General features: G+C 71.2%; 67 protein-coding genes and 3 pseudogenes. 43 read left to right on the top strand and 27 right to left on the bottom strand.

The genetic code is table 11. From position 1 onward, the window contains the following. Positions 1-25: 25 nt before the first annotated feature. Together ABZ956_RS19790 and ABZ956_RS19795 are read left to right on the top strand one after the other, a co-directional pair. The gene (locus ABZ956_RS19790; protein ID WP_361894966.1) at positions 26-604 is read left to right on the top strand and encodes a hypothetical protein; all 579 of its coding nucleotides are present in this window, start codon (positions 26-28) and stop codon (positions 602-604) included. Positions 605-862: 258 nt separating this feature from the next. Beyond that, a complete protein-coding gene (locus tag ABZ956_RS19795; protein ID WP_361894968.1) occupies positions 863-1,393 on the top strand; it encodes a GNAT family N-acetyltransferase in 531 nt (176 codons plus the stop codon). 651 nt (positions 1,394-2,044) lie between these two features. Here the strand turns inward: ABZ956_RS19795 and ABZ956_RS19800 are convergent. The 3 genes and pseudogenes from ABZ956_RS19800 to ABZ956_RS19810 all read right to left on the bottom strand — a co-directional run bounded on the left by ABZ956_RS19800 (position 2,045) and on the right by ABZ956_RS19810 (position 5,132). Further along, a pseudogene (locus ABZ956_RS19800) lies at positions 2,045-3,363 on the bottom strand (cytochrome P450). 19 nt (positions 3,364-3,382) lie between these two features. Then, complete coding sequence (locus tag ABZ956_RS19805) at positions 3,383-3,556, bottom strand: hypothetical protein (protein WP_361894971.1); 174 nt, start codon at positions 3,554-3,556, stop codon at positions 3,383-3,385. A gap of 892 nt (positions 3,557-4,448) precedes the next feature. Continuing rightward, positions 4,449-5,132, bottom strand: coding sequence for a hypothetical protein (locus tag ABZ956_RS19810; RefSeq protein WP_361894974.1), 684 nt, complete (start codon positions 5,130-5,132; stop codon positions 4,449-4,451). A 454-nt stretch (positions 5,133-5,586) separates the two neighbouring features. On the opposite strand from ABZ956_RS19810, the gene ABZ956_RS19815 reads away from it, so the two are divergent. Further along, a complete protein-coding gene (locus ABZ956_RS19815; protein WP_361894977.1) occupies positions 5,587-5,919 on the top strand; it encodes a hypothetical protein in 333 nt (110 codons plus the stop codon). A gap of 886 nt (positions 5,920-6,805) precedes the next feature. Here the strand turns inward: ABZ956_RS19815 and ABZ956_RS19820 are convergent. Further along, on the bottom strand, positions 6,806-7,294 hold the full coding sequence (locus ABZ956_RS19820) for a hypothetical protein (protein ID WP_361894980.1): 489 nt from the start codon (positions 7,292-7,294) through the stop codon (positions 6,806-6,808). Positions 7,295-7,437: 143 nt separating this feature from the next. On the opposite strand from ABZ956_RS19820, the gene ABZ956_RS19825 reads away from it, so the two are divergent. Both ABZ956_RS19825 and ABZ956_RS19830 read left to right on the top strand, forming a co-directional pair. Further along, positions 7,438-7,968: a MarR family transcriptional regulator gene (locus ABZ956_RS19825; RefSeq protein ID WP_361894983.1), complete on the top strand. Its 531-nt coding sequence runs from the start codon at positions 7,438-7,440 to the stop codon at positions 7,966-7,968. A gap of 254 nt (positions 7,969-8,222) precedes the next feature. Further along, positions 8,223-8,663, top strand: a complete 441-nt coding sequence (locus ABZ956_RS19830) for a hypothetical protein (RefSeq protein ID WP_361894986.1) — start codon at positions 8,223-8,225, stop codon at positions 8,661-8,663. Positions 8,664-8,760: 97 nt separating this feature from the next. Here the strand turns inward: ABZ956_RS19830 and ABZ956_RS19835 are convergent, their stop codons facing one another. Further along, positions 8,761-16,560, bottom strand: a complete 7,800-nt coding sequence (locus ABZ956_RS19835; protein WP_361894989.1) for an SDR family NAD(P)-dependent oxidoreductase — start codon at positions 16,558-16,560, stop codon at positions 8,761-8,763. Positions 16,561-17,349: 789 nt separating this feature from the next. Here ABZ956_RS19835 and ABZ956_RS19840 point away from each other — a divergent pair. Both ABZ956_RS19840 and ABZ956_RS19845 read left to right on the top strand, forming a co-directional pair. Continuing rightward, on the top strand, positions 17,350-18,252 hold the full coding sequence (locus tag ABZ956_RS19840) for a YcxB family protein (RefSeq protein ID WP_361894992.1): 903 nt from the start codon (positions 17,350-17,352) through the stop codon (positions 18,250-18,252). A 48-nt stretch (positions 18,253-18,300) separates the two neighbouring features. Then, a protein-coding gene (locus ABZ956_RS19845; protein WP_361894995.1) for an IS5 family transposase occupies positions 18,301-19,160 on the top strand; the annotation gives its coding sequence in 2 pieces (ribosomal slippage) (positions 18,301-18,424 and positions 18,424-19,160; 861 coding nt in all). Positions 19,161-19,182: 22 nt separating this feature from the next. On the opposite strand, the gene ABZ956_RS19850 is transcribed toward ABZ956_RS19845, so the two are convergent. Next, positions 19,183-19,506: a hypothetical protein gene (locus tag ABZ956_RS19850; RefSeq protein WP_361894998.1), complete on the bottom strand. Its 324-nt coding sequence runs from the start codon at positions 19,504-19,506 to the stop codon at positions 19,183-19,185. 246 nt (positions 19,507-19,752) lie between these two features. Between ABZ956_RS19850 and ABZ956_RS19855 the strand changes: the two genes are divergently transcribed. Further along, entirely contained in the window at positions 19,753-20,850 is a 1,098-nt protein-coding gene (locus ABZ956_RS19855; protein ID WP_361895001.1) for an endonuclease/exonuclease/phosphatase family protein, read from the top strand. Between the two features lie 611 nt (positions 20,851-21,461). Here the strand turns inward: ABZ956_RS19855 and ABZ956_RS19860 are convergent. After that, a complete protein-coding gene (locus tag ABZ956_RS19860) occupies positions 21,462-23,729 on the bottom strand; it encodes a hypothetical protein (protein WP_361895004.1) in 2,268 nt (755 codons plus the stop codon). Positions 23,730-24,196: 467 nt separating this feature from the next. Between ABZ956_RS19860 and ABZ956_RS19865 the strand changes: the two genes are divergently transcribed. The 8 genes and pseudogenes from ABZ956_RS19865 (at position 24,197) to ABZ956_RS19900 (ending at position 42,393) form a co-directional block, all read left to right on the top strand. Beyond that, entirely contained in the window at positions 24,197-24,652 is a 456-nt protein-coding gene (locus ABZ956_RS19865; protein WP_361895006.1) for a hypothetical protein, read from the top strand. Between the two features lie 87 nt (positions 24,653-24,739). Further along, positions 24,740-25,195, top strand: a pseudogene (locus ABZ956_RS19870) (hypothetical protein); the annotation flags it as partial. Positions 25,196-25,443: 248 nt separating this feature from the next. After that, a complete protein-coding gene (locus tag ABZ956_RS19875; protein WP_361895009.1) occupies positions 25,444-26,466 on the top strand; it encodes a TerC family protein in 1,023 nt (340 codons plus the stop codon). Further along, positions 26,447-26,647 carry a hypothetical protein gene (locus ABZ956_RS19880; RefSeq protein WP_361895012.1) on the top strand — a complete coding sequence of 67 codons (201 nt, stop codon included), beginning with the start codon at positions 26,447-26,449 and terminating at the stop codon, positions 26,645-26,647. The genes ABZ956_RS19875 and ABZ956_RS19880 overlap by 20 nt, the downstream gene beginning before the upstream one ends. A 347-nt stretch (positions 26,648-26,994) precedes the next feature. Beyond that, entirely contained in the window at positions 26,995-38,376 is an 11,382-nt protein-coding gene (locus ABZ956_RS19885) for an amino acid adenylation domain-containing protein (RefSeq protein WP_361895015.1), read from the top strand. After that, on the top strand, positions 38,373-40,232 hold the full coding sequence (locus tag ABZ956_RS19890; protein ID WP_361895018.1) for a class I adenylate-forming enzyme family protein: 1,860 nt from the start codon (positions 38,373-38,375) through the stop codon (positions 40,230-40,232). Before ABZ956_RS19885 ends, ABZ956_RS19890 begins: the two co-directional genes overlap by 4 nt. Before the next feature lie 26 nt (positions 40,233-40,258). Then, a complete protein-coding gene (locus tag ABZ956_RS19895; RefSeq protein WP_361895021.1) occupies positions 40,259-41,002 on the top strand; it encodes a hypothetical protein in 744 nt (247 codons plus the stop codon). Between the two features lie 224 nt (positions 41,003-41,226). Continuing rightward, positions 41,227-42,393 (top strand): amidase domain-containing protein, encoded by a 1,167-nt coding sequence (locus ABZ956_RS19900; RefSeq protein WP_361895024.1) that lies wholly within the window; start codon positions 41,227-41,229, stop codon positions 42,391-42,393. Between the two features lie 55 nt (positions 42,394-42,448). On the opposite strand, the gene ABZ956_RS19905 is transcribed toward ABZ956_RS19900, so the two are convergent. Both ABZ956_RS19905 and ABZ956_RS19910 read right to left on the bottom strand, forming a co-directional pair. Next, on the bottom strand, positions 42,449-43,132 hold the full coding sequence (locus ABZ956_RS19905; RefSeq protein WP_361895027.1) for a hypothetical protein: 684 nt from the start codon (positions 43,130-43,132) through the stop codon (positions 42,449-42,451). Next, complete coding sequence (locus tag ABZ956_RS19910; RefSeq protein WP_361895030.1) at positions 43,125-43,625, bottom strand: SigE family RNA polymerase sigma factor; 501 nt, start codon at positions 43,623-43,625, stop codon at positions 43,125-43,127. Before ABZ956_RS19910 ends, ABZ956_RS19905 begins: the two co-directional genes overlap by 8 nt. A gap of 259 nt (positions 43,626-43,884) precedes the next feature. On the opposite strand from ABZ956_RS19910, the gene ABZ956_RS19915 reads away from it, so the two are divergent. Further along, complete coding sequence (locus ABZ956_RS19915; RefSeq protein ID WP_361895033.1) at positions 43,885-44,529, top strand: L-threonylcarbamoyladenylate synthase; 645 nt, start codon at positions 43,885-43,887, stop codon at positions 44,527-44,529. 10 nt (positions 44,530-44,539) lie between these two features. Here ABZ956_RS19915 and ABZ956_RS19920 read toward each other — a convergent pair whose 3' ends face one another. Further along, positions 44,540-45,184, bottom strand: coding sequence for a carbonic anhydrase (locus ABZ956_RS19920; RefSeq protein ID WP_361895036.1), 645 nt, complete (start codon positions 45,182-45,184; stop codon positions 44,540-44,542). Between the two features lie 151 nt (positions 45,185-45,335). Here ABZ956_RS19920 and ABZ956_RS19925 point away from each other — a divergent pair, with 151 nt between their 5' ends. Both ABZ956_RS19925 and ABZ956_RS19930 read left to right on the top strand, forming a co-directional pair. Further along, positions 45,336-46,343, top strand: coding sequence for a TerC family protein (locus ABZ956_RS19925; RefSeq protein ID WP_361895039.1), 1,008 nt, complete (start codon positions 45,336-45,338; stop codon positions 46,341-46,343). Between the two features lie 24 nt (positions 46,344-46,367). Then, on the top strand, positions 46,368-46,574 hold the full coding sequence (locus ABZ956_RS19930; RefSeq protein WP_361895042.1) for a hypothetical protein: 207 nt from the start codon (positions 46,368-46,370) through the stop codon (positions 46,572-46,574). Between the two features lie 18 nt (positions 46,575-46,592). On the opposite strand, the gene ABZ956_RS19935 is transcribed toward ABZ956_RS19930, so the two are convergent. After that, positions 46,593-46,940 carry an STAS domain-containing protein gene (locus ABZ956_RS19935; protein ID WP_361895044.1) on the bottom strand — a complete coding sequence of 116 codons (348 nt, stop codon included), beginning with the start codon at positions 46,938-46,940 and terminating at the stop codon, positions 46,593-46,595. A 298-nt stretch (positions 46,941-47,238) separates the two neighbouring features. Here ABZ956_RS19935 and ABZ956_RS19940 point away from each other — a divergent pair, with 298 nt between their 5' ends. Continuing rightward, the gene (locus tag ABZ956_RS19940; RefSeq protein WP_361895047.1) at positions 47,239-47,739 is read left to right on the top strand and encodes a pyridoxamine 5'-phosphate oxidase family protein; all 501 of its coding nucleotides are present in this window, start codon (positions 47,239-47,241) and stop codon (positions 47,737-47,739) included. A 19-nt stretch (positions 47,740-47,758) separates the two neighbouring features. On the opposite strand, the gene ABZ956_RS19945 is transcribed toward ABZ956_RS19940, so the two are convergent. Continuing rightward, a complete protein-coding gene (locus ABZ956_RS19945) occupies positions 47,759-48,292 on the bottom strand; it encodes a gamma carbonic anhydrase family protein (RefSeq protein ID WP_361895050.1) in 534 nt (177 codons plus the stop codon). A 212-nt stretch (positions 48,293-48,504) separates the two neighbouring features. Further along, complete coding sequence (locus ABZ956_RS19950; RefSeq protein ID WP_361895159.1) at positions 48,505-49,176, bottom strand: DedA family protein; 672 nt, start codon at positions 49,174-49,176, stop codon at positions 48,505-48,507. 1,217 nt (positions 49,177-50,393) lie between these two features. On the opposite strand from ABZ956_RS19950, the gene ABZ956_RS19955 reads away from it, so the two are divergent. The 4 genes from ABZ956_RS19955 (at position 50,394) to ABZ956_RS19970 (ending at position 54,400) form a co-directional block, all read left to right on the top strand. After that, positions 50,394-51,311, top strand: a complete 918-nt coding sequence (locus ABZ956_RS19955) for a hypothetical protein (RefSeq protein WP_361895053.1) — start codon at positions 50,394-50,396, stop codon at positions 51,309-51,311. 130 nt (positions 51,312-51,441) lie between these two features. Next, the gene (locus tag ABZ956_RS19960; protein WP_361895056.1) at positions 51,442-52,494 is read left to right on the top strand and encodes a glycosyltransferase family 4 protein; all 1,053 of its coding nucleotides are present in this window, start codon (positions 51,442-51,444) and stop codon (positions 52,492-52,494) included. A gap of 16 nt (positions 52,495-52,510) precedes the next feature. Continuing rightward, positions 52,511-53,971, top strand: a complete 1,461-nt coding sequence (locus ABZ956_RS19965) for a hypothetical protein (protein WP_361895059.1) — start codon at positions 52,511-52,513, stop codon at positions 53,969-53,971. Positions 53,972-54,055: 84 nt separating this feature from the next. Then, on the top strand, positions 54,056-54,400 hold the full coding sequence (locus ABZ956_RS19970) for a hypothetical protein (protein ID WP_361895062.1): 345 nt from the start codon (positions 54,056-54,058) through the stop codon (positions 54,398-54,400). 92 nt (positions 54,401-54,492) lie between these two features. On the opposite strand, the gene ABZ956_RS19975 is transcribed toward ABZ956_RS19970, so the two are convergent. Beyond that, the gene (locus ABZ956_RS19975; RefSeq protein ID WP_361895065.1) at positions 54,493-54,945 is read right to left on the bottom strand and encodes a DUF4442 domain-containing protein; all 453 of its coding nucleotides are present in this window, start codon (positions 54,943-54,945) and stop codon (positions 54,493-54,495) included. An 83-nt stretch (positions 54,946-55,028) separates the two neighbouring features. Between ABZ956_RS19975 and ABZ956_RS19980 the strand changes: the two genes are divergently transcribed. Further along, positions 55,029-56,015, top strand: coding sequence for a hypothetical protein (locus ABZ956_RS19980; protein WP_361895068.1), 987 nt, complete (start codon positions 55,029-55,031; stop codon positions 56,013-56,015). 36 nt (positions 56,016-56,051) lie between these two features. Here the strand turns inward: ABZ956_RS19980 and ABZ956_RS19985 are convergent, their stop codons facing one another. Together ABZ956_RS19985 and ABZ956_RS19990 are read right to left on the bottom strand one after the other, a co-directional pair. Further along, positions 56,052-56,897 carry a fused MFS/spermidine synthase gene (locus tag ABZ956_RS19985; RefSeq protein ID WP_361895071.1) on the bottom strand — a complete coding sequence of 282 codons (846 nt, stop codon included), beginning with the start codon at positions 56,895-56,897 and terminating at the stop codon, positions 56,052-56,054. A 54-nt stretch (positions 56,898-56,951) separates the two neighbouring features. Further along, on the bottom strand, positions 56,952-58,124 hold the full coding sequence (locus ABZ956_RS19990; RefSeq protein WP_361895074.1) for an elongation factor Tu: 1,173 nt from the start codon (positions 58,122-58,124) through the stop codon (positions 56,952-56,954). Between the two features lie 221 nt (positions 58,125-58,345). On the opposite strand from ABZ956_RS19990, the gene ABZ956_RS19995 reads away from it, so the two are divergent. Next, positions 58,346-59,065, top strand: coding sequence for a TVP38/TMEM64 family protein (locus ABZ956_RS19995; protein ID WP_361895077.1), 720 nt, complete (start codon positions 58,346-58,348; stop codon positions 59,063-59,065). Here ABZ956_RS19995 and ABZ956_RS20000 read toward each other — a convergent pair. The 3 genes from ABZ956_RS20000 to ABZ956_RS20010 are packed head-to-tail and all read right to left on the bottom strand — an operon-like array spanning position 59,060 to position 61,405. Further along, the gene (locus ABZ956_RS20000) at positions 59,060-60,106 is read right to left on the bottom strand and encodes a bile acid:sodium symporter family protein (protein WP_361895080.1); all 1,047 of its coding nucleotides are present in this window, start codon (positions 60,104-60,106) and stop codon (positions 59,060-59,062) included. The two genes, ABZ956_RS19995 and ABZ956_RS20000, sit on opposite strands and share 6 nt — an antisense overlap. Before the next feature lies 1 nt (position 60,107). Further along, entirely contained in the window at positions 60,108-60,488 is a 381-nt protein-coding gene (locus ABZ956_RS20005; protein ID WP_361895083.1) for a hypothetical protein, read from the bottom strand. A 53-nt stretch (positions 60,489-60,541) separates the two neighbouring features. Then, complete coding sequence (locus ABZ956_RS20010) at positions 60,542-61,405, bottom strand: isocitrate lyase/PEP mutase family protein (protein ID WP_361895086.1); 864 nt, start codon at positions 61,403-61,405, stop codon at positions 60,542-60,544. A gap of 391 nt (positions 61,406-61,796) precedes the next feature. Here ABZ956_RS20010 and ABZ956_RS20015 point away from each other — a divergent pair, with 391 nt between their 5' ends. The 3 genes from ABZ956_RS20015 (at position 61,797) to ABZ956_RS20025 (ending at position 64,953) form a co-directional block, all read left to right on the top strand. Next, the gene (locus ABZ956_RS20015; RefSeq protein WP_361895089.1) at positions 61,797-62,687 is read left to right on the top strand and encodes an undecaprenyl-diphosphate phosphatase; all 891 of its coding nucleotides are present in this window, start codon (positions 61,797-61,799) and stop codon (positions 62,685-62,687) included. A 207-nt stretch (positions 62,688-62,894) separates the two neighbouring features. Next, positions 62,895-63,512 carry a helix-turn-helix domain-containing protein gene (locus tag ABZ956_RS20020; protein ID WP_361895092.1) on the top strand — a complete coding sequence of 206 codons (618 nt, stop codon included), beginning with the start codon at positions 62,895-62,897 and terminating at the stop codon, positions 63,510-63,512. A gap of 100 nt (positions 63,513-63,612) precedes the next feature. Beyond that, positions 63,613-64,953 carry an FAD-dependent oxidoreductase gene (locus tag ABZ956_RS20025; protein ID WP_361895095.1) on the top strand — a complete coding sequence of 447 codons (1,341 nt, stop codon included), beginning with the start codon at positions 63,613-63,615 and terminating at the stop codon, positions 64,951-64,953. A 26-nt stretch (positions 64,954-64,979) separates the two neighbouring features. Here ABZ956_RS20025 and ABZ956_RS20030 read toward each other — a convergent pair whose 3' ends face one another. Continuing rightward, positions 64,980-65,345, bottom strand: a complete 366-nt coding sequence (locus ABZ956_RS20030; RefSeq protein ID WP_361895098.1) for a helix-turn-helix transcriptional regulator — start codon at positions 65,343-65,345, stop codon at positions 64,980-64,982. Positions 65,346-65,482: 137 nt separating this feature from the next. On the opposite strand from ABZ956_RS20030, the gene ABZ956_RS20035 reads away from it, so the two are divergent. From ABZ956_RS20035 to ABZ956_RS20050, 4 genes are all read left to right on the top strand, one after another. Then, positions 65,483-66,577 carry an NADH:flavin oxidoreductase/NADH oxidase gene (locus tag ABZ956_RS20035; protein ID WP_361895101.1) on the top strand — a complete coding sequence of 365 codons (1,095 nt, stop codon included), beginning with the start codon at positions 65,483-65,485 and terminating at the stop codon, positions 66,575-66,577. A 91-nt stretch (positions 66,578-66,668) separates the two neighbouring features. Further along, positions 66,669-67,343 (top strand): uracil-DNA glycosylase, encoded by a 675-nt coding sequence (locus ABZ956_RS20040; RefSeq protein ID WP_361895103.1) that lies wholly within the window; start codon positions 66,669-66,671, stop codon positions 67,341-67,343. A 119-nt stretch (positions 67,344-67,462) separates the two neighbouring features. Then, entirely contained in the window at positions 67,463-68,452 is a 990-nt protein-coding gene (locus tag ABZ956_RS20045) for a BadF/BadG/BcrA/BcrD ATPase family protein (RefSeq protein WP_361895106.1), read from the top strand. Positions 68,453-68,558: 106 nt separating this feature from the next. Beyond that, positions 68,559-69,503 (top strand): hypothetical protein, encoded by a 945-nt coding sequence (locus tag ABZ956_RS20050; protein WP_361895109.1) that lies wholly within the window; start codon positions 68,559-68,561, stop codon positions 69,501-69,503. Between the two features lie 126 nt (positions 69,504-69,629). On the opposite strand, the gene ABZ956_RS20055 is transcribed toward ABZ956_RS20050, so the two are convergent. Continuing rightward, positions 69,630-70,718, bottom strand: coding sequence for a lactonase family protein (locus tag ABZ956_RS20055; RefSeq protein ID WP_361895112.1), 1,089 nt, complete (start codon positions 70,716-70,718; stop codon positions 69,630-69,632). A 354-nt stretch (positions 70,719-71,072) separates the two neighbouring features. Here ABZ956_RS20055 and ABZ956_RS20060 point away from each other — a divergent pair, with 354 nt between their 5' ends. Both ABZ956_RS20060 and ABZ956_RS20065 read left to right on the top strand, forming a co-directional pair. Continuing rightward, positions 71,073-72,575 (top strand): FUSC family protein, encoded by a 1,503-nt coding sequence (locus ABZ956_RS20060; protein ID WP_361895162.1) that lies wholly within the window; start codon positions 71,073-71,075, stop codon positions 72,573-72,575. Positions 72,576-72,652: 77 nt separating this feature from the next. Continuing rightward, positions 72,653-73,135, top strand: a complete 483-nt coding sequence (locus ABZ956_RS20065) for an Lrp/AsnC family transcriptional regulator (protein WP_361895115.1) — start codon at positions 72,653-72,655, stop codon at positions 73,133-73,135. 30 nt (positions 73,136-73,165) lie between these two features. Here the strand turns inward: ABZ956_RS20065 and ABZ956_RS20070 are convergent, their stop codons facing one another. Beyond that, a complete protein-coding gene (locus tag ABZ956_RS20070) occupies positions 73,166-73,588 on the bottom strand; it encodes a secondary thiamine-phosphate synthase enzyme YjbQ (RefSeq protein WP_361895118.1) in 423 nt (140 codons plus the stop codon). A gap of 222 nt (positions 73,589-73,810) precedes the next feature. Between ABZ956_RS20070 and ABZ956_RS20075 the strand changes: the two genes are divergently transcribed. The 7 genes from ABZ956_RS20075 to ABZ956_RS20105 all read left to right on the top strand — a co-directional run bounded on the left by ABZ956_RS20075 (position 73,811) and on the right by ABZ956_RS20105 (position 86,374). After that, positions 73,811-75,187, top strand: a complete 1,377-nt coding sequence (locus tag ABZ956_RS20075) for a glycosyltransferase (RefSeq protein ID WP_361895121.1) — start codon at positions 73,811-73,813, stop codon at positions 75,185-75,187. A 14-nt stretch (positions 75,188-75,201) separates the two neighbouring features. Further along, positions 75,202-76,260 (top strand): DegT/DnrJ/EryC1/StrS family aminotransferase, encoded by a 1,059-nt coding sequence (locus ABZ956_RS20080; RefSeq protein WP_361895124.1) that lies wholly within the window; start codon positions 75,202-75,204, stop codon positions 76,258-76,260. Positions 76,261-76,296: 36 nt separating this feature from the next. Next, positions 76,297-77,475 carry a cytochrome P450 gene (locus tag ABZ956_RS20085; protein WP_361895127.1) on the top strand — a complete coding sequence of 393 codons (1,179 nt, stop codon included), beginning with the start codon at positions 76,297-76,299 and terminating at the stop codon, positions 77,473-77,475. Positions 77,476-77,558: 83 nt separating this feature from the next. Continuing rightward, entirely contained in the window at positions 77,559-77,753 is a 195-nt protein-coding gene (locus tag ABZ956_RS20090) for a ferredoxin (protein WP_361895165.1), read from the top strand. A gap of 113 nt (positions 77,754-77,866) precedes the next feature. Continuing rightward, positions 77,867-78,625, top strand: a complete 759-nt coding sequence (locus ABZ956_RS20095; RefSeq protein WP_361895129.1) for an alpha/beta fold hydrolase — start codon at positions 77,867-77,869, stop codon at positions 78,623-78,625. Next, positions 78,625-80,913: an aminodeoxychorismate synthase component I gene (pabB, locus tag ABZ956_RS20100; RefSeq protein ID WP_361895132.1), complete on the top strand. Its 2,289-nt coding sequence runs from the start codon at positions 78,625-78,627 to the stop codon at positions 80,911-80,913. Before ABZ956_RS20095 ends, pabB begins: the two co-directional genes overlap by 1 nt. 94 nt (positions 80,914-81,007) lie before the next feature. Continuing rightward, a complete protein-coding gene (locus tag ABZ956_RS20105) occupies positions 81,008-86,374 on the top strand; it encodes a beta-ketoacyl synthase N-terminal-like domain-containing protein (protein WP_361895168.1) in 5,367 nt (1,788 codons plus the stop codon). On the opposite strand, the gene ABZ956_RS20110 is transcribed toward ABZ956_RS20105, so the two are convergent. After that, positions 86,371-86,880 (bottom strand): hypothetical protein, encoded by a 510-nt coding sequence (locus ABZ956_RS20110; protein ID WP_361895135.1) that lies wholly within the window; start codon positions 86,878-86,880, stop codon positions 86,371-86,373. The two genes, ABZ956_RS20105 and ABZ956_RS20110, sit on opposite strands and share 4 nt — an antisense overlap. 121 nt (positions 86,881-87,001) lie before the next feature. Continuing rightward, positions 87,002-87,219: pseudogene (locus ABZ956_RS20115) on the bottom strand (transposase); the annotation flags it as partial. Between the two features lie 313 nt (positions 87,220-87,532). Here ABZ956_RS20115 and ABZ956_RS20120 point away from each other — a divergent pair. Further along, complete coding sequence (locus ABZ956_RS20120) at positions 87,533-88,273, top strand: class I SAM-dependent methyltransferase (RefSeq protein WP_361895137.1); 741 nt, start codon at positions 87,533-87,535, stop codon at positions 88,271-88,273. 144 nt (positions 88,274-88,417) lie between these two features. Here the strand turns inward: ABZ956_RS20120 and ABZ956_RS20125 are convergent, their stop codons facing one another. The 3 genes from ABZ956_RS20125 to ABZ956_RS20135 form a co-directional block, all read right to left on the bottom strand. Continuing rightward, entirely contained in the window at positions 88,418-89,017 is a 600-nt protein-coding gene (locus ABZ956_RS20125) for a YdcF family protein (RefSeq protein WP_361895140.1), read from the bottom strand. 120 nt (positions 89,018-89,137) lie between these two features. Then, complete coding sequence (locus ABZ956_RS20130) at positions 89,138-89,950, bottom strand: amidohydrolase family protein (RefSeq protein WP_361895143.1); 813 nt, start codon at positions 89,948-89,950, stop codon at positions 89,138-89,140. A gap of 180 nt (positions 89,951-90,130) precedes the next feature. Continuing rightward, positions 90,131-92,519: type I polyketide synthase (locus tag ABZ956_RS20135; protein WP_361895146.1), on the bottom strand; the 2,389-nt coding region annotated here is incomplete at its 5' end.

The following is a 92,519-nucleotide window of genomic DNA, read 5'->3' on the forward strand; positions in this document are numbered from 1 at the left end:
GTGTGGAGGTCCCTAGGCTGGCGCGATGGGCAACGTCTTCGGCAGCGGCGGCACGGGTGACGACCTGTACCTGTCCAACGGCGGGACGGCCGCCTTCCTCGACGTGCTGTGGCTGGCCGTCTCGGACCTCGCCCGCCGACCGTGGGACTTCCGGTTCGCCGCGCTCCTGGCCCTGCAGGACCAGACCGTCATGGGGCGCGGGGTCGTCGGATTCGACCTGAAGGACATCGACTGGGGCGGCACCCCGACCGAGCGGGCGCGAGCCAAGGACTTCGTGCTACGGGTGATCGACCTCGCACTGGAACGGCACCGCTGGGACGAGCTGAGCTACGAGCCGCCGTACGTGTCCGGCTACCTGCAGCGGTACCGGGCCGTGGTCGATGCCTTCACCCCGCCAGCGCACCCCGCCGACGAGGAGGTCTTCCCGGGCCCGGACATGGCCGTCACGGCCTCGTGCGTCCGCCACCGGGTCCTGGACGCCCTGCCGTACTGGGAGGGCTGCGTCTTCTGCACCGGGGGGATGATGCGGTCGCCCGCCGACCTGGCGGGAGAGGAGCCCACCGCCACGGCGCGGCAACCCGGTCACGATAGTCCGGCGGAATGACCGGGCACCGCCGGCCCGCGGTCGGCGCGCCCGCCCGAACACAGGCCGACAGGCCAGCCGACGGAGCAGGAGCTGGACATGCCCGGAAGCCGAGCGTGGGTTACTCCCAACCGCCCGGCAGCCAGAGACGCCGTTGCGCCGCCGGTCTCCACAAGTGGAACAAGCATGGCCGGCTCAGTTCCGGCGCGCTCGTAGTGGCAGCAGCGATCCGACTATGGCTCCGCTCGTGACCTGTAGGGCAGGACCTAGGCTTCCGCCGTGAACGACATCGCACATGGCATACGGATCAGACCAGGCAGCCTGGCCGACGCACCGGCCATTCTGGACATGCTCGACTCCGCGGTGGCCTGGATGAACGATCGCGGCAACACCGAGCAGTGGGGCACGACACCGTATTCGCAGAAGCCCGGCGCGGTGGAGCGGGTGGAGCGGTACACGACCGAGAACGCCCCATATATCGCGGAGTTGGCCGGAGTAGCCGTCGGAGCCCTGGTGTTGGGCTGTGGGCCCAGCCCGCAGATGCCGATCGCGCCGGCCGAGGAACCCGAGCGGTACACCCGGCTGCTGGTCTCCGACCGACGGCACGTCGGTCTGGGCATCGGGGCGGCGCTGCTGGCCCATGCCGCCGAGGAGACCCGACGGGCCGGCGTGGCGCTGCTGCGGGTCGACTGCTGGGCGGGCGGAGGGGGCGAACTGGTCGCGTTCTACGAGCGCAACGGTTTCACCCCCACCGACCGTTTTCTGTCCGAGGCATGGCCGGGACAGGTGCTCGCCCGGCGGATCGGCTGACGGCCGAGGCAGGCCGTCGGCAGGTCAGTGCGCGGGCTGGAGGTGAAAACACGATCGGAGAGCGCGGCGGGGTGGTAGGAGGACACGTACACCCCGTCGCGCTGCGGGACCAGCCCGTTGTCGAGCCAGAAGCGGCCGTCCGTGCCGTCGTCCAGCACCAGAACGGGCGAGTCCATTCCATTCGTCCTCCAGCCGACTGTCGATCTCCCAGCGGCCGGAGGTATCGGTGATCTTCCAGCACCGCTGCTGAGAGATCAGGCGGAAGCGCTGCTGGCCCTTGGTGTACTGCCCGCGGAACGTCGCGGGCCGCACCCGGACCAAGACCTCCCTCCCGAAAGGCCTCAGCCGCTCCACGGCCTCAGCCAAGAGCTGCCGAATCCCTGCCTCCTGCTCGCGTTCGCGCTCCACCCGCTGCCGGGCCGCGCTCGCGAAGGCATCAGCCCGGAGCGCGCTGCTCGTACCTCGTCATCAAGACCACCCAAAACCGGCAGCGTATCTGCGCGGACTGACACCGGGAACGAGGCGAGTTGACGGCACCAGAGCCCGACCGGTCAAGAGTGGGCGCCCGGCTCGTCCGCAGGACCGTCTGAGAGTGGACACCGTCCAGCGCAGGGCGCGGCACGCGGCCGTCGGTCCGTGGGCGGTCGTTGATCAACGGGCTGTCACCGTCATGCGCAGGGTACTGGGCCGTGGATGGACGCCGTTGATTTCGCGGACGGTTTCGCCGGGGGCCAGGCGTAGCTTCCAGCGGGGCAGCAGGGTAGTGATCGTGGTCAGCATCTGCGCCCAGGCGAAGTGTTCGCCGATGCACCGGTGGCGTCCCGCGCCGAAGGGAGTGAAGGCGCCGGCCGGCAGCGGCTTGGCGGCCCCCGGCAGCCACCGGTCCGGATCCAGGCGCAGCGGATCCGGGTAGAGGCGGGGATCGCGCTGGATGGTGTGCGGGCTGTAGCCGATCTCGGTTCCCGGCGGCAGTTCAACCGCGCCGAGCCGCAGGGGCGCGACGGTACGCCGCATGACCAGCAGCACACTGTGCATGCGCAGCGTCTCCTGTACCGCTCGCCAGGTGTATCCAGGCCGTCTCTCCAGTCTTGCGGCAGCGGGGCACTGGTCTCGGTCACCACCTGTCGCTCGACCTGTGGGTGACGGGCCAGGTCGTGGAAGAACCAGGCGAGGCCGGCCGCGGTGGTGCCCACCCCGGCGATGAAGATGCTGAAGGCTTCGTCGTGCACCTGCCGGGGGAACATCGGTTCGTCGCTCACCGGGGCACGGGCCGACAGCAGACGGCTGATCACGTCCTCGCCGCCGGGGTCGGCGAGTCGGCGGGTGATGATCTCGTCGATCGCCCGGTGGACGGCGCGGCTGGTGGCCGTCACACGCCGGTTGCAGGGCAGGGGGAAGCGCTCGAGGAAGGCGGGGCTTTGGTACTGGCGCATCAGGTTGTCCAACAGGACCGGCACGGCGCGACACATGGCGCGAACGGTGCCCTCGTCGGCGCTGCACCCGAACAGGGCGTCGGTGGTGTTGCGGACGACCAAGTCGGTCATGGCCTGCCGCACATCGACCACCTGTCCCGTTCGCCAGGAGGCGCTCAGGCGGGCGACGTTGCGTCGCATCACGGCGCTGTGGGCGGCGATGCCGCTGCGTCGCAGCGCCGGCTGCATCAGCCGGCGCTGTCGGCGGTGGAGGTCCCCTTCGGACCCCAGCAGCCCCTTGCCGACCAGTTTCCGGCCCCGCTCGAAGAGGATTCCGCGGGCGGTCCTGTCGGCGTCCGTGACGAGAACGGCGTGCAGGTACCGGGGCTCGTTGAGGATGTACATCGGGGTGGTGCCGATCTGGATGCGTACGATCTCGCCGAGTTCGCGGACGGCCTCCAGGAAGGCGAAGGGCCGGTTGACCAGGGGGATGGCGTGGCCCAGCAGGGGAAGCCGCCCGGGCGCGACGGGCAGGTCGCGTTCGGCGGCGGACTTCAACGGCTGCGAGGCGTGAGCGTCAGCCCGACGCGCCCGCGGGGCGGCAGAGCGATGGCCAGGCGGGGCGGGGATCCCCAGTCACGTTCACGTCGTAGCGGCTCAGTACCGTGGCCAGGACGAGCACCGACTCCATGACGAAGAACGCCTGCCCCACGCGCTGGTGGGCGCCGTCCCCGAAGGGCGGATAGGCCACAGCGTGGTGCCGGCCGGCACGGGCACACGGCCTACCACGTCGCCCTCCCGGGCCACTCGGGTAACGGCCCAGGCCATCGAGTACAGCCGCATTACCTCGGCCATCACCTGCTGGGTGAACACGAGCTTCCGTACGTACTCGGGTCTCGGCGGCCCGCCGGCCAGCACCCGGTCCGCCTCCTCTGACCCCGGCCGCGACGGCCGGGGGGCCGGGCCGGCACCCGGTAGCCCCCAACCCTGGGATCCATCGCCGAACTCCTCTCCCAGCCATCCTGCCGAACTCGCCTGACCAATGTGGCGGAACAGGCGGCTTGTCGCGCCGCTTTTGACCCCTTGCTGGACACCTACCTCCCGCCCCACGTGCCGGCGACGGCGCGAAAGGTGGCCGACGTCCTCGACGTGCCGCAGCCCGCTCCCGCGTGACGTAGCGGCCGCGGCTTCGCTGAGGACGGCGCGACTCCATAGTCGGGTCCCCAGGACGCCGGCTAATCGCCTGGGGACCGCGCTCTGCCTGACTCGGGGTCAGATCTCTCCCAATTGCTGCGGCGGTGAGCCAGTCGGCGGCTTCAGCCTCGCCCCCTGCCGCCAGTCGCGCCCGGCCGGCGGCGCATGCACGGGCGCCCCGGAGGGCGCCCAGCGTTCAAATCCGGACCTTCAGCGAGATCCGTCCGAGCGCATCCCGCGATCGTCGGTGAGCACCGAAGCACTGGGCGAGGACCTGCGCCATCGGTGCCGCCCTCCAGGAGCAGCAACCCTATGGGCACGGGCCGACGCCGTTCGCATGGCGCCTCCCCCTGATTGCGGACCACGTCATAGCCCCGGCCCGTGGGCGCCTTCCACCGCTTTCGGCGGAAGGCGCCACCACTGGTTCGCTATTGGACCGTCAGTCGTGTTCAGTGCCGCTGCGGACGGCCGCCGCGGTCGATGCGCAGCTTGCTGGTCCGGACCGACTTGTCGACAGAGGTGCTGTTGTCGATTGCGGTGCTCTTGTCGACCGTGTTGCTGAGCTCGGCCTCAGTGCTCTGCCCGCAGTGGTTGTGGTTGGCCTGCTGGACGTTGGACAGGTCCGCGCTGCCGCCCTTGCCGCCGTTGGCCGTGGCCCCCTGGTGCTGCGCGCCGCTGCTCGCGCCGGAGCCGCCGCTGCCCGGGCCTCCGGTGCCGACGCCGCCCCTGCCGGGGCCGCCGGCGGCGGGACCGCTCGTACCAGAACCGCCCGGGGCCGAGCTGCCCTCGTCGCCGAAGACCGGACCACCGATGTTGCCGAAGCCGCCGCCGTTGTCGGCCGCCCCGGAACCGCCCCCGGCGTTACCGCTGGTGGCATTGCCACCAGCCCCGTTGCCACCGGTGCCGGCCCCGCCTGCGCCGTCACCGCCCACGCCGACACCCAGGAGATCCTGGGCCTGACGCACCACCGCGGTTCCGCCGGAGGCGTCGACCAGAGTGGCGTTGTACGGGTTGTTGCAGTAGATGGGCGCGTATCCCTCGCCCTGGCCCGCGGCCGAGGCGGTCCCGCATCCGACCCCGAGAGTGGTAACGGTCAACATGGCGGCGGCAGCGACCCTCTGAACGATGCTCACAGTCTTCCTCCCCATCGGCGCCGGTGCGCGTATGACCGGCGTACTTTCACGTCGAGTGAACTGTCGACCGTGTGAAAAGTGACGGGTTGAGGCGGGTTAAATACGGTGCGCCGCCTTTACGGTATTCACCTGATCTCGCGCACGCTCGCCGGGCCTATGCGTTGACGAGCCGCTGGGGATACGGGCACCCGCGCCGGCCAAGGGCACCCGGCGACGGACGGGCACCGCCTTCCACCGTCACCACCCAAGCCCCGGGACACCCAGGTTGAAGATCCACGGATCGGCGCATCCGAGCACCGCCCCTGCGGCAGCCCCTGCGGCAGTCCCTGTCAAAAGATGACAGCATCACCCTAACGGGTGGATCGTGCGAAAAGCGGCCCTATAACTCTAATTCCCCTGCTGTCATGAACAATGCACCTCCACGGCTCCCCTCCTGAGGGAAGGAAACCTCGTCATGCACGCACCGAGGAACGTGATCAGGACTGTCGTGACAGCCACAGCAGCGGTGCTGATGACGGTGGCCGCCATGGCCACCCCCACACAGGCCGCCGAAGGCACCTTCTTCTACACACGCGCCGACACCGGGCGCGAGACCTTCCTCGGCTCCACGCCCAACGGCCAATGCCTTGCGATCCCCGGCGGCGCAAGCATGGCCCACAACGACACCGACACCGATGCCCGCCTGTACACCAACAGCACCTGCACCTCGACCAGCAGGTTCCTCGGCTCCCGCCAGCAGTCAGGGGAGTACACCGCGCCCTACCCGACACACGTGATGTTCGGATAGCGGCAACACCAGCAACCACCACCCACCGCTGCGGCCCCGCAACCAGCACCGAGCTGCCGGAACCGGGGCCACGGCCAGGCTCAGCGGCTGGTGCGGTGGTGCGGGCGGCCGGGCCACGGGGTGGCTGCCGCTTGCAGCTGATTTTGCGAGCTGCCAGAGAGGCGAAGACGTCGTGAAATGAGGGGGGCGGGGTCAGCCCCCGTAGGTCAGGTGGGCCTGCCGGCCGACACCGGTACCGCCCGCGCCCGGGACGGGGACCAGTACGGGTGTGCCGTGCAGCTTCAGGTGGGTAGCGAGCATGTCAGCTCAGAGGTCACCATCACGCGGTGGATATCGCGCAACTCCCGCTCCAGGACGTCCTGCTGTCCCCCCTAACCGGCGACCAGGCACCGAACGCGGTGGTGCCGTGCGGCGGCACTGCGACGGTGATGCCATGCGGGGAGAGCGTGAGGACCTGGCCCGGCAGGACGCCGACGTCCGCCGTGCCCCCCCGGCGGACGTCGGGGCGCGCCAGCGGGTTCATCCCCCCGTCACAGCCAACGGCGGCATATACGGCACCAACCGCCGAAGGACCGGCCCGCCCACGGGCATCGGCCCCCAGGGCAGCGGAGGCGGTCACCGTGGCCGGAGCACGAAGCGCGTTCACAGTACGTGAGGGCGTGTCGGTTTCACGGCTGACGCACCTGGTCGCCTCACCGCTGCCGACCAGCTCCTGCACATCCTCGCCACCGCTCCACTCCGCCCCGCCCCCGGTGGCATCACAGCCCCGCAGCTCGGGCACAGGCCACCACCGTGTGCCCGCGCTGGCCGCGGCACCCGGCCGGGCGCAGTGGGTGTCGTCGCCCCGACGCGTCCCGGCTGGTGCCGACCGACCGCTCCGTGGCCGTCAGGCCCCAGTGGTGGACCCTGGACGGACGATCATCAGCACGGTGACAACTGCCCAGGAGAGGGCGAACAGCCCGGTGACCATCGACAGCCGGGGCAGCCGCGCGGCGGCCGAGCGCGCCGCTTCCTCGCTCCAGGGCTCGTCCAGCACGGCCATGACGGCCCCTTGGGTGTACACGGCGATGCCCAGCAGCACGGCGGCCACAGCGGTCAGGGCCATCGATGCCACGAGCCAGGCGTCGCCGAGCACGCCCATCTGCTTGGCGGTGGCCATGCCGAAGACCGGGACGCTGACGCCGAGGACGGCATAGACGCGGGTGACGCGGTGGAGCAGCCGGACGGCGGGCAGGGCCGGGCGCGGGCCGGCCTGGCCCTCGGCGGGGGCCAGGGCCTCCCCGGCGTAGCGGGGGAAGAGGCTGGCGGCGACGGTGGCCGGGCCTATCAGCAGTACGGCGGCCAGGACGTGCAGGCTGAGCAGGAGCTTTGTCATGGGACCGCGACCCTTCGAGTTTCAGTCTGACTTAAACTCGTCGGACGTTACCATCCCTCTGTGCCAGGGGAACGGCGAGCCCCACCGGTACGGGACACACCAGAACGCCGGACACACGAGAAGCAGGAGCAGGTGGCACGGCCTTGGCGGCAGACGACCCCGCAGACGCCTCCCGCGAACGTTCCCGGCAGCCCGCCGCGCCTCCCTCGTTGCCCTTCGCACTGCTGCTCGTCGGCGCGGGGCGCATGGTCCAGGAGGAGGTGAACCACCGCCTCGAGGACCAGGGCCACTCGCTGCGACTCATGGGGGCCCTGGGGCATCTGGCGCACGAACCCGGTCTGTCCTACAGCGAGCTGGGTCGCCGCGCCGGCGTCACGGCCCAGAGCATGCAGGCCACCGTGCTCCGCCTCGAGCAGGCGGGTGCCGTCGCCCGGACGACGCCGACCGGGCGCGGCCGGACCGCCGAGCTCCACGTCACCGAGGAGGGCCGGCGCATGCTGGAGGACATGCGGCACACACTGGCCGGGGTCGAGGAATCACTCCTGGACGGTCTCTCGGCCGCGGAGCGCGCCGCTCTGGGCGCGACTCTGGGCCGTCTTCTCGGCAACCTCGACCGCCTGCGGCACCCGACCCCGGACGCATCGGACGGCAACTCGGCGCGCGCTCGCCGATAGGGCGAGCAGGCCGGCCACCGCCCCGCGGCGCGGTTCAGGCAGTGGCCGGATGTGATGCTGCGCGGCGTGGCGCCGCCCTCAGAGAGAACGTGCCACCAGTGGCAGCCCTGGCGGCTGGATTGCGACCCGAGCGTCAACGTAGGCGCATATTTCACCCGGTCAGGTGACCTCTGGTGTGGGGTCGTCGAGACCGTCATGCTCATCCCCAGCGCAACACATGCCGGACAAGTCACCCTACTGCAAGGGGATTTCGCATGCGCACAAGATTCGCCACTGTCCTCCTCGCCCTCACCGTCGGACTCGGCGGCACCCTGGCTCCCGCCGCAGCCACCGCTCACCCGCACTCCGCACCGGCGTCCGTCGCGCGTGTCGTGAAGGCCCCCGGCTTCAACGCCAGCGGGACCTGGACCATGTACCAGAGCAACCTGATCAACGCCACGCTCACCGTGACCCAGGACGCTCAGGGGAACCTCACCGGCACCGCCAGGAAGGGATCCACGACGGGATCCGTGACGGGCACCATCGAGCAGGGTTTTGTGGACGGCAACTACATCTACTTCGTCATCCCCTGGACCGACGGCACCAGGGGCCGCTGCATCGGCTCCCTCGGGACCGACCGCCGCCTCAGCGGGGTGACGACCGACGTGGCCCATCCCACCAGCCAGGCCACCTGGTACACCACCCAGACGTTCTGAGCTCATGCGCCGCCGGCCTCGCTGAACCGAACCCCCACAGGCCGGCCGGTGGCGCTGCCGACCACCCAGGACTCGGAACTGACGCTCGACGACCCGTTCACTCCCCCGGGCCGGCGTCGTCGCGCTGCTCCCCCGCCGCCAGGGCCGGGAGCTGTGGCTGCTCGGGCGGGTCGCTCGGGGCGGGTAGGCGGGGTGTCGCCGGCCCGGTGTCGTCCCTGCCGGTGGCGAGGCCGAGCCTGAGGTGGATGATGCGGGCGACATCGGCGATGGTGCCGTCGCTGCGCAGCAGTTCCAGGGGAGGGATGTCGACGTCGTACTGCTGGCGAAGCGAGGTCAGGACCTCCGTGGCCATCAGGGAGTCGATGCCGTACGTGTCGATCCTGCGGTGGTGGTCGATCTGTTCCACCGGCAGTTGAACGACGTCGGCGAGCACTTTGGCGAGCGAATCGGCGATGTACTTCTCGGACTCCTCGGGCGTCATCCTGGACAGCCGGCCGAGAATCTCGCCCCGGCTCGGAACCTGCTCGGATCCCCGCACGGGCACCAGGACGGCGAAACGCGGCACCCCCACGCTCCGCAGAAGCCCCCGCAGAACCGCCCAGTTGTAGCGGCCGGTGCCGGCCACGTCCCGCTGCCCGGTGAGGAACTCTTCCATGACCTCGAACACCTCGTGGGGCAGTACCGGCTCGATGCCCACCTGGGCCATGGTGTCCTGCAGGTTGTTGCGGGCGACGTAGCCGGTCTCGCCGACCGCTCCCAGGGCGACGGCCGTGGCGGGCAGCCCTTCCTGGCGGCGTCGGCGGGCCAGCGCTTCCAGGTAGAGGTTGCCTGCCACGTAACTGGACTGGGTGATGTGTCCGATGGCGGCGACGGCGGAGGAGTAGGCCAGGAACAGGTCGAGGGGCCGGTCACGGGTCAGGGCGTCGAGCACCGTTCCGCCGGCCACCTTGGGCGCGAGGCCGGCCCTGAACCGCTCGTCGGAGAGCGTGGCCAGGAAGGCGTCGTCCAGGTGCATGGCCGAGTGGACGACGCCGCGCAACGGCTGTCCGTCGGCCTCCGCTTCCGCGATCACGCGCCGCATCGTGTCGGTGTCGCACACATCCGCGGCATACGCCCTTGCCCGCACCCCCTGAGCCGCCAGGTCCGCCAGCAGCCCGGGGGCCTCGGGCGACTCGGCGCCCCGGCGGCCGGTCAGGGCGAGGTGGCGGGCGCCGCGCTCCGCGAGCCAGCGGGCGGTCGCCGCACCGAAGCCGCTGAGGCCACCCGTCACCAGGTAGGTGCCGTGGGGGGTGAAGCGTGGGGGCCGTACGGCGCGTTCGACCGCCGGCGGCTCGTCGAGCGGGTCGAAGCCCACCACGATCTTGCCGATGTGGCGCGAGTGCTGCATCGTCCGGAACGCCTCGGCGATCCGCGCGGCGGGATACACACTGTGCAGCAGCGGCCGGTAGCGGCCGCACCGGACGAGCGAGACGACCTCGGCGAACTGCTGCTTGGCCAGCTCGGGTTCGTCGAGGAGCTGGGCGAGGTCGACGGCGAAGAACGCGATGCTCTTGGCGAACGGGCGCAGCCGCAGCGGCTTGTCCTCAAAGATGTCCCGTTTGCCCAGTTCGACGAAGCGGCCGCCGGGCCGGAGGGCTTCGAGGCCGCGGGAGATGGCCTCGCCTGCCAGGGAGTTCAGGACGACGTCGACCCCGCGGCCGCCGGTGATCTCGCGGATGTCCTCGGCGAAGCGTACGGAGCGCGAGTCGAGGACGTGCTCGACTCCCATGGCGTGCAGGAGCTCGCGCTTGACCGGGCTGCCGACCGTAGCGATGACGTGCGCGCCGCGGCGGCGGGCGAACTGGAGCGCGGCGAGCCCGACGCCGCCCGCCGCGCCGTGTACCAGCACGGTCTCGCCCTGCCTGAGCCTGGCCAGGTATCCGAGCGCGTGGTGGACGGTGAGGAAGGCGACGGGGAGGGTGGCGGCCTCGGTGAAGGTCATTCCGGCCGGCATCCGGCCGACGGCGTCCGCGGTGGTGGCGACGTGCGAGGCGAAGGTGTCCGGTCCGAGGCCGAAGACCCGGTCGCCGACGGCCACCGAGGTGACGCCCGGCCCGACGGCCTCGACGACACCGGCGCATTCGAGGCCGGGGCCGGGCTCCCGGTCCAGCCGCTGCGCCCACTCGACGGGCGGCAGCACGCCGAGGGAGTGCATCAGGTCCCGGTAGTTCAGGGCCGCCGCGCGCACGGCGATGACGACGCGCCCGGGCCCCGGCTCGGCCGGGGGGCCGGTTTCCTTCCAGACGAGCCGGTAAGTCAGGCCCGGCTCGCGCACCTCCAGGGCGAAGGCGGGCACGCGGTGCCCTTCGGTGGTGCCCTGGGGGTTGTCGCTCACGTCGACCATCCGGGGAACGAAGCGTCCCTGGGTGGTGAGGGCGATCTCGTCCTCGTCGGAAGGGGTGAGCAGTTCCCGGGCGAGGCGGCGGCCGTCCCGGGCCGGGTCGTCGGGGGTGCGGTCCAGGGAGATGCGGCGCACCATCATGCGGGGGTGCTCGTTGGCCAGGGTACGGGCGACGCCCCAGGCGACCGCGTCGGCGGGGGCCAGGGCGCGTTCGGGAGCGGGCAGGGCTCCGCTGGGGCGGGTCACCAGCCACAGGGCCGGCCGGACTCCTTCCGGCAGCTCGTCGCATGCGGCGGCGAGCGATCGCAGCACGGCCGCGCGGCGGGTGGAGAAGTCGAGCAGGTCCTGGGGGGACCCCTCGTGGCCCTCGTCACCGTCGAGGAGGAGGACGAAGGACACCGCGTCGGTGTCCGCCGGGACGAGCCGTACCCACTCCTGGCAGGCGTCGGTGGCGGCCGGGGGGCGCACCACGCGTCCGCCGGCGCCCACCAGCGCCCGGGCCACCGCGTCCGGTAGGCCCGGCTCTTCTTCCGGCTCGCCGGCTCGCTCCGCGGCGACGATCCACACGGTCGTGTCGTCCGTGGTGGGCAGAGGATCAGGGGCGGCGGAGGTGCGCGGGGCTGCGGCCAGCAGGACGGACCCGTGGGCGTCGCGGATGCCGCGTCCGTCGCCGGTGCGGATGACGTCGGTGAAACCGCATTCGCGCAACAGCCGCGGCCACCGCGCGGCCGGCAGCAGCAGGACCTCGGGCCGCAGGTCGCGGTCCGTGTGACTCCAGAAGCTCTCCAGGGCGCCGAAGAACAGTGCGATGTCCTCGGCGTCGTGCTGCTCGATCACCAGAAGGTGTCCGCCGGGGGCCAGTAGGCGCTTGACCCAGGTGAGGGAACGGCGGAGGTCCTTGGCCGTGTGGAGGGCGTTCGAGGCGACGACCAGGTCGAAGCCGCCATCGGTGAGACCCTGGTCCGCGGGGTCGGCGTCCAGGTCGTAGGTGCGGTAGTCGACGAAGTCGTGGGCGCTGAACCGCCTCTCGGCCCTGCTGAGCAGGATCGCCGAGACGTCGGTGAAGACGTAGCGGGTTCGGTCCGGTGGCAGCAGTGGCAGCAGGGCGGCCGTGGTGCCACCGGTGCCGGCGCCGACCTCCAGCACACGCAGCGGCCGGTCTGCGGGCCAGTGGCGGATCATCGGCGTCAGGAGGGCCTGTGCCAGGCGGTTGTGGAAGCGGTACCAGGGAGCGATGTCGAACAACTGCTCAACCAGTTCCGCGCCGCCCTCGGTGAGGAACTCCAGCGGGTCCTTCGTGCCGCGCATCACCCCGCCCAAGCTCCGCGCATGGCTCATCGACAGGGCGATCTCGGCCGGGTAGGCGGGGAAGTCGCGTACCAGCCGCTGTGCGGCCTGCCACGCCGTGGACTCGTGGACGGTCAGTCGCCACCTGCCGTCCTCCTCGCGTCCGGCGAGACCCCGCCGTTCGAGGAGGCTCAGCAGGTACGCCCCCAGCCGGTGGAGGTGCCGGGCGACGTCCGGGCCCAGGACTTCGTCCGGGGTGAAGGACGCGGAGGGGTCGGGCAGCACTTCGGCGATGCCCTCGGCGAGGCCGAGCGCCACGACGTGCTTGTGGCGCAGCCGTCCCTGGTGGTAGCGGAGCGTGCGCCAGTCGGCGCGCAGTTCGTCGATGCGCGGCTGTGCGGCGGTCAGGATCTGTGACGGCGGGGGCAGGGGGGAGGGAGGGGCGGGCAGGTGCGGGTGCGGTCGGGCCCGCATGACCGTCGCGTAGCGGGTCAGCGGGGTCGTCCTCAAGCTGTCGAATCGTCGCAGGCGGCAGCCTTCCACCTCGGCCATGACGGTGCCGTCCTCGCCGGTGACGGTGATGTCCCAGCAGATCTCCGTCGCCGTGCGGGAGCGCTCGCGCACGTGGAACAGTCCTTGTGGGGGTGGTGTCTGCCAGACGCGGACCGCGTCGATCGCGCCGGGCAGGCAGGCGCGTCGACGCCGAAGGTCGCCGGTCAGGAACGGCAGCCCGCTCTGCAGGGCTCCGTCGAGAAGGACCGGGTGAATCTCGTAGTCGTCGCACGGGGCGCCGTGCCGGTAGGCCGCGAGGGCTTCACCGTCCCCGACATGCAGGAGGCCGCGCAGGATCCGGAAGTTCGGTCCGTACTCGAGCCCGGCGATCGCGACGGTCGCGTAGAGCTCCTCCGGGTCCACCCGCCCGCCGCATCGTGCGCGTACCGCGGCGACGTCGACCGGGGCGGGCCGCGGTCGCAGCAGCCGGCGCACACGGCCGCGGGCGTGATGCACCGGTTCTCCCGCGCGTCCGGTGACGCTGGTGACGGTGACCGCGCCGTCGTCGGGGGAAAGGTTGAGGAAAAGGCTGATGCTGCTCGGGTTCTGCCAGGGGACGGGCAGCATCCTGGTGATCTCCAGGTGCTCGAGCTCCGCCCGGCCACCCAGCACCTTCCGCCCCGCGGCCAGGGCCATCTCCGCGTAGCCCGTCGCGGGCAGCACTGCCGTCCCGCCGAGCCGGTGATCGCCCAGCCAGGGCACCAGAACGGGTTCGACGGGGCCGCGCCACGTCGGTTCGTACAGCGGAAGCCGGTCGCCGAGGAGCGGGTGGTCGACGCCGTCGTCCCGGAAAGTGCCCGACCAGGCACCGGGCGAGCCGTTCCAGTGCCGTTGCCTCTGCCACGGGTAGGCGGGCAGGTCGGTGACGCGCCCGGGGGCAGGGAAGTGGACGCTCCAGTCGAGGCTGGAGCCGGCCGCGATGAGTGCGGCCACAGCGGTGGCCAGGGCCGCCGGTCCCTCGCTTTCCTTGACGAGCGTGGGCACGACGGCTACGGGCGAGGTGCGCTTGTGCGTCAGCCTGCGCAGGTAGGGCCGCAGGATCGGGTGCGGGCCGATGTCGACGAACACGTCGTGCCCCAGCCCCAGGAGATGCTGCACCGCCTGGGCGAACAACACGGGTTCGCGTACGTTGCGCCACCAGTAGGCAGCGTCCAGCTCGGTGCCCTCGACGACGGCGGCGGTGACGGTGGAGACCATGGGGATGCGGGCAGGGAGGGGCCGCAATCCTTCGAGTGCGGCCTTCAGCGGCTGCTCGACGGGGTCCATGGCCGGGCTGTGGAAGGCGTGATCGACGTCGAGAAGAGTGCAGGTGACACCCTGTTTGGCCAGGTCTGCGGTGAGGGCGCCGAGTTGGCCGACGGGGCCGGAGACGGTGACGTCGCGGTCGGTGTTCACGCAGGCGACGCCGAGGGCGGGGTGGGCGGCGACAGCAGCCTCGGCACGCTCCCGCGGCAGGCAGACGGCGGCCATGCCTCCCGTACCGGCGGTTGCCGCCTGGGCGCGGCCCCGGGCCGCGATCACGCGGGCCGCGTCCGCCAGGGTGAGGGCACCCGCCACGTACGCCGCGGCCACCTCGCCGACGCTGTGCCCCACCACCGCTGCCGGTTCGATGCCCTGGCGTTTGAGGACCTCCACGATCGCGACCTGCACGGCGAACAGCAGCGGCTGGGTGACGTCCGTGGCGGCCGTGCGGACGTCGACGGCGGGGTCGGCCAGGGCCCGGGCCACCGACCAGCCTGTCCAGGGGGACAACTGGGCGTCGACCGCCTCGATGGTTTCCCGGAAGACGGGGTCCCCGGCGAGCAGGTCCGCACCCATGCCGGCCCACTGGGCGCCGTTGCCGCAGAACGCGAAGACGACGCGGCCGCGGGCGACGGCCTCTGCGACGGCTGCGTGGCCGGCCGTCCCCGGCTCGTGAGCTGCGTCCGTCTGCGGGGTGCCCCGTGTCGCTAGAACCGCCTCCGTCTGGTGAATCACGTCGGCCTGTTCCACCACATGGGGCTCTTGAAGTGCACCGGCTTCCCGAACGGCACTGGCCTCGTGAGGCGCGTCAGCGGTGTCAGCTTCTCGAGCCGTGTCCGTCTCTTGAGCGGCGCCGGCTTCTTTGGGCTTCGTCAGCCGTCCGGCAAGCTGTGTGAGGTGCTCGGCGACCTGTGCGGGGCTGGTGGCGAGCACGACGGCACGGTGCGGGTGCGCGCCGCGCCGCAGGCAGGTGGTGTACGCGAGGTCGTACAACTCCTCCGGTTCCGCTCGCGCCATCCGGTCGGCCGTCCGGCGGGCCGCCTCGGCGAGCGCGTCCCGGGTGCGCGCCGAGACCAGCACCGGCAGGGCCACGCCGGCCGGCGGCACCACGCGACGGGCGGGGGCCGGCGGCGCGGCGACGATCGCATGCGCGTTGGCGCCGCCGAAGCCGAAGGAGTTGACCCCCACCACACTCCGTTGGCCGATCTCCGCGTCGCGGCGCTCGAGCACCGGCGACAGGCGCAGGGCGCGGAAGTCGACGTGCGGGTTGGGTGGAGTGGCGTACAGGGTCGGTGGGATGACCCCATGACGCAGGACGAGCAGCGCCTTCAGCAGCCCGGCAACACCGGAGGCGGGCTCCAGGTGTCCGAGGTTGGACTTGACCGAGCCGATCGGCAGTTCTCCGCGGGTGCGTCGGGCGCCCAGGGCACGGCCGATGGCCTCGCACTCGATGGGATCCCCGGCGGGGGTCCCCGTGCCGTGCGCCTCCACGTAGGCGACGTCGTCGGGGGCGATCCCGGCCCGGTCGTACAACTGCCGCAGCAGGCTCTCCTGGCTCTCCATCCGGGGCAGGGCCAGCCCGGGTGTCCGTCCGTCGCTGTTGGAGCCGCTGTCCACGATGACGCCGCGGACCCGATCGCCATCGGCCAGCGCCTCGGCGAGCCGTTTCAGCAGGACCACCCCGCCGCCCTCGGCCCGCACGTACCCGTCGGCGCGGGCCGAGAACGACCGGCACCGGCCGCTCGGGGAAAGCATCGACGCCTGCGAGAACCCGACGTAGTGGTAGGGGCTCAACAGCAGGTTCACCCCGCCGACCAGCGCGGTGCGGCAGGCTCCGGCGAGCAGGCTCTGGCATGCCTGTACCAGTGCCACGAGCGAGGAGGAACAGGCGGTGTCGACGGCCACGCTCGTGCCGCGCAGGTCGAAGAAGTGGGAGAGGCGATTCGCGGCGATCGACGAGGCGGCACCGGACATGGTGTACGCGTTGACGCTCTCGGTCTGGAACAACTGCAACGCGCCGTAGGAGTGGTCGGATATGCCCACGAGGACGGCCGTGTCGGATCCCGCCAGCGACTGCGGGCAGATACCGGCGTCGTCGCACGCCTCGGCCGCCAGTTCCAGCAGCAAGCGGTGCTGGGGGTCCATCTGGGCGGCTTCCTTCGGGGAGATGCCGAAGTAGTCCGCGTCAAAACCGGCGATGTCGTCCAGGAAACCGCCCGCGTCCGTGTAGCTCTTTCCCGGGCGCGGCATGTCCGGATCCACGAAGCGCACGGTGTCGAAGCGGTCCCTGGGAACGGTGGTGACCAGGTCGCGACCCTCGTGCAGCGCCTGCCACAGCTCGTCGAGGTTGGTGATGCCTCCGGGCAGTCGGCAGGCGGTCCCCACCACCGCGATCAGCCGGTCGCACGGAACGGTGCCGGGTCCGTCAACGGACATGGGACATCAGCCCTTTCGTGCGGCGAGAGCCATGGGTCACACGGGTGCGGATGCGGATGCCGATATCACTGACCACCGACGCCGTAAGCAAAACAGATATAACTGCTTTCGCATGAACCTGTGAACGGATGACTTATTAACAGCTGATACTCCTTGATGCCCCTTGATATCCCTGCAGCACGCCCGTGCTGGTGGGTTCCAAGTGATTCGCGAGCGCCTGCTGAATGAGATTTCAGGCACGACTCATCACAGAGTGGATTCAGACGGCCAAGGCTCCGTAGCCTCCGACAAGCCGCCCACTCCCCTCGACTCCCAGCCGCCGCAATCACCGCTCAACGGCACCGGCGACAACGCACTGCCCAGGGTTCTCGCCAGGGACGCCCGGATAGGGCCACTTCATGTCCTCACCCCATCCCTCGCGCAGGGGCAGCGGCGTCGAGCCCAGCCCCGGGACCCTGCCCTGCCGGTGGACCACCAGGCGCCGGCCCACCCCCGCCTCCTCGGCCGCGGCGGCTGACCGCTGATAGCGGCCCCTGGCCCGGCCCGGGCCGAACCACTCCTGCCAGACTCGGCTCAGCGTCCGCCAGCTCGGCACAGACGCGGCGGGAAACGCAGGGAAGGTCTCCGCGATGTACTGGTGCACCAGCCGGTGCAGGGCGGCCATACTGATCTGCGAGCGGCCCCAGCACTCGTTGCCGTGCGGAACGGAGGCAGGGCAGGCAATCGGTATGTCTAGCCTGACAGAGAAAGGATGGGCTAGCACAGAAGGGTGTGGCGCATAATCATCTGGTGTCACATGAGATAAGTATTTTCGCCCTTCGCCAACAAGGTCCCGAGGACAACGTCCACCCGGAGCTGCACGGTCAGATCCGCCCGCTGATCAACGGGCAGGACGTCATCGAGGACGCCTGTCCCGAGGGCGTCACCTCGTGGTGGCAGGGCATTCCACTGGCTGCGACGGAGGCCGGTCGCAAGGTGATGCTGGCGGCGGCGGAGTGCAGCACTACTTGCTGCGGCTCCGTCTGGGTGACCATCCGCCGCGAGGGCTCCTATGTGCTCTGGACGGATTGGGAGAACAGCGGGGACGGCGGGAAACTGCCCCCTGAGTACCGGTTCGAGGCCGACCAGTACGACACGGAGCTGGCCAGAGCGACAACGGCTTTCCTGCCTCAGGACACAGGCCGCGGCAAGGCCGTGGAGTTCGTCTTCCGGCCGGCGGCCGCGGATTTCGAAGAGGCGCTGCGTGCGCGAGCCCGCCGGACAGCAGCAGGCCGGACGCAGGCGCTGCTGGGACCGTTGATGGCTGCGGCCGGCGTGGCCGCCTTCGCCGTGCTCCGTGATATCGCATTGCCCGTGTTGATCACTGCGCTGGTGCTCTCCGTCGCAGCCGCGTCCTGGGGCACTGTACGTGGGCTGCGCACCACGGCCCGCAGGATGTTCAGCATCGTGGAGCCGTACGGGCAGTGCCGTGTGGCCGCCGATGACCGTGGCATGGCCAGTACCGGCGAGCGAGTGTCCTTTACCCACGACTGGACGGTGTTCCGGGAGTACCTGGAGACCCCCGGGCTCTTCGTGCTGCTGGGCGGTGAGCGCGCGGCCGGAGTCTCGGTGGTGCCCAAGCGAGGGGCCCAGGACCCTGCGGACGTTGACCGGTTTCGGGTTGTTCTGGACAGAAACCTGAAGCGCATATAAACGGCGCTAGGGGGTGTCTCCTTGAATGAGTGAGTCAGTTGATCGGATGTGTCTGTTCGGTTAGTGATCACTGATGCGATGTGGGACCGGATCGAGCCGCTGATGCCGCCCGATCCGGTCCGTGGACGACGGTGGGCCGACCATCGCCGGCCCCTGGAAGCCATCGCGTGGAGTACCGCACCTGCTCGCCCTGGCGCGATCCGCCAGAGAAGCTCGGGCCCTTTCAGACCGCCTACAAACACCTCATCAGGTGGGCCATGGACGGCACATGGGAACGGATCCTCGCGGCTGTCCTTGCAGTGGCGGATGCTGGCGACGACGTGGGCTGGACTGTCTCGGTGGACTCCACCGTCTGCCGGGCTCACCAGCATTCGGCCGGAGCCAGGAGAAGGAGGGCGCCCTGCCGGGCCGAGCCAGAGGATCACGCGCTCGGACGCTCCCGCGGTGGGTTGAGCACGAAGGTCCACTTGGCCAGTGACAGCCGGGCACGGCCTCTGTCCATCCACGTCACCGCGGGCCAGGCCGGTGACGCGCCGGCCTTCGAGGCAGTCATGGCCGGAATCCGGATCCCGCGAGGCGGACTCGGCATGCCAAGAACCCGCCCTGCGGTCGTCCTTGCGGATCGCGCTTACTCTTCCCGCTCGATCCGTGGGCGCCTCCGTCGACGCGGTATCCGTGCCGTTATCCCGCAGCCCATCGACCAGATCGGCCATCGCCTGCGGCGAGGCCGCGCCGGAGGCCGCCCGCCCGGCTTCGACGCTGAGACATACAAAGAGCGCAATGCCGTCGAGCGGTGCATCGCTCGGATCAAGCAGTGGCGGGGCCTTGCAATGCGGACGGACAAGCTTGCTGTCGCCTACCGAGCCGCACTGCACCTGGCCGCCATCCTCATCTGGACCCGCAGGTGACAGGACGCCGATGTGAGCCGGTCTACTGGAGGTCTGCGCTCGGTTGGCGACGCCAGTCCCATCCGGGGTAACGGTCCACCAGCGTGAGGAACTCACTCACCTGCAGGATCTCGTGGTGGTTGGTGTCGACAAGACCGTCCACGCCAGGCAGGACGTCACGGAGGAAGGCCCGGGCCGCGTCCATGGACTGGCACGACACATAGACCGCGTACGGTTCGCCGATCCGGGTCCTCACCTGCTCGAGCTCCTCCGGCTCGTAGTCCGCCAGGATCCCGCCCGAGAGGTCGATGTAGTACGAGTACCCGTGCTGGTGCAGCCTCTCGTCGCCCGTCACGGGATCCGGCACGAGCTCAAGGGAACGGATTCGCCCTTCAAGCGACGGGCGTCGCTCCGCGGGGACAAGGATGATCACAGATGGCCAGGACACGCGTCTACCTCCCCGGCGACCGTAGTCGAGCGGTCCCCTCGGGTCGCCAGATTTTCCGCTCGGCGAGGAGGGTTCTCCGTCAAGGAGACACGCCCTAGGAGCGGCCCGCTCCGTTGGACAGCTCCCCGGCGCACTCCCAGAATCGAAAGTGTGAGGAGGTGCGCCATGAGCATCCGCATCGGCACCTTCAACGCCGAGAACCTCTTCCAGCGGCCGGTCGCCTTCGGCATCGACGACGAGGAACAGCGCAACAAGGTACTCAAGGACTTCAAACGGCTCGTCGAGATCCTCGACAAGGACGCGTACACGGCCGACGACAAGGCGGAGATCATCGAGATCCTCCTGGCGCACAGCATCGACGTCCGCCCGGAGCTCTCCACCAAGACGATCCTGGTGAACGAGCCCAAGGGCAGGGCCCGGCTGCTCACAGGGGAGGGCAGCGGCGTCCAGGTCAGGGACGAGGCGACGGGGCGGGATGCCTGGGTCGGCTGGGCCGAGCTGGTCCGCAGGGACCTCTCCCTGGACGCCATCGGGAACACCGCCAGGGTGATCGCCGAGGTGAACGCCGACATCCTGCTCACGGTCGAGGTCGAGGACCGGCTCACCCTGGACCGCTTCAACCGACAGGTTCTGGCCGGCCGGCTGGACGGGGAGCGTTATCCGTTCAACCTGCTGATCGACGGGAACGATGAACGCGGCATCGACGTGGGGCTGTTCAGCCGGCGTCCGATCACCTCCGTACGCTCGCACATCTTCGACAAGAAGAATCCCCGGGACCGCTTCGGCATCTTCAGCAGGGACTGCCCGGAATTCGAGATCGACATCGACGGCCGGCCGCTGTGGCTGCTGGGGAACCACTTCAAGAGCAAGCGCGGCGGGGGTGGGGCGGACAAGCGCAAGCTCCAGGGTGAGCGCTGCGCCCAGATCTACCGGGACGCCCTCGAACGCTCGGACCACGTCGTGGTCGCCGGGGACCTCAACGACACCCCGGCCAGCCCGCCGCTCGGCTTCCTCCTGAACGCCGGCCTGCAGGACGCGATGAGCCACGGCAGCTACGAGGGGCCGAAGGGCACCCACGGCAAGTGCAAGGCGGCCGACAAGATCGACTACCTGATGTTCTCGCCGGAGCTGTTCGGCAAGGTGAGCGAGGTGAAGCTGGAGACGCGCGGGATCTTCGAGTTCGGCGACCCGTTCGACAGCGTGCACGGACCGCACGACCAGGCCTCCGACCACGCGGCCCTGTTCGCCGACCTCGACCTGTGAGGGGGTCCGGAAAAGCCGGACGGCCGCCGCCTCCGCGGCCGTCCGGCTCTACGGCTGGCTTCCCCAAGGGTCCGGGGCGGGAGCCCCTAGGGCGTGTCCGATGGGTCGGTGCGGGTCCTGCGGCGTCTGGTGCGGTGCATCGCAAGGCGGAGCATCATCCGCGTACTGGGCGTACTCGGGTGATGCGACAACGCGGCGAGGTGCCCTGCCAGGCGTCGCAGGGCCCGTACTGATCCATCGGACACGCCCTAGGCCGTTCCCGGCTGGCCCGCCGGCTCGCTGACCCCTCACTCACATGGGCCGCCCCGACAAGACCCAGCAGCCTTCAAAGAGCGTAGGAGTAAGCAGCGGGCCCCGGGAGGGGGGGCTGAGAAGCAAACACCGGACAATGTCGGGCTCCCAAAGGCAGGGCGTGTGCCCCGACAACCGACCGAGTAGTTTCGGCGCGAGGTGCCGGTGTCCTTGTCCCACAGGCGCCCGATGCCCAGGTAGTAGACGTGGCGCACGCTGCATGACCGCGCCCCCTTCCGTGATCGAGGTCATCGCCTCGCGCAGGGCTAGGAGGCCGTCCGCCGGCCAGCCGGGGTTGGGGCCGACATCGCAGCCTGGGCTCAGTCGGCCGCGCGCTTCGGGAGCCATTCCCCGAAGAGCTCCGGGAGGCGGTCCAGGTCCTCGGCCATGACCGTGACGAGGCGCAGGCCGTGGTGGCGGGCCAGCTCCCGCTTGCGCGTGACCTTTGCCGCGTACGCCTCCTTCGTCATCAGGCCCAGGGCCTCGACGAACGTGCCGTCCGCCAGGCGCCAGTCCGCCCGCAGACCCGTCGTGTTGAGCTCCGGGTGGCGCGGGTAGGCGGGCTCCGGCTCGTGGGCCACGCCCCAGTGATGGAAGAAGTCGTCCACGTGCCGCTCGAACAAGGAGCGGCACAGGTGCCCGTCCGTGGCCGTGGTCGCCGTGCCCATCGACGTGCGCACCCCGCCTGTGAGCAGCCCCGCGTACCCCAGCCACTCGGTCCAGGTTCGGGCCGGGCGTGCCGGCCGCGCGCTCAGCAGCGCGGAGCCGGGGCGCGGTACGAGGAAACGGCAGAGCATCGCCTCGTCGACCAGGCCGTGGTCCCCGTACGGGACGAAGACGCGCTCGAGTTGGGTGAGCGAGGGCGGCCCGGAGAACTCGATCTCCGCGAGTCTGCGCACCGCGTACACGATCGCCTCCGTCCACGGGCCGTCCGCGCCGGTGTCCCGCAGTACCCCGTTCCGCGCGAGGGTGCAGCAGGCGTGGCAGTAGAAGAGCCCGGGGCGCGCCGCCTGGGCGGAGCGGCCGCAGAGCCGGCACGGCCCGCGCTCGGCCATGTCCACAGGAGACCCGAAGAGCGATTCCAGGGCTCTTCGGTAGTAGGGGTTCTCCGCCGCGTCGTCGACGAGCGGCGGCAGCAGGCTTCCGGCCTCCGCGGCACGTGTCGCCTCGTTGTCGGGCTTCGCGTAGAGCCAGTCGCGGTGGGGCTCGGGGATCAGCCGCTGCGCGGCGGCGTTCACCCGGCTGGAGCGGCTGACCGGGCTGATCCGGGACGGGGCGACCGCGGCCCGGAGGTTGTGCCGCTCCACCTCCTCGCGCGGGGCGCCCCACGTGACAAGCAGCGGCCGCACTCCGTGCCGGCGCAGCAGCACCGTCAATGGCTCGGTGAACGGCCTGGCGTAGACGGTGAGCGTGCCCGAGTCCGGGTCGAACCGGCCGGCTTCGGCGAGCTGGTCCCGTGGCACTCCCGGCTTGGAGAGCCGGATCGACCATGTGTCCCCGTCCACGACGACCACCGCGTCCGGGTAGCCGTCGAGGGCCGACAGATGCTCCGGTGCGTCCACGTCCACGCCGTGTGTGCGCAGAGCGTCGAGCGCCTCGGCGCGTACCCGCTCGTCGACGAGGGTGAGCGGACCGTCCGGCTGGTGATAGTGCCCGACCTCGACGCCGGATTCGTCCAGGACGAGGATCCGGGTGTGGTGGTAGACGGACCGGGTGACGGCACGCAGGTTCCGGAAACCGTGTCCTGTGCTCCGGTACGTCTCCCAGGCGCGCAGGAGCGGCAGCGCCTCGGCGTCCCGGCGCTGCCGCGCGCGGTCCCGCTCGGTCTCCCGGCCCCAGGCCCCGCCGGCGGCGCGGTGGCTCAGGCCGGCCCGTAGGTGGATGGCGAACCGCTCGGCGAGCGCCCGGCGCAGGCCGAGCTCGACACCGGTCGGAGCCGTCTCCTCCGCCGTGTTCTCCTCGGCCCCGGCCTCCTGCTGATGCTCTGCGAGGTACGCGTCCACGAGGGCGCGCACGGTCTGGCGCTCGGGCAGCAGGACCCGTACGTAACCGACCACGTGCCCGAAGGCCCTCTGCTCCGCCCACGACACCTGCTCGTCCCGGTTCGGCTCCCAGCTCGGGTCGGCGTGGCCCCCGCTTTCCTCGTCGTCGTAGAAGCGGCTGCTGCTCTCGAGGTCGTCGAGCTCTATCCACCCGTGACAGCCGACGGCCATCCCGGTCTCCTCGGTGAGCCTGCGGATACTCTCGCTCGTGACGTGCAGCGCACTGCTGTAGAGGTAGCCCATGTGCCGGTCGAGAACGGACCCGCCGTGGCCGGGCGGAGCGGCGACCGAGATGGCGCGCGTGTCGTAGTCGTTGTCGGGCCGGGGGACGAGACTCACGCGCACGGGTATGACAGCCTCGCACCTCGCCTTGGGCGGCGCGGGCCTGACGTCCTCCTTCCGCAGCCGGTCCAGGACGAACGCGCGCAGGGCGGGGACAGAGTCGTCGAAGACCGCGAACGCCGGGGCGAAGTCCTTCGACGGGTCGCCCGGAATCATGAGCAGGTCCACGTCGGAGGCGTACTGGATCGTCTCTCGGCTCGACATCCCCGGATTATGTCAACGGCACGTGCGTCACCACTGGTCGGGGCGGTTCCGTCCCCTCGCCGGAGACCGCCTCCCTCCGCCCCGCGCTGGTTGCGCCTCCGGCGGGGAGTCCCGCTTCTTCAGGAGTGACGTCCGTACGGACTCGTACCAGGCGCAGCCGGTGGCGCCCGTGGTTCCGCCACGAGGGCGTCGCACACCTCGTCCAAGGGCGCGCGCCACCCGTCCCACCGTCCCAAGGCCGTCACATCCCGGCCCGGAGACACGCAGGTCACCGCAGGTGTCGTCCCGCGCTGTCCCAGATCGGGCGGCCTCGATGGCCTGCCCCGGGCTGTCCCGACATCGTTGACCCCGCACCGACCACGAGGCACCGCCAGAGTCCGGGCTGCAACAGCCCACCGGCAGGGCAATTCCCGGTGCAACGCGTCGACAGAATGCTCGCTTCCCCACCCGAAAGGAAAGGTCTGCACATGCTTGCCCGCAAGAATCTGGCAATCGTCACCAGCACGGCCATTCTGAGCACCGGCCTGGCCCTCGCGCCCTCAGTCAGTGCCGTCGCCTCGCCCCACGATTCCTCGGTTCCGAGGGCTGCTCTGGGAGCCGTGGACAAACACAAGTCGGTCAAGTGTGGTTTAGGTAAGGGGCCGAAGGTAGAGATCTGGTACCGCGACTACGACAACAACCGCACCATGCTTCGCGAGGCCTATTTCCAGACCGGCGCTGACAGGCAGGACTCGGCGCACATCTACTGGCGGGCCGACGACGGGAAGACCACCATCCAAAAGAAGCGTCTGAGCGAGCGCACCCACAAGTGGTCCGACAGCCAGACCAAGGACGTCGCGATCGCGAAGAACCGCAAGCCTTACGTCAAGATCGTCTTTCACAAGACAACCAATGACTGCACCAAGTACATCGATCTGAACTGACACCGCCACCACTGCCCCGCCCTACGTTCGCCCGCCGGCGCGCGTGGGCGGGGCTCGGTCTTCAAGCAGCCGCCCGCTCCGGGCGCACTGGGCGCCATCGTGATCACCACCGGCGGCTGGTCCGAGACCGGACCCCAGCTGTGGTTCGCGGTGGCCGCCGGCGTCCTGGGCCCGGCGGCGATGCTCGCCTTCTACAAGGCCCTGGCCCTCGGCCCCATGGGCGTCATCTCCCCGCTGGGCGTCGCGTTGCCGCTGGGCGTGGGCCTGGTGCTGGGCGAGCGCCCCGGCATCCTGCAGTTCGCGGGCGTAGCTGTGGCCGTCGCCGGCGTCGTCCTCGCCAGCGGCCCGGGCCCGGGCGGGGCGACCGTGCAGCGCCAGACGCTGGTCCTCACGCCCGTCGCCGCGTTCGGCTTCGGTTCCGCGATGGCCCTGATCGCCGAAGCCTCGCACAACCTCACCGGGCTCTTCCTCGCCCTGTTCGTGCAGCGCGTGTGCAACGTGGCGGTGGGCGCGGGCGCACTGTACGCCTCCGTGCGACGCGGCAACCCGTGGGTCTCACCTCGCCTCCCGGGCGCGGAGCGCCAGGCCACTGGAGGGTGCATTCCGACCTCGCGTCTCACGAGGCTCGCACCCGGGGGGGCGCGCGTCGAGCATCTCGCGCCAATTACCCTTCCTAGACGATTACTTGACTATCTTATGGGCTTTGACCTCAAGGTAATATCTGAGCAAAAGAGGCAATGGCAGGCGTTCTGATCCGCACGTGAGTGCGGGCCATGAGGGAAGTGACCTGTGTGCTTGAGGTTCCGTTCTGGCTGTGGGGGGCGTTCGGCGCGACGGTGGTGATCTCGCTGACCGTGGACCTGCTGGCCCACCGTTCGGCGCACGTCATCGGCTTCAAGGAGGCCGCGGCCTGGAGCGGCCTGTGGGTGGGCCTCGCCCTGGTCTTCGGCGGAGTCGTCTTCCTCGTGCTCGGTACGACGGCCGGGACGGAGTACACCACCGCGTGGCTGCTGGAGAAGAGCCTTTCGGTCGACAACCTGTTCGTCTTCGCCGTGATCTTCGCCTACTTCAAGGTGCCGCGCACCTACCAGCACCGCGTGCTTTTCTTCGGCGTCATCGGCGCCCTGGTCTTCCGTGGCGTTTTCCTTTCCCTCGGCGTCGCCGTGGTCAGCCGCTTCACCGCCGTACTGTTCGCCTTCGCCGCCGTCCTCTTCTACAGCACCTACAAACTCCTCAAGGACGAGGAGGAGAGCTTCGAGCCGGGCAGGAGCTTCGCCGTCCGACTGCTCCGCAAGGTCATGCCGGTGAGGGACGAGTACGCCGGGACGAAGTTCTTCGTCAAGGAAGCCGGCAAGCGTGCGGCCACCCCGCTGCTCGCGGTGGTCGCCGCGATCGAGGCGGCCGACCTGATCTTCGCCGTCGACAGCGTCCCCGCCGTCCTCGCCGTCAGCGACGACGCCTTCATCGTCTACACCAGCAACGCCTTCGCCATCCTCGGCCTGCGCGCCCTGTACTTCATGCTCGCCGGCCTCCTGGACCGCTTCCATTATCTGAACACGGGCCTGGCGATCATCCTCGCCTTCATCGGCGTGAAGCTCATTCTCCAGGCGTCCCACAAGACGATCAGTCCCGGCATCCCGGAAATCCCCTCACCCGTCAGTCTCGCGGTCATCGTGATAGTCCTGGCCGGATCCGTAGTTCTCAGCCTGCGCCGACCGGCACCACCTCACACCGCTTCCGCCCCGACGAACACGGAGGCGGCGGCCTCCCCGGCCGATGAGACAGGGGTAAAGAATGAGCAAGAAACAGCATGAGACCGGGCCTCAGGGAGAGCTTCTCTGCCCGGTCTGCAAGCAGCCTCTGATCATGACCATAAAGGGGCGGCGCAAGACGTTCGGAATCTTCGTGCCCGTGTGGGCCCCCGGCCCTTGCCGCAACCCGGACTGCTCCGAGCACCCGGTGGATCCGGAAGACGGCCAACCCCAGGACGGCTGACAACCACTCGGGCGAGCCCGGCGTCCGGGGGCGGGGCGTGGGGCACCGGGGTCACTCCGCGCCAAGCGGCATGAATCAGCCACCCGGCAAGTCAATTCGGCCATGCCCACCATCCCTCGCCGGCGGCATAATCCGGACAACCTTGTGGCGCCGACCGGGCGCAGCACTCTCCCATCAGCACCTCAAGGAGGTCTCAAGTAAACGTGAGATAGAGCATATTGCTGCGTCTTTACTCTCCCATTGCCGACTGTGTTCGATGAGGCGGGCCACGTTGAGATGAAACCCGCCCACATCCGACGGCAGTCGTCGGCGTCATGCCGACAAGACCGATGGGGATGCCGAGACTCATGTCCGAAAGCTGCCCTGAACTACACCTTTCCGAGGCTCAACTCGGGGTCTGGCTGGCGGAACGTGCCGGGCACAGCCGTCCCGGCGCCTATCAATGGGCGGAATACCTCGTTCTGGACGGCGATGTCGACGCCGGCCTCCTGGCCGCCGCGGTCGCCAGAGCGGCTGCCGACTGCGAGGCGGTCAACGTCCGCATCATCGAAACGACGGATTCCTTACCGGTCCAACGGCTTCTTCCGAACCCGGAACACACCGTCCAAGTGGTCGACCTCCGGGAGGCGTCCGCCCCGGACGCCGCCGCACTGGAGTGGATGCGGGCCGATATGGCCAAGGCCGGGGGCAGCGCCGGGGGCAGCGACGCCGGGCCGTTGTTCCTGGGGGCCGTGTTGCGTGTCACCGACGACCGCACTCTGGTGTTCCACCGGGTTCACCACATCGCTCTGGACGGGGCGGGCATGGCCCTGTTCGCCGAACGCGTCGCCGACATCTACAGCTGTCTGTACGACGGGCGTGCCGTTCCGGAGAGCGGCTGGGCCGGGCTCCGTCCCCTGGTACGCGCCGAGGCCGCCTACCGGGAGGCAGCCGAACGCACCGCGGACCGGGACTGGTGGCTGGAGCGACTTGCCGGGCGGCCGGATTTTCTGAGCCTCGGCACCCATGCGGCCGCGGCCACGGACCGGTCGTTGCGGCTGAGCAGGGTGCTGCCGGCGGAGGAGTTCGCCGGTCTGCGGGACGGTGCGGGGCGGCTCGGGCACCGCTGGACCCGGCTGCTCACCGCGGCGACCGCGGTCTACCTGCACGCGGTGACCGGTAGCCGTGATGTCGTACTGAGCCTGCCGGTCGCCGGCCGTCCGGCAGGACTCGCGCGGACGGTGCCCGCGATGTCGGCCAACGTCCTTCCCCTGCGGTTGCACGTCGATCCGGCGGCCCCCCTCGGTACTCTGACCGACCGGGTCGCCGACGAGCTGCGGCTGGTGCGCCGGCACCAGCGTTACCGGGGTGAGCACCTGCGGCGTGAGCTGGGCTATCCCGAGGACGGCCGGAAGTTCTTCGGCCCGGTGCTCAACATTCAGCGTTTCGACCGGCCGCTGCGTTTCGGTCCGACGACCGCGACCGTCCACAACCTGCAGGCGCCGCCGTCGGAGGACCTGTCGATCGTCGCCTACGACCGTGGCGAGGGTGTGCTGCGCCTCGACTTCGACGCCAATCCCGCCAACCACGGCGAGGAGTTGCTGCGGGACGTCGCCGACCGCTTCCTGCACGTGCTGCGGCAGGTGGCGGAGGCCGACCGGGAGACACCGACCGCGCGGATGGCGGCGTCCACCGCGAGGGAGCGCCGGCAGTGCGCCGCCTGGGGCACAGGCGAGCGCGTATCGGCCGCGCCCGGCTGCACGGCCGTCGGCCGGTTCGCCGAACAGGTGTCCCGCACGCCCGACGCTGTCGCCGTCCGCTCGGCCGGGACCGGAGAGCGGCTGACCTACCGGGAGCTGGACGCGCGGAGTTCGGCGCTGGCCGCCGCGATCACTGCGGCCGGCGGGGGCCCGGAGCGGACCGTCGCGCTGCTTCTCGAACGTTCGGTGGACCTGGTCGTCGCGGCACTCGCGGTGGTGAAGGCGGGCGCGGCCTATGTGCCCCTGCAACGGGACGACGCGGTCTCCCGGCAGGAAGCGGTGCTGTCCGACGCGGGAGCGCGGCTGCTGCTCACCGACCGGGACACCCGAGAGGACCGCATCGTCGCGCTGGCACGTGACCGTGGTGTGCGGCAACTGGACGTGCGGGAGCGGGGAACCGCGGGCGGGGAGCCCCGGGTGAGGCCGGATGCCCTGGCGTGCGTGATGTTCACCTCCGGCTCCACAGGGCGTCCCAAGGGCGTCGCCATCACCCAGGGCAACCTGGCCGGGCTCGCCGCCGACCGGTGGTGGTCCGAGGGCGGCGCGGACCGGGTGCTGCTGCACTCGCCGCACGCCTTCGACGCGTTCAATCTGGAACTGTGGGTGGCGTTGCTGACCGGTGGCGAGGTGGTCGTCGCCCCGCCGGGGAGGCTGGACCCGGCCGGACTGTCCCGGATCACGGCCGCCACCGGTATCACCGGACTGTGGCTGACCGCCGGGCTGTTCAACGCGATCGCCACCGAGGACCCGGCCTCTCTGGCCGGGCTGCGCCAGGTGTGGACCGGCGGTGACGTGGTGTCCCCGGCGGCGGTGCGCGCCGTGCGGTCCGCGCTGCCGGAACTGACCGTCGTCAACGGTTACGGGCCCACCGAGACCACGGTGTTCGGCACCAGGTTCACCGTCGGGGCATTGCCGGAGGACGCCGGCTCGGTTCCCATCGGTACGCCGCTGGACGGCAAGCGGGTGCTGCTGCTCGATGACGCGCTGCGTCCGGTACCCCCAGGTGTGGTGGGCGAGGTGTACCTCGGAGGCGTGGGGGTCGCGCGCGGCTACCTCGGGCGGGCCGCCGCGACCGCCGAGCGTTTCGTGGCGGACCCGTCGGGCCCGCCCGGCGCCCGCGTCTACCGCACGGGCGATCTGGCCCGCTGGAACCGCGACGGGCAACTGGAGTTCGCCGGGCGGGCCGACGGACAGGTCAAGCTCCGCGGCTACCGGATCGAAACGGGGGAGATCGACGCCGCGCTGCTGGCCGAGCCCGGGGTGCGGCAGGCCGCGACGGTCCTGCGTGAGGACCGGCCCGGAGTGCGCCGGCTCGTCTCCTACGTGGCGGCCTCCGGCGACACGACAGCGCTGCTCAAGGGGGTGGCGGACCGGCTGCCGCCGTACATGGTGCCGTCGGCCGTGGTGCGGGTGGACCGGCTGCCGCTGACCCGCAACGGCAAGCTCGACCGGGCCGCGCTGCCCGCTCCGGACGCCGGGAGCGACGCCGGGAGCACCCGGACGGCCAGGGCTCCCCGCACGTCCGCCGAGCGTCTGCTGGCCGAGCTGTTCGCGGACGTCCTCGGCCTGCCCGAAGTCCCGATCGACCAGGACTTCTTCCAGCTCGGCGGCGACAGCATCAAGGCGATCCAGCTCGCCGGCGCGGCGCAGCGGGCCGGCCTGGCCCTCGGTACCTCGGACGTGTTCCGCACACCCACCGTCTCAGGTCTGGCCGGCGGTCTCGCGACGGGGCCGGAGCCGGGGCACCGGGTCGCGCTGGGTGACGCGGACGACCCCACGGTCCCGCTGACGCCCGTCATGCACTGGCTGCGCGAGCGCGGCGGCCCGATCGACGGCTTCGTTCAGTCCCTGACCGTGCGTACCCCGGCGGGCATGACCGAAGCGCAGGTGCGCGCGGTGGTGCAGGCACTGGTCGATCACCACGCCATGCTGCGGCTCTCGCTGAGAGAGGTGGACGGGCTGTGGGGTCTGGAAGTGCTGCCGCGCGCCACCGTCGAGTTGAACCGGCCGGGCACCACGCTCGATCCCGGACGCGGGCAAGTGGTCCGCGCGAGCTGGCGGGATGCCGGAGCGGCGAAGCCGGGCGAACTGACCCTCACCGTGCATCATCTCGCCGTCGACGGCGTCTCCTGGCGCATCCTGCACGAAGACCTCCGCTCCGCGTGGGAGGACGTCCGGCACGGGCGCGCACCGCGGCTTCAACCGACGGGGACCTCCTTCCCCCAGTGGGCGAGGGCACTGGTCCAGTACGCGCACCACCCGTCCGTGCTCGGGGATTTCTCCCGGTGGCAGGCGGTAGCCGAGGATCCCCCCGTCGCCGGCCGTGCGCTGGACGGGGAGGTGGACAGCGAGGAGACCCGGCGCCGGCACTCCGTCACCCTGCCGGGGCCGCTCACGGCGCGGTTGGTGAACGACGCGACCGCGGCCTTCGACTGCTCGGTGCACGAACTGCTGCTGACCGCGTTCGCGCTGGCCGCCGCCGACTGGCGGGAGGGACCGGACGCGCTGCTGGTGGACCTCGAAGGCCACGGGCGCGAGGAGTTCGCCGCCAACCTGGACCTGTCCCGCACGATCGGCTGGTTCACCACCCTGTGCCCCGTGGTGCTCGATCCCGGCTGCTCCTGGGCGGACGTCCGCACCGATCCGGCCGCGCTGGACGGCGCGGTGGCGATGGTGCGGTCCTGCGTACGGGACGCGGCGCGCGCCGGTCTGACCTACGGTCTGCTGCGCTACCTCAACCCGCAGACCTCTCCGGCGCTGGCCGCCCGGCCGTCGCCGCAGTTCGCGTTCAACTACCTGGGCCGGTTCGACGTCGGCGGTGACGGCGACTGGGCGGTGCCGGCCGGCTCCTCGGTGCTCGGCCCGGCCACCGGCGGCAAGCTCGCGATGGGCCACCCGGTGGAACTCGACGCGTTGATCAGCGATCAGCCGGACGGCCCCCGGCTCGTGGCGCACTGGTCCTGGCCCGGTGAACTGCTCACCGAAGAGCGGGTCCGCGAGCTCGCGGACCGGTGGTTCGAGGTGCTCGAAGCCCTGGCGCGGCGGGGTCGCGCCAGGGCGACGGGTGAGCTGCCCCTGCCGCCGTTGGCGCAGGGGCTGCTGTTCCACTCGCTCTACGACCACGACGGCGCCGACCCCTACCTCGTCCAGTTCGTCTTCGAGCTCGGCGGAGCGCTGGACCCCGCCGCGCTGCGCGACGCGCTGCACCGCCTGCTGCTGCGCCATCCCCAGCTCTCCGCCGGCGTGCGGCACGGTCCGTCGGGGCGTCCGGTCCAGGTGGTCGTCCCGGACTTCACCGTGGAGTGGCAGGAGATACCCGCGCACGAGGACCTGGAGCGTTTCCTCGACGCCGACCGCAGGCGACGGTTCGACCTCGCGAGTCCCCCGCTGGTCCGCGCGGCCCTGCGGCAGAGTGCCGACGGCCGGCACACCTTCGTCCTGACCACGCACCACCTCCTGCTGGACGGCTGGTCCATGCCGATCCTGGTCAAGGAGCTGTTCTCGCTCTACGCCGGCCACGCGCTCCCGCCCGCGACGCCGTACCGCGACTTCCTCGACTGGCTGTCGACGAGGGACTCCCGCGCGGACGAGGCCGCCTGGCGCGCCCTGCTGTCCTCCGTGGACGGTCCGACGCTGGTCGGTGGCGCGGGACGGCGGGGTTCGGCCGCGTCCCGGCACCGGATGACGGTGGACCTGGACGGCACCACGAGCGCGCGCGTCGACGCCGTGGCACGGCAGCACGGGCTGACCGTCAACGTCGTCGTGCAGCTGGCGTGGGCGGTCCTGCTGGGCGCCCTGACCGGCCGGGACGATGTGGTGTTCGGTGCGACGGTCTCCGGCAGACCGGCGGAACTGCCCGGTTCGGAAAATATCGTCGGCCTGCTGATCAACACCGTTCCGGTGCGGGTGCGCCTCGATCCGCGCCGGTCAGTCAGCGAGTGCCTGGCCGAGCTGCGCGCCCAGCAGCTGTCCATGCTGGACCACCAGCACGCGGACCTGACGCGGCTGCAGTCGATCGCCGGGCATGCCGAACTCTTCGACACCGTCGTGGTCTTCGAGAACTACCCGCTCGACCAGGACGCACTGCGCGATCTCGTACCCGGTCTGGAACTGCGGGACGTCGAGGGCCGGGACGGCACGCACTACCCCCTGACGCTGATCGCCATGCAGGACCGCGGCCGCCTGCGGCTGCGCCTCGACCACAGCACCGACCTGTTCGACGAGGAGGGAGCCCGCCGGCTGCTCGACCGGCTCGGCGCACTGCTCGGCGGGATCACCGCGCGTCCGAAGGCGCGGCTGGGACAGCTCGACCTGCTGCTGCCGGACGAACGGGAGAGGCCGGCGGACACCGCGGCAAGCCCCGCCCCGGCCGCCCTGCCCACGCTGTTCGAGGAGCAGGTGCGCCGGCGCCCGGCGGCCCCCGCCCTCACCTGCGGGGACACCACCTGGTCGTACGGGGAGCTCAACGCGCGGGCGAACCGTCTCGCGCGGCTCCTCGTCGCGCGCGGGGCCGGGCCGGAACGGCTGGTGGCCCTGGTGCTGCCCCGGACGTCGGACCTCGTGGTCGCGGTGCTGGCCGTGCTGAAATCGGGAGCCGGCTACCTGCCCCTGGACCCGGCCCACCCCAAGGAGCGACTGCGGCAGGTGCTGGCCGACGCCGCTCCCGTGCTCGTCGTGACCGGCGAGCCCCTCGACGTGCCCCATCCACTGATCGTGCTCGACGGCACCGACCCGGCCGCCTCCTACCCGGCGGACGACCTCGGCCAGGCCGTGCGTCCCGGCAGCGTCGCCTACGTGATCTACACCTCGGGCTCCACCGGAGCGCCCAAGGGCGTCGTGGTGTCGCACCACAACGTCGGGCGGCTGCTCGCGACGACCGACGCCCTGTTCGGTTTCGGTGACGAGGACGTGCACACGCTGTTCCACTCCTACGCCTTCGACGTCTCGGTGTGGGAGCTGTGGACGGCGCTGGGCCGCGGCGGCCGCCTGGTGGTGGTGCCGGACGACGTCGCCAAGTCGCCACGGGAACTCCTTGAGCTGCTCGCCCGGGAGCAGGTCACCGCCCTGAGCCAGACTCCCTCGGCGTTCTACCCGCTCATGCGGGCCGAAGCGGAAGCGGGGCCGGGCGCGCTGCCCGCGCTGCGGGTCGTCGTGTTCGCCGGTGAGGCGCTGGAACTCACCCGCATCCGCTCCTGGCACGGCCCCGGCCGGCCGAAGCTCGTCAACATGTACGGGATCACCGAGACCACCGTGCACACGACCCACGCCGAGCTGACCGACCCCGACGAGAGCGCCGGCGTCATCGGCACCGCACTGCCCGACACGCGGCTGCACCTGCTGGACCACGCGCTGCGGCCGGTCCCGCCGGGCTGCCCCGGTGAGATCTACGTGGCCGGTCCCGGGGTGACGCGCGGGTACCTGGGACGCCCCGGGCTCACCGCGAGCCGTTTCGTCGCCGACCCCTTCGGCGCGCCCGGAATCCGCATGTACCGTTCCGGGGACCTCGCGCGGCGCCGGGCCGACGGCACGCTGGAGTATCTGGGCCGGACGGATCACCAGGTGAAGATCCGCGGTTACCGGATCGAGCCCGGGGAGGTCGAGCGGGTCCTCGAACGGCACCCCGCCGTGGACCGCGCCGTGGTGCTCGCGGACGCGGACGCCGACGGCGGCCGACTGCTCTGCTACGCCGTGACGAAGGGGGATCCGGCACCCGCCGAGCTGCGCGAGTACGCCCGGACGGTCCTGCCCGCGCACATGCTGCCCGCGTTCATCCTGCCGGTCGACGAGATCCCGCTGACCGGCAACGGCAAGCTGGACCGCCGGGCCCTGCCGCGACCGGAGTCCGCGCTGCCGGTGAGCCGCCCGCCGGCGACCGAGCGGGAACGGCTCCTGTGCGCGCTGTTCGCCGAGACGCTGGGGGTCCCCGAGGTCGGCGCGGAGGACAGCTTCTTCGATCTGGGCGGGCATTCGCTGCTGGCCACCCGCCTGATCAACCGGGTGCGCGCGGAGACCGGCTGCGAGCTGAGCATCCGCACCCTGTTCGACGCCCCCGTCGTCGCCGACCTGGCCCGGTGCCTGCCGGGGACGGCCGGCGCACCGCGTACCCGGCTTGGCACGGCCGCGCGGCCGGAGCGCATCCCGCTCTCCCCCGCGCAGCGCCGCATGTGGTTCTTCAGCCGGTTCGCCGGCCCCAACTCCGTCTACAACATGTCCTTCGCGGTCCGGCTGAGCGGCCCCCTGGCGGCCGGGCACCTGTGCGCGGCCCTGCGCGACGTACTCGTCCGCCACGAGAGCCTGCGCACCACCGTCATCGAGATCGACGGCGAGCCGCACCAGCGCGTCGGCAGCGCGGAGGAGCTGCCGTTCGAGGTGGTGACCACGTCGGAGGCCGAGCTGCCCGGTCTGCTCGCCGAGGCGGCCACGCACGTCTTCGGCCTCGGCGGCGAACTCCCCGTCCGGGCCACGCTCTTCGAGACCGCGCCCGAGCAGCACGTCCTGCTGATCCTCCTGCACCACATCGCCGCCGACGGCTGGTCACTGGCTCCGCTGGCCCGCGACCTGTCCACCGCCTACCGGGCACGCGTCGCGGGCGAGGTCCCGCGGTGGGACGGCCACCTGGTGCAGTACGCGGACTACACCCTCTGGCAGCACGGCACCGACCTCGGCGCCGGAATCGCGTACTGGACGCGGACGCTGCGCGGCGCCCCGGAGACCCTGCCGCTGCCGTTCGACCACGCCAGGCCCCAGGCGTCCGCGCACCGCGGGGAGACCGTCGGCTTCACCCTGGACGCCGACCTGCACGCGCGGCTGAACCAGCTCGCCCGGTCCACCGGCACCAGCTTGTTCATGGTGACGCACGCCGCGATCGCCGTGCTGCTGTCACGGCTCGGCGCCGGTGTGGACATCCCCATCGGCACACCGGTGGCCGGGCGGCACGACGAGGCGCTGCACGAGACCGTCGGCTGCTTCGTCAACACGGTGGTGCTGCGCACCGACCTCAGCGGAACGCCGACGTTCACCGAACTGCTGGAGCGGGTCCGGGCCACCGATCTCGACGCCTTCGCCCATCAGGAAGTGCCCTTCGAGCAGGTGGTCGAGGCGGTCAACCCACCGCGCTCGCTGGCCGCCCATCCCGTCTTCCAGGTGATGCTGGCCTTCCAGGACACGCCGCCCGCCGTGTTCGACCTGCCGGGGCTGCGCGTCGAGCCGGTCGCCACGCACGGCGGCGCCTCCCGCATGGACCTCCTGTGGAGTCTGCGCCCGCACCACGGCGACCACGGTGCGGAAGCCGGCGTCGAAGGCGAGCTGGAGTACGACACCGAACTGTTCACCCCCGCCTCCGCCCGTCTGCTGCTGGCACGGCTGGACCGGCTGCTGCGGGCGGTGGCGGCGCAGCCGCACCGGCGGATCGCCGACCTCCCGGTCCTCGTCGCCGGCGAGCACGAGCAGATGACCGGCCGCTGGAATTCCACCGCCCACGACGTGCCCGCCACCACCGTGGCCGAACTGTTCGCGGCCCAGGTGCTGCGCGTTCCCGACGCACCGGCCGTACGGCACGGGGACACCGAGCTCACCTACCGGGAGCTGTCCGAGCGGGCGGCCCGCATCGCGGCACGGCTGAGTGCCCGCGGGGCCGGCCCGGGCGCTCTGATCGCACTGGAGCTGGGGCGTGACGCCGACCTGCCCGCCGCGATGCTCGCGGTCCAATCGGTCGGCGCCGCCTGGCTGCCCGTCGACCCCACGCTGCCGCCGCGGCGGATCGCGGCACTGCTGGCGGACGCCCGCCCCCTGCTGGTGGTGCGCCACGAGGACGGGCTCACCGTCACCGCCGGCGCCCGGGAACCGGCGGTCGTGCCGGAGAACACGGCGTACGTGACGTACACCTCGGGCTCCACCGGGCGGCCGAAGGGCGTCGTCGTGCCCCACAGCGCGCTGACGAACCTGGTGCTCGCACTGCGCGAGCAGCTGACGGTCGGTGCGGCCGACCGGGTGCTGGCCGCCGCGCCCGCGGGCTTCGACATGTCCCAGCCCGAGCTGTGGCTGCCCCTGGTCACCGGCGCCGTGATGGTGCTCGCCGACCAGGGCGCGCTGCGCGAGCCCGACGAGCTGTCCGCACTGCTCGACCGGCACGGGGTCACCGTGATGCAGGCGACGCCGTCGCTGTGGCAGGCGCTCGTGGCCCGGCGGCCGAACCGGCTGGGCCACATCCGCGCGGTCATCGGTGGCGAAGCGGTACCCGCGGAGCTGGCCGGGACGCTGTCCGGCCTCACGGCGTCGCTGCTGGCCTGTTACGGCCCGACGGAGACCACGGTCTGGTCGACCACCTACCCCGTCGGCCGCGTGGCGGGCGCCACGGTGCCGCTCGGGCGTCCCCTGTGGAACACCCGGTGCTACGTCCTCGACGCGCGGTTGCGGCCGGTGCCCCCGGGCGTGACCGGCGAGCTGTACCTGGCCGGGGCAGGCGTGGCGACGGGGTACCTCCACCGGCCGGGGCTGACCGCGACCCGTTTCGTCCCCGACCCCTTCGGACCGGAGGGCCACCGGATGTACCGCACCGGCGATCTCGCGTCGTGGTCCGCCGACGGGGTACTGCGCTTCCACGGCCGGACCGACGACCAGGTGAAGATCCGCGGACATCGCGTCGAGCTCGGTGAGATCGAGGCCGTGCTCGCCCGCCACGAGGACGTCGACGCGGCCGCGGTGGCCGTACACGACCGGAAGGCCGACGACCGCCGCCTGGTCGGCTATGTCGTCCCCGCCGGCGCCGACCTGCGCTCGGTGCGCGCGCACCTGGCCGCGCACCTGCCGGACTACATGCTGCCCGCCCGCCTGCTCGGGCTGGACGAGCTCCCGCTCAGCGCCAACGGAAAGCTGCTGCGCGACCGCCTGCCCGAACCGGACTGGGCCTCCGCAGGCGACTCGCCGCCCCCGGAGAACCTCAACGAGCACTACATGTGCGGGCTGTTCGCCGACGTGCTGGATCTGCCCCGGGTCGGTCCCGGAGACAACTTCTTCGAACTGGGCGGGCACTCGCTCCTGGCGGCGCGGCTGACCGACCGGATACGGACGGTGCTCGGCCTGGAGCCGACGATCCGGAACGTCTTCGAGGCGGCCACCCCCGCCGCGCTGAGCCGCCTCCTGAACAGGGCGTCGCCCGATGGGGGCACCGCCCTGCCCGGGCGAAGCCGAGAGCTGGGGGAAGAGGCGACGCACCTCGTGCCGTTCCGCCCGGGCGGGCCGGCGGCACCGGTGTTCTGCGCGCCCCCGCTCAGTGGGATCAGCTGGCTGTACGCGGGGCTGCTGCGGCACATCGACCGGGACCACCCGGTGTACGGCATCCAGGCCGAGGGACCCGGCGGGGTGAGCGATCTGCCCGACAGCATCGAAGCGATGGCCGAACGCTATGTGGCCCTGATGCGTTCGGTCCGCCCCAGCGGCCCGTACCACCTCGTCGGCTGGTCCTTCGGTGGGCTGGTGGCCCACGCGATGGCGGTCCGGCTGCACGAGCTCGGCGAGCCGGCCGGATCGCTGTGCCTGGTGGACACGGCCCCCGACGCCGCGGCCGCGCCGGAAGAGCCCATCGACGACCAGCGCGTCTACCGGGTGCTGCTGACGGCCGCCGGCCTGGACGACGAACGCCACTCCGCGACGGTCCTCGACTTCGCCACCGTCTCGGCACTGCTGCGCCGGGAAGGAAGCCTGTTCGCCCGGTTCACCGAGGACGACATCGCCCGCGTCATCGCGGTGTCGCGCCACCACGACAGGCTCGGACGGGCCTACCGGCCACCGTGCTACCCCGGCGACGCCACCTATATCGAAGCGACGGGTGGCGAGCCACGCCTCATCGCCAACCACGAACTGTGGCGGCCCCGTATCGGTGGTGAACTGACGGTATGTCACGTCGCGGCACGTCACCACCGGGCGATGCAACCGCAGCACGTGCACGAAGTCGGGGCCCACCTCCGCGATCTGCTGAGGAGGCACCGTTGATCCGCACCGATTCCGGCGCCCTGGCCGAACTGCCCGCGGGTGCGCGGGTGGTGATCCGGCTGCCCAACGGACGCGAACTGGCGGACGTGCTGCTCGCCTGCTTCGACCTGCGCCTCGTCGCGGTCCCCCTGCACCCCCGCGCCACCGACCGGGCGGTCGCGGGCATCGCCGAGCGGGTCAGCGCGGCGGCCCTGGTGGACGTGCACGGGCTGCACCGCACCGGCCTGCCCGACGTCCACACGGCCCCGCACGACCTGGCCTTCATCATGTTCACCTCGGGCTCCACCGGCCCGCAGAAAGGGGTCATGCTCAGCCGACGAGCGGTCCTGGGCAACGCGGCCAAGACCGCGGCACTGCACGGACTGGCGCCGGACCGCCCACACGGAACCTGCCTCCCGCTGTACCACTGCAACGCCCTGGTCATGTCCCTGATCGGCAGCCACATCACCGGCACACCGCTGATCCAGCAGGCCGCCTTCGACCCGGCGGGCTACTTCGCCGCCCTGGGCGCCGGCGGTGCCAGGACCGCGTCCCTCGTGCCCGCCCTGCTGGCGGATCTGCTGGACGTCGGCCCGGACTGGCCGGACGGCCTGGAGTACCTGATCACCGCGGCCGCCCCGCTGACCAGCGACCTCGCCCGCCGCTTCCACCGCCGCTACGGCCCGCGCCTGCGGCAGGGCTACGGCCTGACCGAGGCGGTCAACTTCAGCTTCACCATGCCCCGCCTCGACGACGCCGACTTCCGCGAGCAGTACCTGGAGCACACGCCGCCGGTCGGCACACCGCTGCCGGACACCGAACTGCGGCTGGAATCCGGTGAGGTGTGGATCAGAACGCCGGACCTGATGACCGGATACTGGCAGGACCACCGCACCACCGCGGCCACGGTCACCAAGGACGGCTGGCTGCGCACCGGTGATCTGGGCGAACTGCGGGACGGACTGCTGGTCCTTCGTGGCCGCGCCGGCGAACGCATCAACCGGGGCGGGGAGAAGCACTACCCGCTCGACATCGAACGTAGCTGGCGCGGGGCCGGCCTCTCCGGCCGGTTCGCAGCGGTCTCGGTGGACGAGCCCTCCCTCGGCCAGGACGTCGGTCTGGTCGCCACGGAACAGCCGGTCTCCGCCGTACGCGAACTCTGCGAACGGGCGCCGCTGCGGCCGTCGGCGGTCCAGTTCGGCGGGTTCCTGGCGACGTCCACCGGCAAGCCCCAGCGCAAGGCGATGAGCCGGGTCCTCACCGCACGCCGGCTGGCTCCCGCGCGGTACGAACGGCTGCTGGCCTACGCCGCGGCCACCGCGCACGACCTGCTGCGCTCGGGGGCCGAGCACCCCGGCCTGCGCGCGATGGCCGCGTGGACGGGGGACCGCCGCCCCCGGCCGGGCGGCGAAGCCGTCTTCGGCGCCCTGGACTTCCTGCGGGAGCACTGGCACGACGCGGACGATGCGCGACTGTCCCCGGCCAAGGCCCGCTGGCGCGGCACGCTGCTCACCGGGTGGCCCCTGTCGGTGCACGCGGAACTCGCCGCGGACGTGGCGGCCCGCCATGGGTACGAGTGCCCCCCGGTGCCCTTCGGCACCGAAGCCCGCTTCGGCGGCGGCGCGCTCCTCGTACTCCCGCACGGCCCCGCGGCCGAGGGGCCCCTGTGGCCGCTGGGTCCGCTCCTGACCTTCCTGGACGGTTCCACCGGGGGTGACGGGACGGATCGCTGGACGTGGCTGGCCCGGCTGCGCGACCAGGGATCCCCGACCACGGGCTGCTCGGTCCTGCGCGCCGGGCGAGCCGATCTGGGCGGCGTGCTGTGGGCACGACAGCCGGATTCCGGACCGAACGAGCACGCTGGAGCGACTGGATGACACACGGCCCCGAAACGACCGGACGCATGAAGCAGTCCCCCGACCACGAGGACGAGGTCCTCGACGTCCGATCGCACCAGGATCCCGGCAGGAACCGGCTGACTCCGGTGGTGCGGCTGCCCCCGGACGTCGCCCTGGCCGTGGTCGACGCCCTCGCCGGCCTGGTCCGGACGGCGCACCGCCGGGAGGAGGCGAGCCCGACCCCGGCCGGTGCGCTCACACAGGCCCAGGAGTTCGAGGAAGGCGACGTCTTCATGCTGGAGCCCCCCTTCGAGGGCTTCTTCGCCGACCGTTATCTGATGGACTTCTACGACACCACCGAACGCGACATCTGTTCACGCATGCACCTGCACACCGGGCTGCGGTTCGTCCGGATGATGACGGGCCCGGAGACCACGATCCGGGTCTCCAGCCTCTCCCCGATCACGGTGCGCCCCGCGGCGGCGGGCTGGACCGGCCCGCTGAGCACGTTCACCGACGTGCTCCCCGGTACGCCCACCGGCGTGCACCGGGACCGGCACAACGTGATCGTGCCGCCGAACTCCTGGGTGGACATGCAGATCCCGCGCGGGGTGTCACACCAGTTCAACGCGGTGGGGCCGAACGCGGTGATCGACTCGGTGCACCCGGAGGAATCCATCGAGACGCTGCGCGAGGGCATGTCGGGGTACCGGATGATGGCGCAGACCATCTTCCTCGCCAAGGACAAGAGCCCGGCCACCACCTGCGCCGACCTCACCGAACCGCACAGCGGCACCGAACCCCGCTGACCAGGACGCCGACGCCCGGCTCGGGTGTGGCACAGGGCCACAGCGGCGGCGAAGCCTTTCGGCCATTGTTGCCGTGTGCATGACGGTCCGTCGGTGCTCTTGTTACGTTCGTGCCGCATCACACAACAACTGCCGTTCCGCTCCCCACGGGTGTGAACAGGTACGGGGGGAGCTCGCCAGCAGGGGGAAGTATGGCGACAAAGAGCAGGTACTGTCGACGGCTCTTGGCCGTTGCCGCCACCACCGGGATCGTCGGCGGGATTCTGGCCACCGCGCCCGCGCAGGCCACTCCGGCCGACACGTCCGCACTGGTGGAGTTGGCCCAGACCTACTTCGCGGGGGAGAACGCACTGCGCGTCGACGCCTCATCGCGCGACGCCGCCAAGGCCGCCGGCACAGCGGGCGCGCTCCGCGTGACCGATGCCTTCGCGAAGGTACGCGACGACCGCATGACCGCCCGTGAGCAGCAGAGACAGCTCGCCGCACGGACCGGTGTGCACTTCTCCTCGGTCTCGACGCAGGTCGTCCCGCTCGGGGACGTACAACGCCCCGAATCGGGCACGGCCCGGCTGGGCGTCGAGGAGCGGACCGCGTACACCTACGCCGGTGGCGGAGCGGAGCCGTACAGCTATCGCGCCCGTCACGACCTGACGTTCAAGCGTTCCGACGGCCAGTGGCGGATCTCGGGCCTGGTCACGAACGATCCGACGGGGATGAGCACACCCAAGAAGCTGTCCGCCGCCCAGATGCGGGCTGCGGTGGGGATCAGCGAGAAGCTCGAAGCCGGTCTGCGGAGCACGGCGGAGAAGCGGAAGGCCGCGAGCGAGAGCCGGGTGAGCGGTTCCCAGGTCAAGGCGCCGGGTGGCTACAACTACGCCAAGATGGTCGAGTTCGCGCTGCGCTACGCCCTCACGCCCCGCAGCGAGCTGCCGTACACGCCGGACGACGACGACTGCACCACCTTCGTCTCCTGGGCGCTGCGTACCGGCGGCTGGGAGGAGCGCTCCGGCTGGTACCGCAGCGACTCGGCCTGGTGGTGGAAGGACTGGTGCGACGGTGAGTGGTACTGCCGCCCCCAGCACAGCTACACCTGGGGCGGGGCGACCAACTGGCAGCGCTTCGCGGTGAACCACTCCGGGCGCGTGAAGAACCTGGGCAATGTGTGGGACGTCTTGCTCGCGGACGTCGTGCAGTACGACGTCAAGGGCTACGGCGGAGTCGGCGTGCCGGACCACACCATGATGGTCACCGCCTTCGACTGGAACGCCAACGGTATGCCGCTGCTGAGCTACCACAGCTCGCCGGGCGGTGAGAAGAAGAACAAGCCGCTGATCGACATCCTCACCTCCGACTCGGCGCAGGGTCAGGCGTTCTGGGCCTACCGCACATGACCCGAGCCTGATCCCGGTACCCGTGTGCCGTACTCGTGTGCCGCGGCGGCCGCTCTCATGCGGTCACCGCGGCACGCAGTCGTTCCATCGGTACGCTGCCACCGCACGGGAGCGTCACCCGGTCGTCGCCGGTGACGGCGTAGGCGTGCGGCGACGCCACATCAAACAGCCGTTCCCCCTTGGTGCCCTGGCGCTTCGCGGGGCGCAGGAGAAGGACGAGGTCCTCGCCCCCGGGAAGCGTCCCGGGATGCAACGGGTTCCACACAGTGAGAGTGCCGGGCGGGACCGGCTCCCCGGACAGGTTCACGCCCGCACGCACACGGAACCCGAATCCCTGTGTGACGCCGTCGTCTATGGGGATCCGCTTCCCCGTGAGTACGGTGACGCGCAGCGGCAGATATCCCCGCCCCTCGTAGGAGCGGACCGTCCGCGCTGTCTCGGATACGCAATCGGCCGAAGCGACCTCGGCCGAGCTGTCGTCCCGGATCCGGTCGACGGCCGCCGGTACGGCGAACGACACACCCGCGACAACCGCGGCGACGGCCGCCGCGAGTGCGGCTCGCCGCCGGTACAGACCTCGCCTGGCCCGGGCCGTGAACTCCGGCCCCGGGGCGGCGTGCTGCGGCCCGTCCGGCTCGGCCGCCGCGGCCAGCAGCCGCCGCACCTGCTCGTCCTCGGGGCACGCTCCATGCGGCTCGTACGCAGCTCCGTACGGTGGTTCGTGCGGCCGCTCAGTCATCGGCCCGGCCCCTCTCCTGATCCGCATCCAGCTCCGGCACGGCGACGAGGAACCCCCGGGTACGCAGCGCTGCCAGCGCCCGCGCCGTCCGGCTCTTGACGGTGCCGGGCGAGCAGCCGAGCGCCTTGGCGATCTCCCGCTCCGAGAGCTGGTGGTAGTAGCGCAGCACCAGTACCGCGCGCTGTCCCGCGGGCAGCGTGCGCAACACCTCGCGCACGGCGACGCGGGTGGCGACCTGATCGTCATGGCCGGGCTCGGGCACGTCGGGCAACCGGCCGGCCGGGACCTCCAGGCTCCAGCGCCGTCGCCGGTCCCTCATCAGCAGCCGGACCATGGTCGTGCGCGTATACGCCTCCGCCGCTTCCTCCCGGCCGATGCGCCGCCACGCCCGGTAGGTGCGCAGCAGCGCCTCCTGGGCGAGGTCCTCGGCCCGGGCCGGCGAGCCGGTGAGCAGCCGCGCGGTGCGGACGAGGGAGGAGTATCTGGCGGCCATGAAGGCACTGAACGCCGCGTCCTTGCCGGTCCCGCCCGAGTGCATCCTCGCCCCTTCGCCCCGTGTGGTGCGCTGCGTGGGTTCCCACTTCTTACAGAGGCCCTGGCTCCGCGGGAGGTTCCCCGGTACACCGGGTGTCCTTGAGAAGTCGGCCGCCCGGCGGTGCCCCGGTAGCCTGACGGACGTCAGGGTCCCGGCAGTCGCCCGGGCCGGGGAACAGCTGCGGGCACGTGTGGGCCCGCTCGGTGGGAGAACAGCGATGTCACGTCGTTTCGACTGCTCGGACGCATCTCAGTGTGCCGCCGGGGTGCGTGAGGCAGCGGGTGCTGTGCGCCGTGGGGAGCTGGTCGTTCTGCCCACCGACACCGTCTATGGAGTCGGGGCGGACGCCTTCAGCCCGCAGGCAGTCGGCCGCCTGCTGGACGCCAAGGGCCGGGGGCGGAACATGCCCTCGCCGGTACTGGTCGGCTCCCCCGGCGACCTGAACGGCCTGGTCGACGAGGTGTCGCAGCAGGCGCGGGCGCTCGTGGACGCCTTCTGGCCGGGCGGGCTGACCCTCGTCGCCCGCCACAAGCCCTCGCTCGAGTGGGACCTGGGCGAAACCCATGGCACGGTGGCCCTGCGCATGCCCGCGCATCCCGTCGCGCTCGACCTGCTCGCCACCACCGGCCCGCTCGCCGTCTCCAGCGCCAACCTGACCGGGCAGCCGTCCCCTCAGGACTGCGACGCCGCCCGGACGATGCTCGGCGAGGCCGTGGCGGTGTACCTGGACGGGGGCCCGACCCCGGCCGCCGTGCCGTCCTCGATCGTGGACATCACCAGCGCCACCCCCGTCCTGCTGCGCGCGGGCGCGATCAGCGCGGACCAGCTCCGCACGATCGCGCCCGGTTTGCAGGAACGCTAACGACGATCCGTCACGACGCGGAGCCGACCTCCACGCCGTCGAGGCCACGGGCGGTGACCAGGTGGGCGGTGCCGTCGGCCAGCCGGTAGGACAGGCCCACGACCGCGACCCGGCCCTCCTCCACCGCCTCGGCAAGGGTGCGGGAGCGGTCGAGCAGCAAGTCGACGGTGTGCCGGATGTGCTCGGCGATGAAATCCTCGTCCTCGGTGTGCCCGGCGGCGTGAGCGGCCAGCACACTGGGGGTCACCCGCTCGATCACATCCCGTACGTAGCCGCCCGCGGTCGCGCCGTCCTGGACAGCGGACCGGGTAGCCGCCACCGCGCCGCACGCGTCGTGGCCGAGCACCACGACCAGCGGGGAGCCCAGGACACTCGCCCCGTACTCTATGCTCCCCAGCACCTCCGGCCCCATGACGTGCCCGGCGGTACGGACCACGAACAGGTCGCCCAGCCCACGGTCGAAAATGATCTCGGCGGCCAGCCGGGAGTCGGAACACCCGAACACCACGGCGAACGGCTTCTGGGCCGGCACCACCTCGGTACGACGAACGGCATCCTGGTTCGGGTGCTCCGGCAAACCGGCAACAAACCGCCCGTTACCGGCCATCAGCGTTTCAAAAGCGTCAGCAGGCTTCAACGTCTGGCTATCAGTCATGGCCGAAACCATACGGCCTGCGGAAACCGGAACGCACGGGCACCAGGGTGCCGCCAGCGGGCGCCCCCCGCCCAGCCCTTGAATAGCGCGGTGCCGAGGGGTGACGCACACTGGTGTCGTCCCCCGTCGGCCGCCTGTGAGGGCGCTGCCCATGCACGATGTGCCGTTGTGGCTGTGGTTGGTGTTCGTCGCCGCCGTGCTGGTGTCACTGGCGGTCGATCTGCTTGCCCATCGACAGGCGCACGTCATCGGCTTCCGCGAGGCCGCGATGTGGAGCTGGGCGTGGATCGGCCTGGCGGTGGTCTTCGGGGTCGTGGTGTTCCTCGTGGTGGGCACGGACGCCGGCGTCGAGTACACGACCGCGTGGTTGCTGGAGAAGAGTCTGTCGGTCGACAACCTCTTCGTCTTCGCCCTGATCTTCGGATACTTCCGGGTGCCCCGGGCCTACCAGCACCGGGTGCTGTTCTTCGGCGTCCTCGGCGCGCTGGTCTTCCGCGGCGTCTTCCTCGCGGCGGGTGTGGCCGTCGTCAGCCGCTTCACCGCCGTTCTGTTCGCCTTCGCGGCGATCCTCTTCTACAGCACCTACAAGATCCTCCGGGAGGAGGACGACAGCTTCGACCCGGCCCGGAGCCTCGCGGTCCGCGCGCTGCGCAAGATCGTTCCGGTGCGGGACGAGTACGCCGGGACGAAGTTCTTCGTCAGGGAAGCCGGCAAACGCGTCGCCACCCCGCTGCTCGCCGTCGTCGTCGCCATCGAGGCAGCTGACGTGATCTTCGCCGTGGACAGCGTGCCCGCCGTCCTCGCGGTCAGCAGCGACCCCTTCATCGTCTACACGAGCAACGCCTTCGCCATCCTCGGCCTGCGAGCGCTCTACTTCATGCTGGCCGGGCTGCTCGACCGGTTCCACTACCTCAGCAAGGGCCTCGCGTTCATCCTCGCCTTCATCGGCGTCAAGCTCGTGCTGCAGGCGGCCCACAAGACGATCAGCACGAGCGTGCCGGAGATCCCCTCCCTGGTCAGCCTCGCCGTCATCGTCACTGTCCTCGCCGTCTCGGTCGCGCTGAGCATCGCCCGCCCGCCACCGCACCACGAACCCGCAGGTGGGACGGGCGGGAACGGACCGGGAACCAAAGGCGCGCCCGGCCGGGATGCGCCCTAGGGCCTCCGGGCGCACGCTGGGAGTGTGGCCGGGCACTCCACCGTCGTCGTCCACCCGCCGTCCCCGTCCGGCGGCCGGCGCGTGAGCGTGGGTACGCGTGTGCTCGGTACGGCCTACGGGCTGGTCGATCTGCTCGAGCTCCTGGTGAAGGCCGGGGTGGTGGCCGACGATGTGCGGCTTGAGGAGGCCGAGACGATCGACTGGCGAGGCGGCGGCCCGCACATCTGGTGAGCCGTGTTTCCGGGCAGCTCAGCCCTCCAGCGTGGCCAGAGCGTCGATGCCCACGTGCCGCAGCGTCCGCCGGACGAGGCGGTTGGCACCGCGGATCCGGACCGGGGTATGGGCCGGAAGCCGCGAGGCCGCGTTACGCAGGGCATAAGCGCAGGTCAGGTCCATCCGGCGGAGTGCGTCCAGCTCGACGAGCCAGCCACGGGCGACGATCAGCCGCGAATCGGCCAGGGCCTCTTCGAGCTCCCGGACCCTGGACGCGTCCAGCTCCCCGGAGAGCGTCAGGACGGCCTGCCCTTCGCCGGCCGTCGTGACGGCCGCACCTGCGGCTGCCGGGGCGCGCGGGTCGGGAGAGGAGTCGTTCGTCACGGCGATCTCCTCCCTGGCGGGTGGCCTCGTATCCGGTGCTGTCCGGTGTTATCCAGTGTGCCTGGTGTCGCGGCGGATCAGCGCGGTGAAAGCCGTCGCACGGTGGACGCTGTTTCCCCGGGCTGCCGGCCGCCGCCGGGCAGCCCGCTCGGATTCGGGTGCCGGCCGGCGGCCGCGACAGATATATCTGCTACCGCCGCGGCAGCCGCGGGGACTGCCCACCCTTGGTTTGCGGATAGGCAGAGTCAGTCCGCAATCCCGACAGGAGGTGTCCTATATCCAGGGTTAGCTGCGGAGCATGACTTTCGACTGGGCAGATTTCCAGGCGGCGGAGCCCGCCTTCGCCAAAGCTCTGCAGAACAGGTTCCAGGCGTACCGACACCATGTGCTCGCCACGCTGCGGAAGGACGGTTCCCCGCGCTTGACGGGCCTTGAGGTGGACTTCCGGCACGGCCATTTGTGGCTCGGCATGATGCCGAACTCCCGCAAGGCTCACGATATTCGCCGTGACGCGCGCTTCGCGCTCCACGCCAATCCCGGACCGGACAGCGCTGCCGCCAGCGGCGACGCGCGCCTGTGCGGGCACGCCATCGAGGTAACCGATCCCCTCACGATCGCGCGCTACGCCGAAGAGGTCGCGCCGCCCGAACCGTTCCATCTGTTCAAGACCCAGCTCACCGAAGCCGTCCTGACCCGGGTAGAGGGCAGCGACCTCGTCGTGCGGGTATGGCGTCCTGGCTCCCCCGTGAGAACGCTCCGCCGTGGCAACGACGCCGGCCCACCGCGCGAGGACAGGTAGGCCCCGCACCGCCCGGCGCTCAGCCCTCCGCCAGCGCCTCGCGGTGCGCCTTCACCAGCTCCTGGTACATCAGGGCGTTGAGCCGGATGTGCTCGAGCTCCTCGGCGGTCAGTTCCCGCCGTACCTTGGCCGGCACCCCCGCGACGAGCGAGCCGGGCGGGACCTGCATGCCCTGTGGGACGAGCGCCTGCGCGGCGACCAGGGAACCGGCACCGATCCTGGCGCCGTTGAGGACGGTGGCGCCCATGCCGATCAGCACGTCGTCCTCGACGACGCAGCCGTGCAGCACCGCGTTGTGGCCCACGGTCACCCGCTCCCCCACGGCGACCGGGAATCCGGGGTCGACGTGCACGGTGCAGTTGTCCTGGATGTTGCTGCCCGCGCCGAGCGTGATCGGCCCGCAGTCGGCACGCAGCACGGCGTGGTACCAGACGCTCGCGTCCGCGGCGATGGTGACGTCGCCGGCCACGACCGACGTCGGCGCGACGAACGCCGCCGGGTCGACCTCAGGGCTCTTGCCGCCCACGCCGAAGGTCAGTGCTTTCTCCGTCACCGCACACTCCTCATCCGTCGCCCTCGCCTCCACAGCACCGTAAGCGACGGGCCGTCAGTACGCGGCCGGCTGGGGCCGAGATCACAGGGGCGTCGCCCCGGCGGTACGGACGGCGGCGTGCGGGGCGGCGTACGACGAAGGCCCCCGGCGGGAGCCGGGGGCCTTGTCCTGTTCCGTTTCCGTGCGGGCCGCCGGAGCGGGCCGCGGCTGCCTCACTCCGCGGCGACGGCCTCGGGCTCGGGCACGCGCTGCCCGGCCGCCTGCTCGGCGGCCTGCGCGGCAGCGGCCTTCTTGGCCTTGATGCGCATGACGATGAAGGAGCCCAGGCCGAACAGCACGGCGGCGACCAGGCCGAGCCAGGAGAACTTCTTCAGCCACTCCTCGGCGACCTTGCCCACGGAGTAGATGACCGCGACCGTACCGCCGGCCCAGACGACGCCGCCGAGGACGTTGGCGATCAGGAACTTCCAGTACGGCATCTTCAGCACGCCCGCCAGCGGACCGGCGAAGATCCGCAGCAGCGCGATGAAGCGGCCGAAGAAGACGGCCCACATGCCCCACTTCTGGAACGACCGCTCGGCGGTGGCGACGTGGTGCGGGCCGAAGTGCTTGGGGAATTTGCGACCGAGCCAGGCGAGCAGCGGCTTGCCGCCCTTGCGTCCGATCAGGTACCCGATCGAGTCACCGATGATCGCGCCCGCGATGGCACAGGCACCCAGGATGTACGGATTGATGTGGTCCTGGGTGGCCGCCAGCAGCGTGGCGCTGACGAGGACGATCTCACCGGGAAGCGGGATGCCCAGGCTCTCCAGCCCGATGACCCCGCCCACCAGAAGGTAGACGGCTATCGCCGGAACTGTCTCGAGCCACTCCTGGATGTGCAACGCCGGTTCCTCCCGTTGAACGACCTGCTTCCCGCCGCGCGCCACACGACGCACGGCGGGAAGCCTACTGGAGGTAAGGACTCGCTCGGCGGTCCGCCGGTTGACCGCGAGCGGCGACTTGTTCGGTCGCAGGGGGTGCACCAGTGCCCTTTGAACCCTTTGACCCCTTGGCACCCCCTAGGCAACCCACGTCCCTGAAGTGCGGCCGGCACCATGCGTGGATTCCGCACGTCGCCGGGCCGGCTCCCTTTCGGACAGCACTCCGGGACGACGGACGGGAATCGGCGGGGATCTAAACATCCACTGAACACGCGCTCCGTCGTCGCCATTCGGCCGACCGATGGCCGGATTCACTTCTCGAGACCCACGTCACACCGCTCCACCTGCGGCGTTCCGCCCCCCGGACGCCCTCGCGGTGACGCAGCACACATTACCGAGGGCTCGCACGGAAGCGTTCCGATCAAGTAACGCACAACCCTCTGCCGACGCGGCGATAAACGGCCGATAGGGCTTCCGGTTGGCATTCCGATTGAACTCCCCGGCAGCCGCACCATACGGCCGCTACCGAAAACCGTTGGAACGGCGGGAAGTTCGGTCGGATTTCAACGATTCAGGCTTCACCTTCCTCCGCTCCGCGATCCATGAACATGCCCTGCGACAAGGGCGAATGCCCGTAAGAGCCGGGCCGTGCCGTCGTCACCGCACAGCGGATTCCGGCCTCATCCGCCGAAATGGCACGTAATAATCCGGCCGCCGCGCGATGGTCACTCGGGGTGAGAATCGTGACGAGATCCGGCCCACCTGTGACGGAAACCCATAAACGACAGGTGAATCGCCTCCGACCAGGCGTTTCTCCTCCATCCTGAACAAGCGGAATGATAAAGACCGCTTGATGTCAACGCGTGTTGCGAAATTTCGCGATCACCATGACTGCGTTCATCACCGCAGGTCAGCAGCGTTTCCACCCCGCCGTACGGGCCGGCCGTGCGGCAGCGGACAGGGCGCGAACAACGCCTGGCGCGTTGATCCGCTCTTGCCGATTTTCGGCTTTGACCCCGGCGTTCCGGTCGCCGTACGTTTCTCTCCGTGTTCGGCGGTCGCCTCGAGAACGCACTCGAATGGCCGAGCAGATCCCCGCCCGGAATACCGCCCGACACGCTCCACCGAATTTCGCCCCGCATTCCTCATTCCACTGCCCGAGTGAAAGGACGACTGCAATGACCGCTGTCGAGACCGCACATATCGACGAACAGCTGTCTCCTGAAGACCGGCCCATCGTGCCGTTCACGGTGGTTCCGGGAGGACCGCCCGACGTGGCGCTCGCACCCGCCGGCGAAACCGGCTACCCGGGAGTGCGCCTGGAGCAGGCGGACGAAGACGGCACAGTGCCGCCGCAGGACGTCTATGTGTCCCTTCCCCGCGGTAAGGGACTGCGGTTCGTCGCCGAAGGCGGCTGCGATCACCTGCTGACCGTGCAGGACGCCCACGGAAACGCGAAGACCTACCGCGGGATCCAGTCGTCGGACGGCCAGGCCCTCACCTTCGAAAGTGTCGACCTGGCCCTCTCGGGCAAGGGTTCGGCGTCCGCGGCCTGGGTCGCGGTGAAGGCCTCCGACAGCGCCCGGCTGGGAAACACGAAGCTGACGTTCTGCGTGGGCGACCAGGCGTCGGACTCCGCGTGCATCCGCGTCGTGGATCACATCCCGTTCTCGGTGACCGCCGGCGGGCCGCCGGACGTGACGCTGAAGCCCGCCGGCGCCACCGGCTACCCGGGTGTGCGGCTGCGGGCCGATGACGACGGCAAGGTCTCGCCGCAGGACGTCTACGTGGCCCTCCCCCGCGGAAAGGGACTGCAGTTCGCCGCCGAAGGCGGCACCGCGTGCCTGCTGACCGTGCAGGACGCCCACGGCAACGCGAAGACCTACCGCGGAACGCTGTCCTCGGACGGCCAGGCCCTCACCTTCCAGGGCATCGACCCGGCCCTGTCGGGCATCGGGTCGTCGTCCACGGCCTGGGTCGCGGTGAATGCCCCCGACGGCGCCCCGGCGTCGAAGGACCCGATGCACCTGACCTTCTGCGTCGGCGACCGCACGTCGCCTTCCACACCTGTCCTCGTGGATCCGCAGTCCTGGTGACCGCCGGGCCCTCAGCCGTCACGCCGCCCTCGTGACATTCCCTCACCGCCCTCGTCCGAAGGAGTAGATACAGGTGGACACGGTGACAGCCCGCCCGCCACGACTCGCCGCGTCCACCAGGTCGCGGAGCATGTCCATCGTGGCCCGGGTCTACGGATATCCCCCGGCCCACAACGCGGGCTCGGAATGGATGCTCCACTCGATGCTGCGCCCGCTGAGCGCGCGCGGCCACCGCGTGACGGTCTGGTTGTCGCACCCCGGGAGCATCGAGAAGAGCTACGACATCGACGGAGTGCGGGTCGTCCCGTACCAGGAAGGAGCCGAATTCGCCGCCGAGGCCCAAAAGGCCGATGTACTCCTGTCCCAATACGAGAACGTCCCCATCGTGACGGGTCTCGCCAAAGCCCGCCGTATCCCCGTGGTCGTGATCTGTCACGACAACTTCGCCGCCAGCTTCCACGACGCGGCGGGAGCCGATCTCGTCGTCTACAACAGCGAGTGGATCCGGCGCGACGGCGAGATCCACTACGGGCGGTACCCCCGCGAATTCCTACCGGGGCGCACGATCGTCGTCCGCCCTCCGGTGATCGCGGAGGACTACCGCACCACACCCGGCGACTGCGCGACCCTGGTGAACCTCAACCCCGACAAGGGCGGCGACATCTTCTGGCAGATCGCCGCCTGGACGCCGGACTGGAAGTTCCTGGGCGTCCGTGGCGCCTACGGGCAGCAGACCACGCCGCCGGCACGGGTGCCCAACTGCGAAATCGTCGACGGCGTGCCGGGCAACGAGATGCGGGAGCACGTCTACAGCCGCTCCCGTGTGATGCTCATGCCCAGCCTGTACGAGTCCTGGGGGCGCGTCGCCGTGGAGGCATTCGCCTCCGGCATCCCCGTGATCGCCCATCCCACCCCGGGACTCGTCGAGTCCCTCGGCGAGGCAGGGATCTTCGCCTACCGCGACGACCTCAACGCCTGGATGCACGCCCTGAGCGCGCTGAAGGACCCGAAGAACTGGGAGAGGGCATCCCGTCGCGCGAAGGCACGCTCCGCCGAGCTGAGCGCGACCCCCGATCTCGCCCTCTGGTGCGACGCCGTCGAGTCGCTGCACGACGCGAAGCGACGGACATCGTTCCGCGTGGCGGGTGCGCCCCACTCGTCGACGCCCCTCTCCGCGAAATAAGTGAAGGAGGATCTCCGTGCCCTCGAACTTACCCGAACAAAAAGAACCGGCTGCCGTCGGCAGCGACGAAGAGAACCCGAACCTGGTGAAGGACGGAAACTTCAAGCACCGTCCGGTCTTCACGGACAGCAGGTGTGGCTACAGCCAAGCGCTCGCCAAGGGCGCGAACGTATCCCTGCGGTACTGGGACTACGGCGGCAGCGGCAACCCCAACGGACAACCCGATCCCGGTGTGAACGCGGGACAATACATCGACGTCTCCACCCACATGTACGCCTTCGCCAAGAGCGACGCGGAAGACCAGGTCGACGGCAGCAACGCGATCGACCTCATCGGCCGGGGCAACAACCGTCACGGGTACGTCGGGCAGCTCCTCCCCGACCTGACGCCCGGAGCGCAGTACGACGTCACGTTCTGGGCCGGTGCGCCCTGGTACGGGGAGGAGCCCCCGCACGCCACGAGGATGCGCTACAGGGTTACCGACGGTATGTCGCGTGACGGCGGCAAGGTCCTGGACTCGGAGTACATCAGCGTCCCCGAACCGCCGAGGGTGCCGATTTCCGGCGGCAGCTGGGTGCGGCAGTGGAAGGTGTACCGCAAGTCCTTCGTCGCTCAGTCGACGAACGCGTACCTCTCCTTCGCGGACGACACCGCCAACCGGTACACGACCGGTACCCAACTGGCCTGTGTCTCGGTACGGCTCTCCGTGCCGGCGCGCGAGTACCGGATCGCCGGGACGGCACCGGAGAGCTCTCCGGACAACCCCCTCACCGCCCCGACGGACACCGCGTTCGACGGCTTCCGTGTGCGGGTCCTGGACGCGACCGGCCAGCCGCTCTCCTCGCAGCAGCTGACACTCTTGCTGGATCCGGGCGCCACCGGCTCCCACTTCGTACAAGGCGGCCGGGCGACGCTGACGTACGCCGGCAAGACGGACGTCGACGGATGGCTGTCCGTTCCCACGGGAGCGGTGCAGGCAGGACCCCACGAGGGACCCCTGCGGATCCACGCGCAGCTGAACACCACACGGCTGGGCGGCCTGGTGCACCTGAAGGTCGGGGCGCCTGTGCCCCGGTTCTCGGTGTACAGGGGAGGCCCGGTGACGCTGACACGCGGCGGCCGGACCGGATATCCGGGTGTGAATCTGCGGGCCGACCAGGATGACGTGGTCCCTCCGCGGACCGTCCAGGTCACCCTCCCCCGCGAAAGGCGACTGCAGTTCGTCGCCGAGGGCGATCCCGGATACCAGCTGACCGTGGAGAAGGGCGGTCAGTACATCGGGACCCTGTCGTCGGACGGCCAGACTCTCACCTTCCGGAAAGTCGACCTGGCCCTGTCCGGAAAGGGCTCCACGTCCCTGATGTGGGTCGCGGTCAGGGCCTCCGACAACACCACGCTCGGAGAGACGGACCTGACCTTCCGCATAGGCGACGCCACGTCGCCTTCCTCGTCCATCACCGTCCTGGGCAAGCAGTAGACGACCAGGGATCAGTGCGAACTTCCGGCGGGAATTCCCCCGCGGGAATCGACGGCACCATCACAACTTTCAGGAGGAAGCATCATGGCGCTGTACCTCGAAGAGGTCAACATCTACGTGGAGAACGGCAGCTGCATCGACGGTGAGATAGGGAGCGGGAATTTCAACCTTCCCGGACGGGTTCGCCTGGACGACGACAACCAGCCCATCATCAATGTGGCACTGAAGTCGTTCGTCCTCGAGTACGAGCGGCCCGTCGAGTACTCCATCGGGCACGAGCACATTCTGCTGAGCCTGCCGACAGGCGGCAAGAAGAGCGGCATGGTGTCGGCGAAGCTGCAGCTGCGGCCGGCCAGCCCGGGCCGTGACTGGGTGTTCAAGGGCAACGTCACCGCACTGGTCATCGCCGATCTGGTGGACGGCAGCTGAATGGCGCGCTGACAGCCGGACGACCGACACAAGGAAGCCCCGAGGCGCTGACGCGCTTCGGGGCTTCCCGTGCACCGGGGCCGACGTCAGGGCTAGGCGTTGGGCCGCAGGGTCCACACCACGGTCATCTCGCCCGTCTCCGCGCCGTCCTCGCGCGTGATCGAGACGCGGACCGGGAACTCGGGGCGCTCCCCCGCGTCCAGCTCGGCGATCACGTCGGCGGCCGGGCGGCCGAGCACGGCGGTGGCGGTGACGGGGCCCATGGCGAGCTTCTTGTAGCCGATCTCAGCGCGGACGGCCAGCGGCACGGCGCGCGAGAGCTGGGCGCCGAAGGCGGCGAGGACGATGGCGCCGCTCGCCGACTCGGCGAGGGTGAACATCGCGCCGGCGTGCGGGCCCCCGACGTGGTTGTGGTAGTCGGACTGGTCGGGCAGGCGGACCACGGCGCGCTCCGCGGTGGTCTCCTCGAAGACGAGGTTGAGGGTACGGGCCATGGGCACGGTGGCCGCGAGGGCTTCGCCGATCGAGGGCTGGGTCTGTGACATGGCCCGAAAGTTACCAGTCAGTAGCACAACCGTGAAGGGGCGGGGACCACACATGTCATCATCGCCCTCTATGGTTATCGGCCATGTGGCCAGGACAGCAGGCGCCCGGGGGCGAGCCGAACCCGCAGGACCCTCATCAGAACCCGTACAAGCAGCCGGGATACCCCCAGCACAACCCGTACCAGCAGCCGGGCTATCAGCAGCCCAACCCCTACGCACAGCCAGGCGGCCAGCAGCCCGGCCCCGCGCAGTGGGCCGCCCCGGCCACGCCCGGCGGCCCGCAGCCGACCGGCGGCGGTAACAAGCGCACCACGGTCATCGCCATCGTCGCGGCGATCGCCGTGGTCGCCGCCGCCGTGATCACCGGTGTGGTGGTGCTCGGCGACGACGGCGACGACAAGGAGCCCACGGCGAAGGGCGGCGCCCAGCCGTCCGCCTCGGCGCCGGCGGCCCCGAGCGCGAGCGCGAGCGCGGAGGCCCCGGAGGACAACCCGCGCGCCGGCGGCGAGGTCAAGCCGGTGATCGCCGGCTGGAAGACCGTCATCAGCTCCAAGCGGCACAACGCGTTCGACGTGCCGCCGGACTGGGAGGTCGAGTCGCCGACCATGACCCACGGCTTCGAGGACGACAAGGGCAAGGGCCTCGTCGCGATGACGTCCACCGCCTCGTACAAGAAGGGCGAGTGCGAGAAGGACGACAAGCGGGGCGCCGCCGGGACCAAGGGCGCCCAGGGCGCCAAGAGCGAGGCGAGCGCCGCCGAGATCGAGGCCCTCAACTGGGTCTACGCGGCGTTCGACCAGAAGCAGACCGGCAAGTTCAGCGAGCCGAAGGCCCAGCCCTTCAAGAGCGACCACGGCATCACCGGCTACACCGCCTCCGCGACGGTCACCGGGGTGAAGAAGACCGGGAAGTGCGTGACCGACGGCAAGGCCTTCACGGTGACGTACAAGGACACCAAGGGCGACCTGGCGACGTGGGTGCTCTACGCCGCCACGGGCTTCGACGGGGAGCTCCCGGACGAGACCATCAAGAAGATCATGAGCTCGCTGCGCCCGCTGAAGTCCTCCTGACCACCCTGCCCTGTGGCGGCGGCCCCGGCCGCCGCCTCAGCCGACGCTGAACGCGCCGCCGGGCGGCTCGGGCGAGGCCACCGCCTCCGCGTCGCCCACCGGCTTCGCTCCGGCGGCGAACCGCTCGAGCGCGGCCCCGTGCTCGACCCGGGCCGGGAAGGCGTCGGCGGCGGCGCGGCGGGCGAGCGCGGCCACGGGCAGTTCCGTGTGCGCGGCCACCAGCACCGCGTTGCCGAAACGGCGGCCCCGCAGCATCGGGCCCTCCGCGATCAGGCACAGGTGCGCGAAGACCGCCGCGAAGGTGGCGACCTGGGCCCGCAGGAAGTCGAACGGGGCACCGTCGGCGAGGTTCGCCGTGTAGTGGCCGTCCGGGCGCAGCACCCGCGCCGCGGTGCGGGCGTACTCCAGGGACGTGAGGTGCGCGGGCACCCGGGAGCCGCCGAAGACGTCCGCGACGATGATGTCGGCGGAGGCGTCGGGGGCGTCCTCCAGCACCGCGCGCGCGTCCCCCGCGCGCACCTCGATGCCCGATCCCTCCGGCAGTGGGAGGTGCTCGCCGATCAGGGCGATCAGGCCCCGGTCCGCCTCGACGACGAGCTGCCGCGAACCGGGCCGGGTGGCGGCCGTGTAGCGGGGCAGGGTCAGGGCGCCGCCGCCCAGGTGCAGCAGGTCGAGCGGCCGGCCGGGCTCGGCGACGGTGTCCAGGACGTGGGCGAGCCGGCGCGCGTACTCGAACTCGAGGTAGGTGGGGTCGTCCAGGTCGACGTACGACTGGGGCGCTCCGTCGATGGTCAGCAGCCAGGCCCGCGCCCGGTCCACGTCGGGCATGAGCTTGGCGGTGCCCCAGTCGACGTCACGGGTCACGGGTATGGGTTCGTCCACCCCTCTATTGTGCCGACCCGACTGCCCCGTACGCGCCGCACCGCACGGTCGCGCTCAGCCCAGGGCGGCGGTGACCGTTCCCGTCGCGATCGTGCGGCCGCCTTCCCGGAGCGCGAAGCCGAGGCCGGCCTCCAGCGCGAGGGCGCGGTCCAGCGCGACCGTCATGGTCACGCTCTCGCCGGGGCGGGCGGTGCCGCGCAGGCCGAGGTCGACCTCGCCGGGCACCTCGGCGGTACGCAGGTGGAACTGGGCGCGGAAGCCGGTGTTCAGGGGGGTGCGGCGGCCACCGCGGTCCGCCGTCAGCAGCCGCGCCCGGGCGGTGAAGTGCCGCTTCGGCGTCACGCTGCCCGGCGCGCAGACCACGTCGCCGCGCAGCACGTGCTGGTGCGTCACCCCGCGCAGCAGCAGCGCCACCCTGTCGCCGGCCTCGGCGGTCTCCATGGGCCGGCGGAAGGTCTGCAGTCCGGTGACCCGCGCACGGCCGAACCCCGCGGGCAACTCGACGCTGTCCCGCACGCGGACGGTGCCGCTCTCGACGACTCCGGTGACGGCCGTGCCGTGCCGGCGGACGGTGAGAACGCGCTCGACCGGCAGCAGGAACGGCGCGTCGGTGTAGCGCACCGGTGTGGGGACGTAGGTGTCGACGGCGTCCAGCAGCGCCTCGACGGGCCCGGTCCAGCGGGTGTCGCCCAGCAGGGCGCGCAGGGCGGAGACCCGGACGACGGGGGTGCGGTGGCCGGCGCAGCCATGGGCGGTGAGCAGGCGGCGGACGTCCAGCTCGGCGAGCTCGGTGAGCTCGGGCCCGGCGACGTCGGCCTTGTTGAGGGCGACCACGAAGTGCTCGACGCCGGCGCGGCGGGCGAGCAGTACGTGTTCGGCGGTCTGCGGCATGACGCCGTCGAGCGCCGAGACGACGAGGATCGCGCCGTCGAGCCGGGCCGCGCCCGCGATCATGTTCGGGACGAAGCGGATGCCGCCGGGCAGGTCGGCGTGAGCGTAGTGGCGGGTGTCCGTCTCGTACGCGACGTGCGCGGTGTGGACGGAGCCGCCGCGCGCCGCTTCCTCGGGTGCCCGGTCGAGACGTTCGAGGGGGACGAACGTGGCGGTGCCGCGGGTGCCGAGGACGCGGGTGATGGCGGCGGTCAGGGTGCTCTTGCCGTGGTGGACGTGGCCCAGGGTGCCGATGTTGAGATGGGGTTTGGTGCGCACGTACGCCTGCTGGGGCATGACTCCTTCTTCGCGCTCTTCGGGATGGATGCCCCGCCACATGCTCCGATGCTCGCGCACGGCCCGGAAGGCGTCGAATGATTTTCGCGGTGCGGCCGTTCGTGCTCACGGGGCCGGTCCGGCGGCGGCCGAAGGGGCGAGAAGTGACCGTTCTCTTGTGGTTCCGTACCGGCTCGGTGACATCACATCGCCCTTACAGCGGTGTCGGTTACGCTCCTTCGATGCTCGATACCGCCGCCCTGTCCCCCGGCCTCACGACGCGCTGCATACGTGCGCTGCTGTCCCCGTGGGCCCGGTTGGGACTGCTGGTGACGCTGCTCGGCGGCGCGGTCGCGGCCGTACTGCTCTGCCGTCCGGAGCGGTTGCTCGCCGGTGGCTGGCCGCCTCATCTCTCCGGCGGCACGGCCGTGGTGCTGTTCGCCGTGGCGTACGGGCTGTGCACGGCGGCCTTCGTGCCGCGGCCGGTGCTGAATCTGGCGGCGGGTGCGCTGTTCGGTGCCCCGCTGGGTACGGCGGGGGCCGTCGCGGGCACGGTGCTGGGCTCGGGCATAGCCTTCGGCCTGGGGCGGCTGCTGGGGCAGGACGCCCTGCGGCCGCTGCTGCGCGGGCGGTGGCTGAAGGCCGCCGACCGGCAACTGAGCCGGCACGGCTTCCGGTCGATGCTGGCCCTGCGGCTCTTCCCCGGCGTGCCGTTCGCCGCCGCCAACTACTGCGCCTCGGTCTCCCGGATGGGATGGGCCCCCTTTCTGCTGGCGACGGGGCTGGGGAGCGTGCCCAACACCGCGGCCTATGTGGTCGCGGGCAGCCACGCGGCGTCGCCCACCTCCCCCACGTTCCTCGCCGCGACGGCCTTCATCGCGATCACCGGGCTGGCGGCCGTGGTGGTGGCGTGGCGCCGCAAGTCCCGGATGCGACGGCCGGGCGTGCGCACCGGGTCATGAGCGGGTTCGGGGCCTGACCGCGCCGCGGGTGACGTCCGGCGCCGGCCGGGCCGGGGGCGGGGGGCCGTCGGGGGCCTGCCGGGACCAGCGGCCGGCGATGACCGCGCAGACGGTCAGCTGGAGCTGGTGGAAGAGCATGAGCGGCAGGATCACCAATCCGGCGCCGTCCCCGAACAGCGCTGCCGCCATCGGAAGCCCGGTCGCCAGGCTCTTGTTCGCGCCGCAGAAGACGATCGTGACACGGTCCGCGCGCCCGAATCCCAGGCGCCTGGCGGCGAGCGACGTCGCCGTGAGCGCCGTGGCCAGCACCGTCGCGGCCAGCAGGAGCAGGCCGGCCAGCCGCAGCGGGGTCACCTGGTGCCAGATGCCCTGCGCCATGCCACGGCTGAAGGCGGTGTAGACCACGAGGAGGATCGACAGCCGGTCCAGGCGGCCGAGCACCCGCTTGTGCCGGCTGACGAAGCCGCCGAGCTTGGGGCGCAGCAGCTGTCCGGCGAGGAAGGGAGCCAGCAGCTGGGTGGTGACGGTCAGCAGCCCGTCGGCCGAGAACCGTACGGCGGAGCCGATCAGCACGGCGGCGAGCACGGGGGTGGCGACCATGCCGAGCAGGCTGGAGTAGGTGCCCGCGCAGATGGCCGCCGGTACGTTGCCGCGGGCGGTGGAGGTGAGCGCGATCGACGACTGGACGGTCGAGGGGACCGCGCACAGGAAGAGCACGCCGGTGTAGAGCTGCGGGGTGAGCAGGAGGGGTGCGACGGCGCCGATGGCCACCCCGAGGAGGGGGAAGAGGGCGAAGGTGCTCAGCACCACCACCAGGTGCAGCTTCCACTGGCGCAGTCCTCCGATCGCCTCGCGGGTGGAGAGCCTGGTGCCGTAGAGGAAGAAGAGCAGGCCGATGGCGAGGTCGGCGGCGTGGCCGACCGCCGTGGCGGCGCCACCGGTCGCGGGCAGCAGCGTCGCCAGGAGGACCGTGCCGAGGAGCGCCGCGACGTAGGGGTCGACCGCCCCGCGCAGCCGGCCGGGCCAGGAGAGCACGGGCATGTCAGTCCTCTCCTGGCGTGCCGTGGTGCGGCGGGTGGCCGGGCGGCTCCGGCAGTGGCCCGGGGGCGGCGAGGGGGCGCGTGATGACGTCGTTGGCGCCGCCGCCCCCGTCGTGGTCGCTGCCGGCCGTTCCCCTGCCGCCGAGCAGGGTGTTGAGGGTGCGGTCGACCTCGAGCCAGGAATCGGCGTGGGAGTTGTCGATGACCAACAGGCCGAGGAGCGGGGGCCGGTCGGGGATGATGCCGCGCCCGTCGTCCGCGCCGGTGCCGGCGGCCGGGGCGGCAGCGGCCTGTCCGGCGTCCGCGCCGAGCAGCATGCCCGCCGCCATCGCGACCACGGCGCCCGCCGTGCCCGCCCTCGGAATCACGCGGTGCCCGCGCACGGCGGGCACCGCTCTGTGCCGTCTGTGTCTGCCCATGGCGGCGGTGCCGCGGGTCAGACGGTGAGGGGTTGCCGGGTGTGATGGTGCCTGCTGATGTTCTTCTCCAGCAGGCGGGTGGAGCTCTGGACGTCGACGGCGCCGGTGCGGCGGGTATCGGGCAGCCGGCCGTCCGACAGCTTCAGATCGGCCAGGGCGCCGTCGATGGCGCTGTGCGCGGCGAACAGGCAGGGTGTGCTGTAGATGGCGACGTCCACGCCCAGGTCCGTCAGTTCGGACAGGGAGAGCCGCGGTGACTTGCCGCCCGCGATCTGGTTGAAGAGCAGGGGTTTGTCCCCGATGGCCGAGCGGATGCGGTGGATCCATTCCACGCTGCGCACGCCGTCGACCAGGACGATGTCCGCGTCGGTCTCCGCCAGCGCGGCGGCGCGGCGCAGGATCTCCGGCTCCTCGGTGGCGTCCGTGCGTGCCACGACGAGGAGGTCCTTCCTGCTGCTGAGCACCAGGTTCAGCTTTTCCAGGTACTCCTCGAGCGGGAGGATCAGCTTGCCGTCCGCGTGGCCGCACCGGCGGGGCCGCTTCTGGTCCTCGAGGATCACTCCGGAGGCGCCGGTGTGTTCCAGCCGTTGCACGACGTGGCAGGCGACTTCGGGGTCGACGTAGCCGTCGTCGATGTCCACGAGCAGGTGGTGGGCGGGGAACGCCAGGCGCAGGCGCTCGACGAACGCCAGCATGTCCGGCCAGGCGATGAACCCGATGTCGGGCAGCCCGTAGTACGAGGCGGCGAAGCCGAAACCGGAGACGAAGAATCCGTTGTAGTGCCGAGCCGCGATCGACGCCGAGTACATGTCGTAGATGCCGATGAGAGGCGTGGTCCGGTCGGAGGCGACCTCTTCGCGCAGAGCTCTGCCGTAGTGCATGAATTCTCCCTGACGCAGGCACGTACAGTGCGTGAATTGTTGGCCCGGAGGCCAACGCTACGCGCATACATTTACAGAAAGATGAGAGCCTACAAACTGAACACACCGGGTCGTGCTCTGGTTGAGTGATGCGCCGAACGACGGACCTGGGACATGAAGGACATGGGCCGGGAGATTCCTCCTCCCCGGGGCCCGCTAGGCTGCACCGGCCCGGTGACGGGGCCGTGCGCGAAGGCCACTTGACGTGGCGTCAGGAATTACCGGGGGCGGCGTCGGGAATTTTCACAAAGAGGCGGAACGATTCCGCCCGGACTTTCTTCATATGACCACATGCATACCTACGGACAGGCCGGGCGTCCGGCCGTGACCATTATCGGATGGCGCAGATTTCATGAGCTGGTTCGAATCCTTCGTCCTCGGGCTCGTCCAGGGGCTGACCGAGTTTCTGCCGATCTCCTCCAGCGCTCATTTGCGGCTGACCGCCGCCTTCGCCGACTGGCAGGACCCGGGCGCGGCGTTCACCGCGATCACCCAGATCGGCACCGAGACCGCCGTCCTCATCTACTTCCGCAAGGACATCACCCGCATCGTCTCCGCGTGGTTCCGCTCGCTGCGGCACCGGCGGATACGCGGGGACCACGACGCCACCATGGGCTGGCTGGTGATCGTCGGCTCGATACCGATCGGCGTGCTGGGCCTGGCGCTGAAGGACGCGATCGAGGGTCCGTTCCGTGATCTGCGGCTGATAGCGACCACGTTGGTGGTCATGGGCGTCGTCCTCGGCATCGCCGACCGCCTGGCGGCACGCGACGAGAGGGACGAGAAGGACGAGAAGGGGGGCCGGCACCGCGCCGTCAGGCAGCGCAAGGACCTCACGCTGCTGAACACCAGGGACGGCCTGATCTTCGGCATATGCCAGGCCATGGCCCTCGTTCCCGGTGTCTCCCGGTCGGGTGCGACGATCAGCGGCGGCCTGCTGATCGGCTACACCCGTGAGGCCGCGGCCCGTTACTCGTTCCTCTTGGCGGTCCCCGCCGTCCTGGCCTCCGGCCTGTTCGAACTCAAGGACGCGACCGACGGCCACACCTCCTGGCCGCAAACGATCTTCGCCACGCTGGTGGCCTTCGCCGTCGGCTATGCCGTGATCGCATGGTTCATCCGATTCGTTTCCCGCAAGAGCTTCATGCCGTTCGTCGTCTACCGCATTCTGCTCGGGCTGCTGCTCTTCGCCCTGGTCGGAGCGGGCGTCCTCACGCCGCACGCGGGCGAGCTCGCGGGCTGAGGGGGGCAAGGGGCAAAGCGGGGGAAAGGAACAGGAGGGAAAAGCGGAGGGCCAAGGGGTGGAAGACGAAAAGCCGTTGGTATCGGACGATCCCCCGCGTCGCCCGATACCAACGGCCATACCGAATACGCCCTGCTCAGTGGCAGGACAACCGGCTGCCCCCTGAGTATATTGGCTCGGAGCCAGTCAACGCAGGAGATTAAACGCATGTCACCGCGTAGCGCAGCGGCCAACGAGGAGTTGCGCCGCCGCTCCCGCGAACGGCTGCTGCGGGCAACCGTCGAGCTGGTGGACGAGCGTGGTTACGAGGCGACGACGCTGGCGGACATCGCGGACCGGGCCGGTACGGCGCGGGGGCTGGTGTCGTACTACTTCCCCGGCAAGCGGCAGTTGCTGCAGTCCGCGGTGCACCGGCTGATGCACCTGGAGCTGGCGTCCTGCCTGGAGCGCGAGCCGTGCACGCGGGACGGGCGCGTGTTGCTGGCCCGGGCGATCGACGCGGTGCTCGCTCTCGCACGGGAGCGGCCGCGGCTGATGCGTACGCACATGGCGGGGATCCTCACCGCGGAGGGCTTCATCCAGTGCCCGGAGCAGCAGCGGCTGGCGTTCCTGTTGCGCGAGACGGTGGCGCGCTACGGCTCCGCCGACCCGGAGAACGACTACCGGCTGCTGCGGGCCCAGTTGATGGGCGCGGTCGTGGCGATCCTGGTGCCGGGCGCGCCGATGCCGGCCGAGCTGCTGCGGGCGGAGCTGTTCCAGCGGTACGGGCTCGCGTGGGAGCTCGGCTTCCCGCCGGGCGCCCCGCCGCCGCCTCCGGGGGTCTGACGGGCGCCGGGACCGGGCGGAACACCACGAGCGGACGTCGCACCTCCCGCAACGCGGCTCCCGGTGGGATCCTGGACGCACTCGCGGGAAGGAGCCCTCCGTGCTTCGCGTCGCAGTCGTCGGATCGGGACCCAGTGGGGTCTACACTGCCCAGGCCCTGGTGCAGCAGCGGGACGTCCCCGGGGTGACCGTGGATGTGCTGGACCGGCTGCCCTGCCCGTACGGGCTGGTGCGCTACGGGGTGGCCCCCGACCACGAGAAGATCAAGTCGCTGCAGAACAACCTCCGGGAGGCCCTCGAGCACCCGGCCGTGACCTTCCTCGGCAACGTCCGGGTGGGCGACGGGCTCGCGCCACGGCGGTTGCTGGACCTCTACCACGCCGTCGTCTACTGCGTGGGCGCGGCGACCGACCGGAGGCTGGGGATCCCCGGCGAGGACCTGCCCGGGAGCTTCTCGGCCACGGAGTTCGTCTCCTGGTACAGCGCCCACCCGGACGCGGCACCCGGCGGGTTCGTTCTGGGGGCCCGGTCGGCCGTCGTCATCGGGGTCGGCAACGTGGCGGTGGACGTGGCCCGGGTGCTGGCCCGCGGCGCGGACGAGCTGCGGGCCACGGACGTGCCCGACGCGGCGCTGGCGGCCCTGGCGGACAGCCGGGTGACGGAGATCCACATGGTGGGCAGGCGCGGCCCGGCGCAGGCGAAGTTCACGACGAAGGAGCTGCGCGAGCTGGGGGCGCTGCCGGGCGCGGAGGCGCTCGTGGACGGCGCGGAGGCGGCCCTGGACCCGGCGTGGGCGGACGCGTCGGGGCTGCCGACGGCCGCCCGGCGCAATGTGGAGGTGCTGCGGGGCTGGGCCCGGGAGGCCGACCGGGGGCGTGGGCGGCGGATCCGGCTGCGGTTCTTCCTGCGGCCCGTCGCGCTGCTCGGCGACGACGCGGTGCGTGCGGTGCGGTTCGAGCGCACGGAACCGGACGGGGGCGGGGGCGTGGTGGGGACGGGGCGGTTCGAGGAGATCGAGGCCCAGCTGGTGCTGCGGTCGGTGGGCTACCGGGGAGTACCGATCCCGGGTCTGCCGTTCGACGCGCGGAACGGCACCGTCCCGCACGACCGGGGGCGGGTGCTGCGCGACGGCGTGCCCTCGCCCGGCGAGTACGTGGCGGGCTGGATCAAGCGCGGGCCGACCGGGGTGATCGGCACCAACCGCTCGTGCGCCAAGGAGACGGTGGCCTCGCTGCTGGCCGACGCCGGCGCCTTCGCGGGGCGCCCGCTTCCGGCCGATCCGGTCGCTGCGCTGCGGGTGGCGGGGCAGGAGCCGGTGCCGTGGCCGGGCTGGCTGGGGATCGAGGCGGCGGAGGCCGCGCTCGGGCAGCGGCTGGGCCGGGGCACGGTGAAGATCCCGGACTGGGACGGGCTGCTGGCGGCGGCCCGCGGACGCGGCTGAATTCCCGCCGCCCGGGCTCCGGGCGGTCAGTGCCCGTGGGCCTCGCCGGCGCCGAGCCGGGCGCTCTGGCGCGCGTAGCCCGCCAGGACGCTGTCGAGCAGTCCGGGGAAGAGGGCGTCGAGGTCGTCGCGGCGCAGGGAGTTCAGCTTCGCCGTCCCCCGGTAGATCTGGTTGATCACACCGCTCTCGCGCAGCACCCGGAAGTGGTGCGTGGTGGTGGACTTGCTGACCGGGAGGTCGAAGACCGAACACGACTGCTCGGCCTCCGCCTCGGCCGCCAGCGCCTGGAGGATGCGCAGCCGCATCGGGTCGGAGAGGGCGTGCAGGACGTCCTCGAGGCGGATCTCGTCCCGGGCGGGGTGCTCGAGGGAGCGGCTGGTCCGTGTCGTCATGGCTGCTCCTTCTGCGGGCGGCGTGGGCGGCTCCATTGTACGAGGACCATCGTAGTTTGACATTCATCGTAGTACGAGGGTTATCGTACGAGCAGAGCGAAGCCGACCACGCCTCGAACTCGAAAACGGAGCCTGTCGTGAGCAACCTGTTCCAGCCCTTGTCCCTGCGGTCGCTGACCATCCCCCACCGCGTCTGGATGGCACCGATGTGCCAGTACTCGGCCGAGGTGTTCGGCCCCGACGCGGGAGTCGCGAACGACTGGCACTTCTCGCACTACACCTCCCGTGCCGCCGGCGGCACCGGCCTGATCCTCCTGGAGGCGACCGCCGTCAGCCCGGAAGGCCGCATCAGCCCCGCCGACCTGGGCCTGTGGAACGACACCCAGGCCGAGGCACTGCGCAGGATCACCACGTTCCTCAAGGAACAGGGCACCGTGCCCGGCATCCAGCTCGCCCACGCCGGCCGCAAGGCCGCCACCGACCGGCCCTGGCGTGGCGGCGAGCCCGTCGGCCCCGAGGAGGGCTGGCAGCCGGTGGGCCCGAGCCCCGTCCCGTTCAAGGACGGCCACCCGGTGCCCGAGGAGCTGACCGTCGCGCAGATCAAGGAGATAGCGGGGAAGTTCGGTGCCGCCGCGCGACGGGCGCGGGCGGCCGGCTTCGAGGTCGTCGAGGTGCACGGCGCCCACGGCTACCTCATCCACGAGTTCCTCTCCCCGCACAGCAACCACCGCACCGACGAGTACGGCGGCTCGTTCGAGAACCGCATCCGCTTCGCCCTGGAGGTCGTGGACGCCATCCGCGCCGAGTGGCCCGAGGAACTGCCGGTGTTCTTCCGCGTCTCGGCCACCGACTGGCTGACGGAGAACCCCGAGGACCCCCGCGAGGGGTGGACGGCGGATGACACCGTCCGTCTCGCGCGTGAACTGCGGGCACACGGCGTCGACCTTCTCGACGTCTCCACCGGCGGCCTCGCCCCCGGCACCCGCATCCCCGTGACCCCGGGCTACCAGGTGCCGTTCGCCCAGCGCGTGAAGGAGGAGGCCGGGCTGCCCGTGGCCGCGGTGGGCCTGATCACCGATCCGCAGCAGGCCGAGGAGATCGTCGCCGACGGCCGGGCGGACGCGGTCCTGCTGGGCCGCGAACTGCTGCGCGACCCCTCCTGGGCCCGTCGCGCCGCGAGCGCGCTGGGCGGCGAGACGCCCGTCCCGAACCAGTACGCCTGGGCCATCTGAGGCCGGACGACACCGCCGGGCGCCGCCTTCCGGCCGGCGCCCGGCGGCCGCGTTCGTACGGGCACGCGCTGAGCCAGTAAAGTGACGCTCCGTGGCTAGACCCTTGAACGAGATCGTCGAACCTGGCTGGGCCAAGGCACTCGAGCCGGTGGCCGGGCGGATCGCCGCGATGGGCGACTTCCTGCGCGCCGAGATCGCGGCGGGCCGGACCTATCTGCCCTCGGGCGCGAACGTGCTGCGCGCTTTCCAGCAACCGTTCGACGACGTAAGAGTACTGATCGTGGGTCAGGATCCCTACCCCACGCCCGGGCACGCCGTGGGCCTGAGTTTCTCGGTCGCACCCGAGGTGCGGCCGCTGCCGGGCAGCCTGGAGAACATATTCCGCGAGCTGCACACCGACCTGGGGCTGGCCCGGCCGTCCAACGGGGACCTGACGCCGTGGACCCGGCAGGGCGTTCTGCTCCTCAACAGGGCGCTGACCACCGCGCCGCGCAAGCCCGCCGCGCACCGCGGCAAGGGCTGGGAAGAGGTCACCGAGCAGGCGATCCGCGCTCTGGTCGAGCGCGGCAAGCCGATGGTCGCCGTGCTGTGGGGGCGTGACGCGCGCAATCTGCGCCCGCTGCTGGGCGGGATCCCGTGCGTGGAGTCCGCGCACCCCTCCCCCATGTCCGCGGACCGCGGCTTCTTCGGCTCGCGGCCGTTCAGCCGGGCCAACGACCTGCTCGCACGGCAGGGTTCGGCCCCGGTGGACTGGCAGCTCCCCTGACGCCGGGCCACGGCCGGCGGTAGGGTGCCCGCCATGTCGCTTCGTACGAGCACGGTTGCCGCCGTGGCCGTCCGGCCCGCCGGCACACCCGGCGCCCACGGGTCCGGGTGACGGGACGCATGGGCTCCATATCCGGCCGGATCCTCGGGGTCGACTCGGGCGGCTCGGGCATCCGGGTCGCCCTCGCCCGGGCCGACGGCACGGGCGAGGCGCTCGCCTGGTCCTCGCCGGTGCCGGTCGGCACCGGCGGCAGGGGCATCGACGCACGGGGCCTTCTCGACCGCGTGCTGCCCGCCGCCCGTGAACTGCTGCGCACGGCGGGCTCCGGCCGGTGCGAGGCCGTCTGCGTGGGCGCCGCCGGCATGTCCACCCTCGGGGACGACCTGCGCGCCGTCCTGCCCGACGCGCTCCGCGAGGAGCTCGGGGCGCGCCGGCTGGCCCTCGCCTCCGACGCCGTGACCGCCTACGCGGGCGCCCTCGGGCAGCGGCCGGGCGTGGTCGTGGCGGCCGGTACGGGGCTGGTCGCGCTCGGCACCGACCTGACGCCGCGGGGCGGCTGGCGGCGCGTGGACGGCTGGGGCCATCTCCTGGGCGACTGCGGCAGCGGCGCCTGGATCGGGCGTGCGGGGCTCGAGGCGGCGATGCGCGCCTACGACGGCCGCGCCGGCGGCTCGCACGCGCTGCTGGCCCGCCTGGAGGCCGCGTTCGGTCCGGCGCCGGCGCTCCCCGCCACGCTCTATCCGCGCTCCGACCGGCCGGCCCTCCTGGCTTCCTTCGCCCCGGAGGTGGGCCGGTGCGCACCCCAGGACCCGGTCGCGGCCGGCATCCTGCGCACCGCCGCCCGGCACATCGCCGAGGCCGCCGCGGCCGCCTGCCCACCACCGCTCGCGCACGGCCGCCGCGAAGTCGCGCTCACCGGCGGGGTCTTCCGGATGGGCAAGCCCCTCCTCATACCGTTGCACGAGGAGTTGCAGAAGCAACTTCCCCAGGTGCGGCAGACCACCGCCGCGGGCGATCCACTGGCAGGCGCGCTGCACGTGGCCCGGGCTTTGGCGACCGACAGTCTGGCCTTCCCCATCGACGATATGCTGCTCAGCGTCGTTTGCTGATCACATCCGTCTTTATCGCGCGAACCGATGAATAAATCCGGACAGACGCTGTTCAGTTACCCCCACTCGAACGTCCGAGTCCTATGAACGGCTAACATGCGGCGCCATGAGCTCCCCCACAGGGCCCGCGAATGGCCTGCCTGTACGAATGCCGCGTCCCCGCCAGCCCGGACGGCACCGGCGGCCGGAGCCGGCGGCCGCTCCGGCGGGTGCGCCCCCGCTGGTGCTCGCCGTGCCCGGGACGCCCACTGTCGCCACCCGCCGCCTCGCCGAGGAGTCCCTGAGCATCGCCCGCTCCGAGCTCCCCGGCCTGGACGCGCGGATCGGCTACATCGACGTCGACGGGGACACCGAGGGCTTCCCCGCGCTGGACGCCGTCCTCGCCTACGCGGCCTCCCAGCGCGCCGCTCGCACCAGCGAAGCCGGTGAAGCGCAGGACGCCGACGGCGCCGCCGACGCCTGGGCCCAGGCGCCCGACGCCGTCGTGGTGCCGCTCCTGGCCGGTCCGGACAGCGCGGTGCTGCGGCGGATACGTCAGTCCGTCATGAACAGCGGTTCGGCCAGCGAGCTCACCGACACGCTCGGTCCGCACCCGCTGCTCGCCGAGGCGCTGCACGTGCGCCTCTCCGAGGCCGGGCTCGCCCGCGCCGACCGCGCCCGACTGTTCACAGTCGCAACGGCCGCCGATGGCATCGTCCTGGCGACGGTCGGTGGCGAGGAGGCCGTGCAGGCCGCCGGCATCACCGGCATGCTGCTCTCCGCCCGCCTCGCGGTGCCGGTGCTGGCCGCCGCCCTGGACGAGGAGGGCGCCGTCGCCCGCGCCGCCGACCAGCTGCGGGGTTCCGGCTCCCGGAACCTGGCGCTCGCCCCCTGCCTCATCGGCCCCGAGGTCGACGAGACGCTGACGGCCATGGCCGCGAAGGAGGCCGGCTGCTCGGCCGCCGAGCCGCTGGGCGCGTACCCCGCGATCGGCAAGCTGGCACTGGCCAAGTACGCGGCCGCCCTCGGCATCGCCACCCAGCCGTCGCTGCAGGGCGCGCCGGTGCGCTGACGCGCGTCCGCAGACCCGTACGAGAGGGGCTTCCGTTGTCCGGAGGCCCCTCCGGGCTTGTCCGGGGGCCGCGCCGGGGCGCACGCTCCCCGGGGCCGGCCGTCGGACTCATCGGGCTCATCGGGCTCAGGTGAAGAGCACACAGGACGCCGCCGGTATCCCGAGGGAGCCGGCGCGCGCCGGTATCCCGGTGTCCGGGTCGACGGTGAACCAGGTGACGTCCCCGGAGCGCTCGTTCGCCGCGTACAGCAGACGGCCGTCCGGGTGCGCCGTCAGATCGCGGGGCCAGTGGCCGCCGCAGCCGACCGTGCCGAGGAGCTCGAGGCTGTCGCCGGGGGCGTCGAGGGCGAGCGTGGCGATGCTGTCGTGGCCACGGTTGGCCGCCCAGAGGAAGCGCCCGTCGGTGGAGACGACGGGCGCCGACGGATACGTGGGCTGCCCGGCGTCGGCGGGCAGCACCCGCGTCTCACCGAGAGGCTCCAGCGTGCCCGTGGCCGCGTCCCACGCGCACACCGTGACGGTGGGGGCGAGCTCGTTGAGGACGTAGGCCCGGTGGCCCCGCGGGTGGAAGACGAGGTGCCGGGGACCGCTGCCGGGCCGCAGCCGCTCCTCGCGGTGCGGGCTCGGGGCACCGGTGAGCGGATCGAGCGCGTAAGTCCACACCGAGTCGGTGCCCAGGTCCACCGAGAGCAGCCACCGCCCGGAGGGATCGGGCACGACGGCGTGGGCGTGCGGCCCCGCCTGCCGGTCCGCCACCGGCCCTCGGCCGCGGTGCGCGAGCACCGCCGACGGCGCTCCGAGCCCTCCCCCGGTGCGGACCGGGAGCGCGCTGACGCTGCCGGAGCCGTAATTGGCGGTGAGCAGCCAGGAGCCGGTGAGCGCGAGGTGGGTGGGCCCGTCGCCGAGCACCGGAACCGGCACCCCCAGCGGCTCGGGCCGCGCGGGGTCCGCCAGGGAGAAGGCGGCGGCCGCCCCCTCGTCGGTCTCGCTCACCGCGTAGAGGACGTCGCCGCCGGGCGACAGGGCGAGGTAGGAAGGGTTCACGACGGCGTCGGTGGAGTGCACGGGCGTCAGGGCGCCCGTGCCGGCGTCGACCCGCACGGCGGTGAGCCCGGGGCCGCCCGCCTCGGTGAACGAGCCGATGTACGCCCACCGGCCCCGCCGCGCGCCGTATCCGTTCTGGCTGCCCTGGCTGCCCTGCTCAGTGCCGGTCATCGCTGCCGCCCTCCCCGTCGGGCCCGCCGAAGCCCGTAGCCGTCGAATCACTGTGTGCACACGACGCTACACGCAGCCACTGACAGTGGCCTGCCCCGGACCCCGCGACCCTGAGGCACCGCGCTCAGGGCGTCGGTGGCGAGGGGCCCGCCGCACGATGTCCCGGTTCGCAGGGCCGTTGGCCCTCCATGGCGCACCCGATGGCCATGAGACTGCGCCAATGGCACAGTCTTTCGGGGTTCCCTTGAGCCAGCGGGTTCCCGGATGGTTTGATGATCCCGTCGATGGCGCTGCGGATCCCGCGGCGCCTCTTTCTTTTGAGGCGCAGGGAGCCGGAAGAGATTGCTGAAGAGGATGTTCGTGGCCCCGGACCCGGGCCGGCTGCGGCTGCGCAGCTCGGCCCGGGCCGTTCTCGGCGTCGGGCTGGCCGTCGCCGTCTGCGACCTGGCCACCCACTCGCTCACCGCGGCGATCGCCGGCGGCCTCGCCGCGCTGCTCGCGCTCTTCACGGTCACTGACGCCAAGGTCTCCGCTCAGGCCGTCACCACCGCGTGGCTGCCCGTCGTGGGCTTCCCGGTGCTGGCGCTCGCGGCGGCGCTGCACGGCTATCCCCTGGTACGCGACGCCGTGTTCCTTCTCGTCGTCTTCGCCGGCGTCTACGCGCGCCGCTGGGGTCCGCGCGGCCATGCCCTGGGGATCTTCGCGTTCATGACCTTCTTCATGGCGCAGTTCCTGCACGCCGTGCCGGGTCAGCTGCCCGAGCTGTACGCGGCCATGGCCATGGCGCTCGCCGCGTCCTCCCTCGTCCGCTTCTGTCTGTGGTGCTTCGAGCGCCGCACGCCGCCCCCGGTGGCGCCCGCTCCGCCGACGGCGCGCGGCCTTGCCCGTCCCACCACCCGGCAGGCGTTCCAGAACACCTTCGCCTGCGCCGTCGCGCTCGGCGTCGGGCAGGCGATCTCCGACGAGCGCTGGTACTGGGCCGTCGGTACGGCCTGGTGGATCTTCGTCAACACCTCCTCGCGGGGCGAGACGCTGGTACGCGGCTTCCGCCGCGTCGTCGGCACGCTGGCCGGCATCGCCGTCGGGCTGGTCGTCGCCGTGCCGCTGCACGGCGCGCCCGGGCCCACCGCCGCCCTCGTGGGCGCCTGTGTCTTCGGCATCTTCTATACAGCGGCGCTCTCCTACAGCTGGATGATGTTCTTCGTGACCGTCATGGCCGGCCTGCTGTACGGGCTCCTCGGCGTGCTGCACCCCGGTCTGCTGGCGCTGCGCTTCGAGCAGACCCTCGTGGGCGCCCTCGGTGCGGCCGTGGCCGTCGCCGTCGTGCTGCCCGTGACCACGCACGCCGCGACCGACGCCTGGATCCGGCGCGCCCTGGTGTCCGTACGGCACTGCACGGCGACGTCCGCGCGCCGGCTGGCGGGCGACGAGGCCGCCGACCCCGCCCCGCACGTCGCCGAGCTCGAACTCCTCCTCGGCAGGGTACGGATCTCCCTCGCCCCGCTGCTGCACCCGCTCAGCCCCCTGCGGGAGCGCCGGGAACGGGCGCGGCAGGTCATGGCGCACCTCGACGACTGCGTCCACCAGGCGCGCGGTCTGGCGGCGGTCGCCGCCGACCCCGACGCCTCGCACGACGCCCGGCTCATGGCGGCCTGCCAGCGGGTGGAGGAGGCGCTCCACGCCCTCGTACCGGCCGGGTCGCCGGCCGCCCCGGCCGCGGACTTCGCCACGGCCACTCCCCAGCACCACCCGGGCGCCGAACGGGCCCTGGCCCATCTGCACGACCTGGAGAGGGCACTCGCCGAGCTGGCCGCGCCCCTCCTGAGCAGCCGCCGCCCGCCGCTGGCCGGCGCCTGAGCCACGGCGGCGTTCCCTGCAGGACCATTGGTACAGTTCGGGGCCCGGAATCTCGATCATGAGGGAGCCGATGGCCCATGGCCGTGGACGCGCTGGACGCCAGGATCCTGCGGCTGCTGCTGGAGCAGCCGCGCACGAGCGTGCGCGAGTACGCGCGCCTGCTGGGCATCGCGCGCGGCACGCTCCAGGCCCGGCTGGACCGGCTGGAGCGCGACGGCGTGATCACCGGCACGGGGCCGCGCCTGTCCCCCGCCGCCCTGGGCCACCCCGTGCTGGCGTTCGTGCACATAGAGGTCACCCAGGGCCATCTGGACACGGTCGCGAACGCGCTGGCCGACGTTCCGGAGATCATCGAGGCGTTCTCGATCACCGGGGGCGGTGATCTGATGGCGAGGGTCGTCGCGCGGGACGCGGCGCACCTGGAGGACGTGATCCAGCTGCTGGTCCAGCTGCCGGGCGTGGTGCGCACCCGCACCGAGATGGTGCTGCGCGAGCGTGTGCCCTTCCGGATGGTCCCCCTGGTGGACGCCGTGGGGCGCGCGGCCCAGCGACCTTCCTGACGGCCCGTCAGTCCGCTGCGGCGGGGCCTCTCAGCCGAGGAAGGACAACCGCACCCGCCGCTGCGGGTTGTCCCTGTTCGTATCGACCAGGACGACGGACTGCCAGGTCCCGAGCTCCAGCCTGCCGGCGATCACCGGCAGTGTGGCGTGCGGCGGGACGAAGGCGGGCAGGACGTGGTCGCGGCCGTGGCCGGGGCTGCCGTGGCGGTGGCGCCAACGGTCGTCGGCCGGGAGCAGGTCGTGCAGGGCGGCCAGGAGGTCGTCGTCGCTGCCCGAGCCGGTCTCGATCACGGCCAGGCCGGCAGTGGCGTGGGGCGTGAAGACGTTCAGCAGGCCGTCGCGCCCGTGGGCGGCCTCGCGGAGGAATTCCGCGCAGGCGTCGGTGAGGTCGTGCACGGTCTCGCGGGATCCGGTCGTGATCTCGAGGGTGCGCGTGGTGAAGGTGTCGGTCATGGTCCACCGCATACCCGGTGCGCCGCCGTGACGGCAAGGCGACGGGCCGCCGCACTCGCACGCGCCTCGTCTGCGGGGGCCCGTTCACCTTGTGGGAGAAGGCCCGGGGAGAAGGTCTAAGGAATTCCCGGCGCCGGGCGTGAGATCAAGTTGGGGTGCGGCCACACGCGCCCGGGGCACATGGCTCGTCGAGCCCCGGCAGCCACCTTGAAAGGGACACCCATGGACCCCGTCCGACGGCCGATCCTGTTCGTCAGCCTTCCGGAAAGCGGGCTGCTCAATCCGCTGCTCGTGCTGGCGGCCGAGCTGTCACGCCGGGGTGTCGAGGACCTCTGGTTCGCCACCGATGACAACCGGCGCGGCGAGGTGGAGAACCTGGCGGTGAAGTCACCGGTCGAATTCGCCTCGCTCGGCGAGGTGATCCCGGAGCTGTCGGCGGTGAGCTGGCCCGACGATGTCTACCGCGAGGTCACCCAGGCGTCGCGTTTCAAGGCGCACCGCGCGGTCATCAAGCAGTCCTACAAGCCCGCCCTGCAGGCGAAGAAGTACCGGCGGCTCGAAGCGGTCGTCGACGAGGTGCGGCCGGCGCTGATGGTCATCGACTGTGTGAGCGCCTTCGCCGTCGACCTGGCCCTTACGCGCAAGATTCCGTTCGTGCTGAGCGTGCCCTTCGTGGCCAGCAATGTGCTGACGTCGCTCAATCCGTTCGCCAAGGGCTACACGCCGCGGGACTTCCCCGTCCCGCACTCCGGTCTGCCGGGGCGGATGAACATGGTGCAGCGGCTGCAGAACGAGCTGTTCAAGCTGCGGACCATGGGGCTGTTCTTCAACCCCGCCATGGGAAAGGTGCTTCAGGAGGACGGCCGGATCCGCAAGGAACTCGGCCTTCCGGCGCCCAGCCCGATGACGCGCATCGACAAGGCCGAGATGGTCCTGTGCAATTCGATCGCCGAGCTGGACTATCCGTTCGAGATACCCGAAAAGGTGCGCCTGGTCGGTGCGATGATGCCGCCGCTCCCGGAGACCGAGGACGACGGGGAACTCTCCCGCTGGCTGGACGCCCAGTCGTCCGTCGTCTACATGGGCTTCGGCACGATCACCCGGCTGACGCGGGAGCAGGTCGGCGCGCTGGTGGAGGTCGCCCGGCGGCTGGACGGCGAGCACCAGATCCTGTGGAAGCTGCCGGAGGAACAGCAGCATCTGCTGCCGCCGGCCGAATCGCTGCCCGGCAATCTGCGCATCGAGAGCTGGGTGCCCTCGCAGCTCGATGTCCTGGCCCACCGCAACGTCAAGGTGTTCTTCACGCACGGCGGCGGCAACGGCTTCCATGAGGGCGTCTATTTCGGCAAGCCCCTGGTGGTGCGGCCGTTGTGGGTCGACTGCTTCGACCAGGCGGTCCGGGGCCGGGATTTCGGCATCAGCCTCACGCTCGACCGGCCCCAGACCATCGCCCCCGACGATGTCGTCGACAAGCTCACCCGGGTCCTCGGCGACCCCTCGTTCCGCGAGAACGCGGAACGGCTCGGGGCGCTGCAGCGGGCCGCGGGCGGCCGGCAGACCGCGGCGGACCTGATCCTCGGCCTTCCCGCTCTGGCATGACAAGGGAGATATCCATGTCGTTCAAGTATCCCGTTTCCCGGCCCCATCTCGACGGGCGAGAACTCGAGTACGTCACCGGCACCATCGGGGACGGGTGGATCTCCTCCCAGGGGCCGTATGTGCGGCGGTTCGAGGAGGCGTTCGCGGAATACAACGGAATCGCGCACGGCGTCGCCTGTTCCTCGGGGACGGCGGCCCTCACCCTGGCGCTGCGGGCGCTGGGCATCGGCCCGGGCGACGAGGTGATCGTGCCGGAGTTCACCATGGTGGCGAGCGCGTGGGCCGTCACCTACACGGGAGCGACGCCCGTGTTCGTGGACTGCGCGGACGATCTCAACATCGATGTCACCCGTATCGAGGAGAAGATCACGTCGCGGACGAAGGCCATCATGCCCGTCCATATCTACGGCCGGCGTTGCGACATGGACGCCATCATGGATATCGCGTTCCAGTACAACCTCAGGGTGGTCGAGGACTCCGCCGAAGCGCATGGCGTGCGGCCCGTGGGCGACATCGCCTGTTTCTCGCTGTTCGCCAACAAAATCATCACCTCCGGCGAGGGCGGCATTTGTCTGACCGACGATCCGCGGCTGGCGGGGCAGCTCGCCCACCTGCGCGGCATGGCCTTCAGCAAGGAACACAACTTCCTGCACAAGAAGGTCGCCTACAACTTCCGGATGACGGCCATGCAGGCCGCCGTCGCCCTGGCGCAGACCGAGCGGCTCGACGACATCCTGGCCACCCGCGCGGAGATAGAAGAGCGCTACGACAAGGGCCTGTCCGGCATTCCCGGTATCACCCTGATGCCGCCGCGGGACGTGCTGTGGATGTACGACATCCGTGCGGAACGCCGGGAGGAACTGCGTGCGTTCCTCGCGGACGCGGGCATCGAGACCCGGGTGTTCTTCAAGCCGATGAGCCGGCAGCCGGAATACCTCGCCCCGCACTGGCCGTCGCTGAACGCGAACCGCTTCGCGGAGGACGGACTGTACCTGCCCACCCACACCGGTCTGACCGCCGACGACCAGGACTTCGTGATCGGAAAGATCCGTGAATTTTACGGCGCGAGCTGACCGCACGCTCCGGCTGCCGAGACGGGACGAATGGATATGACGAGCACCGATCCCACCGTGGTCGACTTCCCCCTGCGTAAACCGGGTGTGGCGTTTCCGCCGCCGCACTACACCGACTACCGCGAGAAGGAGGGGCTGGTCCTCTCCTACCTGCCCAATGGCAACCGGGTCTGGCTGGTCACCCGGCACGAGGATGTACGGGCCGTCCTGACGAACCCCAAGATCAGCTCCAACCCGGAGCACGAGGGATTTCCCAACATCAGCCAGACCATGGGCGTCCCCAAGCAGGACCAGATTCCCGGCTGGTTCGTGGGGCTGGACTCACCCGAGCACGACCGTTTCCGCAAGGCGCTCATCCCGGAATTCACCGTGCGGCGCATCCGCGCGATGCGTCCGGCGATCGAACGCACCGTGGAAGAGCGCATCGACGCGATGCTGGCCGCCGGCAATTCGGCCGACCTGGTCGCCGACTTCGCCCTGCCCGTGCCGTCGCTGGTCATCTCCACGCTGCTCGGGGTGCCGCCCGTCGACCGTGACTTCTTCGAATCGCGCACCCGCACCCTCGTCGCCATCCGGGCCTCGACCGACCAGCAGCGCGACACCGCCACCAAGGAACTCCTGCGGTACATCCACCGGCTCGTCGCCATCAAGGAGAAGTGGCCCGGGGACGACCTGATCAGCAGGCTCCTGGCCACCGGGGCGCTCGACTCCCAGGAAATGTCGGGCGTCCTGCTGCTCCTGCTCATCGCCGGCCACGAGACCACGGCCAACAACATCGCCCTCGGCGTGGTGACGCTGCTGACGAATCCGGAGTGGATCGGCGACGACCGGGCCGTGGAGGAGACGCTGCGTTTCCACTCCGTCGCCGACCTGGTGTCGCTGCGCGTGGCCGTCGAGGACGTCGAGATCTCCGGGCAGCTCGTCAAGGCCGGCGAGGGCATCGTGCCCCTGGTGGCCGCGGCCAACCACGACACGACCGTCTTCGAGTGCCCCCACAAGTTCGACCCGTCCCGCACCGCCCGCCACCACGTCGCCTTCGGGTATGGGGTGCACCAGTGCCTGGGCCAGAACCTCGTCCGGGTCGAGATGGAAATCGCCTACCGGAAGCTGTTCGAGCGCATCCCCACCCTCAAGCTCGACGTACCGGTGGAGGAACTGCCGTTCAAACACGACGGCGTGCTGTACGGACTGCACGAACTGCCCGTCAGCTGGTAGCCACAGGACCGGCCTCCCGGGCTCGCACCGCTCGCGGACCGGGGGGCCTCATTCGCCGCACATTCGCCGCAGGAGAACCCTTGATACGTATCACCGTCGACACCGACCGCTGCGTCGGAGCGGGCCAGTGCGTGCTGACCGCTCCGGCGGTCTTCGACCAGGACGACGACGGCCTGGTCATCGTCCTGACCCCCGAGCCCGACGCCTCCGAGACCGACGCCGTCTGGCAGGCGGGCGACCTCTGCCCCGCCCGTACGATCATGGTCCACGAGGACTGACTTTCCGCCGGCCGACTCTAGGGATTTACGCGTTCCCTGTGCGATGCACTGTGGCCCCGGAAAGTGCTAACCGCACAGAAAGGACGAAGCTCTTGAACAGCACGGGCAATTCCATGGACAATTCTGTGGCCCTGTGGCTCCGGCGCTACCACCCGGCCATGGACAGCGATGTCCGGCTGGTCTGTTTCCCCCACGCCGGCGGGTCGGCCAGCTTCTACCATCCCGTCTCGGCGGTGCACTCCACCGTCGCCGACGTGATCGCCCTGCAGTACCCCGGGCGGCAGGACCGGCGGCACGAGCCGTGCATCACCGACATCGGCACCCTCGCCGACCGCATCACCGAACTGCTGCTGACGCAGAGCGAGAAGCCCACCGTCTTCTTCGGCCACAGCATGGGAGCGGTGCTCGCCTTCGAAACGGCGTGGCGGCTGGAGCAGAAGGGCCAGGGCGCGCCCCGGGCCGTCATCGCCTCCGGCCGCAGGGCGCCCGCCACGACCCGCCCCGAGACGGTGCACGAGCGCGACGACGACGGTGTCATCGCCGAACTCAAGCTCCTCAACGGCACCGACCCCGGGCTGCTCGGCGACGACGAGATCCTCAGGATGGCCATGCCGGCCATCCGCGGTGACTACCAGGCCATCGAGACCTACCGCTGCGACCCCGAGGACCGCGCGGTCCGCTGTCCCATCACCGTGCTGACCGGTGACGCCGACCCCCGCACGACGCTCGAGGAAGCGGCGGCCTGGGAGCGGCACACCGAAGGCGCCTTCCGGCTCGAGGTGTTCCCCGGCGGGCACTTCTTCCTCGCCACCCAGCAGGCAGCGGTGAACCGTCAGATATCGCGCGAACTCGAGAAAATCGGGAAAAGCTGATGCGTACGCTGCTGGTCGACAACTACGACTCCTTCACCTACAACCTCTTCCACTACCTCGCCGAGGTGAACGGGGAAGAGCCCGAGGTCATCCGCAACGACGACCCGGCGTGGAAACCGGAGCTCCTCGACACGTTCGACAACGTGGTGCTCTCCCCCGGGCCCGGTACCCCGCACCGCCCGGCGGACTTCGGCTTCTGCGCGCAGATAGCGGCCGAGGGGCGGCTGCCCGTCCTCGGCGTCTGCCTGGGCCACCAGGGGCTGGCGCTGGCCCACGGCGCCCCCGTCGGGCGCGCCCCCGAGCCGCGCCACGGCCGCACGTCGGCGGTCCGGCACGACGGCACCGGCCTCTTCGAGGGGCTGCCCGCCCCGCTGGAGGTCGTCCGCTACCACTCGCTCGCGGTGACCGGCGACTCCCCCGCCCTGGAGCCCATCGCCTGGGCCGAGGACGGGGTGGTCATGGCACTGCGCCACCGCGAACTGCCCCTGTGGGGCGTGCAGTTCCATCCCGAGTCCATAGGTACCGAGGGCGGTCACCGGCTCCTGGCGAACTTCCGCCGGCTGACCGAGCAGCACCGCTCCACCGGGGAACCGGCCGCCACCCGGACGCCGCGGGCCGCCGCGGGGTCCGGCGGCACACCGACGGTCCCCGCACCGGCGGGCCTCGGCCGGGAGGCGGCCGTCGGCCGGGAGGCGGGCCTGGGCCGGGAGGCGGACCTCGGCCGGGAGGCGGGCCTGGGCCAGGACGCGGGCCTCGGCCAGGAGGCGGCCGTCGGCCGGGACGCGGAACTCGGCCGGGACGCCGATCTCGGCCAGGAGGCGGACGTCCGGCATCTGCGGGTCGTCGTGGAGCAGCTGCCCACCCGGTGGGATCCCGAAGTGGCCTTCGACCGGCTGTTCCGGACGGGCGACCACCCGTTCTGGCTGGACAGCAGCCAGGTGGGCGGCGTACTCGGAGAGCTCTCCATCATGGGCGACGCCTCCGGGCCGCTCGCACGGGTCGCCAAGGCCGACGTGTTCGACGGCACGGTGACCGTGACGTCCGCCGGCGCCACGCGCGTCGTCGCGGACACGTTCCTGGAGTGGCTGGACCGGGACCTGCGGTCCATACGGGTCGACGCACCCGAGCTGCCCTTCGACTTCGCGCTCGGCTGGGCCGGCTACCTCGGCTACGAGCTGAAGGCGGAGTGCGACGGCGACGGGGCGCACCGCGCCGCCGAGCCCGACGCGGCGATGGTCTTCGCCGACCGGGCGATCGTCCTCGACCACCGCTCGGACACCACCTACCTGCTGGCGCTGGCCGAGAACGGCGACGAGGAGCCGGCCCGGCAGTGGCTGCGGGCGGCAGCGGCGGCCCTCGGGAACGTAGCCGGGCAGGTACCCGGACCGTGCGACGCCCCGGAGCCCCGGCAGGACGCCGGCGTACGGCTGCGGCACGACCGCGAGGCGTACCTCAAGCTGATCGACGCGTGCCAGGAGGAGATCAAGGCTGGTGAGACGTACGAGGTGTGCCTCACCAACATGATCGAGGCCGATGCCGCCGGCCTCGACGCCTGGCAGGCCTACCGTTTCCTGCGCCGCACCAGCCCGGCCCCGTTCGGCGCCTACCTGCGCTTCGACGACCTGTCCGTGCTCAGTACGTCACCGGAGCGCTTCCTGCGCATCGACCGGGCCGGGGTGATGGAGTCCAAGCCCATCAAGGGCACCCGTCCCCGGGGCGCCACGCCGCAGGAGGACGCGGCCCTGGTCTCCGAGCTGGCGAACTGCGAGAAGGACCGGGCCGAGAACCTGATGATCGTCGACCTGGTCCGGCACGACCTCGGCCGGTGCGCCGAGGTCGGCTCGGTCAGCGCGGCCCCGGTCTTCCAGGTCGAGAGCTACGCGACCGTGCACCAGCTGGTGAGCACGGTACGGGCGAAGCTGCGCGCGGACAGCAGCACCGTGGCGGGTGTCCGGTCCGCGTTCCCCGGCGGTTCGATGACCGGGGCCCCGAAGATCCGGACCATGCAGATCATCGACCGGCTCGAAGGCGGGCCGCGGGGCGTGTACTCCGGGGCCATCGGCTACTTCTCCCTGACGGGGGCGGCCGATCTGAGCATCGTCATCCGCACGGTGGTGCTGCACGGGGACCGCCTCCGCTACGGGGTGGGCGGCGCGATCATCGCGCTGTCGGACCCGGAGGCGGAGTTCGAGGAGACGGCGGTGAAGGCGACGCCGCTCCTGCGGCTGCTGGGCACCGGGTTCCCGGGCCGTAGAACCGCCGCGGCCGGGGAACCGGCGCGGTCGTAGCGGAAACGGCCGTGGCGGACAGCGGCGGCCGGCGAAGCCAACGCAAACGCTTGATACGGGAGTGACAGTGTCCGTCCACACAGATGACTACGCGATCGATCCGTCCGCCGACCCCGGAGGCGGCGGCTGCGCGCTGGGCGGCTTCACGCTTCCGGAGGTGTTCCGGGCCGCCGTGGCCGCCGACCCCGAGGCGGTGGCCATCACCGACGGCGACCGGTCGCTGACGTGGCGGCAGTGGGACGCGGAAGTGGCCGCGCTGGCCCGGGCCCTGCAGGAACTGGGGGTCGGGGCGGGCGATGTGGTGGCGGTTCACCTGCCGAACTCCGCGGAGTTCCAGACGCTGCACATCGCCGTCGCGACCGTGGGCGCGGTCATGATGCCCGTTCATCTGGGCAACGGCAGCAAGGACGTGCACGCGCTGCTGACCCGGGTCGAGCCGGTCGTCGTGGTCCTGCCGCACGGCACCCAGGACGACGACGGCCCGGAGGGGCGGGGGCCGCTGGGCGCGGACGCGCTGCTGCGGACCGTGCCCTCGCTGCGGGCCGTGGTGATCGCCGGGGCGGCCGGCGAGCCGGTGGGTCCGGGGAGTCCGCGGGGGCCGCAGGGTCCGCAGGGTCCGCAGGGTCCGCAGGTGTTCTCGCTGGAGACGCTGCGCGACACCTGGCAGGGCACCTCCCCGCGTCCGGTGGACGTACGGCCGGAGATGCCCTTCGTCCTCATACCGTCCTCGGGCACGACGTCCGCGAGGCCGAAGATCTGTGTGCACAGTCACGACGGCCTGTTGTCGAACACGGCATCCGTGACGGCGGACGCCGCCGAGGCGTTCACCACGGCGGTCATCACGGCCTGCCCCCTTACGCATCTGTTCGGTCTGCAGTCGATGCACTCGGCGCTCTTCGCCGCGTGCCGGCAGGTTCTGCTCAGCGGCTGGGACCCGGACCGTTTCCTGGAACTGGCCAGGCAGGCCGGTCCGAGCGTCGTCTTCGCCGTGCCCACGCAGCTGCACGACGTCGTCGCCCGGCTCGCGGAGAGCGGGGAGTCCGCCGGTTTCCGCCCCCGGGAGGTACGGACGGCGGGCGCGGCCATCCCGGCCGCGCTGGTCGAGGACGTCAGGGCGGCGCTCGACTGCGCCCTCGTCGTGGTGTGGGGCATGTCCGAGCTGGGCACCGGCACCTGCACCCGGGCCGACGACCCCGCCGACGTCGCCGTACGCAGCGTGGGACGGCCGACGGCCGGCGCCCGGGTGCGCGTCGTCGACCGGCAGGGCAGCGAGTGCCCGCCGGGAGAGGTCGGCGAACTGCAGTACCGAAGCCCCGGAATGTTCCGGGGCTATTTCGGCGACCCGGAGCTCACCCGGGCGGCGGTGACGGAGGAGGGCTGGCTACGGACCGGCGACCTCGCCGGCGTCGACGCGGACGGCCTGGTGACCTTCCACGGCCGGGCGGCCGAACTGATCAACGTCGGCGGCCGGAAGTTCAACGCCACCGAGGTCCAGGGCCTGCTCGCCGCGCTCCCCGGCATCGGCCCACTGGCCGTCCTCGGCAAGCCCGACCCCCGGCTCGGGGAGTACCCGTGCCTGGTGCTCACCGAGCGGGCGGATCCCGCGATCGGCCTCACGGAGGTGACCGGCTTCCTGCAGGACCGGGGCGTCGCCGACTACAAGATCCCCCTCGAACTGGTCACCGTCGGCGAACTCCCCCTCACCCCCGCCGGAAAGCTCCACCGGCGAGCCCTGCAGCAGATGCTCGAAACCGGCGCCGTCACCTCGCCCGCACGGCGCGACGGGGCCGGCGCCCCGGTGGCCGCGCCGCGCACCGTCGACGAAGCCCTCGACCTGGTGGGCGCCTGCGTGGCCGAAGTGCTGGGCAAGGAAGCGGAAGGCGCCGCGGGTGGCATCGCCCACGAGGCCACCTTCCGTAGCCTGGGCCTCGACTCGATCCTCACCATCCGGCTGCGCAACGCGCTGCAGGAGGCGACCGGGACCTCTCTTCCCGCCACTCTCGCCTTCGACTTCCCGACACCGCTCGCCGTCGCCCGCTTCCTGGCCGGGCAGCCACAGGCCACGAACGACCGCACCGCGATGGCGGACGGCGGCACCACCGATCCCGGGGATCCGGCGGCTCCGGCGGATCCGGTGGCCATCGTCGGCATGGCCTGTCGCCTGCCGGGCGGAGCGCTCTCCCCGGAAGACCTGTGGAACCTGGTCATCGGGGAGACCGACGCCGTCTCGGCCTTCCCGGCCGACCGCGGCTGGGACCTCGAGGCGCTGTACGACGCGGACCCCGACCACCGGGGCACCTCCTACGCCCGCGAAGGCGGCTTCCTGCACGACGCGGGCGACTTCGACGCCGGCTTCTTCGACATGTCCGACCGTGAGGCCCTGGCGACCGACCCTCAGCAGCGGCTCCTCCTCGAAACGGCCTGGGAAGCCATCGAACGGGCACAGATCGACCCGAGGACGCTCAAGGGAACCCGCACCGGCGTCTTCACCGGCGCGATGTACCACGATTACGCGGCCACCCATGCCGCCGGCGGCGCCGGGGAGCTGGAGGGGCTGCTCGGTATCGGTACGGCGGCGAGCGCGCTGTCCGGACGCATCGCCTACGCCTACGGGTTCGAGGGCCCGGCCCTCACCGTGGACACGGCGTGCTCGTCCTCGCTCGTCGCCCTGCACCTGGCGTGCCAGTCCCTGCGGTCGGGCGAGTCGTCCCTCGCGCTGGCCGGTGGTGTCGCCGTCATGGCGACACCGTCGTCCTTCGTGGAGTTCTCCAGGCTGCGCGGGCTGTCCCCGGACGGCCGGTGCAAGTCGTTCGCGGACACCGCCGACGGCGCCGCGTGGTCCGAGGGCGTGGGACTGCTCCTCCTGGAGCGGCTGAGCGACGCACGGCGCAACGGGCACCGCGTACTGGCCGTGGTACGCGGCTCCGCGGTCAACCAGGACGGGGCGTCGAACGGCCTCACCGCCCCCAACGGGCCCGCGCAGCAGCGGGTGATCCAGCAGGCACTGGCCCAGGCCGGGCTCGCGCCGCAGGACGTGGACGCGGTGGAGGGCCACGGCACCGGGACGACGCTCGGCGACCCCATCGAGGCCCAGGCCCTCCTCGCGACGTACGGCCGGGCCCGCCCCGAGGACGGACAGCCCCTGTGGCTGGGCTCGGTCAAGTCGAACATCGGGCACGCGCAGGCCGCCGCCGGGGTCGCCGGAGTGATCAAGACGGTGCTGGCCATGGAACACGGCGTCCTGCCGAAGACGTTGCACGCGCAGACGCCGTCGACCCACGTCGACTGGTCCGCCGGCGCGGTGCGCCTGCTGACCGAGGCCCGGCCCTGGCCCCGGCGGAGCGAACGGGTACGCCGGGCCGGCGTGTCCTCGTTCGGGATCAGCGGGACCAACGCCCATGTGATCCTGGAGGAGCCGGGGGAGCTGGCGGAGTCGGCGGTGCCCGCAGAGCTGGCACGGTCGGCTGATCCGGCGGTGTCGGCGGCGTCGGCGGATCGGAAGCCGGCCGGGGCGCGGTCTGCCACGCCGGAAGGGGGCCCGGCCGTGCCGTGGCTGCTGTCCGCCCGGAGCGAGCCCGCGCTGCGGGCGCAGGCGCGGCGGCTGGCCGGACACCTCGCCGCGAACCCCGGCCCGTCCGCCCAGGACGTCGCCTACTCGCTGGCCACCACCCGTGCCGTGCACGCCTTCCGGGCCGTCGTGACCGGCTTCGACCGCGCCGGGCTGGTGACGGCGGCAGCGGCGTTCGGGCGCGGCGAGTCCCCCGGCACGGTCATCCAGGAGCAGGGCGACGCAGCCGACGGGCGGGGCAAGCATGCCTTCGTCTTCACCGGCCAGGGCAGCCAACGTCCCGGCATGGGACGTGAGCTGGCCGGGGCCTTTCCCGTCTTCGACGAGGCGTTGCGCGAGGTCTGCGCGGCGCTCGACCCGCTGCTGGACCGGCCGCTCACCTCGGTGATGTGGGCCGAGCCCGGTTCGGAGGCCGCGGCGCTCCTCGACGACACGGGGTATGCGCAGCCGGCGCTGTTCGCCTTCGAGGTGGCGTTGTACCGGCTCCTCGCCTCATGGGGAGCAGCCCCCGATCTCCTGGTGGGGCACTCGGTCGGCGAGATCGCCGCCGCGCACGTTGCGGGAGTGCTCCCGCTAGCGGACGCATGCGCCCTGATCGCGGCGAGGGGCAGGCTGATGCGGGCCCTGCCCGCGGGCGGGGCCATGGTGGCCGTCCGTATCGCGGAGCACGAGGTGGTCCCGTGGCTGGAGGGGCTGACGGACAGCGTGTCCATCGCCGCCGTGAACGGCCCGCGTTCGGTCGTGCTGTCCGGGGCCGGGGCGCCGCTCGCCGAGCTCACCGACAAGCTCGTCACGGCCGGGTACAAGGCCAAACAGCTCGTGGTGAGCCATGCCTTCCACTCGCCGTTGATGGACCCCATGCTCGCGGAGTTCCGTGCCGTCGTCGGCGCCCTGTCCTTCTCCGAGCCGTCCGTGCCGCTCGTCTCCTGCCTCACCGGCCGTCCGCTGACCGCGGAAGAGGCCAAGGACCCGGAGTACTGGGTCCGGCACGTACGGGACGCGGTGCGCTTCGAGGACGCGGTCGACCACCTGCGGTCCGAACGGACCACGGCCTTCGTGGAGCTTGGACCGGCTCCCGCGCTCACCCCGATGATCGACGAGTGCCTCGGTTCCGCCGGTCGCCGGCCGACGGCCGCGGTGATATCCACGGTGCGCGGCGAGCGCGCCGAGGTGCGGGACGTTCTCACGGCGATCACCCGGCTCCACGGCCACGGAGTGCCGGTCGTGTGGCGGTCCGTTCTGCCGGGGGCCGCGGCCGTGCCGCTGCCGACGTATGCCTTCCAGCACCGGAGGTACTGGCTCGCGTCGGTGGCGGGGACCTGCGGCGGTGCGGCCGACGGCGCCGAGAGTGTGGGCAAGCCCCTTCGTGAGGAAGCGCCTTCGCTGTCCTTGCGGCTGTCCGGGCTGGGCGACCTCGAACAGGAGGAGGCCGTGCTGGCCCTGGTCATGGCCGAGGTCACCGCCGTACTCGGCGGACAGATGCCGCAGGGCGACGAGGCCGCCGATCAGTCCTTCGCGGACATGGGCATCAACTCGGTGAACGCGATAGAGCTCCGCAACCGGTTGATCGCCGTCACCGGCATGCAGCTGCCGACCACGCTCGTCTTCGACCACCCGACCCCGACGGCCGTCGTCCGCCTCGTACGGGAGGGACTCGGCCGGTCGGGTGAGGGCAGCACGCACCGTGACGCGGCCGCTCTCGTGGACGAACTGGAGAGCGCGCTCGCCGCCGGCGCCGGCATGGCCCCGGATACGGCGGCCCGGCTGAAGGCCATGGCGGCACGGTGGGCGCCGTCCCCCGCGCCGGCGAACGGCGGCATCGACATCGAGGGGGCCACGGACGAGGAACTCTTCCGCCTCATGGACGGCGTCGGCGAGGGAAACGACAGCTAGGACTTTTCGTTTGGACCACCGAGCGTCTCGCGGGGCGGCAGGCGCATCTGTCGCCCCGTCTGCCGATCGGTTGTGTACCAGGCCCCGGCCGCCAGGAGTACGGAGGCCACCGCGCAGGTGACGACGAGGCCATTGAGCCACACGTAGCTTTCGGAACTGGGGTACGTCGTCCCGTCGTCCAGGACGCAGTCGAAGGCCGGCGGCAGATACGAGGCGCGGTGGCCAACGAGGTGCTCCACAAGGTGGGGTGCGGCGTCGCGGCAGGCGGGCGCGGGGGAGGAATCCGCCCCCGACCGGGATTCGTTGTCGGACAGTTCGACGGCGCCGAGCGCCATGATCAGAAATATGGCTGCGGCTGCCGCCGCCATGCCGGCGCCCCAGCGCAATAACCGCACGCCCCAGTCGGGGCGCCGGCCCGGCAAGACGACGGACAGCAGTTTGACGACTACGGCGATGGCCCATACGGGGGCCGCGAGCAGGGCCGCGAAACCGAGCAGGATGAACACGTTCGGGTCTCCTTCCGCCTACCCTGCGAACGGGCATTCGGGGAGCCTAGCCGTTCCTCTTCGGGTCACCGGGCGGACCGGAGGAAGATGCCAGCCGGTGGCCTTGCCGGTCCGCCGGGACCGGGATCACCGTCCAGATACCGCGCTTGCGCGGGTGTTCGCGGATTGCGCGGGAGGGGTACGCCTTGTCCGCCAGGGCCACGCCCGGCCTGGTGCGCGGACGACCACGACGTCGGGGGCGCGCAGGCGGGCCGTCACGTCCGTGAAAGCGGGTGCATCGCCGGCCTGTCCGGCGGTGAGATGGAAGGCCAGGGGAGGACAGCGGCCGTCGGCCGCGAGGCGGTGTAGTCATCGCAGACGGCGGCTACCAGAGCACCGGGGGATGGTCGGCCCGGGGGCTTCGCGTGTCGTCTCCGCGGTCGGCGGCTATGCCCCGCAGGCGCTCCCGGCGCATAGGGGCGGGTCGTATTCCTTGCCGTCGTCGCAGTAAAGCCACCAGGTGTCTCCCGACTTGTATCCGTGTGGCTGCACGCGGGTCAATGCTGGGATCCAGCTCCTCCCCCGTACCGGCCCGTCCCGAACCGTGTGATCGGAGCCGGTGGAAGGTAAATGCGTCGACAGCGCCCCTCGGTACCCGGCAAAGTGGCCGCCCGTGACGAGCAGTGAGCTGTGGACCCGTGCGACCGCCGACCGCTACGACGCCGAGGAGACCGAGATGTCCTCGGCCGCCGTTCTCGGACCGACTCTCGCCTTCCTCGCCGAGCTCGCCGGAGACGGCCGGGCACTGGAGTTCGCCATCGGGACCGGACGAGTGGGCGTTCCGCTCCGGGAACGCGGCGTGCCGGTAGTGGGCATCGAACTGTCCGAGCACATGGCAGCGGTGCTGCGGCGCAAGATCGACGAGGACACGCTCCCGGTAGTCATCGGGGACATGGCCACCGCCGTCGTTCCCGGCGAGTTCACTCTGGTCTATCTCGTCTACAACACCATCACGAACCTGCTCACTCAGGACGAGCAGGTCGAGTGCTTCCGCAACGCCGCACGTCATCTGGAGCCCGGTGGCCGATTCGTCATCGAGCTGGGCGTGCCGCCGCTGCGGTTCCTGCCGCCCGGCCAGGTCGCGGTGCCGTTCGACGTCTCTGAGCAGCATCTGGGCTTCGACACGTTCGACCTCGTCGAGCAGATGCTCGTCTCGCACCACTTCACCCGCGACGGCGACGACGGCCGCTATCGCCGCGACAACTCCCGGCACCGCTACGCCTGGCCGGCAGAGCTCGACCTGATGGCACGGATCGCTGGGCTCGAGATGGAACGTCGCGTCGCGGACTGGGACGGGACGCCGTTCACCCAGGACTCCGCGAAGCACATCTCCGTGTGGCGCAAGCCAACCTGAGGCCGGCCACCGGGCCGTCAACGTAAGCCGTGCCTGTCTTGAGACTCCTACCGGGAGTTCAGACGTCGCCAGCAGATCATGCAGCATCATCTGCTGGCGTCGGCTCAAGAACCTTCATGCGTGACGCCACGCGACAGCGGCTGTCTACAGCGAGACCTTCCGTTCATCGGCCTTGAGGCCGCGGAGTGTCCAAAGTCCGTACAGAGCCAGCAGCGGTTTGACGACCATCCACTCGCCAGGGCGGTAGTCATCCGCGCGCACCAGCCTCTCTGCAAGATCGGGGCGCTGCCGCCGCAAGTATGCACGGGCCTTGAGCGCATGAGCTGGTTGAGAGGCGATCTTGATGCGGTCCACGTCTTCAAGCAGTGGGACCACGTTCGTGATGTTCTCCCATGTCGTCGCGCTCTGGTCTTCTAGGAGCACCGTGCCGTCGAACTCCAGCACCGACTTCGCGTAGTCAGCCATCAGCTGGGCCTCCGCAGCACCTCCGCCGGGCGCACCGCCGCTGAAGATCACGCACGTCCCATGCGCACCGTCAGCGACGATGGAGCGAATGCCAGCACGGACTCGCCATCGGTTGATCAAGTTCGCCGTCGCTTGGGGATTCCGGTACCCCAACACCACTACGGCCTCCGAAGCGCCCTCGCTGTTCCCCACGAGAACCCGAGACCAGCGCGAGTTCAACCACTCACCCCAGGCCAGGGCTGCTACCCCAGCTATCGCCAGTCCTGTCCTTCGCCGCATGCGGCGACTCTAGGGCACCTCGGTAACGGGTCGCGAGGAACCAGCCGCGCTACAAATGACGCATTACGTTAGGACTTCTTAGAACGTGCCTCTTCTGGGCGCGGCGCTGAGCCCGTGTGGTCAGAGGCTGAAGATCCGGCGTGCGTTGCCTGACAGGAACAGTTCGGTGGCTTCCTCGTCCATGCCCAGTTCACCGAGGTGTTCCAGCGCCTGGCTGGGAGAGATCATGGGGTAATTGGTGCCGAACAGCACCTTCCTGCGGCCCCGGCCACGCAAGTAGTCGACGAGCTCCCGCGGGTAGCGGCGGGCTGTGTAGGCGCTGGTGTCGATGTAGACGTTGGCGTGCTTGTCGGCCACCGCGATCATTTCCGTGGTCCATGGGTAGCCGATGTGACCGCACACGATGGTCAGCTCGGGGAAGTCGAGCGCCACCTGGTCGATGTAGGGGATGGGACGGCCGGTCTCGGAGGGGCGCAGTGGGCCGGTGTGCCCGACCTGGGTGCAGAAGGGGATGCCGAGGTCGACGCAGGCGGCGTACAGCGGGTAGTACAACCGGTCGGTGGGCGGAAGCTGCCACAGCCAGGGGACGATCCGCAGAGCCACGAAGCCGAGTTCCTCTATTGCCCGGCGCAGTTCCCGCACAGCTTGGACCGGACGGGCGAGGTCCGCGCCGGCCACTCCGCGCAACCGTCCTCCGGACTGGGCCACGAACTCGGCCACTTCGTCATTGCTGATCAGCGGCCCTTGAGGTCCGTACCAGGCCGCCGACAGTCCGATCTCCACATCGGCCGCCGCCATCGCGGCCACCGTCGCGTCGACCGGTATCGGCTCCTCCAACAGCCCCTGCCCCGTCCACCGACGCAACGACTCGAACATCTCGTGATTGGAGTGACGGAGGGTGGGGTGCTGCATCCACGCGTCGATGACCGGCATCAGGCTCCCTGCCTCTCTCCTGGTGCTCCGGCCGTGCTGTGGCCGAAGCGACTAAGCGATCGCTTACCTGGACCCTAGCCGGTACGTGTTGGCCACAACCACCCTCCTCGCACGGCGAAGCCCGAGGGCCCGGTCTTCGGGAAGAAGACCGGGCCCTCGGGCTTTCCTTCGGCCGATCGGTCAGGAGAGGCCGAGCTCGTTGTCGAGGAGGTCGAAGACCTCTTCGTCGGATGCGGAGTCGAAGTCGAAGTCGTCCTCGGCCCGCGAGTCCTTCCGCAAGGCGCTCCACTTCGCCTTGAGCACCTCGAGGCGGCCCGCTATCTGCTCGTGAGCCTCCTCGTCGACCTCCAGCTCACCGAACGCCTTCTCCAGCCGGTCGAGCTCGCCCAGGAGCGACTCCGGTCCCGAAGGCGCCTCCGGCACGACCAGCCCGTAAAGGTGGTCGACCAGCTCCGCCGGGGTCGGGTAGTCGAACAGCAGGGTGGCCGGCAACCGGACCCCCGTGAGGGCGCTCAGCCGGTTCCGCAGTTCCACCGAGGTCAGGGAGTCGAACCCGAGGTCCTGGAACGCCCGTTCAGGGGCCACCGTCTCCGCGCCCGCGTGTCCGAGGACGACCGCGATCTGGCCGCGTACCACGTCCAGCAGAACGTCGTGCCGCTCGGCCACCGACAGCGCGTTCAGGCGCTGGGCGAGGTCGGCGGCCGCAGCGGCGCCGGGTCCGGCCGTGGCCGACCGGCGGGCGGACGTCCGGATCAGCCCGCGCAGCAGCGGGTGGATCTCGCCTTGCGCCCGCAGCGCCGCGAGGTCCAGGCGCACCGGGAGCACCACGGCCTCGGCCGTGGTCAGCGCGGCGTCGAACAGCGCCACGCCTTCCTCAGGGGAGAGCTCCGGCATGCCCGAGCGGGCGATCCGCTGGGCGGCCGCGTCCTGCAGTGCCCCCGTCATCCCGCTGTCCTTGGTCCAGGGACCCCACGCCAGCGACGCGGCCGGCAGTCCCGCGGCCCGGCGGTACTGCGCCAGGGCGTCCAGGAAGGCGTTGCCCGCGGCGTAGTTCGCCTGGCCCGGGTTGCCGAACGTACCGGCCGCCGAGGAGAAGGTGACGAAGGTGTGAAGCTCGAGGTGCTCGGTGGCCCGGTGCAGGTTCCACGCCGCGTCCACCTTGGGGCGCAGCACGGCCGCCAGGCGCTCCGGGGTCAGGGACCCGATCACACCGTCGTCCAGCACACCGGCCGTGTGCACCACAGCCGAGACCGGATGCCGCGCCACCAACTCGGTCACCGCGACCCGATCCGTCACGTCGCAGGACTCCACGGCAACAACCGCGCCCTGCTCCTTCAACTCCGCTACCAGCTCCTCAGCACCTTCGGCGGCCGGACCACTGCGGCTGACCAGCAGCAGGCTCCGCACACCGTGCTCGGCCACCAAGTGCCGTGCCACGACCCGGCCCAGGCCGCCGGTGCCGCCGGTGATCAGTACGGTGCCGTCCGAGCCCCACACGTCACGGCCGGACTCGGCCGGCGCCGGCACCCGGGCCGCCCGGGCCAGTCGAGGCGCGAGCGCCTCGCCGCCCCGGATCGCCAGCTGCGGTTCGTCCAGGGCCAGTGCCTTCGGCAGGACCGCGGCAGTGGCGGCTTCCTCGTCGAGGTCCAGCAGGACGAACCTGCCCGGGTTCTCCGCCTGCGCCGACCGCACCAGGCCCCACGCCGCGGCTCCCGGGAGGTCCTCGCCGGTCGTCGCGCCCCGGGTGACGAACACCAGGCGCGAGGCGGCGAACCGCTCCTCGGACAGCCACGTCTTCACCTGCTCCAGCACCCGCGACGTCACCGCGTGAACCGACCCGGCCGTGTCGTCGTCGGAGCCGGCTGTGCCACCGCCTGCCGACGACAACGGGACGAGTACGACGTCCGGAACGTCCGGTACGTCATCCAAGTCCGCCAAGGCCGCGGTCCTGTCGGCAGACAGCGCTCCGGCAAGGCAGAGCGGGTCCGGACCGACAACGGCCGCGACCGTCGCGGCAGCTTGCGTGACGCCGAGCTGAACCGCGGCCCAGTCGACCTTGAACAGCGCGTCGCTGTCGGTGGCGTTGAGCTGTTCGGCCGAGATCGGCCGGACCATCAGCGACTCGACGGAGGCGACAGGCGTACCGGTCGTGTCCGCGATCGCGATCGACACCGCGCCGTCTCCGCCCTTCGACAGGCGTACCCGGACAGCGGACGCGCCCGTCGCGTGCAAGGTCACTCCGCTCCAGGAGAACGGGACGCCACCGCCCTGCTGCTCGTCGTCCCCGCCGAAGGCGGAGGCGTGCAGGCTCGCGTCGAAGAGCGCCGGGTGAAGGCCGAAGGCTCCGCCGTCGACGCCATCAGGCAGGCTGACCTCGGCGAACACGTCCTCACCGAGACGCCACGCCGCCCGCAGACCCTGGAACACCGGCCCGTACTCGAACCCCGCATCAGCAAACCGCTCATAGCAGCCGTTCACGTCAACCGGCTCGGCACCCTCCGGCGGCCACACCCCGGCATCGAACGCCACCACCGCAGCCTCTTCAGCCGCCAGGGTGCCCTGCGCGTGC

This window comes from Streptomyces sp. NPDC046261, assembly GCF_040646235.1.
Lineage (GTDB): Bacteria > Actinomycetota > Actinomycetes > Streptomycetales > Streptomycetaceae > Streptomyces.

What these genes read in the sequence shown, in the direction of transcription:
- ABZ956_RS19955 (WP_361895053.1), top strand. Translation starts at nt 50,394, where the DNA reads ATGACCGCTGTCGAGACCGCACATATCGACGAACAGCTGTCTCCTGAA.
- ABZ956_RS19895 (WP_361895021.1), top strand. Translation starts at nt 40,259, where the DNA reads ATGAAGCAGTCCCCCGACCACGAGGACGAGGTCCTCGACGTCCGATCG.
- ABZ956_RS20085 (WP_361895127.1), top strand. Translation starts at nt 76,297, where the DNA reads ATGACGAGCACCGATCCCACCGTGGTCGACTTCCCCCTGCGTAAACCG.
- ABZ956_RS19970 (WP_361895062.1), top strand. Translation starts at nt 54,056, where the DNA reads ATGGCGCTGTACCTCGAAGAGGTCAACATCTACGTGGAGAACGGCAGC.
- ABZ956_RS19790 (WP_361894966.1), top strand. Translation starts at nt 26, where the DNA reads ATGGGCAACGTCTTCGGCAGCGGCGGCACGGGTGACGACCTGTACCTG.
- ABZ956_RS20010 (WP_361895086.1), bottom strand. Translation starts at nt 61,405, where the DNA reads ATGCACTACGGCAGAGCTCTGCGCGAAGAGGTCGCCTCCGACCGGACC.
- ABZ956_RS20080 (WP_361895124.1), top strand. Translation starts at nt 75,202, where the DNA reads ATGTCGTTCAAGTATCCCGTTTCCCGGCCCCATCTCGACGGGCGAGAA.
- ABZ956_RS19960 (WP_361895056.1), top strand. Translation starts at nt 51,442, where the DNA reads ATGTCCATCGTGGCCCGGGTCTACGGATATCCCCCGGCCCACAACGCG.
- ABZ956_RS20060 (WP_361895162.1), top strand. Translation starts at nt 71,073, where the DNA reads ATGTTCGTGGCCCCGGACCCGGGCCGGCTGCGGCTGCGCAGCTCGGCC.
- ABZ956_RS19915 (WP_361895033.1), top strand. Translation starts at nt 43,885, where the DNA reads ATGTCACGTCGTTTCGACTGCTCGGACGCATCTCAGTGTGCCGCCGGG.
- ABZ956_RS19815 (WP_361894977.1), top strand. Translation starts at nt 5,587, where the DNA reads ATGCACGCACCGAGGAACGTGATCAGGACTGTCGTGACAGCCACAGCA.
- ABZ956_RS20015 (WP_361895089.1), top strand. Translation starts at nt 61,797, where the DNA reads ATGAGCTGGTTCGAATCCTTCGTCCTCGGGCTCGTCCAGGGGCTGACC.
- ABZ956_RS19835 (WP_361894989.1), bottom strand. Translation starts at nt 16,560, where the DNA reads ATGTCCGTTGACGGACCCGGCACCGTTCCGTGCGACCGGCTGATCGCG.
- ABZ956_RS19820 (WP_361894980.1), bottom strand. Translation starts at nt 7,294, where the DNA reads ATGACAAAGCTCCTGCTCAGCCTGCACGTCCTGGCCGCCGTACTGCTG.
- ABZ956_RS19885 (WP_361895015.1), top strand. Translation starts at nt 26,995, where the DNA reads ATGTCCGAAAGCTGCCCTGAACTACACCTTTCCGAGGCTCAACTCGGG.
- ABZ956_RS20130 (WP_361895143.1), bottom strand. Translation starts at nt 89,950, where the DNA reads ATGCCGGTCATCGACGCGTGGATGCAGCACCCCACCCTCCGTCACTCC.
- ABZ956_RS20055 (WP_361895112.1), bottom strand. Translation starts at nt 70,718, where the DNA reads ATGACCGGCACTGAGCAGGGCAGCCAGGGCAGCCAGAACGGATACGGC.
- ABZ956_RS19905 (WP_361895027.1), bottom strand. Translation starts at nt 43,132, where the DNA reads ATGACTGAGCGGCCGCACGAACCACCGTACGGAGCTGCGTACGAGCCG.
- ABZ956_RS20050 (WP_361895109.1), top strand. Translation starts at nt 68,559, where the DNA reads ATGAGCTCCCCCACAGGGCCCGCGAATGGCCTGCCTGTACGAATGCCG.
- ABZ956_RS19860 (WP_361895004.1), bottom strand. Translation starts at nt 23,729, where the DNA reads ATGTCGAGCCGAGAGACGATCCAGTACGCCTCCGACGTGGACCTGCTC.
- ABZ956_RS19910 (WP_361895030.1), bottom strand. Translation starts at nt 43,625, where the DNA reads ATGGCCGCCAGATACTCCTCCCTCGTCCGCACCGCGCGGCTGCTCACC.
- ABZ956_RS19990 (WP_361895074.1), bottom strand. Translation starts at nt 58,124, where the DNA reads ATGCCCCAGCAGGCGTACGTGCGCACCAAACCCCATCTCAACATCGGC.
- ABZ956_RS20065 (WP_361895115.1), top strand. Translation starts at nt 72,653, where the DNA reads ATGGCCGTGGACGCGCTGGACGCCAGGATCCTGCGGCTGCTGCTGGAG.
- ABZ956_RS19880 (WP_361895012.1), top strand. Translation starts at nt 26,447, where the DNA reads ATGAGCAAGAAACAGCATGAGACCGGGCCTCAGGGAGAGCTTCTCTGC.
- pabB (WP_361895132.1), top strand. Translation starts at nt 78,625, where the DNA reads ATGCGTACGCTGCTGGTCGACAACTACGACTCCTTCACCTACAACCTC.
- ABZ956_RS19940 (WP_361895047.1), top strand. Translation starts at nt 47,239, where the DNA reads ATGACTTTCGACTGGGCAGATTTCCAGGCGGCGGAGCCCGCCTTCGCC.
- ABZ956_RS20020 (WP_361895092.1), top strand. Translation starts at nt 62,895, where the DNA reads ATGTCACCGCGTAGCGCAGCGGCCAACGAGGAGTTGCGCCGCCGCTCC.
- ABZ956_RS20030 (WP_361895098.1), bottom strand. Translation starts at nt 65,345, where the DNA reads ATGACGACACGGACCAGCCGCTCCCTCGAGCACCCCGCCCGGGACGAG.
- ABZ956_RS19855 (WP_361895001.1), top strand. Translation starts at nt 19,753, where the DNA reads ATGAGCATCCGCATCGGCACCTTCAACGCCGAGAACCTCTTCCAGCGG.
- ABZ956_RS19980 (WP_361895068.1), top strand. Translation starts at nt 55,029, where the DNA reads ATGTGGCCAGGACAGCAGGCGCCCGGGGGCGAGCCGAACCCGCAGGAC.
- ABZ956_RS20045 (WP_361895106.1), top strand. Translation starts at nt 67,463, where the DNA reads ATGGGCTCCATATCCGGCCGGATCCTCGGGGTCGACTCGGGCGGCTCG.
- ABZ956_RS20070 (WP_361895118.1), bottom strand. Translation starts at nt 73,588, where the DNA reads ATGACCGACACCTTCACCACGCGCACCCTCGAGATCACGACCGGATCC.
- ABZ956_RS19925 (WP_361895039.1), top strand. Translation starts at nt 45,336, where the DNA reads ATGCACGATGTGCCGTTGTGGCTGTGGTTGGTGTTCGTCGCCGCCGTG.
- ABZ956_RS19830 (WP_361894986.1), top strand. Translation starts at nt 8,223, where the DNA reads ATGCGCACAAGATTCGCCACTGTCCTCCTCGCCCTCACCGTCGGACTC.
- ABZ956_RS19920 (WP_361895036.1), bottom strand. Translation starts at nt 45,184, where the DNA reads ATGACTGATAGCCAGACGTTGAAGCCTGCTGACGCTTTTGAAACGCTG.
- ABZ956_RS19995 (WP_361895077.1), top strand. Translation starts at nt 58,346, where the DNA reads ATGCTCGATACCGCCGCCCTGTCCCCCGGCCTCACGACGCGCTGCATA.
- ABZ956_RS20125 (WP_361895140.1), bottom strand. Translation starts at nt 89,017, where the DNA reads ATGCGGCGAAGGACAGGACTGGCGATAGCTGGGGTAGCAGCCCTGGCC.
- ABZ956_RS20095 (WP_361895129.1), top strand. Translation starts at nt 77,867, where the DNA reads ATGGACAATTCTGTGGCCCTGTGGCTCCGGCGCTACCACCCGGCCATG.
- ABZ956_RS20075 (WP_361895121.1), top strand. Translation starts at nt 73,811, where the DNA reads ATGGACCCCGTCCGACGGCCGATCCTGTTCGTCAGCCTTCCGGAAAGC.
- ABZ956_RS19865 (WP_361895006.1), top strand. Translation starts at nt 24,197, where the DNA reads ATGCTTGCCCGCAAGAATCTGGCAATCGTCACCAGCACGGCCATTCTG.
- ABZ956_RS19975 (WP_361895065.1), bottom strand. Translation starts at nt 54,945, where the DNA reads ATGTCACAGACCCAGCCCTCGATCGGCGAAGCCCTCGCGGCCACCGTG.
- ABZ956_RS20000 (WP_361895080.1), bottom strand. Translation starts at nt 60,106, where the DNA reads ATGCCCGTGCTCTCCTGGCCCGGCCGGCTGCGCGGGGCGGTCGACCCC.